This window comes from Namhaeicola litoreus (assembly GCF_042679565.1).
Lineage (GTDB): Bacteria > Bacteroidota > Bacteroidia > Flavobacteriales > Flavobacteriaceae > Namhaeicola > Namhaeicola litoreus.
The window spans coordinates 1-115343 of sequence record NZ_JBHTMY010000003.1 but is presented as its reverse complement, the minus strand read 5'-3'; the positions used below and the strand labels follow the sequence as shown (position 1 = coordinate 115343).

108 protein-coding genes and 3 tRNA genes (1 of these 111 running past the window's edge) are annotated in these 115343 nt (G+C 36.3%); 27 read left to right on the top strand and 84 right to left on the bottom strand.

The features are described 5' to 3' along the window. The 6 genes in view from modB to ACFQ39_RS07755 are tightly spaced (at most 21 nt apart) and all read right to left on the bottom strand, a layout consistent with a single transcriptional unit that may run on beyond the window. Positions 1-30: the beginning of a molybdate ABC transporter permease subunit gene (modB, locus tag ACFQ39_RS07780; RefSeq protein WP_377177763.1), read on the bottom strand. The gene continues 642 nt to the left of window position 1, outside the view; the window shows 30 of its 672 coding nt (coding positions 1-30); the start codon lies at positions 28-30; its stop codon lies off the left edge, out of view. Next, positions 23-424, bottom strand: coding sequence for a TOBE domain-containing protein (locus tag ACFQ39_RS07775; protein WP_377177761.1), 402 nt, complete (start codon positions 422-424; stop codon positions 23-25). The genes modB and ACFQ39_RS07775 overlap by 8 nt, the downstream gene beginning before the upstream one ends. Further along, on the bottom strand, positions 421-1191 hold the full coding sequence (gene modA / locus ACFQ39_RS07770; protein WP_377177759.1) for a molybdate ABC transporter substrate-binding protein: 771 nt from the start codon (positions 1189-1191) through the stop codon (positions 421-423). The genes ACFQ39_RS07775 and modA overlap by 4 nt, the downstream gene beginning before the upstream one ends. A gap of 21 nt (positions 1192-1212) precedes the next feature. Then, complete coding sequence (locus tag ACFQ39_RS07765; protein ID WP_377177757.1) at positions 1213-2493, bottom strand: APC family permease; 1281 nt, start codon at positions 2491-2493, stop codon at positions 1213-1215. Beyond that, positions 2490-4055 carry a serine hydrolase gene (locus ACFQ39_RS07760; RefSeq protein WP_377177755.1) on the bottom strand — a complete coding sequence of 522 codons (1566 nt, stop codon included), beginning with the start codon at positions 4053-4055 and terminating at the stop codon, positions 2490-2492. The genes ACFQ39_RS07765 and ACFQ39_RS07760 overlap by 4 nt, the downstream gene beginning before the upstream one ends. Positions 4056-4059: 4 nt before the next feature. After that, complete coding sequence (locus ACFQ39_RS07755; protein WP_377177753.1) at positions 4060-5187, bottom strand: PQQ-dependent sugar dehydrogenase; 1128 nt, start codon at positions 5185-5187, stop codon at positions 4060-4062. A gap of 105 nt (positions 5188-5292) precedes the next feature. Here ACFQ39_RS07755 and ACFQ39_RS07750 point away from each other — a divergent pair, with 105 nt between their 5' ends. Then, the gene (locus ACFQ39_RS07750) at positions 5293-5787 is read left to right on the top strand and encodes a heme-binding domain-containing protein (protein ID WP_377177751.1); all 495 of its coding nucleotides are present in this window, start codon (positions 5293-5295) and stop codon (positions 5785-5787) included. 5 nt (positions 5788-5792) lie between these two features. Here ACFQ39_RS07750 and ACFQ39_RS07745 read toward each other — a convergent pair whose 3' ends face one another. From ACFQ39_RS07745 to ACFQ39_RS07690, 12 genes are all read right to left on the bottom strand, one after another. After that, positions 5793-6557, bottom strand: a complete 765-nt coding sequence (locus ACFQ39_RS07745; protein ID WP_377177749.1) for a creatininase family protein — start codon at positions 6555-6557, stop codon at positions 5793-5795. 33 nt (positions 6558-6590) lie between these two features. Further along, positions 6591-9635, bottom strand: a complete 3045-nt coding sequence (locus tag ACFQ39_RS07740; protein ID WP_377177747.1) for a hypothetical protein — start codon at positions 9633-9635, stop codon at positions 6591-6593. Positions 9636-9860: 225 nt separating this feature from the next. Beyond that, positions 9861-11588, bottom strand: a complete 1728-nt coding sequence (locus tag ACFQ39_RS07735; RefSeq protein ID WP_377177745.1) for an amidohydrolase — start codon at positions 11586-11588, stop codon at positions 9861-9863. 97 nt (positions 11589-11685) lie between these two features. Further along, positions 11686-12090 (bottom strand): hypothetical protein, encoded by a 405-nt coding sequence (locus ACFQ39_RS07730; protein WP_377177743.1) that lies wholly within the window; start codon positions 12088-12090, stop codon positions 11686-11688. A 90-nt stretch (positions 12091-12180) separates the two neighbouring features. Further along, on the bottom strand, positions 12181-12672 hold the full coding sequence (locus ACFQ39_RS07725; RefSeq protein WP_377177741.1) for a hypothetical protein: 492 nt from the start codon (positions 12670-12672) through the stop codon (positions 12181-12183). 88 nt (positions 12673-12760) lie between these two features. After that, the gene (locus ACFQ39_RS07720; RefSeq protein WP_377177740.1) at positions 12761-15133 is read right to left on the bottom strand and encodes an arylsulfatase; all 2373 of its coding nucleotides are present in this window, start codon (positions 15131-15133) and stop codon (positions 12761-12763) included. 385 nt (positions 15134-15518) lie between these two features. Continuing rightward, a complete protein-coding gene (locus ACFQ39_RS07715) occupies positions 15519-15962 on the bottom strand; it encodes a hypothetical protein (protein ID WP_377177738.1) in 444 nt (147 codons plus the stop codon). Positions 15963-15975: 13 nt separating this feature from the next. Next, a complete protein-coding gene (locus ACFQ39_RS07710; RefSeq protein ID WP_377177736.1) occupies positions 15976-16398 on the bottom strand; it encodes a VOC family protein in 423 nt (140 codons plus the stop codon). 114 nt (positions 16399-16512) lie between these two features. After that, positions 16513-17877: an aldehyde dehydrogenase gene (locus ACFQ39_RS07705; protein ID WP_377177734.1), complete on the bottom strand. Its 1365-nt coding sequence runs from the start codon at positions 17875-17877 to the stop codon at positions 16513-16515. A 63-nt stretch (positions 17878-17940) separates the two neighbouring features. Next, positions 17941-18669, bottom strand: a complete 729-nt coding sequence (locus ACFQ39_RS07700) for a DUF3784 domain-containing protein (RefSeq protein ID WP_377177732.1) — start codon at positions 18667-18669, stop codon at positions 17941-17943. Next, on the bottom strand, positions 18666-19172 hold the full coding sequence (locus tag ACFQ39_RS07695) for a GNAT family N-acetyltransferase (RefSeq protein WP_377177730.1): 507 nt from the start codon (positions 19170-19172) through the stop codon (positions 18666-18668). Before ACFQ39_RS07695 ends, ACFQ39_RS07700 begins: the two co-directional genes overlap by 4 nt. 11 nt (positions 19173-19183) lie before the next feature. Next, positions 19184-19495, bottom strand: a complete 312-nt coding sequence (locus tag ACFQ39_RS07690) for a YbjQ family protein (RefSeq protein WP_377177728.1) — start codon at positions 19493-19495, stop codon at positions 19184-19186. A gap of 138 nt (positions 19496-19633) precedes the next feature. On the opposite strand from ACFQ39_RS07690, the gene ACFQ39_RS07685 reads away from it, so the two are divergent. Then, positions 19634-20605: a M28 family peptidase gene (locus tag ACFQ39_RS07685; RefSeq protein ID WP_377177726.1), complete on the top strand. Its 972-nt coding sequence runs from the start codon at positions 19634-19636 to the stop codon at positions 20603-20605. 18 nt (positions 20606-20623) lie between these two features. Here ACFQ39_RS07685 and ACFQ39_RS07680 read toward each other — a convergent pair whose 3' ends face one another. Next, positions 20624-21334: an SIMPL domain-containing protein gene (locus ACFQ39_RS07680; protein ID WP_377177724.1), complete on the bottom strand. Its 711-nt coding sequence runs from the start codon at positions 21332-21334 to the stop codon at positions 20624-20626. Between the two features lie 22 nt (positions 21335-21356). Further along, positions 21357-22676, bottom strand: coding sequence for an alpha-L-fucosidase (locus ACFQ39_RS07675; RefSeq protein WP_377177722.1), 1320 nt, complete (start codon positions 22674-22676; stop codon positions 21357-21359). A 430-nt stretch (positions 22677-23106) separates the two neighbouring features. On the opposite strand from ACFQ39_RS07675, the gene ACFQ39_RS07670 reads away from it, so the two are divergent. Continuing rightward, positions 23107-23904: a hypothetical protein gene (locus tag ACFQ39_RS07670; protein WP_377177720.1), complete on the top strand. Its 798-nt coding sequence runs from the start codon at positions 23107-23109 to the stop codon at positions 23902-23904. 64 nt (positions 23905-23968) lie between these two features. Here the strand turns inward: ACFQ39_RS07670 and ACFQ39_RS07665 are convergent, their stop codons facing one another. The 7 genes from ACFQ39_RS07665 to lysS all read right to left on the bottom strand — a co-directional run bounded on the left by ACFQ39_RS07665 (position 23969) and on the right by lysS (position 31702). Next, positions 23969-24568: a hypothetical protein gene (locus ACFQ39_RS07665; RefSeq protein WP_377177718.1), complete on the bottom strand. Its 600-nt coding sequence runs from the start codon at positions 24566-24568 to the stop codon at positions 23969-23971. 22 nt (positions 24569-24590) lie between these two features. After that, a complete protein-coding gene (locus ACFQ39_RS07660) occupies positions 24591-26915 on the bottom strand; it encodes a patatin-like phospholipase family protein (RefSeq protein WP_377177716.1) in 2325 nt (774 codons plus the stop codon). Positions 26916-27100: 185 nt separating this feature from the next. Then, the gene (locus tag ACFQ39_RS07655) at positions 27101-27577 is read right to left on the bottom strand and encodes a hypothetical protein (RefSeq protein WP_377177714.1); all 477 of its coding nucleotides are present in this window, start codon (positions 27575-27577) and stop codon (positions 27101-27103) included. A gap of 173 nt (positions 27578-27750) precedes the next feature. Further along, a complete protein-coding gene (locus ACFQ39_RS07650; RefSeq protein WP_377177712.1) occupies positions 27751-28251 on the bottom strand; it encodes a glycine zipper domain-containing protein in 501 nt (166 codons plus the stop codon). Positions 28252-28261: 10 nt separating this feature from the next. After that, positions 28262-28759 carry a nuclear transport factor 2 family protein gene (locus ACFQ39_RS07645; RefSeq protein ID WP_377177710.1) on the bottom strand — a complete coding sequence of 166 codons (498 nt, stop codon included), beginning with the start codon at positions 28757-28759 and terminating at the stop codon, positions 28262-28264. Between the two features lie 67 nt (positions 28760-28826). Next, positions 28827-29651: a hypothetical protein gene (locus tag ACFQ39_RS07640; RefSeq protein WP_377177708.1), complete on the bottom strand. Its 825-nt coding sequence runs from the start codon at positions 29649-29651 to the stop codon at positions 28827-28829. A 356-nt stretch (positions 29652-30007) separates the two neighbouring features. After that, entirely contained in the window at positions 30008-31702 is a 1695-nt protein-coding gene (gene lysS / locus ACFQ39_RS07635; RefSeq protein WP_377177706.1) for a lysine--tRNA ligase, read from the bottom strand. A 563-nt stretch (positions 31703-32265) separates the two neighbouring features. Between lysS and ACFQ39_RS07630 the strand changes: the two genes are divergently transcribed. Next, the gene (locus ACFQ39_RS07630; protein ID WP_377177705.1) at positions 32266-32424 is read left to right on the top strand and encodes a YqaE/Pmp3 family membrane protein; all 159 of its coding nucleotides are present in this window, start codon (positions 32266-32268) and stop codon (positions 32422-32424) included. Next, positions 32424-33140 (top strand): lipoyl(octanoyl) transferase LipB, encoded by a 717-nt coding sequence (gene lipB, locus ACFQ39_RS07625; protein WP_377177703.1) that lies wholly within the window; start codon positions 32424-32426, stop codon positions 33138-33140. The genes ACFQ39_RS07630 and lipB overlap by 1 nt, the downstream gene beginning before the upstream one ends. On the opposite strand, the gene ACFQ39_RS07620 is transcribed toward lipB, so the two are convergent. Then, positions 33109-34680 (bottom strand): NAD(P)/FAD-dependent oxidoreductase, encoded by a 1572-nt coding sequence (locus ACFQ39_RS07620; RefSeq protein ID WP_377177701.1) that lies wholly within the window; start codon positions 34678-34680, stop codon positions 33109-33111. The genes lipB and ACFQ39_RS07620 overlap by 32 nt on opposite strands. A 3-nt stretch (positions 34681-34683) precedes the next feature. Further along, complete coding sequence (locus tag ACFQ39_RS07615) at positions 34684-36651, bottom strand: putative porin (RefSeq protein WP_377177699.1); 1968 nt, start codon at positions 36649-36651, stop codon at positions 34684-34686. A 110-nt stretch (positions 36652-36761) separates the two neighbouring features. Here ACFQ39_RS07615 and ACFQ39_RS07610 point away from each other — a divergent pair, with 110 nt between their 5' ends. Next, positions 36762-37361, top strand: a complete 600-nt coding sequence (locus ACFQ39_RS07610; protein WP_377177697.1) for a ribonuclease HII — start codon at positions 36762-36764, stop codon at positions 37359-37361. A gap of 158 nt (positions 37362-37519) precedes the next feature. Continuing rightward, positions 37520-38572 (top strand): nucleoid-associated protein, encoded by a 1053-nt coding sequence (locus ACFQ39_RS07605; RefSeq protein WP_377177695.1) that lies wholly within the window; start codon positions 37520-37522, stop codon positions 38570-38572. 4 nt (positions 38573-38576) lie between these two features. Here the strand turns inward: ACFQ39_RS07605 and nhaC are convergent, their stop codons facing one another. Beyond that, positions 38577-40022, bottom strand: coding sequence for a Na+/H+ antiporter NhaC (nhaC, locus tag ACFQ39_RS07600; RefSeq protein WP_377177693.1), 1446 nt, complete (start codon positions 40020-40022; stop codon positions 38577-38579). A 308-nt stretch (positions 40023-40330) separates the two neighbouring features. Between nhaC and ACFQ39_RS07595 the strand changes: the two genes are divergently transcribed. Then, complete coding sequence (locus ACFQ39_RS07595; protein WP_377177691.1) at positions 40331-40645, top strand: hypothetical protein; 315 nt, start codon at positions 40331-40333, stop codon at positions 40643-40645. A gap of 134 nt (positions 40646-40779) precedes the next feature. Here ACFQ39_RS07595 and ACFQ39_RS07590 read toward each other — a convergent pair whose 3' ends face one another. From ACFQ39_RS07590 to ACFQ39_RS07575, 4 genes are all read right to left on the bottom strand, one after another. Continuing rightward, positions 40780-41208 (bottom strand): hypothetical protein, encoded by a 429-nt coding sequence (locus tag ACFQ39_RS07590; protein WP_377177690.1) that lies wholly within the window; start codon positions 41206-41208, stop codon positions 40780-40782. Positions 41209-41234: 26 nt separating this feature from the next. Further along, entirely contained in the window at positions 41235-42011 is a 777-nt protein-coding gene (locus ACFQ39_RS07585; protein ID WP_377177688.1) for an OmpA family protein, read from the bottom strand. A 124-nt stretch (positions 42012-42135) separates the two neighbouring features. Further along, a complete protein-coding gene (locus ACFQ39_RS07580) occupies positions 42136-43491 on the bottom strand; it encodes an OmpP1/FadL family transporter (protein ID WP_377177686.1) in 1356 nt (451 codons plus the stop codon). Between the two features lie 32 nt (positions 43492-43523). Further along, a complete protein-coding gene (locus ACFQ39_RS07575; protein WP_377177684.1) occupies positions 43524-44972 on the bottom strand; it encodes a hypothetical protein in 1449 nt (482 codons plus the stop codon). 99 nt (positions 44973-45071) lie between these two features. On the opposite strand from ACFQ39_RS07575, the gene proS reads away from it, so the two are divergent. The 3 genes from proS (at position 45072) to rpsT (ending at position 46986) form a co-directional block, all read left to right on the top strand. Continuing rightward, positions 45072-46547 (top strand): proline--tRNA ligase, encoded by a 1476-nt coding sequence (gene proS, locus ACFQ39_RS07570; protein WP_377177682.1) that lies wholly within the window; start codon positions 45072-45074, stop codon positions 46545-46547. A 76-nt stretch (positions 46548-46623) separates the two neighbouring features. After that, positions 46624-46695, top strand: a tRNA-Glu gene (locus ACFQ39_RS07565). A gap of 36 nt (positions 46696-46731) precedes the next feature. Next, positions 46732-46986, top strand: coding sequence for a 30S ribosomal protein S20 (gene rpsT / locus ACFQ39_RS07560; RefSeq protein ID WP_377177680.1), 255 nt, complete (start codon positions 46732-46734; stop codon positions 46984-46986). A gap of 75 nt (positions 46987-47061) precedes the next feature. Here the strand turns inward: rpsT and rodA are convergent, their stop codons facing one another. The 7 genes from rodA to ACFQ39_RS07525 all read right to left on the bottom strand — a co-directional run bounded on the left by rodA (position 47062) and on the right by ACFQ39_RS07525 (position 54842). Continuing rightward, the gene (rodA, locus tag ACFQ39_RS07555) at positions 47062-48336 is read right to left on the bottom strand and encodes a rod shape-determining protein RodA (protein WP_377177678.1); all 1275 of its coding nucleotides are present in this window, start codon (positions 48334-48336) and stop codon (positions 47062-47064) included. Further along, positions 48320-50197, bottom strand: coding sequence for a penicillin-binding protein 2 (gene mrdA / locus ACFQ39_RS07550; protein WP_377177676.1), 1878 nt, complete (start codon positions 50195-50197; stop codon positions 48320-48322). Before mrdA ends, rodA begins: the two co-directional genes overlap by 17 nt. A 1-nt stretch (position 50198) precedes the next feature. Further along, positions 50199-50705, bottom strand: coding sequence for a rod shape-determining protein MreD (gene mreD, locus ACFQ39_RS07545; RefSeq protein WP_377177674.1), 507 nt, complete (start codon positions 50703-50705; stop codon positions 50199-50201). Then, complete coding sequence (mreC, locus tag ACFQ39_RS07540) at positions 50698-51531, bottom strand: rod shape-determining protein MreC (RefSeq protein WP_377177672.1); 834 nt, start codon at positions 51529-51531, stop codon at positions 50698-50700. The genes mreD and mreC overlap by 8 nt, the downstream gene beginning before the upstream one ends. A gap of 18 nt (positions 51532-51549) precedes the next feature. Beyond that, on the bottom strand, positions 51550-52578 hold the full coding sequence (locus ACFQ39_RS07535; protein WP_377177670.1) for a rod shape-determining protein: 1029 nt from the start codon (positions 52576-52578) through the stop codon (positions 51550-51552). 112 nt (positions 52579-52690) lie between these two features. Then, positions 52691-54217 (bottom strand): bifunctional phosphoribosylaminoimidazolecarboxamide formyltransferase/IMP cyclohydrolase, encoded by a 1527-nt coding sequence (purH, locus tag ACFQ39_RS07530; RefSeq protein ID WP_377177668.1) that lies wholly within the window; start codon positions 54215-54217, stop codon positions 52691-52693. Positions 54218-54374: 157 nt separating this feature from the next. Beyond that, positions 54375-54842 (bottom strand): GAF domain-containing protein, encoded by a 468-nt coding sequence (locus ACFQ39_RS07525; RefSeq protein ID WP_377177666.1) that lies wholly within the window; start codon positions 54840-54842, stop codon positions 54375-54377. Positions 54843-54877: 35 nt separating this feature from the next. Between ACFQ39_RS07525 and xrtF the strand changes: the two genes are divergently transcribed. The 4 genes from xrtF to ACFQ39_RS07505 all read left to right on the top strand — a co-directional run bounded on the left by xrtF (position 54878) and on the right by ACFQ39_RS07505 (position 57890). Beyond that, a complete protein-coding gene (xrtF, locus tag ACFQ39_RS07520; protein WP_377177664.1) occupies positions 54878-55435 on the top strand; it encodes an exosortase family protein XrtF in 558 nt (185 codons plus the stop codon). Then, complete coding sequence (locus ACFQ39_RS07515) at positions 55419-55853, top strand: exosortase F system-associated membrane protein (RefSeq protein WP_377177662.1); 435 nt, start codon at positions 55419-55421, stop codon at positions 55851-55853. Before xrtF ends, ACFQ39_RS07515 begins: the two co-directional genes overlap by 17 nt. Positions 55854-56160: 307 nt before the next feature. After that, on the top strand, positions 56161-57531 hold the full coding sequence (locus tag ACFQ39_RS07510) for an MBL fold metallo-hydrolase RNA specificity domain-containing protein (RefSeq protein ID WP_377177660.1): 1371 nt from the start codon (positions 56161-56163) through the stop codon (positions 57529-57531). Between the two features lie 74 nt (positions 57532-57605). Beyond that, positions 57606-57890 carry a heavy metal-binding domain-containing protein gene (locus ACFQ39_RS07505; RefSeq protein WP_377177658.1) on the top strand — a complete coding sequence of 95 codons (285 nt, stop codon included), beginning with the start codon at positions 57606-57608 and terminating at the stop codon, positions 57888-57890. Between the two features lie 55 nt (positions 57891-57945). Here ACFQ39_RS07505 and ACFQ39_RS07500 read toward each other — a convergent pair whose 3' ends face one another. From ACFQ39_RS07500 to ACFQ39_RS07450, 11 genes are all read right to left on the bottom strand, one after another. Next, positions 57946-59553, bottom strand: a complete 1608-nt coding sequence (locus ACFQ39_RS07500) for a CTP synthase (protein WP_377177656.1) — start codon at positions 59551-59553, stop codon at positions 57946-57948. Between the two features lie 121 nt (positions 59554-59674). Next, positions 59675-59851 (bottom strand): hypothetical protein, encoded by a 177-nt coding sequence (locus ACFQ39_RS07495; protein ID WP_377177654.1) that lies wholly within the window; start codon positions 59849-59851, stop codon positions 59675-59677. A gap of 84 nt (positions 59852-59935) precedes the next feature. Continuing rightward, positions 59936-60802, bottom strand: a complete 867-nt coding sequence (locus tag ACFQ39_RS07490) for a nucleoside phosphorylase (RefSeq protein WP_377179971.1) — start codon at positions 60800-60802, stop codon at positions 59936-59938. A 19-nt stretch (positions 60803-60821) separates the two neighbouring features. Further along, positions 60822-61178, bottom strand: coding sequence for a translation initiation factor (locus ACFQ39_RS07485; protein ID WP_377177652.1), 357 nt, complete (start codon positions 61176-61178; stop codon positions 60822-60824). 14 nt (positions 61179-61192) lie between these two features. Beyond that, on the bottom strand, positions 61193-61372 hold the full coding sequence (locus tag ACFQ39_RS07480) for a hypothetical protein (protein ID WP_377177650.1): 180 nt from the start codon (positions 61370-61372) through the stop codon (positions 61193-61195). Beyond that, complete coding sequence (locus ACFQ39_RS07475) at positions 61369-62316, bottom strand: isopenicillin N synthase family dioxygenase (RefSeq protein ID WP_377177648.1); 948 nt, start codon at positions 62314-62316, stop codon at positions 61369-61371. Before ACFQ39_RS07475 ends, ACFQ39_RS07480 begins: the two co-directional genes overlap by 4 nt. 33 nt (positions 62317-62349) lie before the next feature. Then, a complete protein-coding gene (locus ACFQ39_RS07470) occupies positions 62350-63045 on the bottom strand; it encodes a DUF6048 family protein (RefSeq protein WP_377177646.1) in 696 nt (231 codons plus the stop codon). Then, positions 63011-63529 (bottom strand): DUF6452 family protein, encoded by a 519-nt coding sequence (locus ACFQ39_RS07465; RefSeq protein ID WP_377177644.1) that lies wholly within the window; start codon positions 63527-63529, stop codon positions 63011-63013. The genes ACFQ39_RS07470 and ACFQ39_RS07465 overlap by 35 nt, the downstream gene beginning before the upstream one ends. A 43-nt stretch (positions 63530-63572) precedes the next feature. Next, positions 63573-64985: a 23S rRNA (uracil(1939)-C(5))-methyltransferase RlmD gene (gene rlmD / locus ACFQ39_RS07460; protein WP_377177643.1), complete on the bottom strand. Its 1413-nt coding sequence runs from the start codon at positions 64983-64985 to the stop codon at positions 63573-63575. 64 nt (positions 64986-65049) lie between these two features. Further along, the gene (locus tag ACFQ39_RS07455; RefSeq protein WP_377177641.1) at positions 65050-66318 is read right to left on the bottom strand and encodes a serine hydrolase domain-containing protein; all 1269 of its coding nucleotides are present in this window, start codon (positions 66316-66318) and stop codon (positions 65050-65052) included. A gap of 107 nt (positions 66319-66425) precedes the next feature. Further along, entirely contained in the window at positions 66426-67808 is a 1383-nt protein-coding gene (locus ACFQ39_RS07450; protein WP_377177639.1) for a sugar porter family MFS transporter, read from the bottom strand. Positions 67809-68110: 302 nt separating this feature from the next. On the opposite strand from ACFQ39_RS07450, the gene ACFQ39_RS07445 reads away from it, so the two are divergent. The 3 genes from ACFQ39_RS07445 (at position 68111) to ACFQ39_RS07435 (ending at position 69829) form a co-directional block, all read left to right on the top strand. Continuing rightward, on the top strand, positions 68111-68506 hold the full coding sequence (locus tag ACFQ39_RS07445) for a PAS domain-containing protein (RefSeq protein WP_377177637.1): 396 nt from the start codon (positions 68111-68113) through the stop codon (positions 68504-68506). Then, positions 68503-69339 carry an MBL fold metallo-hydrolase gene (locus ACFQ39_RS07440; protein WP_377177635.1) on the top strand — a complete coding sequence of 279 codons (837 nt, stop codon included), beginning with the start codon at positions 68503-68505 and terminating at the stop codon, positions 69337-69339. The genes ACFQ39_RS07445 and ACFQ39_RS07440 overlap by 4 nt, the downstream gene beginning before the upstream one ends. Before the next feature lie 139 nt (positions 69340-69478). Then, positions 69479-69829 carry a ribose-5-phosphate isomerase gene (locus ACFQ39_RS07435; protein WP_377177633.1) on the top strand — a complete coding sequence of 117 codons (351 nt, stop codon included), beginning with the start codon at positions 69479-69481 and terminating at the stop codon, positions 69827-69829. Positions 69830-70114: 285 nt separating this feature from the next. Here the strand turns inward: ACFQ39_RS07435 and ACFQ39_RS07430 are convergent, their stop codons facing one another. After that, positions 70115-70375, bottom strand: a complete 261-nt coding sequence (locus tag ACFQ39_RS07430; RefSeq protein WP_377177631.1) for a Txe/YoeB family addiction module toxin — start codon at positions 70373-70375, stop codon at positions 70115-70117. Next, positions 70376-70624 carry a type II toxin-antitoxin system Phd/YefM family antitoxin gene (locus ACFQ39_RS07425; protein WP_377177629.1) on the bottom strand — a complete coding sequence of 83 codons (249 nt, stop codon included), beginning with the start codon at positions 70622-70624 and terminating at the stop codon, positions 70376-70378. Between the two features lie 412 nt (positions 70625-71036). On the opposite strand from ACFQ39_RS07425, the gene ACFQ39_RS07420 reads away from it, so the two are divergent. Next, positions 71037-71375, top strand: a complete 339-nt coding sequence (locus ACFQ39_RS07420; protein WP_377177627.1) for a hypothetical protein — start codon at positions 71037-71039, stop codon at positions 71373-71375. A gap of 503 nt (positions 71376-71878) precedes the next feature. Here ACFQ39_RS07420 and ACFQ39_RS07415 read toward each other — a convergent pair. The 4 genes from ACFQ39_RS07415 to ACFQ39_RS07400 all read right to left on the bottom strand — a co-directional run bounded on the left by ACFQ39_RS07415 (position 71879) and on the right by ACFQ39_RS07400 (position 75724). Next, complete coding sequence (locus ACFQ39_RS07415) at positions 71879-72904, bottom strand: RHS repeat domain-containing protein (RefSeq protein WP_377177625.1); 1026 nt, start codon at positions 72902-72904, stop codon at positions 71879-71881. A 664-nt stretch (positions 72905-73568) separates the two neighbouring features. Then, positions 73569-74042: a toxin-antitoxin system YwqK family antitoxin gene (locus tag ACFQ39_RS07410; RefSeq protein WP_377177623.1), complete on the bottom strand. Its 474-nt coding sequence runs from the start codon at positions 74040-74042 to the stop codon at positions 73569-73571. A gap of 650 nt (positions 74043-74692) precedes the next feature. Then, the gene (locus ACFQ39_RS07405) at positions 74693-75400 is read right to left on the bottom strand and encodes a membrane or secreted protein (RefSeq protein ID WP_377177621.1); all 708 of its coding nucleotides are present in this window, start codon (positions 75398-75400) and stop codon (positions 74693-74695) included. A 54-nt stretch (positions 75401-75454) separates the two neighbouring features. Further along, positions 75455-75724 carry a hypothetical protein gene (locus ACFQ39_RS07400; protein ID WP_377177619.1) on the bottom strand — a complete coding sequence of 90 codons (270 nt, stop codon included), beginning with the start codon at positions 75722-75724 and terminating at the stop codon, positions 75455-75457. 324 nt (positions 75725-76048) lie between these two features. Between ACFQ39_RS07400 and ACFQ39_RS07395 the strand changes: the two genes are divergently transcribed. Then, positions 76049-77098, top strand: coding sequence for a calcium/sodium antiporter (locus tag ACFQ39_RS07395; protein ID WP_377177617.1), 1050 nt, complete (start codon positions 76049-76051; stop codon positions 77096-77098). An 80-nt stretch (positions 77099-77178) separates the two neighbouring features. Here the strand turns inward: ACFQ39_RS07395 and ACFQ39_RS07390 are convergent, their stop codons facing one another. Continuing rightward, positions 77179-78063, bottom strand: a complete 885-nt coding sequence (locus ACFQ39_RS07390) for a diacylglycerol/lipid kinase family protein (RefSeq protein WP_377177615.1) — start codon at positions 78061-78063, stop codon at positions 77179-77181. A 281-nt stretch (positions 78064-78344) separates the two neighbouring features. Between ACFQ39_RS07390 and ACFQ39_RS07385 the strand changes: the two genes are divergently transcribed. Beyond that, positions 78345-79637, top strand: coding sequence for a DEAD/DEAH box helicase (locus ACFQ39_RS07385; protein WP_377177613.1), 1293 nt, complete (start codon positions 78345-78347; stop codon positions 79635-79637). A 233-nt stretch (positions 79638-79870) separates the two neighbouring features. On the opposite strand, the gene ACFQ39_RS07380 is transcribed toward ACFQ39_RS07385, so the two are convergent. The 6 genes from ACFQ39_RS07380 to ACFQ39_RS07355 form a co-directional block, all read right to left on the bottom strand. Then, the gene (locus ACFQ39_RS07380; protein ID WP_377177611.1) at positions 79871-80242 is read right to left on the bottom strand and encodes a hypothetical protein; all 372 of its coding nucleotides are present in this window, start codon (positions 80240-80242) and stop codon (positions 79871-79873) included. A 224-nt stretch (positions 80243-80466) separates the two neighbouring features. Further along, the gene (locus ACFQ39_RS07375) at positions 80467-80967 is read right to left on the bottom strand and encodes a hypothetical protein (protein ID WP_377177609.1); all 501 of its coding nucleotides are present in this window, start codon (positions 80965-80967) and stop codon (positions 80467-80469) included. A 61-nt stretch (positions 80968-81028) separates the two neighbouring features. After that, positions 81029-82096, bottom strand: a complete 1068-nt coding sequence (locus tag ACFQ39_RS07370) for an RHS repeat-associated core domain-containing protein (RefSeq protein WP_377177607.1) — start codon at positions 82094-82096, stop codon at positions 81029-81031. 332 nt (positions 82097-82428) lie between these two features. Further along, positions 82429-83211 (bottom strand): toxin-antitoxin system YwqK family antitoxin, encoded by a 783-nt coding sequence (locus ACFQ39_RS07365; protein ID WP_377177605.1) that lies wholly within the window; start codon positions 83209-83211, stop codon positions 82429-82431. Between the two features lie 2 nt (positions 83212-83213). After that, a complete protein-coding gene (locus ACFQ39_RS07360) occupies positions 83214-84263 on the bottom strand; it encodes an RHS repeat domain-containing protein (protein ID WP_377177603.1) in 1050 nt (349 codons plus the stop codon). Between the two features lie 917 nt (positions 84264-85180). After that, complete coding sequence (locus ACFQ39_RS07355; RefSeq protein ID WP_377177601.1) at positions 85181-86101, bottom strand: RHS repeat domain-containing protein; 921 nt, start codon at positions 86099-86101, stop codon at positions 85181-85183. Between the two features lie 392 nt (positions 86102-86493). Here ACFQ39_RS07355 and ACFQ39_RS07350 point away from each other — a divergent pair, with 392 nt between their 5' ends. Further along, entirely contained in the window at positions 86494-87564 is a 1071-nt protein-coding gene (locus ACFQ39_RS07350) for a Fic family protein (RefSeq protein ID WP_377177599.1), read from the top strand. Between the two features lie 367 nt (positions 87565-87931). Here ACFQ39_RS07350 and ACFQ39_RS07345 read toward each other — a convergent pair. From ACFQ39_RS07345 to ACFQ39_RS07300, 10 genes are all read right to left on the bottom strand, one after another. Beyond that, a tRNA-Asn gene (locus tag ACFQ39_RS07345) sits at positions 87932-88005 on the bottom strand. Positions 88006-88015: 10 nt separating this feature from the next. Next, a tRNA-Val gene (locus ACFQ39_RS07340) sits at positions 88016-88090 on the bottom strand. Positions 88091-88219: 129 nt separating this feature from the next. Beyond that, entirely contained in the window at positions 88220-89041 is an 822-nt protein-coding gene (locus ACFQ39_RS07335) for a hypothetical protein (protein ID WP_377177597.1), read from the bottom strand. A 65-nt stretch (positions 89042-89106) separates the two neighbouring features. Then, positions 89107-90327 carry a bifunctional folylpolyglutamate synthase/dihydrofolate synthase gene (locus ACFQ39_RS07330; RefSeq protein WP_377177595.1) on the bottom strand — a complete coding sequence of 407 codons (1221 nt, stop codon included), beginning with the start codon at positions 90325-90327 and terminating at the stop codon, positions 89107-89109. Position 90328: 1 nt separating this feature from the next. Next, positions 90329-91216 carry an energy transducer TonB gene (locus ACFQ39_RS07325; protein ID WP_377177593.1) on the bottom strand — a complete coding sequence of 296 codons (888 nt, stop codon included), beginning with the start codon at positions 91214-91216 and terminating at the stop codon, positions 90329-90331. Positions 91217-91219: 3 nt separating this feature from the next. Then, the gene (locus ACFQ39_RS07320) at positions 91220-91612 is read right to left on the bottom strand and encodes an ExbD/TolR family protein (protein WP_377177591.1); all 393 of its coding nucleotides are present in this window, start codon (positions 91610-91612) and stop codon (positions 91220-91222) included. 9 nt (positions 91613-91621) lie between these two features. Continuing rightward, positions 91622-92320: a MotA/TolQ/ExbB proton channel family protein gene (locus ACFQ39_RS07315; protein WP_377177589.1), complete on the bottom strand. Its 699-nt coding sequence runs from the start codon at positions 92318-92320 to the stop codon at positions 91622-91624. 97 nt (positions 92321-92417) lie between these two features. After that, on the bottom strand, positions 92418-93782 hold the full coding sequence (nhaD, locus tag ACFQ39_RS07310) for a sodium:proton antiporter NhaD (protein WP_377177587.1): 1365 nt from the start codon (positions 93780-93782) through the stop codon (positions 92418-92420). Positions 93783-93811: 29 nt separating this feature from the next. Next, positions 93812-95044 (bottom strand): Glu/Leu/Phe/Val dehydrogenase dimerization domain-containing protein, encoded by a 1233-nt coding sequence (locus ACFQ39_RS07305; RefSeq protein WP_377177585.1) that lies wholly within the window; start codon positions 95042-95044, stop codon positions 93812-93814. Positions 95045-95050: 6 nt separating this feature from the next. Then, positions 95051-96124: an anhydro-N-acetylmuramic acid kinase gene (locus tag ACFQ39_RS07300; protein WP_377177583.1), complete on the bottom strand. Its 1074-nt coding sequence runs from the start codon at positions 96122-96124 to the stop codon at positions 95051-95053. Between the two features lie 75 nt (positions 96125-96199). Here ACFQ39_RS07300 and ACFQ39_RS07295 point away from each other — a divergent pair, with 75 nt between their 5' ends. From ACFQ39_RS07295 to ACFQ39_RS07275, 5 genes are all read left to right on the top strand, one after another. Beyond that, positions 96200-97342: an acyl-CoA dehydrogenase gene (locus ACFQ39_RS07295; RefSeq protein ID WP_377177581.1), complete on the top strand. Its 1143-nt coding sequence runs from the start codon at positions 96200-96202 to the stop codon at positions 97340-97342. Between the two features lie 117 nt (positions 97343-97459). Then, entirely contained in the window at positions 97460-98356 is an 897-nt protein-coding gene (locus ACFQ39_RS07290; RefSeq protein WP_377177579.1) for a DnaJ C-terminal domain-containing protein, read from the top strand. Then, the gene (locus tag ACFQ39_RS07285; RefSeq protein WP_377177577.1) at positions 98356-98646 is read left to right on the top strand and encodes a chaperone modulator CbpM; all 291 of its coding nucleotides are present in this window, start codon (positions 98356-98358) and stop codon (positions 98644-98646) included. Before ACFQ39_RS07290 ends, ACFQ39_RS07285 begins: the two co-directional genes overlap by 1 nt. A 258-nt stretch (positions 98647-98904) precedes the next feature. Continuing rightward, positions 98905-103425 carry a glutamate synthase large subunit gene (gene gltB, locus ACFQ39_RS07280; RefSeq protein ID WP_377177575.1) on the top strand — a complete coding sequence of 1507 codons (4521 nt, stop codon included), beginning with the start codon at positions 98905-98907 and terminating at the stop codon, positions 103423-103425. Positions 103426-103428: 3 nt separating this feature from the next. Further along, positions 103429-104886, top strand: a complete 1458-nt coding sequence (locus ACFQ39_RS07275; RefSeq protein ID WP_377177573.1) for a glutamate synthase subunit beta — start codon at positions 103429-103431, stop codon at positions 104884-104886. Positions 104887-105108: 222 nt separating this feature from the next. Here ACFQ39_RS07275 and ACFQ39_RS07270 read toward each other — a convergent pair whose 3' ends face one another. From ACFQ39_RS07270 to ACFQ39_RS07230, 9 genes are all read right to left on the bottom strand, one after another. Then, positions 105109-106308, bottom strand: coding sequence for a metallophosphoesterase (locus ACFQ39_RS07270; RefSeq protein WP_377177571.1), 1200 nt, complete (start codon positions 106306-106308; stop codon positions 105109-105111). A gap of 23 nt (positions 106309-106331) precedes the next feature. Beyond that, on the bottom strand, positions 106332-106940 hold the full coding sequence (locus tag ACFQ39_RS07265) for a CDP-alcohol phosphatidyltransferase family protein (RefSeq protein ID WP_377177569.1): 609 nt from the start codon (positions 106938-106940) through the stop codon (positions 106332-106334). Positions 106941-107037: 97 nt separating this feature from the next. Then, positions 107038-108102: a flavin monoamine oxidase family protein gene (locus tag ACFQ39_RS07260; protein ID WP_377177567.1), complete on the bottom strand. Its 1065-nt coding sequence runs from the start codon at positions 108100-108102 to the stop codon at positions 107038-107040. A 24-nt stretch (positions 108103-108126) separates the two neighbouring features. Further along, a complete protein-coding gene (locus ACFQ39_RS07255) occupies positions 108127-108507 on the bottom strand; it encodes a DUF4174 domain-containing protein (protein ID WP_377177565.1) in 381 nt (126 codons plus the stop codon). Between the two features lie 70 nt (positions 108508-108577). After that, positions 108578-110371, bottom strand: coding sequence for a DUF885 domain-containing protein (locus ACFQ39_RS07250; RefSeq protein ID WP_377177563.1), 1794 nt, complete (start codon positions 110369-110371; stop codon positions 108578-108580). Positions 110372-110411: 40 nt separating this feature from the next. After that, positions 110412-112121, bottom strand: coding sequence for a GMC oxidoreductase (locus ACFQ39_RS07245; RefSeq protein WP_377177561.1), 1710 nt, complete (start codon positions 112119-112121; stop codon positions 110412-110414). After that, the gene (locus ACFQ39_RS07240; protein WP_377177559.1) at positions 112114-112662 is read right to left on the bottom strand and encodes a gluconate 2-dehydrogenase subunit 3 family protein; all 549 of its coding nucleotides are present in this window, start codon (positions 112660-112662) and stop codon (positions 112114-112116) included. The genes ACFQ39_RS07245 and ACFQ39_RS07240 overlap by 8 nt, the downstream gene beginning before the upstream one ends. A gap of 104 nt (positions 112663-112766) precedes the next feature. Next, positions 112767-113435 carry a GDSL-type esterase/lipase family protein gene (locus ACFQ39_RS07235; protein WP_377177557.1) on the bottom strand — a complete coding sequence of 223 codons (669 nt, stop codon included), beginning with the start codon at positions 113433-113435 and terminating at the stop codon, positions 112767-112769. A 10-nt stretch (positions 113436-113445) separates the two neighbouring features. Further along, positions 113446-115065, bottom strand: coding sequence for a glycosyltransferase family 39 protein (locus tag ACFQ39_RS07230; protein WP_377177555.1), 1620 nt, complete (start codon positions 115063-115065; stop codon positions 113446-113448). Between the last annotated feature and the right edge of the window lie 278 nt (positions 115066-115343).

The window sequence follows — 115343 nt, the reverse complement described above, 5'->3', positions numbered from 1 at the left end:
GGTAAGTATTAAAGGAGACCAATCAATCATGATAGAGCATTATTTCATTGGTTTTAACCATCGCACATATTCTTTGCCCTTCTTTTAGATTGAGTTGATTTACGGCGTTCGCTGTAATAATAGAAGTAATTATTCCTACGTTGGTTTCAATTGTTAAGCGACATAGCAATTCATCTTTATCTATAGCATTAATTTTACCTTCCATCCTGTTTTGTAAACTGATAGGAAGGTGCTTTTCTAATGCAATAACGACTTCCGTTTCCTTAAAAACAACTTTTACAGGATTGTTAATTTTTAGATAGGGCGCTGTTTCAGGTGTATCTATAACGATGGCCGAAAAAAGCAATTCTTCTACTTGCACTTTTACCAAAGAAATTGATTTACTTTTTTTGATTTCCTTTATTCTCCCACTGAGTTCATTCATACCTCGTAACCATATTTTTTTAGTATCTCTCTCCCTTCTGCTGAAAAGACAAAATCATAAAATATTTTTGTTTCATCCTGATTTTTACTCTGCTTCAAAATCAAAATACCTTGTGCTATATCTTGGTACTCAGATGAGGAAATTTCTTTCCAAAACCCTTTGCCCTTCAAGCTTTTTTCCAGCACAGAAGATTTTGAAGTAAAACCGACCTCTGCAACTCCGGTATATATAAATTGATTGGTCTGAGAAATACTTTCCCCAAATACAAGTTTTTCCTGCAATACCTCCCACAAGCCCTCTTTTATCAATATTTCCTTCGCTGGAATTCCGTAGGGTGCCAACTCCGGATTGGCCATTGCAATATGCTTGATTTCAGCATCTTTTAATCTCTCTAAGCTTAGATTCTCTTCTGTGATAGACCAGAGCACCAAAATTCCTTTGGCATAAATCTCAGGTGGTTTCAATCCAAATCCTTTGCTGTATAAATAGTTTGGATATTGCATATCTGCCGATAAAAAAAGATCGTAAGGGGCACCCTCAGAGATTTGGGCCGTCAATTTTCCTGAGGATGATACACTTATCGTACAATCAATACCTGTTTTTTTTGTAAAAGCTTCGGTCAACTCGGGCATTACAAATTGCAGATTTGCCGCCGCGGCAATAGTAATTCTCTTTTCCTCTTTTAAATCTCGTCCACAAGAATTACATCCCAAAACTAAAAATGACCAAAAAAAAACAAATGCTAAGTACTTTTTAACCCCATTCAAAGTAAAATATTTTCATGCAATTTAAGCTTTTTTGGATATTTTATCTGTAATAAAATATATTAGTACACCTACGACCAAAGCTATCATCACCGAAATAAATTCGCTTGTATTGGAGTTTGAAAGTAACCACAATGAAATCAACATCACAAAAATGGCAAAGGCAACTCCACCCTTTACTCGAAAAATATGACTATCTCTAAATCCTTTTTGTCTTAATTTGATTAAGGTCAATGAAGTCATAAAAATAATCATCACTTTTGTAATCACACTTAGACCCAAAGCATAGTAAAAGGTATTGCTTATTGATACGAGTAACACAAGAACTGAAAAAATGATAATGGACAGATTTGGTGTAGATGTTTTAGGATTAAGTTTTCCAAACATCTTGGGTAACTGTTTCTTTTTACTCATGGCAAATGGAACCCTGGAACCGATGAGGACAATCGAATGAAGTGTCCCTAGAATTGAAAAAAGAGCACCCAGACTAATCAAGCTACCACCCCAAACACCCGAAAATTCATATGCAGCTTCTGCCAAAGGTTTATTAGAAGATGCCAAATCAGGTAGTGTTCCCATACAAACAAATTGTATCAAAAGATAGAATGTAGCTACAATTATAATACTGACGACCAAGGCAAAAGGAATTGTCTTTTTTGGATTTTTCACTTCTCCTGTATTGACTAAAATGGCTTCAAATCCAGTAAATGCAAAAACCAACACCAAAATAGAGGAGGATAAATTTGATATTGAAGGAATCTCTCTATGTCTTAAAATGAGATCCTTATCGATATAAAATATACCTACCGCGATAAATAAAAATAAAGCTGATAGCTTTGTAATCGTAAGAAGGTTACTCGCCAATTTTGCATTCTTAACACCTCTGTAGTTCAACAAAAACAAGAAGAATGTGACTAGTGCAATGGTAAGAATTCTGACATAGGTCTGTTCAAATACATGAGAAAAAAAAGATAAATAAGTGACCAATAAATTCACCAAAGCCGCATAGGTTGCAATACGAGAAATAAATAATAACCAACCTACAAAAAAGCCAAACAAGGGGCCTAGGGTCTGATAAACATATAAATAAGGACCACCGGTATTTTTAAACTGACTAGAAACTTCGGCAAAAACCAGAACCACACAAAATATAATCGCAGCACACAAAACCATGGCTGCCAAGCTCCAAAATCCTGAAAGAGCATATATTTTAGCCGGCAAGCCAAAGATCCCGGCACCTATGATACCGTTGATGATGAGAAAAACCATGTCCCATTTACCGAATTCTCTTTTTAAGGTTGTCAATGACGTATACGCTTAAAACTGAGGTCCTGAAAATCAAAACTAAAATCGATATTGGGAGAGATTCCTTTCATTTTCATTTCACTTACATTATTTTCTTTATCCGTTTCAAAAATCACAAAAGCATCAGCATTCATATCTTGATATTCCCATTTTACGGCAAAAGTGTTGTCTTGATAAAATTCCAATTGACCATTTAACTTTGGCGAACGATAGGATTTGATAAATATTTTTGACCCTTTCTCATAAACCTCCACTTTTCCAAACCATGGGTCTTCATATAACCCAACATACTTCGACGCTTCAATTTTTACACTTCGATGAGATGCTACAGTCTTCCAAACTTCTTCTGTAACCTGATCTCCGGTTTGTTTTGACTTTTGTAATCTCTCGACATAAAAAGTGAGCCAATCTGTTTTGTCAATAGGTAAATACGCATCCACTATGATGTTGCTAACCGCTGAAAAAAACGCTCCGCCTCCCGGTTCTGTGTTTGTCAAAACTACAACCCCTAAATTTAAATCGGGAATCAACACTGTTTTTGATAGCATTCCCGGTAAACCGCCGGTATGTGACACATGTAAATATCCATTGACATCCTTTAAGAACCATCCCAATCCATAGCCGAAAAAATGCGTATTGTATTGATCTCCTTGAGGTGTCTTAAGAGGCGTATGAATTCTCCACATTTCCTGCTGTGATTGTTCTGAGAATAAAACATGATCCAATTGATCACCATATTTCCCTTCATTTAATTGTACAAGAAGCCATTGACTGAGATCATTGATATTCGAAAAAATTCCTCCGGGTGCCGCGTTGACATTTTTGGTAAAATGTGAGATTTCTCGCAGCTTACCACTGTCAGCATTGTGAGGTGAAGCTAAACTTTTGGGATCCTTTATTCTGGGCCAAAAACTATAGGTCTGCTCCATACCCAAAGGTGCAAAAATCCTTTTTTCAATAAAACTTTCAAAACTCACTCCGCTTACCCTGGCCACAATTTCTCCTGCTACGTAATACAATAAATTATCATAATCAAATTGAGTGCGAAAAGCAGATTGAGGTTCAAAATATTGAAAAACACTTAAAATATCCTTCATTCCAAAGTCAGAACCATCCGGAAAAAACATCAAGTCACCTGCGCCTAAACCTAACCCGCTTCTATGGGTAAGTAAATCCTGAATATTAAAATTCTCGGTGACATAGTCATTATACATCTTGAATTCAGGAATGTATTTGATTACCGGATCGGTCCAATTGATTTGCTTTTCATCTACCAAAATGGCCAACGCAGCTGATGTAAATGCTTTTGAATTGGAGGCGATGGCAAAATTTGTATACTCATCTACCTTTTCTTGGGTCTGAATAGATTTTACACCATAGCCTTTTTTATGCACAACCTGCCCGTCTTTTATCACCAGAACAGCCACTCCGGCCACTTGCATCCTTGCCATGGATGTTTGGACAAGTTCGTCTATTTGATGACTGCTGAGCTGTGCAAAGCCAAGTGTGGAAAAAAAGAAAGCGACAAATCGAAAATAAAACTTCCGGGAGTTTTGCTTCATCTCTTTACTTCTTCGGGAGAATTTTAACCACACCTTTGTGCTCTACTGCGGCATAAATATAACCGTCTGGACCCTGTCTGACATTTCTTACCCTGCCTATATCTTCGAGTAATTTGATCCTTTCCTTTACTTTTTTATCTTGTAGTACCAACATTTCCAAGTACTGAAATTTTAAGGAGCCAACCAATAAGTTCCCTTTCCAGCCCGGATAAAGATTGCTCGTAATAATTTCCATACCGCTGGGTGCAATAGAAGGCACCCAATAATGCAGGGGTTGCTCCATACCGGGCATAGCCGTTTTATCGGTGATTGGCGTTCCATTATAATTAATCCCATAGGTAATTACCGGCCAGCCGTAATTAGCTCCTTTTTTTATTACATTGATCTCGTCTCCTCCTTGTGGTCCGTGCTCATTTACCCATATCTCTTTGGTATGAGCGTTAAAAACCATTCCCTGAGGGTTCCTGTGTCCATATGAAAAAACCGCTTTTTTGGCGTCTGGTTCATTTACAAATGGATTATCTGCAGGAATGGAACCATCGTCGTTGAAACGATAAATTTTGCCCCCATCTCTAGACAAATCCTGAGGATTCACATCATTTTCTCCGCGATCTCCAATACTGAAATATAAAAATCCTTTATCGTCAAACCGGACCCGGGACCCAAAATGCTGTACTTTCTTGGTGTTGGGCATGGCCTTGTATAAAACTTCTATATCTGTTAAGGTTTGGTTTTTTAGCTTTGCCCTGGCAAGACAGGTATTCCCTCCTTCTCCTCCTCCCTCGGTTGAACCATAAGTGAAATAGATCCATCCCGTTTCCGCATAATTGGGATGTACCTCAATATCCATCAAACCACCTTGTCCGTTTCTATAAATTTTGGGCACGTTTTGCACTTCAGTCTTGACGCCATTTTTAAAATGGTATATCTTTCCATTGATCTCCGTCACCAACATGCTGCCATCAGGCAACCAAGTCATCCCCCAGGGAATGTCAACTCCTTCCGCAACTACCTCATAGGTATAATTCTTCGGATCTGTTTTTATCAGTTCTTCATTTAACTTTTTGTGATCCTGAGAGCAAGCTAAGAAGTAAGGCAATAATAAAACCAGATATAACATTTTTTTCTGCATGGCAACTGTTTTTTTATTTGAAAATTATCGCTCCAAATTAAGAAAATCTATCCATTCCGTGAAACGATCTAACATTTTTACTAATTTAGATTTAAAATTTACTCCATGATCAAAAAATTAGGGTACGTGCTATTGGGCATTTTGGTTATCGTTCAATTCTTCAGACCTGAGAAAAATATTTCAAATGATTTGACCAATGACCTTTCTACCAAATACGAGGTGCCAAATGAGGTAAAGAGCATCTTAAAAGTAGCCTGTAATGATTGTCATTCCAACTTGACCGTTTACCCCTGGTATGCGAATATTCAGCCTGTGGCTTGGTGGTTGAACGACCACGTGGTCGACGGAAAAAAGCATTTGAATTTTTCAGATTTCACACAACTGCCCATCGCTGTTCAAAACCATAAATTCGAAGAAGTGGTAGAGGTATTAGAAGAAAATGAAATGCCCTTAGAATCTTACACCTATTTAGGTTTGCACAAGGAAGCCAATTTAAATGCAGAACAAAGAGAAGTCCTTATGAATTGGGCAAAAGGACAAATGGCGTATCTAAAGAATAATTACCCTGCTGATAGCTTGATATTAAAACGACGAAATTAAAATCCCTAACCATACATATTATTTACATCCATATGACACAAGTCTGTCATTACTTTTGCTATCTTTTGGGTCACTGCCTTAAAAAATAACTCACCTTTTTTCGAAGTGGCATTTTCTGGGCTTCCAACACCTGTATCTTCGCTAATTTTTGACCATTTCCGCTCTGTCCATAACCAATTTTCGGAGAATTCAGAGATTTTATGTTTCTTTTCCTTTCCCTCTCCCCACTCTTTTTTTGGCAAAACAAATTCAGGTTTTAAATACAACAACAAACTTGTTTCCATTTCATCAGCATGATCACCTTCTAGTTCAAAAAAATCATGGCGATTCATGGCTTGAAACCAATTGCTTGTGGCCAGAAACATCTGGGGAAACTCGAGACCCAACTCCCGCAACATGGTTTTAAAATCATTTCCTCCATGGCTGTTTAGTATCAAAAGCTTATGAATTTTCTGCCCATTTAATACCGTAATGATATCTCTTAAAATAGCTAATTGTGTGGATGGATTTAAATTGATATCGAGATAAATATCACTCTGACCGGTATTTACCCCAAAAGGAATTGTGGGTAATAGCATAACTTTAGATCCATTTTCCCAGGCAATTTTTGTGGCTTCTGCACCTATTGAATCTGCTTCTATATTATCCGTAGCATAAGGTAAATGCCAATTGTGTGCCTCAGTAGCCCCCCATGGCAATACCGCCAGTTCGATTTTTTCTTTGTGTAAATGTTTCCAATTGGTCTCTGCTAAAATATAAGGTCTTAACATCGTGTGTTCCTTCAGGGGTTATTCATGTTTCTTTTAAAATGGTAAACGTTTTATGACGGCCTCTTTTCTCGCCATTAGTTCCTGGTCTGCCTTTTCTCTTTTTCTATCGCTTTTCGCAAAGAAGTATTTATACCTAGCCTTCGTCAGGTCCATATTATTCCCTTGGTCTGTGCCGATCACATCAATTCCCATCTTGAGTAAAGGAATAGGGGTTTTTAAAACCGAAATATGGAAAGAATAACTTCCGTTAAGTTTTTGCACTCCACCAAGGGCTAAACGATATCGATCTACTTGGAACTCTGACGGAAAGACCTCTAGCACCTGATCTTTATACTGCAAGGCAAAAGACATCTCGTCAATGATATTTTTTTCTTTGTTTTTAAAAAACAGCTTTTTTGCAATTTCTTGAAAAGTTTCACTATCCATAATTACCATATTTTTTCCAAGAATTCTCGCGATCAATTCCAATTTGTTTGCAGACATACCCAAATTAGCATCCATATTCGCTCTTCCTTTCATTCTAAAGTTCACATTTCCGTCAAAGGAACCAGCCATTGGCATGATCGAATCCAAAACAGGAAACATATCTATTAGATTTGCCAAATCTATATCGAGCAGTTTAAAATCCATATTCAGATTTGCCAACTGTTTACTTTTGGCTTCATAGGTGGATGAGGTGTACATCTTTGCTCCATTTGTGATCATACTCAAACTATTCATCTCTATTTTTTGGTCTTTCAAAGTGACTAGTCCATTCAAATTTTTTAAAATGAGTTTACCCATTTTTACTTCCTCCAGCTGGGTATTCCAAATAAACTCAACACCTTTAGGTACAACAAAAACAGAAGTGCTATCGGCAGTTTCCACATCTGCTATGGTGACCATTTTACTATCCGGATCTTTATCTTCTGCTTTTTCATTCTTCTCTCCTTCATTCAGCGTCTTTATCAACTGATTGACATCGGTAAATTTAGAATTTATGTTTAGCTCACCTTTTAGTAGTTCATCTCTAAAAAATCTACCTCCAAAATTAGCTAGTTTTCCACTTGCTGTAAAATCAGACCTACCTAACTGCATATGTGCCTTTTCTAAATTGATTATGCCTTCACTTAATTTCAAGCTTGTTTCGGGCATTTTAAGCTCCAGTGGAAAAGAAGGTGTATAAAGTATCAAGCTCCCAAATGAAATTTCCCCATTCAGTGGCCACAAATTTTTTTCATTTTTTTCTGTCGACACGTTATAACGTCCCTTTTTTATGGCGAAATAATTATTTTTTGACTTGATACCAACTGAATCAATTTCAATGACCATTTTTACTGATGGCTTAACAGGATTTAACTCGGATGGATTGACAAAAAAAACTCCCTTTGAATATCTAATCTCCCCTTTTAAAGTATCGCCAATATTAAATTTTGATTGTTTCAATTCAAATTTTGATTTAATTCTGCGGATTGATGTCGTATCCTTTTTGGGTATCGCTCCATATTCAGCAAAAAGTTTCGCAACAGTAAATTGTAATTTTTCATTTTGTTGTAGTATAAGATCGCTTATATCAATTCGACCTCCTCTTACTTTTGTTCCTGCATCCGATAAAATAGTACTTTCATCTGATTGAATGAATTCCATCTTACTGTACTTTGTTGAAAAAACATTTTGCCTTTGGGTATTTTCTATGAAAAAATTTTCGAACATAAAAAAACCTTTCCCTTTTATATCGCCATAATTTGATCGTTCAATATCGTCTTTGGTAAATGATAATTCAACTTTAGAACTAAAAATGCCGGCTAGTTTTATTCCTTCTTTAAAGGGTATGGTTTTTTGCAATTCTCCAAAATCAACCTTTCCATCTAAATTTGCATTGAACCTTGTATTATCAAGCAGATCAGACACATTTGCATCAATCTTTATAGCGGTATTATTCCCTATAATTTTACAATTCTCAATTTTCACAAATGATATTTCCTCCTTAGTCGGATCGATAAAAAGAGTCATTTCTGCCTCTAATTCATCTATTTTGTTGGGCATTTCTTTGTAAGCAAGCTCACCATTTTTTATGTTTAAAGCTGCGTTTACGGTAGGAAGGCTATTCTTGCCATAGGCTCCCTTGATATTGCCATCAAGGTTTACTTCTCCTTTTGAACTCGGAATGGATTTTTTATTGATGACACTTGGTGGAAGCAAGCCCATTAAATTTTCTATACTGGCGTTTTCAAGACCAAAATTCAAGTCGAGATCAAGTATTTTTTTTTCTTGATTCAAGGCAATATCCCCATTCAATACAAATGCTGCATCATTTAATATGAGCTTCGTCTTTTCAGTATGCAAGGCTTTGGTCACCCTATCCATTTCGAGTTTAGAAACAATTCCCAGACCAAAATCGTGCAAAAGGGTATCTCCTTTTTTAAATAAATTGGAAGAATTTGACTGGCAATCTATATCCAAAAGAATCTTTTTTGGATCGTATTTTGCCTTTAACCGCAATTCAAGTTCCTCCAAACTTGAAAATAAATTGGTAAGCCCATTCTCAAAAAACAAGTATCCATCTCTTATTCGTACATCTTTGATATCAATTTTTGCATCAAACTCAGTTTCTGTAACTGGTGAGTCTGGTTGGGATTCAATGGAATCTGTTGTTTTTAAAATATCCCAATTCACTTCTCCGCTTTCGCTGATAAAAGCATAAATCTGTGGCTTTTCAAATATCAAGTGGTTGATCACAATTTTATTCCTTAAAAAAGCCCACGGATTTACTGTTACCTGACAACGCTCAAAAGATACAACAGTATCCCTTCTTACAGTGACGGCAGATTTAATAGAATCATTTAAATGATTCACGATGGCGCCATCATCTATTTCTAAAGTGAAACTAGGGAAAGTTTTAAAAAAACTGAGTTCGATACTTTCTGCCCTCATTTCAGCCTCTAAATTCTTATTAATCGCACTGACTATTTTAGGAGTAATTTTTTCCGGTGTAAAAACAAAATTTAGAGCAAAAGCAATGATAACAAAGACTAGAATAAGTAGCCCCAAAAGAACTTTTCCAAGGTTAACGGCTATTTTTTTCAAAGAATAGGCCATAAAAGATTTGGTTATAGGTTTGCACTATAAATGTAAGAATTTCTGTTGGATTGAGTGAAATGAACGGCAGATAGTCCTATGTTCTAATCAACTCAAATGTGGCTATCTATTAAAATCACTAAATGACAAATATGATAAACATTAGGGTTCGCCACTAATATAAAAAGGCATAATTCAACTTTTATCACAAAAAAAAGAGGCTTCGTTCGAAACCCCATCCTTTTATTATCTCGATCGTTTAAAAACTGTTTTCCCTTCTTTGATCGTTTCCAAGACTTTGATATCCTTTAATATCATCGGATCTACTTTTAAAGGGTTTTTATCCAAGATGACCATATCGGCCAATTTTCCTTCTTTCAATGTACCCTTTTGATTTTCTTCATAAAATTGGTAAGCACCCCAGATGGTAATTGATTTCAAGGCCTCATAAGTGGTTAATCTTTCATCAGGTCCCATTACTTTACCACTTCTGCTCACACGATTCACTGTTGTCCATAAGATCATCATTAAATTTGGCAGGGCTACTGGCGCGTCTGTATGGCTGGTAACAACTACTCCCTTATTCAATGCAGATTTGATCGGACTGATCTGTTGCGCCTTTTCCGGACCAATAATCTCATCATACCAATCTCCCCAATAAAAGGTATGCATTGGAAAAAATGAGCCAATCACTTCATATTTTTTCAGGCTATCCAATTGATCCATCCTGATCAACTGTCCGTGAATTAGTGAGGTGCGTCTATCTTTATTTCCATATTCAGCAGAAGCCTTGTTCAAAACACGAAAAAGCTGGTCTGCTGATGCATCAGCGTTACTATGTACACTCAATTGCCAGTTATTGGCAAAGGCCGTATCGACAATTTTTTGTACATCCTCATCTTTAGGAATCGCCGGATAGCCCGCATAACCTTTCTTTTGTCCGTCAGGTGGAAGTAAATAAGGCATGGTTCGCCAGGCTGTTCTTCCCTGAGGTGAACCATCTAGGGTAAGTTTTAATCCCGCAATACGGTACCCGTCTTTATAACGTTTGCTATTCCATACGCTATTCATATAAGGTGTAAAGGCATAATCTATCAAAGAGGCAACATCAATATAAAATTTTCCTCTTTTCGCATAATCCGCCAATTGTTCATGATTACCCATGGCACGTCCCTCTACCGCTGTGGTATAACCAAAACTGGCAGCCATTTTTTGCCCTTCATCCATATAGAGATCTGCTAATTGGGGTTCTACAGGACTTATATTTTTGATCATGACCGGAATGGCGGCCAATTCCTCCAATACACCATTGGGTTCTTTCGAGCCCTCCATTCTTCTGATCACGCCACCTTCAGGGTCTGGTGTATTTGCATTCATTCCAATCACTTCCAAACCTTTTGAGTTGAGAACACAAAAATGACCCGAAATATGAACAACCATAATTGGCACATCTACAGAAACCTGATCCAGATCCTCCTTTGTTGGAAATCTTTTATCTTCCAAAACGGCATCATCAAATCCCATACCCACAATCCAGCCCTGGGTCTTATCCGTACCGTTTATTTTATACCAGTCTTTCAATTCGTTGATCATATCAGCAATCGAATTGCAATTCCCATCAGGACTGGCTAACAGATTTGCTGTTATTGCCTGGGCACCAAAACCATAAAAATGAGCATGTGCATCAAAAAAACCAGGAACGAGCGTTTTTCCTTCTAAATCTACCTCCTGTGCCTTACCGCCAAATTGTTCCAACGCTTGAGTCTTGGGGCCAACAAAAATGATTTTCCCCTCACGTTGCACAAGGGCTTCTGCATAAGTGGGTTCATCCCCTTCCATGGTAAGTATATCACCACCGTAATACAGGGTTTGTTGTAAGGCATAAGGTTCTGCATTTACTTCTTGCTTTTTTTCCTCTGTTTTGCAAGAAAAAAGCAGTAGGGTTACGAATACGGTGAAGGTCAATTGTTTCATTTGGTAAATTATTTGGTTAGTACTCAAATATAAATAAATAAAAATTCAGGGATTAGATCAAACCTTATATTTTTTGCTGTTTTTCTTAAGCCTGCGCTCAATTCACCTCCTCAATATCATTTACTTCTATCACAGGATTTGTCATAAAGGCCACGATAAAAGCAAAAGTGATCATGATATAAAAGGTGGCTAAAATGAGCAGATAAGCGTTGAGCATGCCTACAGAAAATTTCACCAAAATAATACTGGTAGACATAAAATGTATAAGATTGATAATTAGAATAGGTCGCCCATAGACACCGCCAATAATGGTGTTTTTTGACATCCAGTTAAGAATAGCCAAACCCAAATATAAAGAACCAGCAATCTGAAGAATTAAATTCGTAAACGGGATTTGGTCTTGATCAAATATCTGTAAAATCTCCTGCGGAAAAAAAGACAAACTCACTCCTAATACACCTAACATACAAGCACTAAAAATCAACAAAATTCTGGAAAACATAGCAAATCATTTAAACGTAAAGATAATCATTCTTAAATTTACATCTAAAATCGAATTGATTCGTAAATGAACTGAAGAATTGGGGATCTGCTATTTTTCAATGGGAGAGATCAACAATTCCATCAAACCACCTTTTCCTAATTTCGTTTTTATAACCGAACCGAAGTTGTAAAAAAACAATGCTCCAAAAACACAAATGACATTAACTATGACATGGTAAAAACTTGCACTTTTACCTAGGTTTTTAATTGCATTCCAAAACCCTCCAAATTCATGACGTGTTTCAAAGGCGTGTTCCAATAACATTAAAATCGCAGTTCCTGCCAGATATAAAAGCGTACGTAAAAAAATATGAACAATCGCTGGCTGATTCTTTCCTCCAAAGGATACATTTTGTAAAATAACAACTGCCTTTGAGGCTACCAGTGACCCTATAATAACGACAGATACGCCAGAAAACTTAATATTATATTCCTCTAACAAAAGTACTTTGATTAACATAAGCGCTGCAAACCAAATAAGAAAATAGATCCATGCGAGCAAGACTGATTTTAATTCTTTCAATATTTTTTCTGTAGTCATCTAATTGAAGGTCTTCAAAGGTTATTTCTTTTTTAAAGACACATCCACACCATTTTGCATGGTACGGATGTGTTATTTTCTTGCTAACTTATTTCAATTCAATGACAACTTTAGGGATATGGCCATTAAATTTTGACTTGTTTTCTGATCCAATTGTTTCAACAACGGGCGTTGCTAAGTCTATTCCTACATCGGTGGTTTCATCTGCAGAGAATATAGCTGGTTGGGTTTTGTCAATTCTACCTTCTCCTGCTTTTTTTCCATTAATATAGAAAGTTCCTAAACCTCCTTTTGCAAGACCTCCACCATCATAAGCGAAATCAAATTTGACGGTATATTTACCGGGTTTTAATTTTTCTGTAGCCCTCACTGTATATCTTTCCATTCCTAAGAAATTGTAATCATAGGCAGGAACACCATCCTGTACATATAATGCCCAACCTCCGAAGCGACCACCTTGGGCAATAATAATTCCATTGGCAGATGCTCCTTCTTCAACTACAATGTCTGCTGTAATAACAGAGGATTTATTTTTTAAGCTCAGAAAAGTGTTTTCGGTCATACCCGTCATACCTTCCGCTAATGTTAATGAAGTTCTACCTTGCATGATATCAGGACGACCCACATTTTCTGCAATCAAGCGCTCAAATACGCGATCGTCTATGGGTAATACGTGATTTTTTTCAGCCTCAGACATAAAAAGCGCCTGCAATTCTTTTAATTTTTCAGGATGTTCAGCTGAAATATCATTGACCAAACTAAAATCATTTGCTACTTCATAAAGCTCCCAAATATCTTCCTCCAAAGGTCTCCTTGGTGTTTTTTCCCAAGGTGCTCTATGAATGGTTCGTGCATACCAGCCATCCTTATAAATAGCTCTATTCCCGAACATTTCGAAATATTGAACTGTATGTCTCTCTTTTGCACTCTGGTCATTAAAAGTATAAAGCATACTTGTTCCATCCATTGGGTGTTGTACTACGCCATTTACTTCTGTTGGCTCCGGCAAACCTATGGCTTCTAAAATAGTGGGAGCCACATCAATGACATGGGTGAATTGTGTTCGCAATTCTCCTTTTGCTTTGATTCCCTTTGGCCAACGAACAGCCATTCCAACCTTTGTTCCACCGTGATCAGATCCCATTTGTTTGGTCCATTTATAGGGTGTATCGAACATCACCGCCCAACCTGCAGCCATATGAGGATAAGTGTGCGGACCACCCCAATCATTCACTTTCTTCAACATGTCCGGCACTGTTTCAGCTACGCCATTAAAATAGGTCATTTCACTATACATACCATTGGTTCCTCCTTCTGCACTTGTGCCATTATCTCCGTACACAAAAATCACCATGGTGTTATCTGCTTGACCAATTTCATCGATGGCTGTTAATAGACGACCAATTTCATAATCTGCCATATCTACATAAGCTGCAAATACTTCTGCCTGCTTTGTAAATAGCTTCTTTTCATCAGCTGATAGACTTGCCCATTCCTGTATAGCTTTGGGTTTAGGCGCCAGTTTTGTCCCTTGAGGAACAATGCCCTTTTCAATCTGACGAGCCAAAATTTGTTCGCGCATAGCATCCCAACCTCCGTCAAATTTTCCTTTCCACTTGTCGATATAACTTTGTGGGACATGGTGTGGGGCATGAACCGCGCCAGGTGCGAAATACATAAAAAATGGTTTATCAGGTGTTAGGGCTTTTTGATATTTCATCCAAGCCGTCGCCTGATCTGTCATATCCTTCATAAAGTGATAATCTGGATCCTCCGGTAATTCAACAGGATGAACGCCATCGTAAATAAAAGGGGCCCATTGATTGGTTTCTCCACCGAGAAAACCGTAGAATTTATCAAAGCCTTGTCGGGTTGGCCATCTATCGAATGGTCCAGAAGTATTTGCTTCCCATGCGGCCAATTCATGCCATTTACCGAAAGCTGCCGTAGAATAGCCATTTAATCTTAACGTTTCTGCTACAGGCGTCACGTTTTGTGGAATGCTTCCCGTGTTTCCGGGGAATCCTGTACCTGTTTCTATGATACTACCCATGTTATTTACATGGTGATTACGACCACTCTTTAAGGCAGCGCGTGTAGGTGAACATACTGCTGTCGTGTGAAAATTGTTGTAGTACAATCCTTCATTTGCAATTTTGTCGAAGGTAGGTGTAGGTACAGGCCCCCCAAAGGTACTTGTTCCGGCAAAACCTAGGTCATCGACCAAAACGAGAATTACATTAGGCGCTCCGTCTGGGGCTTTCACTTCGAAAGAAGCAGGCATCTTTGCATTACGTACATCTAATTCTGTAAAAGTTGGAGGTGTTGGTTCTTTAATAGGAAGAATAGTTCTGTCAATATCCCCTGTGGAGACAGCGACAGTTTCATTCTCTTTAGTTGGTGTAGTGCAACTAAACATGCCTATAAGCATTAAAATAAGTAAGAAATTTATTGTTTTCATGGTAAATAATTTTCAATGCTACATAAAAAATGAGTCATAAAATCTTTCAAAAAAGTAATCACATTTAAGAAATCGAGCGAAAAAATTTTAACATTTTTTAACAACATTAAAGTTAGTCAATAAAACCTAGACTTCGCATTAAATTGACTCTAAAAAACAACTTTAAATCACTTAAATTTAATTTATTACAAAAATAAGGTTATCCCAAGAGAGTTTTTTTTGTAAGTGTTTGTTACAACAATTTTTCATCAATTTTAAAAATAGAGGGCGTAACAAAACCAATACACATTTTCAAAAAAAGAAATCTAATTTTCTAAACATATATTGCGTGATTAAATTACAGTGTCGTAGTGATATGAGCTATGGGTGGAAAGTAAATATTTTTCTAATGAAGGAATCCTTTTTTTATGCCGTAATCGGCCATCCAAATTAAAAACAAACCAACCAATATAACCAGGATAGGCATGGTAACAGCACCCGGCCCATAAACATCTGTAGCTTTGGCAATAAATAAACTGTGGTACATTTGAATGACGATAGAGACAAAAGAAATGACAAACACAGGTTTAGACCACTTTTTTTTCAACAGAAGACCCAAACAGCCCAATACCCCAAAAATGACAGAAACTGCAAAAGCAATATGGGTCCACAAGGGGTATTTGCCATATAATGTTGCTTCTTCTTCCGGTAAAGCCGCCAAAGCTTCAGCTGAATTTGATATCATAATATGTTGGACAAAAGATCCTACGCCCATCAAATTCCACAATAGCAATACAATTGCTAAAATCATATACCATTTTGGCATTCTGTTTACCTTAACCTCTATCATATTTTATTAAAATTTACAGATCACAATTGACCATCCAATTGATGCCAAATTGATCTGTGAGCATGCCAAAATAGGCATTCCAAAAAGTCACTGACATAGGCATGGTTACTTTTCCGTTCACCGAAAGTTTTTTGAAAAAACTTTCTGCTTCAGCCTTATTTTTTGTATTGATCGAGATTGAAAAATTATTTCCTAAAATAAATTCTTTATCCATATAAGAAGGACAATCACTACCCATGAGTACTGTGTCTCCATTAACAGGGAGTGTAACATGCATGATCCTTTGCAGATCTTCATTGGATAAGGGAGGCAAGCCTTCTTGGGGAGGCATTTCAGCAAAAGTGCTGATCATGGCAAAATCATTTCCAAATACCTGTTTATAAAAATCAAAAGCTTCTTTACAATTACCTTTAAAGGTGAGGTATACATTGATCATATTCTTTGAACTAAGTAAAATCTAAGATACAAATATTTAAATTTAAACCCTACAAATCCATTAATTAAAACACTTTGCAACCATACTGAAATATTCACCTATCAGCGCATAATTTCACCTCTGGCCCATGATCCATTTGATCAAATTGAGCTTCTTCTTGGTATGCGGGAAATATTTTAGACTGGGTTCGAACCAAGTGGGTTTCTCTAATATACTTTTGTAATGTGAAAAAGTACGAAAACCAGCCTCTCCATGATAAGCGCCAATACCACTATTGCCAACCCCTCCAAAGGGCAAGCTACTATTTGCTATATGCATGATAGCTTCATTCACCGCACCACCGCCAAAGGAAATTTCGTTTAAAACTCTTTCTTTAGTTCTGTTATTTTTAGTGAAAATATAACACGACAAAGGCCTAGGATGTGCTTTTATTTGGGAAATGGCTTCGGATAAATCTCTGTAGGTAAGTACCGGCAAAATAGGACCGAAAATCTCGTCTTGCATTATTTTATCTTCCCAGGTTACATCGCTTAAAATAGTGGGTTGGATGATTCTTTTTTCTATATCCACTTTACCTCCGGAATAAACTTTCTCTTTGTCTATCATCGAGGCAAGCCGTTCAGTATTGCGCTGATTGATAATTTGTACATAGTTTCCGTTTGTTACATCAAATTTTTCCTTTTCGATTTCCTCGACCATTTTTTGCAAGAATAGATCTTTGATCGACTCTTGAACTAAAATATAATCAGGTGCAATACAAGTTTGACCTGCATTTAAAAATTTCGCCCAAACAAGTCTTTTCACGGTGATAGGGAGATCACAATCTGCCTCAATAATGGCTGGACTTTTACCTCCCAATTCCAGCGTGACGGGTGTGAGGTTTTTAGCTGCGGCCTGATAGACAATTTTTCCCACAGGTACAGATCCTGTAAAGAAGATCTTATCAAATTTCTGGGCTAACAATTCAGTGGTCTCAGCAACACCCCCTTCAACAACTGTAAAATAGGCCGGGTCAAAATTTTCATTGACAACTTGAGCCATGATACGACTGGTGTTTTGTGGGAGTTCACTGGGTTTTAAAACAACTGTGTTTCCTGCCGCCATGGCAGCGATCACAGGAGCGAATGAAAGTTGAAAAGGATAATTCCAAGCTCCTATAACCAAAGAAACCCCCAAAGGTTCAGGAACCACATAGCTTTTCCCGGGTTGGTTTAACAAATTGGTTTTTACAGGTTTTTTAGCAGACCATTTTTTTACATTTTTGATAGCCTCGTCCAAATCGTGGTAGACCAGGGCCATTTCGCAAGTAAAATTATCAAAGGCTGATTTTTTAAAATCGGTAAAGATAGCCTCGTCGAAACTCTTTTCATTTTCCTTGATCAAACTTTTGAGTTTTTTTAATTGCGCAATCCTAAACGCAACGTCTTTGGTCTGGTTGCTGTTAAAAAATTCTCTTTGCTCCAGTACTATTTCTTTCATGAATTGCTCTTTTTTAGGTCGCCAAACGAATATATCAAATAATAGCAACTCTGTTCAGCCGAACTATTCTTTTTTTACATGAATCTGTTTTTCCAAAGTCTGGAATAATCCTAGGTTATCTGTGGAACTTGAAGAGAAATACAACTTGGTAGAATCTCTTTTTTGAATATAAATAATTGGGATCTGATCTCCGTTAAGGATTAATTTCACCTTTTCATCTTGATCAGTTTTAAAATATCCCTTTCTTACTTCTCCTGCGGCAAAACCATTACTTTTTTTGACGATTTTTGGCAGCTGATCAACCAATTTTATCACAGCAATCTCGGCATATAAAATATCATCACCATACATACCCTCTATAGAAATATTATCATCTGAAAAGACTAGTTCATTTTCTTTCATCCCTTCAAACATCATATAAACAACCAATAGTAAACTTACCACCACGACAATTACACTGGCATATCTTTTAAGGTTTTTCGGATTATTATCAAAACGAAAACCAATGAAGATGAAGATCAAATAAGCGCTGATGGGGTAAATAGAAATAAATGCGACGAGTGCGGTTTCCTCACCTAAAAAATACAGGATTAAGCCAAATACTAAAAAAGAAATACCTAAAAAAATATGAAATTTCTTAAATAAGGTCAGGTACCCATGCAAATCGAAATTTTTTCTCTGCTCAACCGACATGGTATTATAGCCAGCCAGCAGATTTATAGCATTTTTTTCATTGATTAAAAAACCAATGGCCATAAATAAAAGGCTCAAGCCTAAAATAATCCAGATCATCGTTTTAATTCTATATTTTTCTCCATTAAATAATCGTCCATCACAAAACCATCGCTTATATCGGTTACCGCTTCACCGTAATTGACAAAGCCAGCACTTTCATAGGCTTTGATCGCATTGAGGTTATCCTTGTTTACCGTTAACCTTATTTTCGGCAATTGAAGCGCAACGGCATTTTCTTCCACAAAATCAAGAGACTCTTTTCCGATCTTCTGACCTCTGAATTTATCTAGCAGATACATCTTACTTAAAAACAGTTGATCTTTTTGAATTTGATAAGAAAGATAACCAGCTGGATGATCTTCTCTATAAATCAAAAAATAAACAAACGATTCCTGAACCTGATGTTGCATATAGGTTGAGTTTTGAAATTTCTTTAACATATACACAACTTGCTCCAATCCTATAATTTCTGGATAATACTCATGCCAAATTTCATGAGCCAGATTTTCAATGAGAACAAAATCTTCAGGTTTTGAAGCTTCTACATAGGTGGTTTTCATAAAAAAGTTGACTAAATTTTGACTGCGGTCCCTGATGCGACAACCATCAACATTCCCTGACCTACAGTTTCATAATCTAAGTCGATCCCTATAACAGCATTGGCTCCTCTTTCTGCAGCTTGCTGTTTCATTTCCTTGATGGCGGTATCTTTTGCCTGACGGAGTACTTCCTCATAGGAAGACGAACGTCCTCCGACTACATCTCTAATCGAAGCAAAAATATCTCTAAAAATATTGGCGCCTATAATGGTTTCTCCGGCCACGAGACCTAAGTATTCTTTTACAGGATGATTGTCTAAAGTGTTTGTTGTTGAAATGATCATATCTTTATCTATTTGGTTGGTTAAATTTACGTGTTTTAGCAAAATTAGTTGTCATAATTCTTAAGACGTTACAATTCTATCAAACAATTTTAGCCAACAAAATTTATTTATGTAAACTTGCTGTATCAAATTTAAACCATGAAAATAAAATATTTACTGCTCTTCGCCTCCGGCTTGCTTTTATTCAATTGTTCTGTTCAGAAAAATACACAAGCGATCAATATAGACCAACAAGCATTGATCAACGGAATTCGAACCTTGTCTCACGATTCTTTGGAAGGAAGAAATTTTGCTTCTGTCGGAAACAAAAAAGGGCAATTGTATTTGGCCGAAAGATTTCAACAATATGGTATTGAGCCACTTTTTGAAAGTGGTTATATTCAATCATTCCCCGAATTATTACAAGGTAGGGCAAGGCAAATGATTTTGCCTATCGAAAATCCAGCTGAAGATTTTAGTAATGTGCCCGACACTTTGGTTTATGGCGGTAATGTTCTGGCTAAAATACCGGGTAAAACAAACCAAGTTATTGTCATTTCTGCCCATCACGATCATTTGGGCATTCAAAATGGAGAAATTTACAACGGGGCAGATGACGATGCTTCCGGAGCAGCTGCTTTACCAGTGATTGCCAATTATTTCAAAAACAAAACACCTCAGCACACACTCATCTTTGCCGAATTTGATGCAGAGGAAAAGGGCTCTTATGGTGCGAAATATTTTTTAAACAATTTTCCTGAGACCATGGGAACCATAAAACTAAACATCAATTTAGACATGGTTTCAAGAAACGAGAAAAAAGAATTATACGCTTGTGGTACACATCACTATCCTTATTTAAAAGCCCCTATCGAAAATCTAACCTCATCAGTAAGATTAGTATTCGGACATGATGACCCCGCGAATGAAGCTGAAGATTGGACAGAATCATCCGACCACCGTGTTTTTCACAACAAGGGTATTCCGTTTATTTATTTTGGCGTGGAAGATCATGAAGATTACCATACCCCAAAAGACGATTTCGAAAATATAGACCAACAATTTTATATCGGTGCCGTTACATTGATCGTGGAAGCCATCGAAAAGTACGATCGAGATTTGATCGATTAGATCGGCTTTTCTCAACTGTTAATCCTCAAGATAATAATCGATGGTAGAGACTACTCTCACCACTTTGATATAGGCTGTATTTTCATCCAGGTTATTGATGGTAAAAAGACCTTGCTGCGCATTTTTGATCTTACCCACTTTGGAATTCGAGTCTTCCGCAAATTTATCTGCTACTTCTCGGGCGTTTCTGGTCGCTTCTTCAATCATAGCTGGTTTGATCTCATTCAGACCCGAATAACTGTACTCTATGGGTTGCCAACTGTTTTTTGAATTGATCAAAATACCATTAGAAATCAGTGCTAAAGAACCTGTAAGTGCTTGTTGCACTTTTTCTATATTTTTAGTTCTCACAGTAAATTCCGCATTTGCGATATAGCGATACTCCCGATTTCTATTTTCGGATCCGTACAAAACTGCCTGGGTGTCTGTAATGGTAATGTTACCACTTGTCAATTCATCCTCCGTAAATCCCAGTTTCAGGAAGAACGCTTTGACAGCCCTATTTTGCATTTCTAGATCGTTCTTCAGCGTTAACAAATCATTTCCCGCAAGGGTGATATTGATGGGCCAAACCGCCAGATCAGCTTTTACTTCCTTTTCTGCAAGTCCTTTTACCTGAACTGAGCGGTCAAATGCTTTTCCTGTTTTATGCATATTCCCTACAAAATAACCTGCCAACACGATGGCTACTGATAAAATTAGGATTTTAAACCAATCAAATTTCTCCATTTTTAAGTATATTTTTTAAATTTTACTTTAATGTAATTTCTATGATCGTGTCAATCTCATCTTGCTCCCTTGCAGGTGTGCTAAACAGCAAACCAAAATCTGTAAATTGGTATTTTACTTTTGCCCTACTTTTGAAGAAAGTCATGTTTTCAATTTTGGTATTAAACCCCGGGAGAAACCAATTTTCTTTAGGGTTGAGCAAATGCACATAAAGTTTCTTTCCTTTTTGGGTAGAAACCAAATCTTCTGACGGTGCCAAAATTCCACCTTCAGAACCGTAAATTGTCTCCCCGTATACGGCTAACCAATCACCTATTTTTTCAAGAGACTTTACATGCTCTTCCTGTATTTTTCCATTTGGCATAGGCCCAACATTGAGCAATAAATTTGTTCCGTAACCCGCTGCTTTGATAAGGTATTGAATAAGTTCTTTGTCACTTTTATGATGGCGATCTTGTAAATTAAAACCCCATGATCCGTTGATCGTCTCACAAACTTCTTTGGGTAGAGAACCTATATCTTCGGCCTTGGAAGCAAATTTTTGTGTTGACCTTCCCGGTAGGTCCTTTTCGAACATCTGAAAATCTTCTCCAGGTTTAATTGCTTCGTGGTGATTATTTCCAATAAGGCATTGGGGTTGCAATCTGTGTATTAATTGATAGATTTCATCGTAATGCCAATCCGCCTCCTTCTTATCCCAATCTCCATCGAACCAGATCCCGCCGATCTCCCCGTAATTCGTCAATAATTCTGTGAGCTGACCTTTCATAAAAGCGATATACTTCTCCCAATTTCCATCTTTTCTTCCGGCAATACCATTCCCGGTACTTCCTCTCGGATAATAATCATCGTTATGCCAATCCAAAAGAGAATAATAAAAAAACAATTTGATCCCTTCTTTTTCGCAAGCAACGGCAAGCTCCTTTAAAATATCTTTTTTATAAGGTGAACTTTTTACAATATTATAATCGGTCAATTCAGTATCAAACATCGAAAAACCATCGTGGTGGCGTGTAGTGATACAGATGTATTTCATCCCCGCATCTTTGGCCATTTTTACCCACTCTGCTGCGTTATAGTTAACGGGATTAAAAAAAGTGGGTAATTTTTCATATTCAGGGATCGATATATTTTGCAATTGCATGACCCATTCTCCATCACCCAATACACTATAAACACCCCAATGAATAAAGAGTCCGAATTTGGCATCGGCAAACCATTTTCTCGCTTCTAAATTCTCTTTGGCAGGGCTATAAGATTGGCTACATAGTGGCTGAATCAAGAACATGAAGACTATTAATAACAAGTAGTTTGGTTTGAATTTCATGATTTTGCGCTGCATGGATACTATTTTTATTTAAAGATAGAAAATCTATCACCTAAATATGGCGATGACATCAATAATATTGAATAAAGGTTTCAGGCGTATACCTCAGTCTAAAACTCTAAAGTAAATATTATCAACTGCATAAAAAACACATATAAATTTCATTTGTATAGCTAGATAATTGCATAGAATTATTGTGATTACAGTGTAATATCAATGCGCTTTCAGTGTACTCTCAGTGCACTCTCAGTGCGCTCTCATCACAGTTTCAAAACAAACTAATTCATTATAGAAAACTGTTCAACCTATAAAATACCCATTAAAAAGCATAATAGTATGGCTGACACCTAAAAATATGTGATTTTGATGTTTACTTTTTACTTCTGCCATCATAAAAAAGAGGATAGTAGAATCCTAAAAAAATGAATCAATAAATCAAATAAACATGGCAGATCAAAAGAGTCTATTGAAATTCACCGGATCGTTAAGTGGTTTGGTATTTTATGAAAGAAATGGAAAGTTTTATGTAAAAGGTGCAGGAGGTGCCGATAGAAAGCGTATCCTCAAAGAACCCAATTTTGTGAGAACCCGTGAAAATATGCAGGAATTTGGCGCCTCTGCCGTGATGGGACGTTCATTTCGCAATGGTTTTCTCCCAGTGTCCAAGCTGATCAGAACCACCTCCTTATCCGGAAAAGTAACAGGGATAATGAAGCGCATCAACAAAGCGGGTGCAGGAGTACGAGGGTCAAGGTCTTTTGAAATCATCAAAAACAAAACATGTCTAGAGGGTTTTGAACTCAATCAAAAAGTAGCCCTATCCTCAGTTTTTTACCCGCCTTACCCAATGCCTGAATTGAATTCCACCAGAAATTTGATTACTTGGCAAGTGCCTCCCTTTCATCCCACAATTTATATTTCAGGGCCTCACCGGGCCAGCCACTTTCAAGTTCTACTGCATGCCTTTGTCTTGAGCGACTATGTTTTTGACAAAGATGTAGAGAAATATTTATTTGTAGGTGACAAATACCATGAGTTTCGCGGTACTAGCTATAGTTCAGTGCTTTCCTCGAGATCTCATCTCACGGAAACCATAAATTTATCCATTCAGTTAGGAGAACCAGAATTATCAAACTCCGCCGCCCTGGTCGTGAGCATAGGAATTCTTTTTTTCGAAGAAGTGAACGGAAAACCCCTGCTTATTTCGGGACAAAATTCGATGAAAGTTGTTTTGGTGGCTTGATCCAATCTCAAGTGTCCTTCTTTTTAAATGTGGCGCACATAAATATGTCAGTTCCATCCAAAGATCAATCTTTGTCTTTGACTAATTTACCGGCTCCCTCTCCATACTTCTTGATCATCAACAGCAGTTGTCCCATTGGTAATTCGCTGTATTTCAATTTTGATTGATGAATCAGTTTTACTTCTCCTGCTTTTGCATCGGGAGGTTCAGGAAAAAACACAACGCTAAATTCTCCTTGCTGTTTATCGACCTCAACGCCCATGCGCCAGTCCCCTTCTTCACCAAGTAAAACAACTTTCCATTCTTTATCTGTAATGCCAATCGCATTACTCGCACTGGATTTCATCATGGCATAACCCGGTATGATGGCAGAAAGCAGGTCATCCAATTTATTCATAAAGAACTTCGTTTTGCTTTTCTCCAGAAGAAAACCAAAACCATAGCAAATAAGAAGGATCAAAATAACACTGAGTAAAGTGAGCATACCTATACCAAAAAACTTTTGTTGAGGTAAATGCTCTTGTATAGGAGTCATCATTTTTTGTATAAACCCGATGGCCTTGCCCAACAAATAACTGATCAATACAATGGGAAATATAAACAGTACGATTCCCTTTAATATTCGATCTAAAATTTTACTATACCATTTCATCCTTTTTTTCATTATTATCAATTTTCAACCTATTTTAATTTGATCTATTCAATTGATAACCAACCCCTATAAAAAAGCGAATTTTGCTTATATCATTTGTGTAGCTCAGATCAAAATCAATTGGACCTAAAAATGTGTCTATCGAAGTTGTAACACCTGCCGTGAATATACTACTAGGATCAATTGTCTCTTTCCAATTGCCATCTGGTGAAAACGCATCTTCAATATAATTATTAAAATCACTAAAACCTACTGTACCAAAATTTACGTGAGGCTTAAGATAAAACAATCCTAGAAAATTATATTGCAATGCCAACTCTACCATCATAAACTGGTTAACAGCCAATTCGCTTTCCAACAATCCTGGCAAAACGAAATTATCTCTTCTTGGTCTTGTAAGCACCCCTCCCAAATAGTATTTTGCTCCGTAGGCATAGTCAGCAAAATCTACCTCGTCACTTTTTAAATCATCATAAAAAGTGAAACCAACATCTGCCCCTGCAATTCCGGTTAAGCTCTCGGAGATCGATAAGCGTTTTTCAAAGTCAAACGTAAATTTTGTAAATCCGTTGACAGGTTTTTTAAAATCCCCAATAGATTCATCTATGTAATTAACATTGGCTTCATTGTACAGGGATCTGCTGAGCATGGCCTTATACTTAACTCCTTTCGTTGGAAAATATGCCCGGTCGAATGAATTATGATTATATTGGGCATAAAGTGAAAAATTATTAAACCTATAATCTTCTAAGCCCAAGAAATTATCAACAATATCAGGATCAGCTTTTGGTACTATCCGAGTAAACTCATACAATAAACCCAATCCAACAAAACTTTTAAAAGAGTTTATGTTTTTATTGAACTGTAGATCTCCATAAGAATATCTGTATCTGAACTCATCGACAGTTTGACCCTCAAACACAAAATCTTGATCTAAATTTTCTGTGTAGGCTTCAGCTCTAGACCACCAATCTCTTTTTTCTCCAAATATTTTTTGATACTGCAAGCGTCCTCTTTGTTGTTCTGCTATATCTAAAGTTAACAATAATCGAGATGAGTTACCCAATACATTTCTACCGGTATAATTTAGAATAAGGCCAATTCCATTGTACGAATCATAATGTAATCCGCCTTTTACTTGGTGTTTTGACTGTTCTACAGCACTAATTTCTAAAACTAATTTATCGTTTTCATCTTTTTTAATATCGTAACTAACAATCTCAAAGAAATTCGTTCCAACAATTTTATCTATCCCATCTTTGATATCTGACGTTGTATAATTAGTTTGTGTTTTAAAATTTGCTCTAGATTTTACTGTTTGTAAATACTCCTCGCTTATTCCTGTATAGGTTATATTTTCAATAAAAAACTCATCTTTAACATCAGGTCTTTTTGCAGGAGTTTGAGGAAATCCTTTTAATCGTTCTGCAAGTTCAATGAATTTTTGCTTTTCAACTAAGGTGCCTATTTTACCCTCTTCATAAATTTCTGTTGCCTTAGCGAAATCTCCGGTTTCATAAGTTAAATAAGGTACATGATCTATCAATATATCACATAGTGCTCTATTTCCAGGATTTTTTAAATTACTACTGAGCATCCCAGTTTGAAAAAGTAAACTCCCTATATTATCTAATTTTTCCTTTGGCTTCATCCCTCCCCCAACGTCGCTACCTATAATAATATCTGCACCCATGCGCTTAGCTACATCAACTGGAAAATTATTCAGCACACCTCCATCCACCAACAGTGTTTCATTGTAGTCCAAAGGCATAAATACACCGGGTATAGACATGCTTGCGCGCATAGCAAAATTTAAGGAACCACTCGACAAAACAACCTCCTTACCATTCACAATATCAGTTGCCATGGCTCTGTAAGGTATAGCAAGATCATCAAAGTCTTTTACATCGTAAACCGAAAAGGTCAAACTATGAAAATATTCGCGCAAATTCTGATCGCTTATTATAGCACTACTGACTTTGGGTTTTCCTTTTACGAAATCAAAATCGACGAGATATTGATTATACTCACTTTTTTCCTCGTTACTAATATCTCTTAATGAAATGGTCCCACTAAAGAGTGACTCCCAATCAGTAGTCCTGGCTAATTCTTCAATTTCATTTCCCGAATATCCCATGGCATATAAACCTCCTACAACACTCCCCATACTTGTTCCAATAATTAAATCAGGTACCACCCCTAAAGAATCTAACATCTGTAAGGTATAGATATGCGCTATCCCTCTAGCCCCACCACCACTTAAAACAACAGCTACTTTTGGTTTTTTTTCTTGGGCTGGACTTAATTGAACAAATAGCACGGAAAGCAAAAGAAATGGGAAAAATTTAAAATATTTCATGATGAGGGTAATTAAGATCAAATGAATGCGATAACCACCTTAAAGGTAATTTAAAACCTTCATTTTTTGACTAAAATCTTTTTAAAACAATTCTAAATTAACGATGAAATACTATTTGCATGGAACAAAAAATAAAAAAGCCCTGTCTTTATAAAACAGGGCGTTCAATATATTTTTTTTTCAGGCTAGTTTAACTCTCCAATAAATGGAATGCCTTCCAAAATTGCTGAACGAGATTCGCTCAAAATATACGATTCTATTTGAAAGAATTGTGCCGCCGCTTTTGAACCGGATTTTTTCTTGATCTTTTTGTAATAGCTATCGATCAATTTATCATTAGCGCTTCTCAATCTGATCATTTCTTTGATCGTATTATCATAACCAGTCAGATCCATACTGTCATAGTTATTGGCATAATTGGTGAGTGCTTGTAAGCGCTCTTTTCCTAAACTTTTTCGCTTTAATTCATACTCGTCATAAAGTGTCCAAAAATCATCGTTGGCCGCATCTTGCAGAAAATCAGAAACTAATTCTTTTTTTTCCATACCAAAAATAGATTGGAACATATCTATTTCTTCAGTATAAGTTTGCGCTTGAATGTTTTGTCCAAACAACATCGCCATAAACACTGCGATAACTACATAAAATTTTGTCTTGTACATGGTTAATTCATTTATATTATAACGAAGGTGAAATTACTAATTCTTTTTAACAAAAATTAATATAACTTAGAAAAAGTCAAGTAAATACTTACTCTTTTCTGTATCTTACAAATTTCCTGGTTTACTTCATTGTTGGTAAAACAGAATAGGTTTACACTTACTCTGCTTAAACCCTATTTAACCGTATACCCTTTAGCTTCTAGACAAGCAGAAAAAGCCTTTTTATAATCATTTAACAATTGGGCTTGTTCTTGCTCAGCCACTTGATTATTAGCTTGTTGCTCATGAGCATCTCCCATTCTTTTTGACCTCCGACCGGCAAGTCCTCCAACCACAGCACCAATGGCTGCACCCTTACCTGTATCTCCAGCAATAGCTCCAATAGCAGCTCCTGCTGCAGCACCACCCGCAGCACCAACTATAGCAGATCCATCCGGTGAAGTATCCGTCTTCGCAGCTGTTACCTTTGTAGGATTCAAGGGGTCATATCCAGTTTGCTCCATTGCCCATTTAAAACATACTGATTCGTCAGCATCTTGGGTTTTCGCATCTTGATCCTTTCCAGGAAAAGCGTAAAGCCCTAAACTTTTTGCTATACTGGTTTCTTGTGCATCTGTATCCATTAGACCAGCAAAACTTAAAACAAGAATAATTAAGTAATTTAAATTTTTCATTTTTCTCTATTTATAAATAATCTGGATTAATAAATACATACCCTAATTGTTCCAAAACATCTGCTTCATTGTAAAAAGTAAAACTTCTTACTATCTTTCCATTTTCAATTAAATAGACAGAATTTGTCCAAACAGTTACCTCCTTTTTATCTTGTTTGTAAACGATTTTCAACTCTGCCCAGACTGAAACCCATTCCCCTTTATTCTCACCATCAGGTACTTTAACAGAAATAATTCGTGATTTGCTGTACTTTACACTTTCATAAAGGTTCATTATATTAACTTGCCAATTTTCGAGGGCACCCACTTTGTTGATAGAATCATTTGCAGAAGGACCTAGTCCGACATAATTATCTGCCAACAGAGATTCCATTGTTGCTATATCATTTTCTTCTACAGCCAGAACATATTTTTTAATTAAAACCTCATTTTCCCTAGAATTATCATCAGAGACTGAACAACCTATGAAGATTGTTAACAGTAAAACAATTAAACCTTTAATTCTCATTTTTTTTTGCTTTATAAATTTATTTCAAGACTTCTACATTTTTTATTAATAAAACATTTTAATTACACTAGAAACTTCCATAAAGAGTAAAAGATGGCCCACTAAAAGAAAGATCAACAGAACCGTTCCATTGGTTTTGATTGATCCCTGCATTCACTAAAAAATACCTGTAATCTATAGCCAATCCGAAATACTTCGTGAACCGGTAACGCACCCCCGGTGAAAGGTCCCATAAAGATCCCGAATATTCGTTCACTGTTATTCCAAACCAGTCAAATTTAGCTGTAAATGCCCATTTTTCTGTTGGGGCAAAATAATACCATAATGCAATATTTGGCAAGGGAGCTGTTGCCTCGCCTGCAACACGTTTAAAGGTATTATCACCCTCATTGACAATGATATTACCCTCTATAAATGGTTTTATGGAGAGTAAATGAACCCCTAAACCTCCACCCAACTCATGTTTTTGACCACTTGAGATCAAATGACCAACAAAAATTCTATAGAGATTGATCGTATATCCAACTCCCACATTACTTCCCTTGTTAAAGGTATAATCACCTGCAGTAATATCGCTTTTTAGAACAGCCTTAGTGGCATAGCTGGCGTTAAAATATTCTGCACCCAACCTCCATTTATTGGCAAATCGCCAGTCGAAAGTAAATTGCGGAGTAGCCCGGTTGTTATTGAAGTCGAATGTCTCATCAAATTCGATTAGTTGATCTTTAGATTTTCCGTCGACACTGAATTTGACCTTTTGTGTTGGAATATAAACACCTGCACCAAATTGAAACCTACTCGTAAGTATAGGATGCTTAACAGGCTCTTGTGCGGAAGTAAAATATAGGGGAAGAGCGATGAGCAAAATAGAAAAAATATCCTTTTTTTTCAAAACACTTATGAATTGGTGTTGGCGGTAAAGGCATTTTTTTTGCCTTAACTGACACTATGAGTGTAATAAAGGTACAAAATTAATGGTCATAGCGATGCAATAAATTCTGTCTTTTTATCCGAATTCCAAATTTTTAAAAACAGTGTTGATCAATTCGGTAAAACCTTGATTTCAACAATTATTGAAGATGTTTTTTAGATGAACTTCCAAAGCAATATTTATGTTCAATTTTCTATGATTCAATCACTATAACAGCGTTGTAAAAATCATTTCCTAATTCAAAAAAAAAGGAATTACACTTCAGCAATTCCTTTTTTAAAAGTTAAAATTTAGGTTTTCTCCTGAAACACCTACTCCTATAAAAGTTCTACAAAAAGCCCTTCTTCAGTTTTTTCAACTTTCGCTAACTTATGTTTTGTCAGACTTTTGATAGCAAAATCCCATTTTTTATTACTCAGTCCTGTTTGTCCTTTTAAAGCGTTCAATTCAACGGGAGAACTACTTTTTAATAAATCGAAAACTACTTTTTCATCAGGGCCCATTTCAGGTACTTTTTTCTCCGGTTTCATTTGTGGAAAAAATAATACTTCTTGAATAGAGAGATTATTGGTCATAAACATCACTAATCTGTCGATACCAATACCAATACCTGAGGTTGGTGGCATACCGTACTCCAGTGCCCGCACAAAATCTTTGTCTATAAACATAGCTTCATCATCTCCTTTTTCCGACAAGCTCAACTGATCCTGAAAACGAGCCAATTGATCGATTGGGTCGTTTAACTCGGTATAGGCATTTGCCAATTCTTTTCCGTTCACCATTAGCTCAAATCGTTCTGTTAGCGAAGGATTATCTCTGTGTTCTTTACACAACGGACTCATCTCTTTGGGGTAATCTGTAATAAAGGTAGGCTGGATATAATGGTGCTCGCATTTTTCACCGAACAATTCGTCAATCATTTTACCTACGCCCATGGTTTCATCGGTCTCGATTCCTACTTTTTTACAAACCTCTCTCAACTCCTCTTCGTTCATCCCTGCAACATCAAAACCAGTATGTATTTTTATGGCCTCCAAAATAGGAACTCTCGCATAGGGTGCTTTAAAATTTACAGTATTTTTCCCGATTTGCACTTCTGTTTTCCCATTTGATTCTATGGCGACCTTTTCCAATAATTGTTCGGTCATCTCCATCATCCAATGGTAATCTTTATAGGCTACATAGAGTTCCATTACCGTAAATTCGGGGTTATGGGTTCTATCCATTCCCTCATTTCTGAAATCTTTTGAAAACTCATATACTCCGTCAAAACCTCCCACGATTAATCTCTTTAGGTACAGTTCATTGGCGATACGTAAATATAGAGGCATATCTAAGGCATTGTGATGGGTCACAAAAGGACGTGCCGCTGCACCACCAGGAATAGGTTGAAGAATGGGTGTTTCCACTTCCAAATAACCCCTGTCATTAAAGAACTGCCGAATGGTATTCGTGATTTTTGTTCTTTTAATAAAGGTTTCCTTTACATGGTCATTCACAATTAAATCTACGTACCGCTGTCTGTAGCGCATTTCAGCATCACTAAAAGCATCATGCGTCTTCCCTTCTGCATCAACTTTTACAATTGGCAAAGGGCGCAAAGCTTTGGATAAGAGGGTAAGTTGATTGACACTCACACTTTTTTCACCTACTTTGGTTTTAAAAACAGTCCCTTTAATTCCTATAATATCTCCAATATCCAGTAATTTTTTAAAGACCTCGTTGTACATGGTTTTATCTTCGCCGGGGCACAATTCATCCCTATTGACATAGATCTGCATTCTTCCACTTGCATCTTTTAATTCAGCAAAAGACGCAGAACCCATAATTCTTCTACTCATCATTCTGCCGGCCAAAATCACTTCCTTACCTTCTAATTCCTCAAAATCTGTAATTACCTTTTTTACCGAAGATGTCGTTTTAAAAGCGTCTGCAGGATAAGGATTTATTCCCAAATTTCTGAGTTTTGTAAGTGATTCTCTACGTACGATTTCTTGCTCTGATAATGGCATTTTTTTTGAAATTAAAGATTTATTGAATAGGCGCCAAAGATACAATGGTTTTCAGAAACCGCAACCGGCTCTTTTAAAGATTTTTACACCTAGTTTTTTTTTAAGACCTTTGCCGAGGACAAGGACAAAGGATAAAGGATAAAGGATAAAGGACAAGTAAAAAGTAAAAAGGTAAAAGTTAAAAGTTTGGATAGTTATGAGTGATGAGTGTTGAATGATGAGTGAAATTGTGAATTAGTGATTTTAACCCGGCCTCAAAGAAAAAAGTGCTGAGATCAAAATCAAGGCTTAGTAAGACGGAGAAGCTTCGATTGGCTATGAGAAGATCACTCCGCCACACTTAGCCTTGATGAAGGGCGAAGTGCTTTTTTATTTGCAGCCTAGATTTTTTTGCTTCTTTTTTCATCGATGGAAAAAAGAAGAGAGAGAAACCGAAGTTGCAAAACTTCGGGTTATATTCTTAGAACCTGAAGCCATTTATGGCCACTGTTGCAGTCCGGGATAAAGGATAAAGGACAAGTAAAAAGTAAAAAGGTAAAAGTAAAAAGTTAAAAGTTAAGATAATGAGTTTCTGGCGTGTATTGCTTGCTATAGTACTCCCTCCGCTGGCTGTAATCGACAAAGGTTGTGGATCGGTACTTATCGTTTTGATACTGACCGCTTTGGGCTGGGTTCCCGGCGTTCTGGCAGCTTTGATCATTTTGAACAATCCGAAAAACTAATGGAAAAGATAGAACTCATAGAAATAGGTGTAAAAGATTATCAGGACGCCTGGGATTTTCAACAAAAACTGCATCAAGGAATCATCGATATTAAATTGGCCAACCGCAAAAGAGAAAACAAAGAAAAAAACCCCAACTACTTTATTTTTACAGAGCATCCCCATGTTTATACTTTGGGAAAAAGTGGTGATATCAGCAATTTATTGCTCAACGAAGCGCAACTCAATGAAAAAGGAATTCAGTTTATGAAAACCAATCGAGGTGGCGATATTACCTATCACGGACCCGGACAAATTGTTGGATACCCCATACTCAATTTAGAAGATTTCTCACCCGATATTCATTTATACATGCGTAATTTGGAAGAAGTGATCATTAGAACTTTGTCCGAATACGGCTTAAAAGGAAGCAGAAGTGAGGGCGAGACAGGGGTTTGGTTAGATGTAGGCACCCCTTTCGCCAGAAAAATCTGTGCGATGGGTGTACGAACTTCGCGATGGGTAACCATGCATGGATTTGCACTGAATGTCAATGTGAATTTGGGTTATTTTGACCATATTATTCCTTGTGGTATCAAAGGAAAGGCGGTTACCTCTTTAGAAGCTGAATTAAATAGTAAAATATCTATGGATGAGGTAAAATCCAAAATACTAAATCATTTTTCAAACATATTCGATATCGCTTTTATTCCGGCACAAACACCCCTAAGCCTATAGCAACCTGTTCAGCGCATTTTTCTCCATCAATGGCAGCAGAAATAATACCTCCTGCATAACCAGCACCTTCACCGCAAGGAAACAAACCTTTTATTTCTATATGCTCTAAAGTATTCCTATCCCTCGGGATTCTTACAGGTGAAGAGGTTCTCGACTCAGGAGCATGAACTACAGCATCATTGGTTAAATATCCACGCATGCTTTGTCCGAAAAGTTTAAAACCTTCTTGTAATGACTTATAAATAAAAGGGGGTAAGACTTCTCCCAACTCTACAGAAGTAGTTCCGGGAATATATGAGGTTTGCGGAATGTTTTTAGATGTTTTCCCTTGGGTAAAATCGATCAAACGCTGGGCGGGTACTCTTTGTGTCTCTCCTCCTAATTTCCAGGCAGTTTGCTCTATTTGCTTTTGAAATTCTACGCCGGCTAAAGGACCAAAAGCCAAATAAGGTTTAAAATCATCAAGACTCAATTCAACCACAATGCCAGAATTTGAGCTTGGCTGATCTCTTTTAGAAGGTGACCAGCCATTGGTAACAACTTCACCCGGTGCCGTGGCACATGGAGCAATAACGCCACCCGGACACATACAAAAGGAATAGACACCCCTGTTTTTTACCTGCTTTACCACACTATAAGCCGCAGCAGGTAAATAATCTCCACGTGCATCACAGTGGTATTGAATTTGATCTATGAGTTGCTGAGAATGCTCTACCCTTACCCCTAATGCAAAGGGTTTGGCTTCTATCTTTATATTTTTACGGTACAACAACTCAAATATATCACGTGCCGAATGTCCGGTAGCCAAGATTACTTTTCTGGCTTCAATTTTATCATTGTTTTGGGTACGCACACCTGTTATTTGTTTTTCCTTGATCAGAAGGTCAACAACTCGTGTATTGAACAAAATTTCACCACCCCATTCTAAAATAGTTTGTCTAATGTTGGCAATTAATTTCGGTAATTTATTTGTCCCAATATGTGGATGTGCATCAATGGCAATATTTTCATCGGCACCATGTTCAATCAAAAGCTGTAGAATACGGTTGACATCCCCTCTTTTTTTTGATCGGGTATAGAGCTTTCCATCTGAATAGGTGCCTGCTCCACCTTCGCCAAAACAATAGTTCGAATCAGGATCGACAGTATGAAAACGAGTAATAGCCGCCAAATCTCTTCTTCTCTCTCTTACATTTTTTCCCCTTTCGACAATGATCGGCTTTAAACCCAACTCAATAAGTCGAAGTGCAGCGAATAGTCCAGCTGGACCTGCTCCGATGACGATGACAGACTCAGCGTTGTGCACTTCTTGAAAGTTGGTTTTTGATCTTGTTTGTGGATTGAACTTTTCATCGACATAAACTTCCAAAAGCAGGTTTATTTTTACCTTTCTCTTTCTGGCATCAATGGATCTCTTTTTAATGTTGAGATGTAGAATTCTATTGGAACTAAGCTTCAATTCTCGTGCAGCTATCTCGAGTAATTGATCTTCAAAATGAGCTTCTTCGGGACTAACCTGTATTTGCAATTCCTTTTTCATAAATCAAATAAAGAAATTCCAAATAATTCCAAAACGCACCATAAAATCCCGGTATGGCACACCAGGAGAAGAATAATAATTATAACCCGTTAAATCTGAATTGATATGCTCGAATAAGAGATACATCCTCGTGCGTTGAACCTGCGCGTTGATAAAGAAATCGAACATAGGAAATCCGCCATATTCCCCTTCGTTTTGTACAGCAAATTCTCCTAGGACCGGATTGTATAATTGTAGGTTAAACTTACTGAAATAATTAAAAGTAATACCCGTTTGCAACTGGAGAGGATCTCCTTTAAAAATCCAATCCGAAAAATAAAGTGAATTACGCGTCACAAATCTTGGCACAGGAAAAATATCACCATTATCTGATGCTTCCTGATAGATAAAAGAATTGTCTAAGGCAAATTTTCCTAGTCTAAACTCTTTTCTTACATTCACTTTCAGGTATTGAATGGATTGTGATGTTTGTATGGGTTTTACAATATCTCCTTCAGCTTGAAAGTAGGTATAACTGTCTAAATTGGTTACCGACACTTCTGCATCTAACCACTTGGCAGATCTGATACCAAAAAGTAGACCTGTTCTCTGTTCATTTTTAAAGTTGGTCTGCCAATTAAATGCTTTATAATCGCTTTGAAAAAGTAAAAAATTGAAATTTGGCGATTTATTATGTGTAAAAGCATCCGCATAAAACGAAGTTACAGTATCTAGTTTAAAAGAAGCTCCTCCACCTAAAAAATATCCCTCAAGGTTACCTGCAAGAATGCTTTTAGCTTCAGCCTTTAAATTAAACTTTTTTAAATCTGTTGTCCATTTTGCTCCAACAGAGACCACATTCCCATCAAGACGATCATTGATGACTGTCTCTTCACTAATCAATATTCTGTCGTACCCATAGGTATAATCATAGTTAGAAAGACTCACGACAAAATCGCCTAAAACATAAGGTGATCTGAATTGTACAAAAAGTTCATTGTACAAAGAAAAGTTTTCCACTTCATCTTCTATATCTGAAGTGAAGGCATTTCCAAAGATATCACTTGTTCCTTCCTGATTATATTGAAAATGCTTTCTTTCATAATTAAAGATATGTCCGATGCTCAAATGAGAAAATTTCTTTGAAGGGATAGAATCATTTCCTTTCCAAAGTTTATAAAAGTGATCGAAATAATAACGATTTCCTCGAAGGATACTTTCACCGCCAACAAAGTTCGTTTCCAATCTTGCACGGTCTTTAAAATTTGAGTCGCCACTTTCAAAATCTTCAATGGAATCATCTGTCAAACCTCCATTTTCTTGGTTGATGACATCCTGCGCAGCGATGTGGGCACGCAGGTAATAACGCTCATTTTTAGTATGATAGTTTGAAGTAACTCTAAAACTTCCTAAGTCGCTCAAATTACTTACATAATGACCGAGGGAACGTGTCCCTTTAAACGAAATCGAAGAGTTGATCTGTTCTGAAGAATTAAAGGTAAAGATACCTTCTGCTACCTGACCCTGTTCCATTCCTGTACGATACATTAGTTGGGTTGTAGGTGTAGGAACATAATAATAAACAACATCTTCCTTGCTATAATAACGATCATGCTTAGTTCTTGCACCAATATCCGGAAATAGATTGCTATTGTAAAACGAAAACGTAAGGTCATTATAGGTCTGCCCTTGATTTGGTAAACTCATCCTACCAAATTGATCTCTTTTCTGCTGATTAAACTCATAATAGGTTTGGATACTCATCGTGGTATCCACATAAATCGAGTCCAGATCAAAATTGATGACCTTATAATCTTTATAAGATGTTTTACCAGAAATTTGAACGGTAATTTCGTTTCTATTGATCAGCGTATCCGTCACACTTTCTTCAAAGCGATTGCTCATTGGATTAAATTGGCTTTCATTTCTGATCTGTGCCGATGAGATCGAACAAACAAAAGTCATTAAAACAAGCAAAAAAGCTCTTAGCATATTGTGTATTTTGCAAAAGGCAAAGGTAGAATTTTTAAAGAAATTAAATCTGTTGAAATAAAATGCTTGCACAGTATTTTCATTTTCCTACAATTTTATAAATTGCACAGATGCTAAAAGCGAGATATTCTGAGTTTTTACTTGAGGCCGGTACGGATGAAGCCGGAAGAGGTTGTCTGGCCGGACCCGTTGTAGCCAGTGCTGTTATACTTCCAAAAGGCTTTGAACATCCCTTCTTAAACGATTCCAAGCAGCTAAAAGAAACGCAAAGGTTGGAATTGAAAGAAATCATTGAAAAGGAGGCAATTGCATGGCATGTAGCATATGTTTATCAGGAAGAAATTGATAAAATCAATATTCTCAATGCATCCATCCTCGCCATGCACAGATCATTGGAAGGGCTAGAAACCGTCCCCGAGTTTATCGCTGTGGATGGAAATCGATTCAAAAGATACAGCATTATACCCCATAAGACAATTGTCAAAGGTGATGGAAAGTACCTCAACATAGCCGCTGCATCTATTTTAGCTAAAACATATAGAGACGCCTATATGACTGAGCTGCATGAATCCTTTCCAGCTTATAATTGGCAAAAAAACAAAGGTTATCCTACCAAAGAACATCGCAGTGCGATAGAAATAAACGGCATCAGTCCGCATCATCGAAAAAGCTTCAAATTGTTTGAACCTCAATTAAAATTAAACTTATAGTTTCTATTGATGAAGACCTATTTCTAGAATCTTTTTTCTTTTTTTAGGATAATTAAAGTAGGAGTTTTAATATTGCCAATTCGTTTCTGAAGAAAAAAAATGAAGTATAACTATTTTTTTACCTTTCTTCGAATCTATTTATTTTTAGCCTCAAGAATATGATCAAAAGACAGAAATCTGTTATTTCACAACTGATTTTACATAAAGTTGGAAATAAGTTTAACGACACAAAAAATGCTTTTTCCGAAAGCGCTGTAGTCTTTGACGAAGACAGTTACCAGTTAATGTTACCTTTTCTACTCAAACCATTTATGAATTTGGCTGAAAGTTATCGATTTGATCATCATGCAGACATCAATTTAAATGAATTGTACAGTTACAGCAAACAATTATTTGCGGATGAATCCTTATTTATCGATGTTTCCAAGAATATAGTCAAACATTTATATGAGCAGTCAAATTCTGCCAATATTAAAACGGGGGATGTGATTGTGGTATATTTTAATGATGTTGAATTTAATGATGTTCTCACCAGTGCGATCGGTATTTTCAAAGTTGAAAATAAATTAGACTTTTTTCAGACCTATTTGCAAGATGGCAGTTACGATGTAGCAGTTCAGAAAGGAATCAGTACAAAAAAAATAGACAAAGGATGCTTGATTATCAATTATTCCGACGAGCAAGGTTTTCCTGTTTTGAGTGTAGACAACAATAATTATGATGCCCAGTATTGGTTGAAAAACTTTCTACATGTGAAATATGCAAACGACAAGAATTTTCATACCATGACCTATTTAGATCTTTGTAAAGAATTTGCCGGAGATATCTTAAAGAAAGAATTTGGCACCAAAGAACAAGGTAATTTCCTGGCAAAAACTGTAGATTATTTTAAAGAAAATGACACGGTAAATATTCACGATTTTAAGAAAAATCTTTTTGAAACTTCAGTGGGACAAGAAGATTTATTTGATGAGTTCAAAAAGAACTATGAAAATGATAGAGAAATGGTTGTCTTAAATCAATTTCATGTATCTGAGCTTGTTGTAAAAAAACAAAAACAGAAATTTAAAACTGAAATAAAACTAGACACCCATATCCAAATTAAACTGGATATCGATGCACCCGATGCAGCGGCAGAATACCTTGAAAACGGTTTTGATGAAGAGAAAAAAATGAAGTACTACAAGGTGTATTACAACGAAGAAAGTTAACACCCTAGTCTACCAACTTTCTAATTTTGATCTGAAATGCTGCAAAGAATAAGGTCATAATCGGACTGAGATAATTAAAAATCGCATAGACAAAATAATCCTGTACCCCAACGCCCAGAACTTTAGATTGATAGGCCCCGCAGGTATTCCAAGGTACAAGCACTGAGGTAACCGTACCGGAGTCTTCTAAAGTTCTACTCAGATTTTCCGGAGCTAATCCTTTAAGGGCGTAAGCCTTGCTAAACATTTTCCCAGGAACAACAATGGCCAAATATTGATCACTTGCCGTCACATTTAAAACAATACAACTGGCCGTGGTACTAAAGAATAAACCGAAAACAGAATTTGCCATACTCAACATGGCACTGCTGATTTTTGCTAAAGCGCCAATGGCATCCATAATTCCACCAAAAACCATGGCACAAATGATCAACCAGATCGTACTCAACATACCTGCCATACCTCCTGACGTGAAGAGATCATTCAATTGTTCATTAGAGGTTTCTATGGCCGTATCCACAGTCATTGCATTCATTACGCCCATATAAGCTGATCTGAAATCTAGCTTTTCCACATTGGCCAAACGAGCGACAACTTCAGGTTGGAAAATGAGCGCAAAGGCAGCTCCCAATAAGGTACCAATCAATAGTGCCACAAGTGGTTGAGTCTTTCTTATAATTAGAAAAATGACAGTAGCCGGCACAAGAAATAACCACGGACTTATATAAAATGCCTCATCAATAGACGCTAGAATGGCCGTAGTATCTGCTTCCCCTTTCACATCCCCGAACAAGCCTAAGATGACAAAAATGATAAGTGTGATCACAATAGATGGAACTGTCGTATAAACCATGTATCTGATGTGCGTGAATAGGTCCGTTCCAGCCATTGCAGGGGCAAGATTCGTAGTATCCGATAAAGGCGACATTTTATCTCCAAAATAAGCACCGGACAAAACTGCGCCAGCTACCATTCCTAGAGAAATTCCCATTGCCCCACCAATTCCTATTAAAGCAATGCCCACCGTGGCAGAGGTTGTCCATGAGCTCCCTGTTGCAATAGAGATTATTGCACAAATAACCACCGTTGCCGGAAGAAAGAAAGTAGGATTTAAAATTTTCAGTCCGTAGTAAATCATAGTGGGTATCACTCCGCTGATCAGCCATGTACCTGCCAAGGCACCTACAAATAACAGAATAAGTATTGCTCCTGTGGTAGATTTCAAATTATTGGCAACTTCATGAATCATCTGATCATAAGTAACTTTGTTTCTAAACCCAACTATGGCAGCGATTGCTCCTCCCATTAATAAAATGAACTGATTAGATCCGCTCAACGCATCATCACCAAATACAAAAACATTATAGGCCAACAAAACCACCAGTACCATTACAGGCAGAAATGCCTCAAATATGCTCAACTCTTTATTCCTAATAATATTCGTATCCATTCAATCTTTTATTTTGCCGCTGAAAATAGTCAAAAACCCGATGAGAAAAAAAATATGCCGATATTTTATATTAAAAATCTAGTAAATCCCTTTTCTTTTTTACATTTTTTGATCGTTTACCAACAGGCATAAATCATAATTGAAATATGGCGATATGGCAAATATTACTTGCATCAATTATGATATTACTGTTTCAAAAGGGCTAAAATTCTCGAATTCAAAAAAAAATCAGAATTTTTCAATATCCTTACGCAACCAATTTATTAATCACCCATCTATACTAAGTATAGTAAAAAACCCCCGTTACTATGATCATAGAAAGAAACATTTTAGAATTACTTCTCTCCAATGATAATGAAACTTTTATTGATGTTTCAGTCTTGGAAGAAGATTACAGTAAGATTAAAGAGGCAGTTGCGTATCTCAAGAGCAATCATTTGATTGTTGAGGAGGAGCGAAAGCCGAGAAATTTGGAAGCGTTTGGAATTTCAAATAACCGAATTCTTTCAATAAATGTGAAGATCACTGATAAAGGTCGTGATTATGTGAGAAGTATGTTGAATCAACAAAATGCAAAAAGTCCCAGATCAGGAAGGAAAAATTTTTGGAGATTCGCTTTTTAAACGATAGAAAACAATTAAATATTACTCGAAATTAATTAATGAAAAAGGGCTGTTTTTATGAACAGCTTTTTTTTTGCATAAAAAAAGAGAGTTGATGACGACTCTCTTTTTTTGATTTCTATTTAAGTTAATAACTACACACCTCCTTTTAGGTGCTCTTGCCATATTTTCAATTCTTCCCAATTGCCTTCATCAGCTAGTTTAGCTTGTGCCGACCAAGTCCTTGGGTTATGCATTGTATAGGCAGGCCCTGCGGCATCCAGAATTCTTTGAAGTCGCAAAGAACTTGTATCTGATAATTGCTTAAAACTCCAGATACTGTCATTATTAAGTAATCCTTGAATTTTAGGACCAATTCCTTCTATTTTTGTGAGATCGTCCTTCACGGCATCAACCGCTACTATTGGTGCTGCTATTTTAGAATCTCCGTCTCCACCAAAAATTTGTTTCAACAACCAGCCCAAGAGCAATCCTAACAAGAATGCACCTAAGAGCCATAATAACCATGGCCAAAAAACATCTGAACCATCACATGCTGTTGTATTTATTGCTAATCTAATCATAATATTGTGTTTTAAATTTGGTTAGTTTATTTTATTTCAATTTCTACTCTTCTGTTTTTTTGTTTGCCTTCTTCAGTTGTATTGTCTGCGATCGGTTCCTTTTTACCCATAGATTCTACCGTTATTCTTTCGGCAGACACACCTTTGCTGATGAGATAATTTTTTACTCTTTCGGCTCTTTCTAATCCGAGATTGTAATTATAGTCTTCATCTCCATCATAGTCTGTATGACCTGTAATGTGCAAAGATTGACCACTCGCTTTTACCTCTTCGATGAGCTCACTAAGATATCTAACAACATTCTCTGTATCTATTTCTTTTGTTTTATCATATTCAAAATAGATAAATACTTTGTCGTGAAGCTCCGTCACGTTCTCATTTCGCACTACCCATTTAAAAATACTTTTGTGCAGTGGGTCTGACAATGCTACTTGGCAATCACCCAATGGTCCTCGCACATCTAATTCAATTGCCTCAGAATTGAGTTCGTTTGCAAACAATTCGCTGAGTTTCTTTGCTCTGGCAAGGCCTAATTCTTTGGTCTCTCCATCAAAGTACGGAGCAACCACCAAGAGTTTTTCACCCTCTTTTTTTTCTAAAAGAATTGCTGCTTTTCTTGAAGCCCAATCTGAACTGGTGATTGGTGTATCAGAATTACAGTCAAACACTAAAGGTCCAACAGCCTTTACTTCTTCAACGATTGTTTCATCGCAACACACTACGGTATCCTTATACCAGCTCCATGCGCGCCAAACCAAAAGTAAAAATAATAGTACTGTTAAAAATGCTAATAATTTTTTCATTGATTAAGGTTTTTAGGTTAGATAATTTTAAAAAATCCATGTTAAATTTAACACTTTTTTTACTAACAAAATAAAAAAGGCTCCAAATTATTGAAGCCCTAAATATATTATAGATTGCTATTTATCAGAAAGTAAAAACCATCGAAGAAGTAATTCTATAGATGTCTTCATCAATGACAGCGGGTTCAACTCCATCTATATTTAAAAAGCGATAACCATACGATCTGCTAAATTGATCATAGGCAAAATCAAGAACCACCGATCTACCAAACTTAATTCCCATTCCCAAGGAATACCCTGAATAATCTTCATTGACAAAACTATTTTCATAAGGACTTTGCACAAACCTATACCCTCCCCTAAAACTCAAATTACTAAAAATCCACTCCGTTCCTATCCGGAAAGAGGAGGTGCCTTTTAAGTTCTGTTCGATATAGTTGTTATCTTCTATAAAATCCCCGGAAGGTTTTAAATAAAGGTTTTGGTAATCGCGATAAATATAGTCGAAACTGATCAACCCTGATTTAGAAAATATATAGGCCGCAGAACCGGTAAACTCACCAGGAGTGTTCATACTATAATCAAAATAATTCGGTGATCCATATTCCGTATAAACGTCTGATGTATTACTGGGATAAATCTCTAATTCTTCAGTAAATCTTTCTGAAATATCATACCAGGTAGGTGATTTATATGCCAGAGCAAGTCTGAGACTTTCAATGGGCTTAAATATCGCTCCTACACTAAAATTAAATCCATATCCGTACACATCCAGGTATTGATCAAGGTAAGCGTCTAAAGTATTGCCTGATCCATCATTATTAAATTCTGAAAACTCTGCTCTTTGATAAAAATCGAGTTGATGGGAATTAAAACTAATCCCCAAATACAAATTATCATTGTATTGTGACGCCATGCTAAAACTGAATCGGTCGTTAGATCCAAAGGTATAATTCTTGAAATTTTGCTGATCAACAAAGTCATAATAAACATTATTTAATGGATCATCGTCAAAATTCAAAAAAGGATCTTCTACAAAATCCGGAACACCACTATTTCCAGTCACAAAAAAAGAATTATCAAAATCTCTTACCAAGCTATAATTAAAACCCAAAACCACTTTTTGAAATCCGGTAGGATTATTTGTGTAAAAAACGGTAGCAACACCTATTTGGGAAAAATTAAAATTATCATCCTTACTACTAATTCCTTCACCGTAAAAACTGGAAGAATTTTTATTGTTTCTATAGCTCAAACTACCAGAAAAGCTCGTATTGTTAAAAACACCTAGTCCTGCGGGGTTAATATCCACAGCAGACATATCACCTCCAAGTGCCCCAAAGGCTCCACTCATCCCCACAAATCTTGCGGTTCCATAATTATCTTCACCTGAAAATAGTGCTGCGCCATCTGCGTAGCTAATAATTTGAGCTTGAGACCACATAGGCACAAGCAACATCATAAGTAAAAATCTTTTCATACGTTGTTCTTTGATCTGTAAAGAGAATTGATTTATTGTCTAGTTCGAGATCCACCTCCACTGCTACTTCTTGCATAACTGCTTCCAGATGAAGATGATCTGCTACTTGAAGCACTAGAGGCATTTCTGGACGGAGATGAAGTACTGTTATTAGAAACAGATGTAGCACGGCTACTTTTTTGACTACTCACATTTGATTTAGCGCTACTCGTTTCTACGCTCTGTCTATTCTTTTTTGAATTATAAGACTTAGCCCTATTTGAATTTGGACCATTTGAATAATTTCTATTTTGTCCTTCATTTATAAGATCGACATTATTTCTTATTTTATTCACTATTTCCTGTCTCTGTGTATTATCCAAATTTACACGGTAAGCTTGTCCATTCCTCCATTCGTATCTCGTGAGTGAAGATGCATTATCATTTTGGCTTCTCAAAGAATTTAAGGTATTCTTAAAATCACTGTTTACTGGTCTACCCGTACTTCTGTAATTTCTTGAATTTGATTGAATTTGATCGACAGTGCCTTGGTCATTTGAAACCACATTTGGACCATTTCTTCTACCTCCTGAAGAACTTCTCATTCCTCCTGAGCTACCTCGACTAAATCCGGAACTTCGCCCCATGGATGGACTGTAACTAGGACTTGAATTGGAATTTCTATTATAACCATTCGTATTTCTGTTTGAATTCTGCTGGTTATAACGTTGATAACTGTTATTCACAGCATTACTCGAACTTCTTCTGTAATTAGTTGACCTATTTGAAGAGGCATTTTGTGCTACACTATTTTTATAAATATTAGGTCTTGTAGAAGCTGACTGACTTGTTCTTGTGTACCCCGTTCTATTTCCGTTATTGGCATACCGCACAGGATAATTATTTCTTTTGCCATAAGATCCAGAATAATAAGGAGGGCGATAAATAGGATAACCCCAACCATATCCGGGATAACCCCAACCATAACCAGGATAGCCCCAGCCATATCCGGGATAACCCCATCCGAAACCTGGATAACCCCAACCCCATCCATACCAAGGATCATTCCAACCCCAATAGCCTCCATAACCCCATCTCCAAGGATTATATCCCCAATAGCCACCATAACCAAATCCCATATGAAAGTTAATAGACACATTACTATCATTGTATCCCCAAGGTGTATTCCCGTAATTGTAATCACCCTCAATCTGAACAGCTGCTTGATCTGCATCGGAATATCCTACATATCCATCTATATCCGTAAAAATATCGTCCTCTTCTATATAAATATTGTTTGCCTCAGTTTCAAAATAACGCTGGTAATTTGCTCCGGGAACCTCTTGAACAGCAGTAACTACTCTTGTAGGAGATGATCCATATATCCCGTCATTATCAGAGTATACCCCTTGAGTGCTGGTACAAGAAGCAAAGAATAGCCCAAGAAACATGGCACTAAGGAAATAAAATTTATTTTTCTTTTTTGGAGTAAAGTTTTTCATAAAGCATTATTTTTTGATCGATATAAGTAGCAAATTCTTTAGTTTTGCAACCTATTTGCTAAAGATATACAATATCTATGCCAAAACATAAAATCTATTATGAGTAAAAAATTAACTTCGAGAAGTGAGGACTATTCCAAGTGGTACAATGAAATTGTGATGAAGGCCGATCTTGCTGAAAACTCAGGTGTACGAGGAATGATGGTGATCAAACCTTATGGGTATGCCATCTGGGAAAAAATGCAAAGTATTTTGGATAAGATGTTTAAAGATACAGGGCATGAAAATGCTTATTTCCCCTTGTTAATTCCGAAGTCATACTTTAGTAAAGAGGCCAGTCACGTAGATGGTTTTGCCAAAGAATGTGCTGTAGTTACGCATTACAGGTTAAAAAATGACGAAAATGGGAAAGGTATTGTTGTAGATGAAACTGCAAAGCTTGAAGAAGAATTAATCATCAGACCTACTTCCGAGACGATCATTTGGGATTCCTACAGAAAATGGATACAATCGTACCGAGATCTGCCACTACTTATTAACCAATGGGCTAATGTTCTGCGATGGGAGATGCGAACTAGGCTCTTTTTGAGAACGGCAGAGTTTTTATGGCAAGAAGGTCATACCGCCCATGCTACAAAAGGTGAGGCCATTATAGAAGCTGAGAAAATGCAAGGTGTCTACGCAACCTTCGCAGAGAAATTTATGGCGATGCCGGTTATCAAGGGTACAAAATCAGTGAATGAAAGGTTTGCGGGCGCCCTGGAAACTTATACTATCGAAGCCTTAATGCAAGACGGGAAAGCTCTTCAAGCGGGGACATCACATTTCTTAGGGCAAAATTTCGCCAAAGCCTTTGATGTAAAATTCACGAGTAAAGAAGGAGACTTAGATTACGTATGGGCAACTTCATGGGGGGTTTCAACAAGATTAATGGGTGCTTTGATTATGACCCACAGCGATGATCACGGTTTGGTATTGCCCCCAGAATTGGCACCCATTCAAGTCGTTATTGTGCCCATCTATAAATCTGAAGAAGAACTAACTGCCGTATCGGCAATGGCCCATGAGATCATGGACGAACTCAAGAATAAAGATATTTCTGTTAAGTTTGACGACAGAACTACACAGAAACCGGGATGGAAATTTGCTGAATATGAGTTAAAAGGAGTGCCATTGCGCATTGTTATTGGACCTAGAGATTTAGAAAAAGGAACTGTTGAATTAGCTCGGAGGGATAATTTGACAAAGACGATCATAGAAAAGCATACCATCACTGAAACCATCATTCGAACGCTGGATGAAATTCAAGAAAGTTTATTCGATAAGGCACATCAGTTCAGAAACGATCATATCACAGAAGTAAACTCGTTTGAGGAATTCAAGACAGTTTTAGAAGAGAAAGGAGGCTTTCTATCAGCGCATTGGGATGGAAGTGCCGAAACAGAAGAGACTATTAAAAATTTAACCAAAGCTACAATTCGTTGTATACCTTTAGATACTCCATCTGAGGAAGGGATTTGTGTTTTTTCTGGCAAAAGATCTAAGGGAAGAGTTTTATTTGCAAAAGCTTATTAATTTTTTCAAAAAAAACTTGCAGAGATAAAATAATGTATTATTTTTGCACTCGCTTTTGAGATAAAAAGTTATCCAAGGCCCGTTCGTCTATCGGTTAGGACGCCAGGTTTTCATCCTGGTAAGAGGGGTTCGATTCCCCTACGGGCTACAAATCATTTTTAAATGAATTTTTAAAACAGAAAAAATGGCAAATCACAAGTCAGCATTAAAGAGAATTAGAAGTAACGAGGCAAAGAGAGCCAGAAACAAATACCAACACAAAACTACGCGTAATGCTATCAAAAGTTTTCGTGAGTTATCTGTCAAGAAAGATGCTGAGGAGCAATTAGCTAAAATTACTTCTATGGTAGACAAATTGGCTAAGAAGAATATTATTCATACGAACAAAGCTTCTAATTTAAAATCTAAGTTAACTAAGCACGTTGCGAGTTTAGCTTAATCTAAATAGCTTTAAACCGTTTAAAAGCAACCTTATGGTTGCTTTTTTTGTTCATAGTATTTTTTCTTCTTGATCCTACCATTCATATATTCTATCCGCATCAAGTCTAACCAAAATAAACAGCAATAGTGTAAATCCCCAAAGTGAGGAACCACCATAACTAAAAAATGGTAATGGAATTCCAATTGTGGGTAACAATCCTATCACCATCCCTATATTTATGGTAAAGTGAAAAAAGAAGATCAGCAAAACAGAATAGGCATAGACCTTGCTAAATCTTGATTTCTGACGCTCTGCCACATAGATCAATCGCAGAAGAAAAAGCACAAATACCATTACAACAAGTGCGGAGCCCAAAAAACCCCATTCTTCGCCTACTGCACTAAAAATATAATCTGTTTCTTGTTCTGGCACAAAATCTCCCTGAGTTCTGTCTCCTTGCAAAAACCCTTTTCCTGTTATACCTCCCGAAGCTATTGTGATCATGGACTGATTGGTATTATATCCTATCCCTTGATCGTCTTTCTTTTTGCCCATCACAATATCGAACCGGTCTCTGTGTCTTTGTTCAAAAACACTGTTATATACATAATCCACGCTAAAAATAAATAAGGCTGAAAACAAATAAATCGAAACAACAACGATCCAGTTATGGCGAAAGTAGACTTTGTTGTAATAAAAAAGAACAACGAAAAAAAGGGTAAACAAGCCAAAAGTGATCAAAAGCGAAACGCCATAACCAAAATAGAGCGTAACCAAAAACAGTGTCACAGCTAAGAAGCCTATAATAAGATAAAAGAGAGGTAAACCAAATACATAAAACACAAATACCAAAGCACCATATACCAATGCCGAGCCAGGATCAGGTTGCAAGGTGATAAGGACAGCCGGAACCAATATAATCGCAAATGACTTTAACTGAGTAGATAATTTCTTTAAATCCCTTCCTCTTTCATTTAAAAAATTGGCAAGTGCTAGACAAGTAGCAGCTTTCGCAAACTCTGAAGGTTGCAAACTAAAACTCCCTAAGCTATACCAGGAAGTAGCCCCATTGATATTTTTTCCAAAAACAAATAAGCCCAGAAGAGAGAGCATGGAAATCAAGTAAAACACGCCACTGTATGTCTCATAGAACCTTCTGTCAATTGCCAGAACAACTAAAATAAGCACGAGACTCAATAAAATAAAAAATAATTGCCGACCGTAATTTGAATTTAAATTAAAAACAAACGCTTGACCTTCTACATAGGTAGCAGAATATATCGTAATCCAACCAAAAAACACCAGGATCAGATAAAAAATAATCAGAATCCAATCAACTCCTTTAAATATATTATTTCTTCTCCGCAACGTAGTTTTCTATTTGCAATTGTTTCTGATATTCTTCTTCTAAACTGCCTTCCATAATTCTCTTTTCCAAGGCAGCGCGTTTTACTTCACCTGTTAGATATTTCTCAATCATCAAACTCGCGATAGGAGCTGCCCATCTAGCACCCCAATAACCATTTTCTACAAAGACGGCAATGGCAATTTTTGGATCATCTTTTGGTGCAAAAGCTATAAATATGGAATGATCCGTAAATTGTACTCTTTTTCCACCTACGCGCGAAAAATTCTCAGCCGTTCCTGTTTTCCCGCAAATTTCAATTCCTTCAATTCTTGAAGCTCTGGCCGTCCCCATTTCAAACACGTTAAACATACCTTCAATGACAGGTTCAAAATATTCCGGTTTGATGGTCGTATAATTCCTCTTCGTGAATTTGGGTATTGTTTTGGTACTATCTCCAATTTTTTTAAGTAAATGAGGAGAGTAAAAATATCCTCGGTTCGCTATAGCTGCAGTCATATTGGCCAATTGGATAGGAGTGGTGAGAATTTCACCCTGACCAATTGCATTAGAAATTGTGGTAACAGACCTCCATCTACCATTGGGATAATAACGATCATAAAAAGCTCCATCAGGTACCAAACCTTTTTGACCTGAAGGTAAATCGTAACCCAAATAATTTCCAAGACCAAAACTCTGTACGTGTTTAGACCACACATCCATCCCTTCAGCCGGGTTGTCATACTTTTCAATGATCTTTCGATATACATTGGCAAAATAGGCATTACAAGATTTAAAAACACCAGTATTTAATCGAATCGGATAACCCGACATCCCGCAATGGCATCCCATAAAACCGCTGCTTCCGTATCTATATCCATGATGGCAATAAAAAGCTGTCTCTTCTGTAATTACATTCTCTTGCAGTCCGATTAGACCATTTAAAATTTTAAAAGGTGATCCAGGAGGGTATTGCGCTTGTAAACTCCTATCCAACATTGGTTTACTGATGGTGTCGTTAAAGAGCCTTACTGTATTTTTAGAGCGTTCTCTTCCAACCAGCATGTCCGGATTATAGGTTGGGTAAGTTGCTAATGTCAAAATCTCTCCAGAAGAAGGCTCAATCGCCACAACGCCCCCTCTCTTATTTTGCATTAGTTTGTCGACATAAGATTGAAGAGCGATATCTAAGGATAAAGTTAGGTCTTGACCAGGTACCGGAAGCGTATCATAAATACCATTTTTATATGCCCCAATCTCATTATTAAACCTGTTTTTCTGAACATATTGTACTCCTTTTTTTCCTCTAAGGAGCTCTTCATATTCTTTTTCTATCCCCTGATAACCGATCAATTCTCCCAGTTGATAATAGGGTCTGTTTTTTAAAATTGATTCATTTACTTCACTGAGATAACCAAATACGTTTGGAGCCGTTTGAATGGGGTATTCTCTTATAAATCTTTTTTGGATATAAAACCCCTTGAATTTGTACATTTTTTCTTGCAGATAAGCATAATCTTCCTTAGAAACTTGAGGTACAAAAACGGAAGGAATTCTAGGGCTATAATTTTTTGCTTTATGAAACCTTTTAATAAACTCCTCTTTATCAATTTTAAGCATCTCGCAAAAACCGACTGTATCTAAAGGCTTTACATCTTTCGGTACAATCATTACATCATAAGAGGATTTATTGGCAACCAACAAAACGCCATTCCTGTCGTAAATAAATCCACGATTAGGATATACATATTTTACGGTAACCGCGCTATTATTTAAAGGTGATTGCCTATAAGAGTCATCATGTATCTGTAAAAAATAAAGTCTACCCACATAAGCGATTCCCACAAATAATATCAACACATAAACCAAAAAACTTCTAGGCATATTATTTCCCTTTTGAAAAAAATATAAAACTCAACAATAATAGGACCAAGGTAAAAATACTCGTTAAAAACGTTTTTATGAGTATCCCGAAAAAATTATCCAACCTAAAATATTCCAGTTGAAAAACGATAAAGTGATGAATCAAGGTCAGCACAAATAATATCGTTAACATATTACCGAACTTTAACTTTCTAAATGAAAACGCGGTCAAATCTAACTCCGTTTTCCCCAAAACACCCTTGATCACGGGAATTCTGATATATGCAATAAATAATGTGGCCGCAGCATTTACCCCTCCGGAATTGGCAAAAAAATCGATACACAAACCCAATAAAAAACTCAAAATCAAAAAAGTGCTATCTAATTTTTTAACCGGATAAAAAAAAATGAATAGGATATAAAGCATTGGGTTGATGTAACCCAAAAAATTTATATTATTGAGCACAACTACCTGAAGTAATATCAAGCTGATAAACAGTAAAACATTATTCAATATTTCTCTATTCATTTAAAGATCTTTCTTCAAGGTTTAAAATTTCTTCTTTATCAAAATTTTTGATGACCTCCACATAGCCCAGCGAGGTCATATCGTTAAATAATGAAATATTCACAAGAGAATAGTTATTACTTTCAACAACAAAATCACTGATAACACCCACAGGAATTCCTTTGGGAAAAATAACAGATTTACCTCCTGTCACTACCGTGTCACCCACCCTAATTTTTGCCTGAATGGGTAAATCTTGTAACTGAACTTTGGTATAATCTTTTGTATTCCAACTCAAAGTTCCAAAATGATCCGTACGTTTTATTTTTACATTAATCTTTGCATTTACATTTAATACAGATAGGATGGTGGCGTAATTTTCGGAAACACTTTTTGTAATTCCAACAATTCCTTTATTATTGATCACTCCCATATCGGGGGCAATACCCTTCTTGCTTCCAGAACTGATGGTGATGTAATTATTACTCTTGTTAAACTCATTATTTATGACCTCAGCTGAATAATAAAAATACTTTTGTCTACCATAGGCAAGGCTATCCTTTTTAAGGCTTTCCGTATCTAAATTTTCAGCTATACTCTTTCCTATCTGGTTTCTTAAATAAACATTTTCCTGAGCAAGGATTTCATTTTCTTCTCTCAAATGCAAGAATTCTCTGAAACTATTGACTTTTTTGTAAATACCTCCTGTGATGGCGTTTGCAGAATTTACAAACTTACTGGTATGGAAAGAATGACTTTGAATGGTAAAAAAAATGGCTAGTCCTTCCAAGAAAACGAAAAATAAGAAATTTTTATTTCTATAGAAGAAGGATATTAATTGTTGCATTTGACCAAGGTCTTTTTTCTATTTCATCAATACACTTTTGTATTTTTCGATGTCTTTTAAGGCGATTCCGGTACCACGCACTACGGCTCTTAGTGGATCATCTGCCACATAAACAGGCAAATCCGTTTTTCTAGAAAGTCTTTTATCTAAACCCCTTAGCATCGATCCGCCTCCGGCTAAATATATACCTGTATTATAGATATCTGATGCCAACTCCGGTGGTGTTTGAGAAAGTGTTTCCATGACAGCGTCTTCAATCCTAAGGATAGATTTCTCAAGTGCTTTCGCAATTTCTCTATAACTCACTTTCGTTTGTTTAGGCTTTCCACTTAACAAATCTCTACCCTGAATTAATATATCTTCAGGTGGACTATCCAGATCTTCAGTTGCTGCACCGATTTCAATCTTTATTTTTTCAGCCGTACTTTCTCCAATAAATAAGTTGTGCTGGGTACGTAAATACATTGCAATATCATTGGTAAACACGTCTCCGGCTACTTTTACAGATTTATCGCAAACAATGCCACTCAAGGCAATTACCGCAATTTCAGTAGTTCCACCTCCGATATCGATAATCATATTCCCTTTAGGCTGCATTATATCAATCCCTATCCCAATTGCTGCGGCCATTGGTTCATAGATCAAATAGATTTCTTTGGCATTCATTTGCTCGGCACTATCTCGTACCGCTCTTTTTTCAACCTCGGTGATACCTGATGGAATGCAAATTACCATTCTCAAAGATGGACGAAAAAAACGATTCTTTATGGTTGGAATTTTTCTAATAAACTCCCGAATCATTTGTTCTGATGCCTCAAAGTCTGCAATGACACCATCCTTTAATGGACGAATCGTTTTAATATTCTCATGGGTTTTCCCTTGCATCAGATTGGCTTCATGGCCAATGGCAATTATTTTCCCAGATATCCTATCTTTTGCCACAATCGATGGACTATCTATTACCACCTTGCCCTTGTGAATGATCAATGTATTCGCCGTACCAAGATCGATAGCAATATCCTCGGTCATGAAGTCAAAAAAACCCATAGAAGTTCGTTTGTTTAAAAATTAATTCGTTTGCAAACAAATGTAATAAAATTAGCTAATAATCAAAGGTTAAAGAGGGATGATAAACGGATTCTTTCCTTAAAAAAGAAAATTAATGTTTAAAGTGTCTCACACCTGTAAGAACCATACTCACTCCGTTCGCGTCGCAATAATCAACACTCAATTTGTCATTGATGGATCCTCCGGGTTGAATTACTGCAGAGATCCCCGCCTTATGTGCAATTTCCACACAATCAGGGAATGGAAAAAATGCATCGCTCGCCATTACAGCCCCTTTTAGGTCAAACTTAAATGATTCTGCTTTAGCAACAGCCTGGTTTAAGGCATCTACCCGTGATGTTTGACCGGTTCCACTTGCACAAAGTTGCTTGTTCTTTACCAACACAATGGTATTTGATTTTGTATGCTTACAAATCTTTGAAGCAAACAGTAAATCATCTATCTCTGAAGGTGTGGTTGTCTTTTTGGTTACTTGCACCAATTGAGAAGCTGAATCTGTAACACTATCTTTTTCTTGAGAAAGCATCCCATTTAAAGCTGTTCTATACTGAATATTGGGCAACTCAACATCTTTTTGAATCAAAATGATTCGATTCTTTTTCTTTTTTAATAACGCTAAAGCTTCGCTGGTATAAGAGGGTGCGATCACCACTTCACAGAACAATTCGTGAATCAATTCTGCAGTTGCCATATCAATTTCAGTATTACTGATTAATATGCCACCAAAAGCCGACACAGGATCACCTGCCAAAGCATCTCTGTATGCCTCTGCAATTGTAGCTCTTTGTGCTAAGCCACAAGCATTATTGTGTTTTAAAATGGCGAAAGTTGGCGCTTCTCCTCTAAATTCATTCATCAATTGGACTGCTGCGTCTACATCCAACAAATTGTTATAGGACAATTCTTTACCGTGTAATTTATCAAACAGGGCATTCAAATCGCCATAAAAATATCCTTTCTGATGCGGATTTTCACCATACCTCAACACACTTACTTCATCAAAACTTTTTCTAAAAGAAAGTTCATCTTTATTCAAATAATGAAATATGGCAGTGTCATAAGCGCTGGATACTGCAAAAGCTTTTGCCGCGAAACGCTTTCTATCTTCTAATTTTAATGCGCCTTTATTCTCAGAAATTAATGTAAGAAATTCATCGTATTGTTGCATTGATGAAACGCAGATCACATCATTAAAGTTTTTTGCTGCTGCTCTAATCAAAGAAATACCTCCAATATCAATTTTCTCTATGATATCTTGTTCAGACGCCCCGCTCTCTACCGTTTTTTCGAATGGGTACAAATCTACGATAACAACATCCAGTTCAGGGATTTCGTAATCTTTCATTTGTTTAATATCTCCGGCCAATTCTCTACGTCCCAAAATCCCACCAAAAACTTTTGGATGTAATGTTTTTACACGTCCTCCAAGAATAGACGGATATGAAGTCAAATCTTCAACAGGTACTACATCTATTCCCATTTCTCTAATAAAACTTTCTGTTCCACCAGTCGAATACAAGGTTACTCCTAAATCATTCAGCTTTTTCACAATTGGGGCTAAACCATCTTTATGAAAAACTGAAATTAAGGCTGATTTGATTCTTTTTGACTCCACCATTTTTTATGCTTTAACGATATTTTTTGCAAAAGTAGTAAATCACTCGGCTTTAACGTAAGAAACTAAACCATTTTTTTTAGCAACATTATATCAGTTTTTTCAGGTGTAATTAAACCAATCAAATACTGAAAAAATCATCCGTAAAATCGAGAATAATTTAGATCAAATGCGCTAAGTCGAGTTGTGATACCTGAGTGCAAACGAATTCTAAAAATCGTTCATCTTCTTCAGAAAATGGAGCTGTATGGTGAGAGTCAATGTCGATTTGGCCAATATTTTTTCCATTTTTAAAGATGGGTATGACCACTTCTGATTTGACGTCGAATCCACAAGAAATATAATTATCTTGCTCTGTCACATCCTGCACAACAAAATTTTTATTGCTTACAGCTACTTGTCCGCAGATTCCCTTGCCGAAAGGGATCAATGTGTGCTCAGTTGGCTTTCCAACAAAATTCGTCAATTTTAATTCTTTCCTATCTCCGTTCACAAAATAGAATCCCACCCAATTATAATAAGGAACTTTACTTTGTAAAAGTTCACATATCGCGTCTAGTTTCTCATTATCGGAAACCATTTCTTTCATTATCTGAGAAACTTGTAATTCTAGTTGCTTTAGTTGCATACGTTTTATAATTTTGGAAATCTAATCTTCGATCGTTGAGCAAAAATAAAACTATTATCATATTCCTGATAAAATTTTTTGTGACTTATTTTTTGCTCACAGGAATGTATTCCTTCTATTTATCCAAAACACAAAAAAGCGCTGGTATTTTTTCTTGTGCACCCATTACACGGCAAGTTGCCGATCATGTATCTGTTGCTGCCGAAATCTTTGGTTTTAGTAGCAGTGTAGAACAAAATATTGATGAATTATCAATCGCTTTTCGATTAAACGGTCAACATGTGATCAATGTTGTTGAAGGTTGTAATTCTGTGAGTATCATTATTTTATTTTTAGCCTTTATCATTGCCTTTAAAGGCAGTGTCAAAGACACCTTTTTTTACGGTTTATTTGGTGCTGTGACGATTTATTTGGTCAATGTCATGCGTATTTTTTTGATCGCCGTGCTATATCAGCGATTTCCCGAATACAGAACATTTTGGCACGATCTCATGTTTCCTGCTATAATCTATGGTTATATTTTTCTATTGTGGGTTGTTTGGGTAAAATATTTTTCTCATTACAAAGAGTTAAAAAATGAACAGAAAAACTAGTATCCTTCTTTTGATATTGCTCTTTATTTTTTTAGTAGGATTTAGATCTTTGGCCAATCGTATTTTTTACGATCCTTTTCTCACTTATTTCGATCACGATTATTTATCTGAACCCATACCTAAATACAATAGTTTAAAGTTATTTTTTCACCTTTTTTTGAGATTTTTAATTAATACCATTGCCTCTATTGGAATTATTTGGCTAACATTTAAAGACCAAAATCTTATCCGATTTTCTATAAAATTTTACGGAGTGGCTTTTTTATGTTTAAGCTTTGCTTATTTCGTTATCCTCAATGGTGAGTTAAAAGATGGTTATCTTTTCGTCTTTTATGTGAGAAGGTTTCTGATTCACCCTCTCTTACTTATTGTTTTGCTACCTGCGTTTTATTACAAACACGGAAAATTATCCATTTAAGCACCTTCCTGTGTAATTCCCTATTAATCCGCTTGGATTATTTAGAAATTTAACAATTCCTTAAAATTGATTTATCGAGGTTCTGCGTAAATTTGTTCCATGATTCAATTTTTAGATAAAATATTGGTAATCATTTTGGCAGTTGCCCTATTTATGAGTAATTTTTTTTAGCGCACTTAATTAGACCAACTCCAAACTGACCTTCACCTTCATCCCCCCTTCGAGGACGGATCAGCCTCCGATAAAATACCCTAATTGTTATCGCTTTCATTTTTTTGACTAATTTTAAGGTAATATTACCTTATATATGTCTGTTCAAATTCAATTCCTCGGTGCTGCTGGAACTGTCACAGGATCTAAATTCTTACTCTCTACAGGAGATTATCGTATTTTGGTAGATTGTGGATTATTTCAAGGGGAAAAGCAATTGCGCGAATTAAACTGGCATCCTCTTAACGTCCCAGCATCAAAAATTGATCTTGTATTATTAACCCATGGCCATTTAGACCATACCGGTTACTTACCTCTATTGGTAAAATATGGTTTTAAGGGAAAAATCTTAGCCACAAATCCAACGATTGATATCACAAAAATAATTTTAAATGACACGGCCAACATTAATGAGAAAGAGGCGAAACGCGCCAATGAAGAACATTATTCAAAACATCGGCCCGCTAAACCCTTGTACACCATTAAAGAGGCAAATAATGTGAACAGTTATTTTAGAGCAATTCCTCCCTCAAGATGGATAGACCTCAAAAAAGATATGAAAGTCAGATTTACCTATGTCGGACATATTTTGGGTGCCACTTTTATTGAAATTGAATTATCGGGCAAAAGATTTGTCTTTTCGGGTGATATTGGTAGAACAAACGACTTATTACTTTACCCTCCGCTAAAACCTAAAAAAGTTGATTTTTTATTTTTGGAGAGTACCTATGGCGGCAAATTACATCCTGAAGAACTCGAAGTAATTCCACTTATAGAAAATTTAGTCAATGAAACTATTGACAAAGGTGGCAGTGTTTTTATACCTAGTTTTTCGGTAGAACGCGCCCAGCTCATGATGGTTATTTTGCATCAATTGAGTAAAGAAAATAAAATTCCAAAAATCCCAATGATTGTCGACAGCCCCATGGGCTTGAGTGTATTGGAACTTTTTTCGCGAACCAGAGATTGGCACAGATTAACCGAATCTACTTTTTACGAGGTGTGCAAGGAATTCAAAATTGTAAGTAGTTTTAGAGAAACGATGGAATATCGAGATCATGTTGAACCAAAAATTGTGATTGCAGGTAGCGGCATGTTAACAGGTGGTAGAATATTAAATTATCTGGAAACACAAGCCCAAAACGAGAAAAATACTTTGCTTTTTGTTGGTTTTCAAGCTGACGGAACCAGAGGTAGAAAATTATTAGAGGGCGATCAAGAAATAAAAATATTTGGAAAAACCGTACCCTTTAAGATGAAAGTAGCAGAAATTGAAGGTCTTTCTGCACATGCAGATCAAGATGAACTTTTGAGTTGGTTAACTGAATTAAAAAATCAACCTGAACGAATATTCCTCATTCACGGAGAGAAAGATGCGTCAGTAGCCTTGCAAACAAAGCTAAAGGAAAATTTGAACTGGAATGCAGAAATCCCTGAACTCTTCGACCTGATAGAATTAATTCCATAGGTAAAACAAGTTAATACTTCAGATAAAATCAAGATTTATTATTTACTTTTGCTACTCTAAAAAAAATGTATTTTATGAAAAAATTATCCATCTTAATTTTGTTTTCTATTGTGTTTATAAGCTTTACATCTTGTAAAGAAAGTAACAAAGAAGCAGCCAAAACTGAAGAAGTAAAAGAAGTTGAAGTTACCGAAGTTGAAGAAACAGTGGTAAATGAAGAGACTTCTGCAGAAGCTACAGAAGAACAAACTGCCCATGTTTATCAATGTCCGATGAAATGTGAGGAAGATAAAACGTATAGCGAAGCAACCACTTGTCCGAAATGTAAAATGGACTTAAAAGAAATTGCTGCTAATTAATAACAGCAGTGCTTATGAAATAAAAAGAGGTGATGTAAAAACATCACCTCTTTTTTTATTTATTGTCTACACTTGCTTTTATAAATGCCACAAACAGTGGATGCGGATTTAGCACCGTACTCTTATATTCTGGGTGATATTGAACACCAATGAACCATGGGTGATCAGGGATTTCAACAATTTCGACCAAACCGGTATCAGGATTCACACCCGTAGCTACAAGTCCGTTATTTTGAAAATCTTCAAAAAACTCATTATTGTATTCGTATCTATGTCTATGTCTTTCGCTGATAAAATCTGTACTATAAGCTTTATAAACTTTAGAATTTTTATCCAGTTTACAATCCCAAGCGCCCAATCTCATTGTACCTCCTTTTTCTGTGATCTTTTTCTGATCTTCCATCAAATTGATCACCGGATAGGGTGTTCTGGGATTCATTTCAACAGAATTGGCATTTTTGAGGTTTAGTACATTTCTTGCAAATTCTATCACGGCCATTTGCATACCCAAACAAATGCCTAAAAAAGGGATTTTGTTTTCACGCACGTATCTGATCGCTTCTATTTTACCTTCTGTCCCTCTATCGCCAAATCCAGGTGCAACCAGTACACCATTCAACCCTTTGAGCAACTCAGGTACCTCAGATGGAACAAGATCTTCTGAATGAATAAATTTTATATTCACTTTTGTTTCGTTTTGAGCACCGGCATGTCCTAAAGCTTCGATAATCGATTTATACGCATCTTGCAATTCTACGTATTTACCCACCAGACCAATTTCAACCGTTTCTTTGGGATTTTTAAATTTTCTAAGAAACTCATTCCACTGGTCTAATTTCGGAGACTTTTGTGCAATCAAGCCCAATTTTTTCAAAACCACCTTGTCTAAGCCTTCCTGAAGCATCAAATTAGGCACATCGTAGATTGTATCAGCATCTATGGATTCAATAATGGCATCTTGTGTCACATTACAAAAAAGTGCGAGTTTCTTTCTGAGTCCTTCATGTAAAGGATATTCAGTTCTGCATACCAATATATCCGGACTTACCCCACTTTGCATTAATTCTTTGACTGAATGTTGGGTTGGTTTTGTTTTTAATTCTCCTGCTGCTGCCAAGTATGGAATTAAAGTGAGATGAATGACTATCGCATTCTCTTTGTCTAAATCCCATTGCAACTGACGAACAGCCTCTATATAAGGAAGTGACTCTATATCACCAACTGTTCCTCCAATTTCTGTGATTACAATATCAAAATCGCCGGTTTTCCCTAAAATCTGGATCCTTCTTTTGATCTCATCTGTGATATGCGGAATTATCTGAACTGTTTTACCTAGAAAATCGCCTTTACGCTCTTTGTTTATGACAGTTTGGTATATTCTTCCGGTTGTTACATTATTGGCTTGGGAAGTAGCAATATTTAAGAATCTTTCATAATGCCCCAAATCCAAATCTGTCTCTGCACCATCATCTGTTACAAAACACTCACCGTGTTCATAAGGATTTAATGTTCCTGGATCAATGTTGATATAGGGATCTAATTTTTGAATGGTCACTCGAAATCCACTCGATTGAAGTAATTTGGCCAATGAAGCCGCAATGATACCTTTTCCAAGAGAAGAACTCACTCCTCCTGTAACAAAAATATACTTGGTTTTTGACATGTGTGATGGTTTGTGCAAAATTACAAAGTCTACTTACTCTGACAAGTATTTCTTTGTTTTTTGCAAAAAAAAAGACTGCACTCGTCTATGTGCAGTCTTTTTTACTTCGATCTAAAGTGGTTTAATTCACTTTATCTTCAGCTTGTATATACTCGTCAGTAAGCACAACCTGTTGGTTTTCGAATTTTATATTTTTGATTTGATATTCAGAGGAGACACAACTGCTACTGCTGGCACCGCAAGAACTTAGGCTTACAGAGGCTAGGATAGCGATCACAAAATAGGTAAACTTTTTCATTATAAATCAATTTAGAATTAAACAGAATATCAAGCAATTTATTATTAAACGTTAAATATTGTTAAATATTGCATGGTCATCGATCTAAATTGTCAGTTTATCTAAAGTGTATTTGATTAGTTTTTCGATTGTTTTTCGAGGCTGGTCAGAAAATGTTTTATTCGCCCTATTTGCTATGATGGCATTGAGGCTTATAGCTTCGTGTCCCATTAAATTGGAAAGACCATAAATGGCCGAAGTTTCCATTTCGAGGTTACATATTTTTAATCCGTGGTAAGAAAAATCAGCTAATTTATCATTGAGCGATTTGTCCTTTGTCGCTAATCTAAGCATTCTTCCTTGCGGACCATAAAACCCATTTGCTGTTGCTGTGATCCCTTGAAAAACTATTTCGGAAGAGAGTTTTGTCATCAATAATTTACTTCCAGCTGTAATGTAAGGTTCCGCCTTCTTTTGATCGTAATTTGTATGTTTAATAAAGGCCTGTGTCAATTCTTTTTGAAAAATATGTTCTGCCTTGTAGGCATGAAGCAATCCATCAAAACCGAGACCAAAAGTTCCCATCACAAAACTGTCTACGGGGATTTTTTCCTGAATTGAACCCGAGGTCCCTATTCTTACAATTTGGAGGCTCGTCAGTTCTTTTTTAGAACTTCGGGATTTAAAATCAATGTTGACCAGAGCATCTAATTCATTCAAGACGATATCAATATTATCAGGACCAATTCCTGTTGATATCACCGTAATTCTTTCACCATTAAACCAGCCTGTACACGTTCTGAATTCTCTCTTTTGTGTTTCAAAATCGATGTCACTAAAATGCTTACTCACAAGTGGGACTCTATCCTGATCACCAACAAAAATAATTTTATGCGCTATTTGATGGGGCAATAAATTGAGATGATATATACTTCCATCCGGATTGAGTATCAATTCAGAAGGTTCAATTATTCTAACCATATCCTTCTATTTAACCGCCAACTCTCTTCACTTTATACCCTTCCTTTTTCAAGATCTCCATCACTTTCTCCCGAAAATTTCCCTGGATCATGATTTCTCCTTCTTTTATTGTTCCGCCAACGCTGCATTTTGTTTTGATCAACTTTGCGAGGTCTTTCAGATCTTCCTCTTTTCCGACAAAACCCTTGATGATCGTGACCGTCTTTCCTGCCCTATTTTTATTAGAAAAGTGAGCTTCGAGCAATTGTTCTGAAGGTGGCAGTGTTTCAATTAAGTCTTGATCATCATCGTTATAATTTAGTTCTTTATTTGTAGAAAACACAAAACCACCAAGATCTTCCAAACTATTTAATTTCTTTTTACCCATGTTATACCGATTTATCAACTGTTCTTTCTCACTTTTTTCCAGGCAAATAAGATCAGCGCCATTAACTCAAAAACAAAGCCTAATCCTAAAAATATTGTGGCATTCCTCCATTCAAAAAAGTAACCTAATAGTCCGATTATGATCAAAAAAACGCCATAGGATAAAAAGGAGAAAATGAGTTTTTGATTTTTCATTTTAATAGACCTAATTCTCGTAAACGCTCATTTAAATACTCACCCGCCGTTATGTCGTCGTAGGCCTTTGGGTTATTTTCATCGATACATATTTCCAGACAATTGAGCGACATTTCACTTTTTGGATGTGTAAAAAATGGAATGGAATAGCGAGAATTACCCCATTCTTCTCTAGGTGGATTTACTACGCGATGGATGGTAGACCTCAGTTTATTGTTGGTTAATCGTTGGAGCATATCTCCTACATTTACCACGAGTTGTTCGGGTAATGCTGTAACAGGAATCCATTCGCCCGCTTTATTTTTTACCTCCAGACCTGAAGCAGAAGCACCCATCAATAAGGTAATTAAATTGATATCCCCGTGTTCAGCTGCTCTAACTGCTCCTTTTGGCTCACCAATAATTGGAGGATAATGTATCGGTCTTAAAATACTATTTCCTCCTATGACATAATGATCAAAATATGTTTCTTCCAAACCCAGATAAACTGCCAAAGCACGCAATACATAAATGGCAGTTTTTTCAAGTTGTTGGTAAGTAGTTTTACCTACGGTATTAAAGCCAGGCACTTCTTTGACCTCAACATTTTCGGGGTAGGGATCTTTAATTTCCTTATTAAACTTTGTGTCTTGACCAAAATGCCAAAACTCTTTTAAGTCGGCATCTTTAAAGCCCTTTGCCGATTCTTTTCCGAAAGAAGTATATCCTCTTTGACCTGCCAATCCCTGTATTTCATATTTCTTCTTTTGCTCTTCAGGCAAATTAAAGAATGCTTTCACCTCCTTGTACAAATTTTCAGTCAATTCATCAGATAAAAAATGGCCTTTTAGCGCGACAAAACCAATTTCTTCATAGGCCTTTCCAATGGCATCAACAAACTTCTTTTTTCTTTTGGGATCTTCTGATAAAAAGTCGGAAAGATCAACACTTGGAATATTTTGCATCTTTTTTAAGTATTTGAAGACTAAAGATAAAACTTATTTTTTGTAAAGTGGAATGAGGTAAGACAATGTATAACTAAATCCGAAGCCATATCCGTTTGTAGAGATTCCATTAAAGCCCGGGGCAAACATATTTTTAAAACCATCTATATCAGAAGCTGTGAGTAATGTTTTTCCGCTAAACATAGCGCCTAAATATACATTGTGCAATACTTCTACTTTTAGCCCCAGTACTAACTCCAGCCATTGAGCACTTAAGTTATCGTAATCAACAGACTGATCTATCGTTTCATAGGGCAAATAGGGATCAGAATTAAACGTATATTCATTAAGTGTCTGACTATAAGTACTCAAACCATAACGAAAACCGACTACGATCATATTTTCCATGCCGGGCCAATTTTGATAAGCGTTAAAATCTGCGCCCACTTTAAAATAGCCTCCACTCGTATTGTAATTATAAAGATCTTCTTTTACCAGTTTATCTAAATAGCCCATTTCCCCAGCTATCCAAAACCTTTTGGCAACCCGGTAATCAGCCACCACCTCAAAACCCTGACGATCTTCATCGAATAAGCCATAGACCGGCGTAAAAAGATCTACTCCCACTCTCAAACCATATCGGTTTTTGAATTTTACAGAGTCTATCTCCTTTTCTTGTCCTATCGCTTGTATTGCGAAAAAGAATAGGAAACTACTAATGATAAATCTTAATGTGATGCTTGCTTTCATCAATAATATTTAATGAATCTGAAATTGGTTCGACTTGTTTGACCCAAGTATTATTTGCTGAATTAGAACTTTTAACATTCGTATAAATGATCCGGAAACCACAAGATTGAGAGACAAATTCCTCGTCTCTTCCATAACTCAATTCAATTTCATCCTCTTCATCATTTTCTTCAAGTGCATCTGTACCAAATTTGATCAATTTGATCGTTGTTAGATCCTTGACCACTTCGAGAGGAACAACAACAGAGTCAGGTGATTGTGAAATTCCACTATCCACATAGAAATCTTCCTGACCATCTACTTTTATACCCAAAAAAGGTACTGCCTTTTTGCTTTCCGGATTATCTATATCATAAAATCGAATGATCAGACGGGGTGTATTTGGCTCAACACAGATATCATCATTTTCACATGAAAAAAACAAGCAGGCCAAAGCTAGAAGCAAGATTCTTTTGTCGAAAAAAGATTTTGATATGGGTATCATACGACACGAAAATAATTAAATTTTAAGCAATACATGGCAGCCATTAAACTTTCCTTTGCAGAAGTACAACATTTTCTACATGGTGAGTTTGTGGGAACATATCCACAGCCTGAGATTTCACAACATCATAAGCTTCCTTCATCAATTCCAAATCTCTTGCTTGTGTTGCAGAATTGCAACTGACATATACAATCTTTTCCGGCAGTACTTCTAAGATCTGATTCACCACATTTTTATGCATACCATCTCTTGGGGGATCTGTAATAATTACATCAGGATGACCATTTTGCGCAATAAAATCAGAAGTAAAAATTTTAGCCATATCGCCAACATAAAATACCGTGTTATCGATGTTGTTTCTATTGGCATTTTCTTTGGCATCCATAATGGCTTCAGGCACAGATTCTACACCAATTACTTTTTTTGATTTTTTTGCCACAAACTGGGCGATTGTTCCCGTGCCGGTATACAAATCATACACAATTTCATCGCCGTTTAAATCGGCAAAATCTCGTGTAATTTTATACAATTCATAGGCCTGTGCCGAATTGGTTTGATAAAATGATTTGGCGTTAATTTTAAATTTCAAACCTTCCATTTCTTCAAAAATATGATCTCTCCCTTTGAAAAGAACGACATCCTGATCATAAATCGTATCATTTCCCTTTTCATTGACCACATATTGCAATGAGGTAATTTCAGGAAATTTTTCTGCCACATAACCGAGCAATTTTTCACGGTTTTCTTTCTCCTCTTTGAAAAATTGAACAACAACCATCATCTCGCCTGTAGCGCTGATTCTGATCATGAGAGTACGGAGCAATCCTTCCTGTTTTCTGGGGTTGAAGAATGTCAATCCATTTTGGATGGCAAAACGCTTGATTTCGTTTCTAATGGCATTTGAAGGATCTTCTTGAAGATGACATTTTTCTATATCTAAAATCTTATCCCACATTTTGGGGATATGAAATCCACAGGCAAATTTACTATCGATTTCACCTCCTTTTGCGATTTCTTCAGGGGTTAACCACCTCGCATCAGAAAAAGAAAATTCCATTTTATTTCTATAAAAATAAACCTCTTGACAACCTTGAATAGGCAAAATTTCTTGTATGTCTACATGACCAATCCTTTTGAGATGATTCACAACTTCATTTTGTTTAAAACTGAGCTGTTCCTCATACTTCATATTTTGCCATTTACAGCCTCCGCAAACGCCAAAATGCTCACATACAGGATCAGTTCGCTTGTCTGATAAGCTATGGAATTGCACTACTTTTCCTTCGTAATAGGCTTTTCTTTTCTTAAAAACCTCAACATCCACCACGTCTCCAGGAACTGCATTTGTTAAGAATATCACCCTTCCATCGGGAGATTTGGCAATGGATTTACCTTTGGCTGCCGCATCCGTTACCAAAACCTTCTCAAAGATCTGCCTCGTTCTTTTATTTCTCATGCGGCAAAATTAATGGAATTCGATGGAATCGTCACGACAATTGAATGAGTAATCACATTTTTTCTTAAAAGGAATTCAGCAATGGATAGATCGCTTCAAAAACATCTTCCTCTACTTGATAAAATGTTGAATTCTGACCGTATTGAAAATTGTTTTTGCTACCGTTGGTAATAAAAATAACCCCTGTTTTTGTGGCTTTATCGAAATACATATCGCTGAGCAAACCATAGGCGATTCCCGGATGTCCGGTCATTTTAATACCCGGAAAAATGACATCTGCCTTTGTTTGATCTAAAGTGCGATGAATACCAAATCCATACGACAAAAAGAAATCCTCCCAAGTATCACCGTTAGATCCATTGTATGTCCATTGGTCACTGAGCATTAAATTTACTGTTTCCTTTTTGAGAATAGGATTGTTATTGATTATTCCGTCGTTAAAGAACATTTGTGTTGTTTTGATTAAGTCTTCAGCTGCACATCGCAAACTTCCCTGAGGACCAAAAAGCAGACCATTGTTGCCAAGTGTATAATTTGACGGAACTCGTTCCAAAGGTTTTTGTCCGCCATAATCATCTGCCTGAACTGTCCATTGGTTATTCTCAAACCGGTACAAAGCTGCCAATTGATCATAGGAACGCAATTCGGCTGGGTTAAAATCAGCTTCCAATCCCATTGCTTTGAATATATTTTCACGACAATACACATCAAAACGTTGCCCACTTAATTTTTCGACAACTGTTGCTAAAATGCCCCAAGTGCAGTTGGTATAAGAGAAATACGTTCCCGGTGCTTCAGGTGCGAACATATCTTCTGTGTAATACTTTCCATTGGGCTGGAACAATTCTGCGATCTGCACATTATCTGTAAACATGTTTCGAGAAAAATTAGAAGACCCCTCTCCATCTCTAATACCGGATGTATGACTGAGTAAATGTCTTGCTGTAATTATTTTTTCGGGATATTTTGGATGCCTGAGTTCCCACCCTAAATAATCACTCATATCCTTATCTAAGTCCAACTTTCCTTGCTCGAACAATTGCATCACTGCGATGGCTGTAAATGTCTTTGAAATTGATGCAATTCGAAAAACCGTTTTATCTGTAACAGGTAATTCTAGTTCATCATTTGCAACTCCGTAATTACCCTTAAATACAGGGTTGCCATTTTTGATAAGCACAACAGACATACCCATTAATTCATTCTTTTCAAACACTTTTTTTAAGTTTGAATCTAAAACTTCCTGGACAGAAACCTTTTTGCCATCCTCCTTCACATCGGATTTATGACAAGCTATCAAGGCAAACAAGCAAACGATAATTATTTTCTTCATTCTTAATTTTTTATTTAACACGCACAAAAATAGATATTCAAATATTCTGACATAAAAAATCCCGGATATTAATTCCAGGATTTTCTATTTTCAAATAAAACTTTGTCTTATTTCCAGACTTTTTCCAAATCTTCTAAAGATTTTCCTTTTGTTTCAGGAATGTATTTATACGTAAATACAATGATCAAGGTAATAAAAGCAATAAAGATATAGTAGGGCAAAGAGCCATTCCAAAAGGAATTATTGTTTAAAGAACTTTCTGTGACCATCGGGAAAGATTGAGAAACGATATAATTTGCTCCCCATTGGGCTGCTACAGCAACCGACATGGCAACACTTCTAATTTTATTAGGGAACATCTCAGATAAAACCACCCATACCACAGGGCCCATAGACATGGCAAATGAACCAATAAAAATAAGCACGCCTACCAAAGACCAAACTCCTATCGTTTGTCTTTGTAAAGTAATCGCTAGAATTAAAAATCCGAGAATCATACCCACCGAACCAATATAAATCAGTGGTTTTCTTCCAAATTTATCAATGGTCGCCATCGCGACGAATGTAAAAATGAAATTGATAAAGGCCAATAAAACCTGTTGTTTTAATACATCTTCCTGCCCAAAACCAAGGGCTTTTTCAAAAATATCGGCGCCGTAATACAATACAGCATTGATCCCTGTAAATTGTTGTAAGATAGAAAGTACCGAGCCAATAACAATAATAGCTAAGACAGTTCCTCCCCAATAATTGATCTTTGCACCTCCTTTTTCTAATTCTTGGGCGATCGAGGCTTTTATTTCTTCGGCTTCCTTTGTCGCATTTTCAGGTCCGTGTAATTTATTAAGCACAGCAAGTGCCTCTTCATATCTGCCTTTTAGAGAAAGCCAACGTGGACTTTTAGGAACGAGTAAGAGTAAAAATAAAAAGGAAATGCTGGGAATTAATTCTGTCCAAAACATATGCCTCCAACCAAATTGGATATTTTGATCTTCTGTATTCGAATTTCCGATAAAGTAAGTGGCCAGGAACACTGTAAAAAAACCAATTACTACTGCCAATTGGTAATAACTCACCAGGTTTCCACGTCTTTCCGGAGGGGCAATTTCAGCGATATACATAGGAGCATTCATCGAAGCAATTCCAATCCCTAGTCCGCCGATAATTCTAAATAATACCAAGAGAGAAACCGACTCTGGAAAAAAGGAAGGTAATCCTGAGCCCCATGCAGAAATAGTGAACAAAATAGCGGATAGAATCAAAGAATTCTTTCTTCCCATTTTTATGCTGATGGGTCCGGCAAGTATCGCACCCACCAAACAACCCAATAAGGCACTACCCACAACCCAACCTTTCATGGCCGCGTCTAATTCAAAATACTTACTCAAATAAAATTGAGCTCCGTTAATTACACCTGTGTCATATCCAAATAAAAATCCGCCAAGCGCAGATACAGAAGTGATGACCAGTAAAAATGTTTTTCTATTCATTATTTGTTCATTTGAGTTATCTATCCAAATGTATTACTTTTTAGAAATTGATAATAATAAAATAAAAATTTTATCAATTATTGTTGTTTTAGTACTAAGAATTGAGCTTTCCTAAAATATTTCCGAGTCGCTTTTTCTCGTTTTTAAGGGGTAAAACTTCTCTTATCCATTAAAAATATAAAGCCCAACCATTCTTCTATTTTAATATCCTATTGATTTTCTAGGCTAATAATTCTTATTGCTCATATTTTTTACTATATTTATTGTATCGGGGTATTAATAATAAGTTTCATCATAACGATATGCCTTCAAAAGAAATAGAAATTATTCTGAGCAGACAATTAGCAGATTGTCTTTCTGTTCCTATTTTTATTGTAGACACTTCTGGAAATCTAATTTTTTACAACGAGCCGGCAGAGGAATTACTGGGATTGAAATTTGACGAAACTGGTGGAATGCCTGTTTCTGAATGGTCTACTATTTTTAAACCACAAGATGATCATGGAAAATTTTTGCCTCCACAAGATTTACCATTAGTAGAAACACTTAGCAGACAATTACCAGCGCACGGAGCATTCTGGATTAATAAATTAAATGGACCTATGTATAAAATTTCGGTGACCTCATTTCCTATCATGGGAAGACCCAACAGATTTCTTGGAGCGATGGCCATTTTTTGGAAAACTTTAGAAAAATGAAGATAACGATATGGGGCTGTCGAGGATCTCTGCCCTCTCCCGGGTTGGAAAAAAATAAATATGGAGGAAATACCTCTTGCGTGCAGGTACAAGATGGACAGAAGGGTTTTATAATAGATGGCGGGTCCGGGATACTGCGTTTGGGGACTCATTTTGACGAAAGTATAAAAGAGTTTGATATTTTACTGACCCATCTACATTTGGATCACATTATGGGACTCGGTTATTTTAAACCTTTGTATGATCCCAGTGTTACCGTGAATATTTGGGGGCCTTCGAGTTCTTCTGAGAGTTTATCAAAAAGGTTGAAACAATATTTTTCACCTCCGCTTTTCCCGGTTCGGTTAAATGAACTTCGCGCCAATATCGTATTCAAAGAAATAGGAAATGACACTTTTTCTATAGGCAATTTCGAAATCCAATCAGAATATGTTTGTCACCCCGGTCCTACAGTTGGCTATCGTTGTCGTTTGGGACATAAGGTATTTACCTTTTTACCAGACCATGAACCCGCACTGGGGTCGAGCAAGTTTCCTCATTTAAAGAATTGGAGCAGTGGTTACAATCTGGCCCATGATGCCGATCTTTTATTCCATGACGGGCAATATACTGCTGATGAATATATAAAACGAATCGGTTGGGGACATTCATCTATGGAAGATGCCATCAAATTTGGTGAAATGGCCAAAGTTAAAAAACTTGTCTTCTTTCATTACGATCCGGTGAGATCAGATTTTGAATTGGAACAAATGCTGCTGAATTGCACCAAGGATAAAGAGATTAGTTTTGATCTAAAACTCGGAAGAGAAAATGAAGTTTTCTATATAGAATAAAATATTTCGACTATTTTCGTTTAAGAGAATAACTTAAATACTTTTAAAATTCGAACTCCTAATAATTGTCATATCCCCTAAGAAATTGAACTATTTTTCGAAATATTCTTTGGCATCAAACCAACATTTTTCTTAATAAATGCCCAGATACGAATACAGAATTTACGTCGTTGAACTTTCTAAGCGCGTGTTTACAGAAAATGCAAAATTTAGAGCGGCAAACCCACAGTTTAATGGCGTATTGGAATGTCTGTACGTGGGCATGACAAGTAAAACCCCGAAAGAACGATTCGAACAGCACAAAAACGGCCATATCAATAAAAAAGGATTTAAAATTTCTTCGAGCATTGTTCAGAAATACGGTATGTATCTAAGACCGAGTCTTTACAACCACATCGATCCATTAACCAGTAGAGAAGCAGCATTAAAAGCCGAAGAAAATCTGGCTTTGGAGCTCAGAAAAAGACGGTATGCCCTTTGGTTTAATTGAATAACAGATTATTTCAAATCATGGCAAAAATTGTTTTCCAATAAGACAAGATCGAAATGAGTAAAATTTCTGTTGAGATTAATAGAATGTATACTTCTGCAGCAGTTCTCGATACGATTTTTCGTACCTCAAAATCACTCGAACTGACCTCGATTTCCACGCGAAGGATTAGGGCGGCAGCGAGGGAACAAGTTTTAGTAAAAACCTCGTTTAAATTGCAAGGAAGCAAAGTAAAGACAGAGGATTTTGTGGTATGATAAAACTGGGTTTTGTTTTGTGTGGATTTTACTTTCCGTAATGATAACGACAAGCTGCAATCAATAACTGGTCGTTTTCATATTTATAAACCAATCGATGTTCTGATGTGATTCGTCTTGACCAATAACCTTGCAAATCTCCTTTTAAGGCTTCGGGTTTTCCGATGCCCTCAAAAGGTGTTCGCATACAACTTTTAATCAGTTCGTTAATTCGTTTTACTATTTTCTTATCGACTTTCTGCCAATACAAATAATCTTCCCATGAAGAAGTAGACCAAGTTAATTTCACCTATTCGATTAATTCTTTTTCTATACCGTTTCCTGCTTCCAGTTCTTTGATAGAGTTTAATAAAATATCTCTGTTCTTTCCTGTTAGCAGATAGGTAGTTTCCTTTAATGAGTTGTATTCATCCAATGATATTAAAACGAGGTCTTTACCGCCTTTACGCTTGATTATGATATCGCTTACATCATTGATTACTTTATCGAACCAATGCTTTAGATTTGAACGAAAGTCTGTATAATTTACTGTTTCCATATTGCAAAGATAATAAAAAGTGCTTAAACAAGTACTTTTTTATTTAATATTCAGCTTATCGGATGGAAGTTGTTTGCGATTTGACTTCGTCGAATTTCATTTAGCTACGCTGAATCTTGCGATTTGACTTCGTCGAATCTTGTGATTTGACTTCGTCGAATCTTCGATTTCGAGCGGGAGAGGGGATAAAATTCTGTCAATTCGAGTTAATTTTAAGAATGAAATGAGTAAAATTTGTATCGAGAATAAGCATCTAAACTTCTGTAGCAGTTCTCGATACGACTTTTCGTTCCTCAAAATCACTCGAACTGACAAATCTCTATTTCCACGCGAAGGATTAGAACACAATGCTAACATTGTTTTTCTAACCGATGGAGGTTCTGAAAATGTGAATAATCAGGTCAAAATTTTCATGAATGATCCACAAATAAAGATGACTCATTTAATAGCTCAAAGAGATATTCAATTTTCAAATTCTAGTATCGAAGCTTTTAATAAAATTATTAAACATCAATTTCTATTGCCTTTAAAAATATCCAATGGGAAAATATTAGGTAAGGAATTGGACAAAGCTATTTTTATCTACAACAACATAAGGCCTCAATTTGGTCTTAAAGGAAATACACCTATAGAAGTTTATCAGGGAAATGTTCTCAATTTTGAACAATATAAAACACATTTTAAAGAGCATAAAAAACAAAGGATTTTACAGCATCAAAAAAGTAATTGTAAAATCTGTCTTCCAAATTGATAGAAATTTTTCAAGTGATCTCAACAAATGATTCATCTTTGAAATGAGATAAAAAAACACCTACTTTTAATAGATTCCCTTATAAGGGACAAGTTTTACTAAAAGGCTCTTGGAAATTGCCCGGCTATGTTCTATATCCTTGCCATTGCAAATGGCTCTGTTTTATATCCTTGCCATTACAAATGGCAAGGTGCGGTGGGATCTTTATATTGATATACATCTTTATGGTTATTCCCTTCTAAATGCCGTCCATAAGACAATTAATATTATAACTCTATTCATCTATTCTACCCAAGATATTAATGTGTCCCAAATTACAACAATAGTTGACTTATAATTCAAAACATTATAAACAATTACTATGTTTAAAGATATTAGAAGAAAAATGTACTTTACATAGTTACGTAATGCAATCCCTTTCAATTTTTTATTTTTTAATAAGTGTTTTACAAATAATAAAATTATAATAACCTGTAAAATAATAAATTCTAAAATTACCATACCTAATCATTAATTTGATTATCCAACCAATTCTCAAGCCCTTTATAAGCACCTTTAAACCAACTTGACAATCCACCAGTCCTTTTTTCAATTTGCTTTTCGGCAATCTCTCCTGCACCATATGCTGCTATTTCAAAACCAAGTTTTTTACCTGTATCTCCTAATTTATTTTGTTCATAATCAGCATAAGCTTGAAGTGCAATTCCTTGCCAAGAAGCTAATTCTGTAGCAATAATTCCAATGGGAGTTCCTGCTAAAATCGCTACAACTCCAGAATTATCAGCTATGTTCTCAATACTTTCTCCAGTTTCATTAAGAGCATTTATTAAATCAAGATCATGAGGTGAATATTTATCACTTACCACACCCGCTACAGCTGTCGTTCCTTCTGATTGAGTAGATATTTCTATTGAACCTGAATTCTCATTTTCATATACCGTATAACTACTCTCCACATCCCCCAACCAAGTATTTAATTCTGGATCATTACTTTTTATTCTACTTACCATCTCATATCCATTTCTTGCATATGCATAACCTGTTGCACTACTAACTACAGTATATTTATCTACTCTTACATCTCTTCTTTGAATAGTAACGGTTTTTCCGCTTTTATTTTTAATCTTAATTTCTGGATCATGCTCCATCGGCGCCATCCCATCCGGGTCAATAAAATAAATCGGGTTGTTAAATGCGTAATTATACGGTGAGTGTCTGCGCATTTTTTCTGCTAGAGGGTCAAGGTTCATCCAGCGCCCAAGAGCCGGGTCATAATTCCTAGCACCAAAATCATATACTTCAAAACTGCTGCTGCCAACTATTTCGTCTTGTAATTCCTTGCCTCCAAACATGTATTTTTGGTGTCTATTTCCATTAGTACCTCCATTATAACCCTTGTGTGTCAATCCAAAGGGATAGTAGTTGTTTTCTTCTACAATTTGCAAATCAATAGTATCTATGTTTTGGTTGATATTTGTAAAAGATATTTGCCCCCGCGCCAAGCTGGCTCCTTCGCTAAAAACAGCCACCGGCTATTTTCTATACGCTCGGCCCTCAGCATAATCTGTAATAATACCGTTCACTGTTTTTCTTAGTTTAACACCTAAAGCGTCGTAAATGTATTTTATTTTAAGAATTAAATAACATTATTAGACCAATGATTATTAAGATGACTCCTGCAATATAACCAGTAATCGCTTTGGAAATTAAATAACTATCATCATCTTGATTCTGTAACCTCATTAGAATAAAAATTATCAAAATCCCAACAATGACAAATCCTATTGCCTTAATCATTATATTATAGTTTAGTTATTGTAATCTGAAATTGTCTCTAATAACGATATCTTCAAAGATGCATTTTGACTCAAAATTTGTTTACTGATTTGGTTACCTGGAATCTTGCTTGCCGCAAAAGAAACTAATGCACCTGCGGCAATATATCCTGATTCATTAGCAAGTGAATTTAATTCCGATTTTGAAACACTAACTGTTACCCCTCTAATTTAGGATCCAGTTACTGTCACTTTTTTTTCGAGTTTAACACCTAAGGCATAGTAAATATATTCTATTTTTAGAACTAAATAACATTTGTTTTGCCATTACAATCGTGCGAAGCGTATCATGAAACCTAACGAAGTGGTTCGACGTAGTCAAAACCTTTAAAAAATAATAGATATGTATGAATAAATGTCAATGTGCGGTATCGAGTTTCACATCTGGAATTAATTGAATTTTATCTTGCATATCATTTGAATAAAAGTCCAAATTACTAAGGATTCCTTTTTCAGAATAATCATATTGAAACCCGACTCTCCTTCCCTTTACATAATTTGAAGATATATTTAAAAAACCATTTTCGTGATAGATTGATAAGTTCCCACTTATGGTGTCATTTAAATAATAACCAGTACTGTAAATCATTCCATCTGCATAGAAAGTTACTGTTGGACCATTTTTTAGTCCATTTACATATTTAGTTACCCGAATTAGATTGCCATTATTGTCAAATCTTTTCCAAACTCCCTCTTTTTTATTATTTATAATTTCACCATACTCACAATATTCTAGATTACAAATTTTATCCAAACCTAATTTATCCTTATTTGTACAAGAATTAATTATGGAAACAATTAGTACTAGTAAAACAATTCCTTTATATTTCATTTTATTTCATTATCTTATAATAAATTAGATTCTTTTACATCGCTTCTATCACTGTCTTGATTTTTACTTTTATCATTTTTCGAATTTTCTATTGGTGATATTCCCTTAAAAAACAATTTTAAATCGTCCAAAAGAATTGTTCCAGTCAAACCTTGATAAATACCTTCAAAAATTTCCCAAAATAATTCAAGTGAATTACCACCTACATAATAATTGACAACTGCTAATCCTAATACCCCCGCTCCCGCGCGATTGTATCGCGTTGATACTTCTTATCTATATGCTTTACTTTTATCTCTTAAGGCATTCAATCCCTATTACTCGAGACAAAGCATATAAAAAATAAACTTTCAGGATGATGAAATTTATAGTTTCTACTCATCGCTTAAAAATATTTATTTATTCTAAAATTTCTACATTCTAATCTATAAAAAATATCCATAGCCACGCGAAGGATTAGCTACGCTGAATCTTCGATTTGACTTCGTCGAATTCTGTGATTTGACTTCGTCGAATTTCATTTAGCTACGCTGAATCTTGCGATTTGACTTCGTCGAATCTTCGATTTGACTTCGTCGAATTTCATTTCGCGCGGGAGGGGGAGTGGTTTTTTAAAAATTTATGATCCTAAATTCTCTAATGGACAAAGGTTATTTCGCGCGTTTGGTCCACACCTCATACAAAGGGTCGCCTTTACTGCTAAAGCCTGAATGATGCCAGTCGCCATTTGTTAGCTGGTAGTCGAATTCCAGCTTCGCTCCCACTCGTGACTGATCACGAGAAAAGAATTCGATGTTTTCGGTATATTTTCCATTGAGGGTGGTATAAGTTCCACCTCCGGTACCCAGAAACTCTTTGGTTTCTGTGTTATAGGCGATCCATTGAAAGCGCGTGCCCGAGAGTATTTTCATGGTCTTTCTGGGACCGCTCGTATCGCGGGTCTGTATTTCACCATCCCGTTTCCTGCCAGACATTAACCATGCTCCTTGTAGAGCACCCGGCTTACCATCGTCTATTCTAGTCCAAACAAGATCTTTACCATCAATTTTTAACTCTGCTGCCGAAACCTCCACTTGAAAAGAAACTGTTGTCCCAACCCGATCTGATTGACCAGAATCAAATTCTACGGTTTCGGTCATTGTATTTCCGTTGAGTTGATAAGCACCCCCATTTGTCTCTAAAAATTTGCCGTCGTTCAGGTGATACCAGGTAGATACCTGGTGAAACTCGGAGAAGGTCACCACATTTTTAACTTGTTGTCCGTCTTTGGTTGTAATGGCTTCCCAAGCTCCAATAACGGATTGAGCGGAAAGTGGAATAGACAAGGTCAGTAATAAGAGAAGTAGTATTTTTTTCATGATTTTTTATTTTAGATCGCGATGTCGAGGTACAGAGGGGATCAATACTTTTTGTCAACTTCCCGCGAATGGGGTGCCAAAAATACCTACGCTGAGCTCAGCCCAAATCACCAAAAAGATCAATACAAGCGCTATGGTATATATCAATTTTTTTGCTAAAGTTCTATTTTTTCTATTTATGAAATCAAGGCCTATCCCAACAAAAAGCAACATTCCTCCCATGACCAAAAAATCAAACAAAGACCAATTGACCTCCTCTGTTATTTGCATGGCTACGAGGGGGATAAACAAAAGTAAAAGCGGAAGAAAAGATCTGTAAGACATTTTATCAAAGATTTGCCTATTGATTCGTTGTTTAAAAATAAGAATAAAAATGTCAATTTCAGAATTTGGTTGTGCAAAAAAATCTTTCAGCTTTATGAAGTCGAAATTTTTAGCCTCAGCGCAATACACTTTTGCTGGAGATGGGATAACAATATTGTAAAATAATAAGAAATGTAGAGCGTACATATAGGACGATACATGCTTCTTATATCATAGTTTATTGCCATCTAATCCAGCTATTTACACACCACCTATAAAACTGATAATTAATTTTTTAGAGCATGATCTACCGTGATTTTAATTTTTATCTTTATACAAAAAAACATGCTCGTAGTGCTTATCCTTGTCATGCTGTTGGCCTTTTATCTGATGGCGGAAGTTTGCGAAAAATATTTTGTCGAGTCACTGGAAAAAATTTCCAAAAACTTAAACCTATCTCCTGAAGCTTCCGGAGCGACCCTGATGGCTGTTGGAAGCAGTGCCCCTGAGCTATTCGTTTCATTAATGGCCTTGTTTAAACCCGGTGAAGAGGCCATGGGTGCCGGAACCATCGTAGGAAGCGCAATTTTTAATATCCTTGTTATTACCGGGGCATCGGTTGCCGTGCGTCAGGCCTTTATTATCTGGCAACCTGTGATGCGGGATATGCTTTTTTACTCACTCTCTATCATCTTGCTCATGCTTGCTTTTAGGGATGGGGAAATAAGTCTGTTTGAAATTCTTCTGTTTTTAGCTTTTTATGTTGTTTATATTTTAGCGGTTATCAATTGGAAAAAAATTTTCAAATACAAAGACGATGACCCCATTGAAATGATTGAAGTAGCAATGACAGAAAAATCATGGAAAAAAGTCTTTGCACCTGTGGACTGGTTGGTGAAATATACATTTCCAAAATCGGAAAAATATGTTTTGACTTTTATGATTTCATTGGGTTGGATCATTTTTTTAAGCTGGGCTTTGGTTGAAAGTGCTGTGATTACTGCACATAAATTAGGTATACCAAGTGTTGTGATAGGGCTCACCATTCTTGCCGCAGGAACTTCAGTACCCGATCTACTTTCTTCTATCATTGTAGCCAAAAAAGGTCGGTCAGGAATGGCAATCAGCAACGGAATAGGTTCAAATATTTTTGATATACTATTCTGTTTAGGCTTTCCATGGTTGATCTCCTATGTTTTTATGGGGAAGAAAATTACCGTAGCCACTGAAAACTTAAATAGCTCTATTATTTTACTTTTTGCTACTGTGGTCTCCATCTTATTTTTATTTATCATTCGCAGATGGAACGTCGGAAAATACTCTGGTTATTTTTTAATTGGGCTTTATTTGATCTATTTGATCTGGATCTTACTCAAAACCCTATCAGACAATTAGTATTCTCCTGAAAGAGAATGAGTCGAAACCAATAAAGAGATTTGTACGAATTCAAGATCTCATAATTTTTTGATAAAGTCCTATTTGGCTGTTCTTAGCAGCAAACCTTCTTCGACGATAGAAATGTCAAAAGGAGGGTGTCCTATTGCTTCGCCGTCAAGATGAGCGAACAGTTCATTTGAAGGGTTTATTCTAACCTTTTTAATTTTATAAAATTCTGCCGATTTTAACTTATGATGTGTTCCAAATTTTAATTTGGGTAAATGCCAGAATCTCATCGCAGAAGGTATTTCATTTAGGATACATACATCCAAAAAACCATCGTTGGCTTTGGCAAATGGATTGATCACAAAACCACCGCCAAAAGTAGATCCGTTAGAAATGGTCATCAGTAATACTTTTCTCTCTAAAATTCGCCCATCTAAAGAAAAGGAAATCCTTTTCTCTTTATAGCCGGCCACTATGCGCAATACGGTATACAAGTAGTCCAGGCGACCACCTTTTTTACTTTTCTTTTCTTCCATCTGCCTAACCACTTCGCCGTCAAAGCCTATTCCTACGCCATTTACAAAAGCTCTCCCATTGCAAATTCCCAGATCAAATTTTTCTATTTTCCCATGGATCGCAATTTCAACCTGTTTCTTAAAATTTAATTCGCCGTGTAAAGATTTTACTGAATCATTCCCTGTTCCCATACTCAAAATACTGATAGGGATCGGATTCAACTGCATTTCATTCACCACGTAATTCAGTGTGCCGTCGCCTCCTAGAACAATGATTTCTGACACAACTGTATTTGATAAAAGGAAATCAGTTAATTTCTTCTCGCCCTCATACTCGGTATAAAAGCATTGAAAATCCAATTTAGCTTCCCGCAATTTGGCTTCGAGGTATTGAAGTTTTTTCGCATATGATGATTTGCCTGCTTTAGGGTTGATCACAACGAGTATGTCTCTTTTTTCCATCAAAGAATGAATGTGTCAATTTTTTCAAAAGTAAATATTTCTTTGATGTGTTCGTCTTTCGTACTTTATCCTCATATAATAATCAATGTAATCAGACACATTCCCTTTCAAAAAGGTATTAAACATAAGATTTAAACACAAGGCATCTTCAACTGTATAAATTCTAATGCTTAAACTGATTTAAATTCACAAAACACATAAGGTAGTGTAAATTGGGCTTATCTTTGCAGTCTAATGTAAATGGCATTATTCGAAAGATCTCCATTTATCTAACTATTTATATGTCATTTCATTCTCTAGGATTATCAACACCTCTGTTAAAAGCCATCGATAAGCAAGGCTATACAACGCCATCACCCATACAGCAAAAAGCAATTCCATTAATTTTGGAAGGAAAAGATGTGTTAGCGTCTGCACAAACAGGAACGGGAAAAACAGCTGGTTTCACATTGCCGATGCTTCAAATATTATCTCAAGAACAGCATTTGAGCCGCCGACCCATCAGAGCGTTGGTATTGACACCCACAAGAGAACTCGCCGCTCAAGTACACCAAAGTGTGATTTTATATGGTGAATTTTTAGATATCAAATCTGCTGTTATTTTTGGTGGAGTAAACCAGACACCTCAGGAGCGCGTGATCAGAAAAGGTGTGGATGTGCTCATTGCAACCCCCGGAAGGTTGCTCGACCTTCAAAACCAAGGACTCTTATCGCTGGCCAAAATTGAGATCTTGGTCTTGGATGAAGCCGACAGAATGTTAGATATGGGTTTTCTTCGGGATATCAAAAAAATCCTCGCTTTGATTCCTTCACGAAGACAAAACCTTTTATTTTCGGCTACTTTTTCGAAAGAAATAAAAAATCTGGCGAACGACTTTTTACACCATCCGGTTTTAATAGAAGCTACTCCAGAGAATACCACTGTCGATGCCATAAAGCAAAAAGTGTATCGCGTGGCCAAAACCAAAAAAACAGGACTCATTATTAAGCTTATCGCAGAAGGTGATTGGAAACAGGTATTGGTATTTACAAGAACCAAGCACGGTGCAAACAGGTTGTGTAAGTATATGGTTAAGGCAGGTATTTCTGCGGCGGCCATTCACGGAAATAAAACCCAAGGTGCCAGAACCAAAGCTTTGACCGGATTCAAAAATAATTCTATTCGAATTTTAGTAGCGACTGATATCGCGGCTAGAGGTTTAGACATTCCTTTACTTCCTCATGTCGTAAATTATGAATTGCCCAATGTACCTGAAGACTATGTCCACCGAATTGGAAGAACTGGAAGAGCCGGAGCAAGCGGAGAGGCACTTTCTTTGGTAAGTACAGATGAAACCGGCTATTTAAAAGATATTGAAAAATTAATTGGAATAACGATTCCTGTTGAAATCGTCGAAGGTTTCGAGCCCGATCCGAATGAATCTACAAAACCCGAAAAACAAGGACAGGGTAGACCTAACCGAACAACCAGACCCAACAGATCTCAGGCACCTAAAAATGATTCAAATAAGTTGATTCGAAGAAATACACGAAATAAGAATAAACGGAATTCTGGAGGAAAGCCAAAGCAATAAAATCAAGTCATTATTAATAGAAAAACACGCATACTGTGCAATTAAATCCTAACATTCAGAAATTTCGTAGCCATTTACTTAGGATCTCTTAAATCAATGTATTGCCAATTGTTTGTAAGACCATACTAGCTAGATTGCCAAACACTTCACTTTAAACTCAAACTCAAAATTACGAGATAAACCCTCCTTCGGCGGGTAAACTTCTCGCCCATAGGTATATAAAAAAAAGAGCTTCACTTTCGTGAAACTCTTTGTGGGTTGCTCCTCCTCCCTCCTTCGGCGGGTAAACTTGGGCTCGAACCAAGGACCTTCTGATTAACAGCGACATTATACCCTTTGTGTTTTAACCCAAAAGGATAATAATTGTTTTCTTCTATGATCTCTGAGGTCGCAGAGATGAGACCGTCATTGTTCGCATCAGAATAAGATAAACGTATGTTGCCGAGGTGATCTTTGTACTGAAAAGTATGCCTAAACCCTAAAGTGTAATTGCTCGCATTAAGGGGCTCTACATAACCTTCAGGGGTATGGAAAAACTGCAGGTTTCCGTTTTCGTAAATGTAATCGGCGGCATAATCTGTGGTTATCGTAGTTCCGCTTGTCACTTTCTTTTGTAGTTTAACACCTGTAGCGTCGTAAATGTAAGAAATATTTTGTCCGTTTATTTTAACAATAGTAAGTAAATTTAAGTTGTTGAAGCACTTGTTTAAGCTAAAACGCCGTTGACATAAATGGCTCTTTAAAAAAGTTTTACGGTCTTTTTCAACAAACTCTTACGGATTTAAGGTACAATCGCGCGGGAGCTGGGAGCGGGGGGTTGCCAAGAATATTAGTACTTTTTATCAAAAATAATATTTTTAGCCTGTTCCTTTTCGTTTGCACCCATAATCTTAAATCTCGCTCCTTCATCCACTATATTTAAGCTATCAATTTTTGATTCAGTCATATTCAGAATCCATATTTTAGAATATTCACCATATGGATAGGTTTTTTGATTAATTTCTTCTTTAAGTATATCTACCGATTCCTTATTTACTCCTTTAAATTTAAAGAATCTCGTATCAACTTCCGGGAAGTACAGTTTTATTGAAAAACCCTTATATCTTGTATAATAATTGGAATTAATTGTATCAATTCTACCCGTGTCAATCTTCTGTGCATTTGTCATTATTAAAAACTCATCATCAATATAACGCATGTTAGTATCCATAACTTGAGCAAAATCGATCTGAACTTCATTTGGATTTAACCCATATCCCTTTATATAATTATCCAACAAAGTTTTTGAACTTTTACTTAATATAGCTTCTTTATATTGAAAAGTCACCATGGAATTTTTTTGACATGAGAGGCAAATGACCATCAAAAAGCTTAGAATTGGGAATGTTTTCTTAATTGGTACCATAGATTAAGTTTTTTGTGTAATAGGTGTAAGTCTTTGACTTAACATTGAAAACTCGAGTAATGGCTTCACCTTTAGTTGTCTTTTCAATAGCCCCCGCCGCTGCTGCATCCTTTATTCTTTCTCCATTAATTAGTAGAGCTTTGTTATTATCAAAACCACTTGGTGGAGAATCATCTTGATGACTATGATCTGCTTTAGTAACATTAAAACCATTTTCTACCAAAGATTCTGTCAACAATCCAGTATCTACTTTAGTATTGTTATAGTTAGTCCCGACCATAGAAAGTGATTCGCCTTTCAGATCTCCAGTTGAAATTGCCCATTCTGCTCCTTTTATTGGGTCACCCGTTTCTGCTGCTGCAAATTCAAATAATTCAGTTGCAGAGTTCTCATCATTCATATAAACCCCTTCAATCGGACTCCCCAAGTCCTGAGCATAATCGGGATTTGGATTTTCTAAACTAAAACCAGCCATAATAGTACCCGAGTCAAACTCAATACTTCTTTTGCCATCGGCACTAAATACAACATCTTTAGTATTATCTATGGCCACTAATTCAATTTTGCCCTTTTCATTTAACCTGTAAATATGTTCTGGTGAAGTTGGCGCCACCCCATCCGGGTCAATAAAATAAATCGGGTTGTTAAACGCATAATTATACGGTGAGTGCCTACGCATTTGCTCTGCTAATGGATCCAAGTTCTTCCACCTACCTAATGCAGGGTCATAATTCCTAGCTCCAAAATCATAAACTTCAAAACTGCTGCTACCAACTATTTCATCCTGCAATTCCTTGCCGCCAAACATGTATTTGTGGTGTCTTCCGTTTATGGAACTGTTATACCCCTTATGCTTCAACCCAAAGGGATAATAATTATTTTCTTCTACTATTTCCAGATCAATTGCGCCAATATTTTGGTTTTTATCGGTATAAGCTATTTGCCCCCGCGCCGGGCTGGCTCCTTCGCTAAAAAGGTTCACCGGACCTTTTCTAAACGCTTGGCCCTCAAAGTGGTCTTTGTATTGGTTAATATAGCTAAAGTCTTCTTTCATAAACAGTTTTGCTCAAATCTACTCAAATAGTTATTATATTTGCGACGAGGTAAGGAGTCCCCTCTTGGGCTTCAAGAGGTAGAACACTTCATAGAGGTGGGCTTGAAAAGCTCTTTATTGAAGATAATACTACTCTTGATAATCATAATATGGAAAACTATAGAGTATTTTTAGGGTTTATTATATTAATTCATGGCTTTTACTCATTATACTCTTCATATAAAGGAAAAAAAAGTAATTTTTTTGCTCTTCCAAGCTCTAGCTTTATTCCTAAAAAGATTTTTGGAAAACACTATAATCGGATAGAAAACTTTGTTTGGGGTTCTATGGAGTTATTTATTGGCTTCCACATGATTAAATTTCTTTTTCTTTATTAATTTTCCAGCTTCGTCATATAGCAACCAATTGCCTACAGGTTTATTACGCTGAAAATCGCCTATTTGCTTTATATTTCCATTTTTATAATAATAAATACTTTGACCTGTCTGGATATCATCATCCCAATTAATTCTACTTTCAATCTTGTTGCCTGCAAAAAAAGACTTAAAGACACCATTTTTTTTACCCTTTAAAAAATACCCAACTTGTAATGTATCTTTATTTTCATAAAAGGTTATAAACTTGCCTTGCTGCTTTCCTTCTTCCCAATTTCCAATTTGTTGTAAATAGCCATTTTCATAGTAAATGATACTTTGACCGTGCTTCAAACCCTTAATCCAATAAAAATATTCTTTAATTTGTTCATTAGGGTAAAATGTTTTTGATTGACCAGCCAAATAACCATCTTTCCAGTTTGATTCTTCGTAAAGCTTACCATCTTCATTATAGAATAAGGCAAGTCCGTCTTGAAGGTCATTTTTAAAATTAATTTTTGAGTTTAAAATTCCATTCTCATAATAATAAAGCCATTCTCCTTCTTGTTTATCATTAATCCAATTGCCCATTTGTTTAATATTCCCATTTAGGTAAAACAACTTGGATATACCATTTCTTTTACCATTCTTAATATATCCAATAGATTTAATGTATCCTTTTTCATGATAATTCTTGATCTCCTTTTTACAAGAAACTAATATTACTAAAAAAACAAGCACTACATAATATATTTTCCTCATAACTATTCATTATTAGCGCTCCATTCAAATTGATACCCAACTCCAATCGATAGTTTTGTCTCTTTTAGTAAGTTATGAGCAGATGCTTCAATAACGTTAACATTCCTAGAATCAGAATAATTTAACCCTTCATCACGAGTAACCACTTTACCTTTACTAATTAACATTGAAGATCCATCTCCCATTGTTTGAGAAATAGCTGTCTCTTTAGTAGTTTTAGATTTCGTTCCTCCAAATCCCAAAATACTTGCAGTACCTTCATTTACCGTTTTAGTTTTGGTTTCTTTTCCAGGAACAATAGCTTTCTGGTTATCTGAAGAATACTCCATGTTAATATCTTTTGTTTCGACTGTCTTAGTTTCAGATACACCTACATCAAAAACACCTGCGGAAAGTGAATAACCACTTTTTGTAGTATTCTCATTGCCTGTTTTATAACCCTCTTTAGAGATACTAAAGACCTCCTTTGATTCATAATTAATAGTCCCACCTAATTTCCCAAGTTTTATACCTGCATTATTGTCATAAACTGTTAATTTGGAATTCTTAATAGTCTCAACAGTCTTTGAAATAAAGTTCCTTACTCCAAAAAAAATACCAAAAATTGGTCCTGGTGGTCCGGGCGCCACTCCATCCGGGTCAATAAAATAAATTGGGTTGTTAAATGCGTAATTATACGGTGAGTGTCTGCGCATTTTTTCTGCTAGAGGGTCAAGGTTCATCCACCTACCTAATGCCGGGTCATAATTCCTGGCACCAAAATCATAAACTTCAAAACTGCTGCTGCCAACTATTTCATCCTGCAATTCTTTGTCGCCAAACATGTATTTATGATGCGTACCGTTTATGGCGGTGTTGTACCCTTTGTGTTTCAACCCAAAGGGATAATAATTATTTTCTTCTACAATATGCAAATCAATAGTATCTATATTTTGGTTGATATCTGTAAAAGATATTTGCCCCCGCGCGAGGCTGGCTCCTTCGCTAAAAACAGCCACCGGCTGTTTTCTATACGCTCGGCCCTCAGCATAATCTACAATAATACCGTTCACTGTTTTTCATTTGTTTTACGCCTGTGGCATCGTAAATGTATTCTATTTTTAGAAGTAAACAACATCTGTTTTACCATTGTAAATGGCATTATTTATAATTTATATTTAGCCGTTATAGTCTATTCCATTGCCATTACAATCAAGCGAAGCGTATCATGAAATCTAACGAAGTGATTCGACGTAGTCAAAACTAACGAAGTGATTCGACGTAGTCAAAACTAACGAAGTGATTCGACGTAGTCAAAACCAACGAAGTGATTCGACGTAGTCAAAACCTTTAAAAAGCAATAGATATGCATGAGTAAATGTCAAGGTGCGGTGGAGGTGAAAATGGACTAATAAACAGATCATTAATTTATGAGTTAAACAATACTAATTCTTTATTTTAACAAGTTGTATTTTTGAATATTTTTCACTAAAAAGAATCTTTTTTCTCCAAAATTTAAAAATATTACAAATGAAGATGTTGAAAGGTGCCAAAAGACCGTCCAATGTGGTTAGGACACAGTATATAAGTTTTTCAAAAAAAGTTGAATTTGAATCATAACTTAATTTGTATCCGAAAAACCTTTTGGCAAAAGAAAATTTAGGAAAAACAAAATTAATGACATATAAATATCCTATGTAAATAAATAATAGCAAAACACCGTCTAAGTGTTTTCTAATATACAACAATAAGGGAAATCCAAAAATCATTGGAAGAATGAGATAAAACAATAACATACTTACAGTTATGTATTGAATCAATTCCGTTAGACTAAGGTAACTTTTCTCTAAAAAATCACTCTCTATAGATTTATTACTATTCTTTATTCTATTCATTTCCCTTCTTACTCTTTAATCTTCTTTCTCTAATTCTCTCTCTTCCTTTGCCATTTCTTTATCAAAAATATTGGAATCAAAAGTCCATTCAGTTCCTAAAATAAATCCAAGTGAATAATCATGAACTCCATCCTTATCTTTTTTTCACTTTTAATACTACCATCAACAACATACCCTTTTTCTTCACCACCCTTTTTCCCAAATATACTTCCTTCTGCGGTATGCTCAGATTCACCATCGTGTAGTTTTATTTCTCCACTTAAAAAACTTGATCCTGCCTTACCATTTCCTGCCTCATCTAATTCCATTTTTTCCGTCTTAGCCATTGCAATTTCCACCTCAAGACCCTTATCATCCATGACAAAACCAAATTGTGCGTTTCGCCCCGAAAAACTGGAACTATCATTTTCTAAATCATATGTCAATTTGAAAGCATTAACACTTCCTTGAACTTTAAGTATATCACTCCTGCCCCCTTCAGCCTTTAAATTACCTTTTAATCTACCACTTAATCCGACTGAGACTTCTTTAATTGTGGTTGCTTTATAGACAGCTTTTAGCCATTTTATTGGATCTCCCTTTTCAGGCATCATCCCATCTGGATCAATAAAGAAAATCGGATTATTAAAGGCGTAGTTATACGGAGAGTGTCTGCGCATTTTTTCTGCGAGTGGGTCAAGGACCATCCACCTACCTAATGCCGGGTCATAATTCCTGGCACCAAAATCATATACTTCAAAACTGCTGCTGCCAACTATTTCATCCTGCAATTCCTTGCCGCCAAACATGTATTTATGAGGATTACCGTTTATGGCGGTGTTGTACCCTTTATGTTCAAGTCCGAAGGGATAGTAATTATTTTCTTCTACAATTTCCAGATCAATTGCGCCAATATTTTGGTTGGCATCTGTATAAGATATTTGCCCCCGTGCCAGGCAGGCTCCTTCGCTAAAAAGGTCCACCGGACCTTTTCTAAACGCTCGGCCCTCAGCATAATCTGTAATAATACCGTTCACTGTTTTTCATTTGTTTTACGCCTGTGGCATCGTAAATGTATTCTATTTTAGGTAATTACTTTATGACATTGCCATTATAAATGTCAATGTGCTGAGACCTAATTTTATCATATATAGTTTAACATTTTAAAGGAAAAAATAAATATGAGTATACATAAAATAGTTATAAAAATGCCACTTAAAAAGTAAAAAAACGCAGTAAATTTATTAATCTTTTCAAACTTTTTGTCTAAATCTATTTGTTCAATTTTTGAAATTAAACATTTATTACAACCAAAATAAATGAATATGACAAATGGAATAACAATCAAAAAAGATAAAATTGGATACAAAATGGATATATCTAATCATTTGTTTTGATATATTTATAATCGGATAAAATCGGATACATAATGGATCTATTAAAAAAAATAGCATTTCAACCTACAATTTTTCAAGAAATCATTCAAAAGTTAAGTCAGATTGATTCGTTTAAAGGGGGTTGGAAACTTATAGAGAATAAAGAAAAACGTTATCTTAGGGAACTGCGTGATATAGCCACAATTCAGAGCATTGGTTCCTCTACCAGGATTGAAGGAGCAAAGCTTTCGGATGATGAAGTTAAAAAACTTTTAAAATCAGTTCGAATAAGTCAACTTGATAAAAGAGATGAACAAGAAGTGGTAGGTTACTATGAAGCATTAGAAATCATTTTACAAAGCTATACAGAAATAGAACTCACAGAAAGGTATATCCATCAATTACACTCAATTCTTTTAAAATATAGTGTTAAAGACCAACGCCATAAAGGACAATACAAAAGTTTATCCAACCAAGTGGTCGCCAATTATAAAGATGGTCAGCAAAAGATAATTTTTAAAACTACTGAACCTCATTTAACAGCCAACGAAATGTTGGACCTTATAACTTGGACAAATATTCAACTTGAAGAAAAACGTCTGCACCCAATACTCATTACTTCGGTATTCGTTTATGAATTTTTATCAATACATCCATATCAGGATGGAAATGGTAGGTTATCGAGGTTGCTTACTACATTTCTGTTACTTAAGCAAGATTATAATTTTGTGGAATTTATTTCCTTTGAACACGTTATCGAAAACAGAAAAGAAATGTATTATCAAGTGCTCATGGAAACACAAAAATACCGAGGTACAGAAAAGGAAATATTGGATAAATGGGTGATTTTCTTTTTAAATTGTTTAATTGATTTAACTCAAAAGCTCCAAGTTAAATATGAAACCTACAATAATTTAAAGGTCAGCACGAACGACAGGCAGAAAGCAGTGTTGGCATATATTGATCAAAATAAAACTGTACAAATAAAAGATTTGGAAAAGGGCTTATCTCAATATTCTAGAAATACGTTAAAAAAGGATTTACTGTATTTGGTAAGAGAAGGGTTGATTCTTACAACTGGCTCAGGAAGAGGGGTTAGATATCATGAAAAAATAGAGGAATAGCTCCAAAAACTACGGTCCATATATTCTGAAAATAATATAGTTGATTTTATCTATTAACCCTTTGTGAATATTTTTATACTTTCCAGTTGTTGCACAGATTTTAGGATATTTACTAATACGGTTTTAAAAACATTGACGATTTTTGACTCACTGTGCTTTAATTTTTTCATACTGGTAAATTTAAAAAATAAACATTTAGTCTATTTATAACCAGACTTAGTTTTGGGGAAGGTTACAAAAATATTTAATTTGATGATTTGATATAAATTATATACAAATCATTTAAAAATAAGTAGACAATAAAAGAAAACAAACCTATGTGCAAACAAAAAAAGAGCTTCACTTTCGTGAAACTCTTTGTGGGTTGCTCCTCCTCTTGGGCTCGAACCAAGGACCCTCTGATTAACAGTCAGATGCTCTAACCAACTGAGCTAAGGAGGAATTCAATCTGTGGGCAATGAGGGGTTCGAACCCCCGACCCCCTCGGTGTAAACGAGGTGCTCTGAACCAGCTGAGCTAATTGCCCTGAGCGGGTGCAAATATAAATGAGTTTTTTGATTTGACAAATGATTTTCACAAAAAAAACATTCAATGATGCAATAAAATTACACCCTTTTCGCTAAATATTTTATTTCGAATTAATTAGCTTACTTATTTATTCTAAATACTTTGATTGCGCAGGTATATTCTCATATACTTTACCCTCTTCTTGCACTACACCTGCGTTGTATATCTCGATAAAATCTTCTCTTTCTTTTTCGTCAGGAAACATTTGCATCAGTAAGGCTTTATCCAGTTCGAAAGAATTTAAAAGATCATCGTATGAATCTGTGACATATACCTCAAGGAAATCTCGGCTATCAGGTCCAAAAAAATGTCTATACGCCTGGTACGACCTAATATTTGGATCTTTAAATGTCACAAATTGCAAATAATCTTCATAGGCATTGATTAAATCATCATCCGGATTATCGACCAATTTATTAAAAACAAGATAAAAGGTTAAAGGTTTTGTACGATCGTCTTTCTCACGATCTCTTATCTTGACATTTTTAGTGGTCGTCATAATCTGATTAGAATAATACAAAGAAAAGTTTCTATTCTGTTTCTCAAAATATGCTGCTCTTTCTTTCTCATCCGGCCAACCTTCCTCAATCAATTCCATTGTTCTTTTTCTCGCCAACTCTATATCATTCCAATCTTTATAAATATTGACAATCAGCACCTCAGAAAGTCTTTCATCGAAAGTATCCACCAACATTTCATGCCCTACTATATATTTGTTTTTCTTGATGACCTTATCAAAAAACTCCTGTTCTATTGCCTGCCATGAAGCCCTGTCATCATCCACTTCACCTTGCAGTCTAAGTAGGGTAACATAATAATTATCTTGTGAGAAGTCTTGCCCGATTCCAATTGTACAGACGAGCATGGCGAGGACGAAAAATGCAGTTTTAAGAATATGATTTCTAAGCATAAATTTAAGATTAGTTGATGAATGTAAAAATAATAAAAAATGATTTAAGGTTGAATCTTAATCCATTAAACATCCATTTCCGCTACCACAAATGTGCTTCCACCTACATAAATCAAATCATTTGACCCAGCCTTACTTAAAGCTGCGTTGTAAGCTACTATTACTGATGGATAACTTTTCCCGATCAACCCAAATTGCAAGGCAATATTTTGCAATTCGTTTTGATCCATTCCCCTTGGAATATCAGGTTTGCAGAAAAAATAGTCAGCCTCTTTCGGAAAAAGCGTTAACACGTCTTGTAAATTCTTTTCTTTTACAAAACCCAGCACAAAAAAATAGCGACTAGCCTTTTCTTTTTTGAGCTGTGCCAGAACAATTTCTAAACCCTCTTTATTATGCGCTGTATCGCAAATCACTTTGGGGTTTTCCAAAAGCACCTGCCATCTCCCTTTCAGTCCTGTATTACTGATTACATGTGCCAAACCGTTTCGAATGTGCGATTCAGAAATTGTAAGACTCAGGTTTCTTAGAATTTCAACCGATTTTAATACGCCTGCTATATTTTTTTTTTGGTAGTCACCATGCAAATCGCAAGGATAATCACCAATTTTTTCATCGGAAGCAAAGAAAATAGGTGCATTTTCCAATTTGGCTTTATCTGTAAATACCGAGGTTGTCTCAGGTTGGGTTTCGCTGATAACTACAGGTGTGTTTTTTTTAATGATCCCTGCCTTTTCAAAGGCAATTTCAGGCAAGGTATTACCAAGAAATTGCATGTGATCAAAGCCTATATTCGTAATGACAGATAGAATCGGCATTATCATATTCGTTGAATCTAAACGCCCTCCTAACCCTACTTCTATCACAGCGATATCCACCTTTTCTTTGGCAAAATGATCAAAAGCCATTCCGACGGTCATTTCGAAGAAGGATAAAGTATGCTGTTCTAAAAAAGGTTTATTCTCTTCGATAAATTCAATAACACTTTGCTCATCAATGGGAATTCCGTTGACTCGTATTCTCTCCCTAAAATCTTTTAAATGTGGTGATGTGTACAAACCAACTTTCAAACCACTTTCTTGTAAAATCGATGCCAGCATATGGCTTGTGGACCCTTTCCCATTGGTTCCTGCGACATGTATGGCCTTAAAGTTATTCTGCGGATTTTGCAAGTGTGTGCAAAATAGTCTTATATTGGTAAGGTCCTTTTTAAATGCGGTATCACCCTGTCTTTGGTACATGGGCAAGCGTGAAAACATCCAATCAAGGGTGGTACGATAATCCATTTTATTCCGATAGAGAAAAATTGTAGATAATTACTCCTATCTGTCGCGTTGGTGCGGAAGCATCAGCACTAAATTTCGTTTTTAGTGCCGCTTCTTTGGCACTTTCCAATAAACAAGTAGCAGAGTTTGTGGTTCCTTTCACTCCAGGTTGTGCTGCGATTACTTTCCCATTTTGATCTACCGTAATACTCACATATACATTTCCTTCTTCATTACAATTATAAGCAGGTTTTGGTTTATTCAAAGCTTGACGGTTTCCTAATCTGTAATTACCGCCACCGCCGCCACCGCCAGAGCCATAATAACCTTGAGCATTTGGATCTCCCGTTACTTTTCCTTTATCACCGGCTTGGTTATCATTTCCTTCACCTCCCTTGGCCTTACCGTCGCTATTTAAACCGCCCATAAGAGCGTCGAGTTCTTTGCGCTTTGCTTCTTGCTCTCTTTTAATTCTTTCTGCCTCTTCTCTTTTTTCTCGTTCTATCTTTTCTTTTGCCAAACGTTCCGCTTCCAATTTATTTCTGCGGTCCGCCTCTAGTTTCTTTTTTGCCTCTTCTTCTTTTTTAATGGCTATGGCTTCTTCATTTTCTTGGGTAATCACCTTTTCTGCTTTAACCGCTTCGCTCGAAGTTTCTTCTACCACCTCCTCAACTTCCTCCTGATGTTCCTCAACCGGTTCTGAAGGTTGTGTCATTGGTTGTAATTCTTCCTGAGGTTGCTGATTGCCACTACCAAAGTCCGTTGTGCCAAAATTTACGGCGATACCATATTCAATAGGCGGATCCAAATACTTTAATCCGAAGAAAAAAATGATCAACAACAACAAGGCAGTAATGATCCCTGTGATCAAGGCTGATTTTCTTTTATGTGTTGTATCTAAAAAGGCCATGATTTATTTTGGTCTTACAGCTAAAACTACTTTTATTTTGTTTCGATTGGCGATGTCTAACACCTGTACTGCCTTTTCTATCGGCACTCCTTCTTCTGCTCTTAAAACGATCGTAGGATTTTCTTGGTTGTTGAGCTGGGCCAGCAAATAACTTTCCAATTCCTTTTCACTCACTTTATTCTTATCGACATAAAAATCAAGTCCTTTTGTAATGCTTACCGCAGTTGATTTTTTATTTTCCGTTTTTCCCTGTGCCTTGGGTAGCATGATATCTAATGCGTTTACCGTAACCAAAGTGGAGGTGAGCATAAAAAATATCAACAACAAGAAAACGATGTCCGTCATACTGGACATATTAAAATTTGGATCGACTTTATTTCGGCTTCTTAGGTTCACAATTGAGATTTAAACAGGTTCGTTCAAAAGATCCAAAAACTCAACGGATTTGGCCTCCATTTCGTAAACAATTTTATTTGTTCTTACCACCAAATGGTTATAAGCCACATAAGCGATAATCCCCACGATCAATCCAGCTACAGTGGTTGTCATGGCCGTATACAAACCATCACTCAACATTTTTATATCGATCTGACCACCCGAATTGGCAATTTCATGGATCGCAATAATCATACCGATTACAGTTCCCAAAAAACCAATCATAGGTGCAGCACCGGCGATGGTTGCTAAGACTGGAACATTTCTTTCGAGTTTGTAAATTTCCAGTTTGCCGGCATTTTCAATGGCTGTATTTATATCCTCCAAAGGTTTTCCAATTCTAGAGATTCCTTTTTCGATCAATCTTGCAGCAGGTTTTGGATTGCTGGCACAAAGTACCTTTGCCGCATCAATATTGCCGTTCATAATGTTGTCTTTTATCTGGTTCATAAAATTCTTATCAACTTTTGAAGCTGCTTTAATGGCGAAATATCGTTCAAAATAGATATACAAAGCGACAATAAGTAAAACGAAGAGCAAGGCAATAATGATCTGACCACCAAGGCCACCATCCATAATTAACTGATAAATAGATAATGTCCTTTCTTCGGAAATAGTTTCTTCTAAAATTTCCTGAGCTTCCTGAGCTCCTTCTTGAATTATTAACATATATTCTTAGTGATAAAGTTTGTCTTGATTAATACTCAGCAAAAATTACCCGTTAATTTGAGTTAATCAACGGGTTTTATGTTAAACTTTTGCCAATCTATACAATGGTTCTGAGTACCATAAAAGCAGCAGCGCCAACAAGATAGCCAATGAGCGCCAACCAAGAAATATTTTTCAGGTACCAAAAGAAATTTATTCTTTCCATTCCCATAGCTACGACTCCAGCTGCGGAGCCAATGATTAACATACTACCACCTGTACCTGCAGCATATGCGATAAAATGCCACAATTCGTGATCCATCGGCTCAGAAAACATCCCAATACTCGCCGCGACCAAAGGTACATTATCGATGACCGCAGATGCGAAACCTAAAATAATCACTACCAAATCAGAAACAGAATCACCTTCTGTAATCACCATTTCAGTACCCAACATAGGAATTGTTTCGGTTAAAGTTTCTGCAAAATGGAAAAGAACACCTAAAGATTCCAAAGCAGCCACCGCCATTAAAATACCCAAGAAAAAGAGTATACTCGGCAACTCAATTCTACCTAAAGAGGCGTGTACAGGATTATGGCCAGATTGCGCGTGACCATCTCCTTGATCCACCTTGGTCAATTCTATTTGAGTGTTCGAGTAGAATTCAGCAAAGACTGCGACAACAGATAGAGATAACATCATACCTACATAAGGCGGCAAATGCGTTACAGTTTTAAAGATCGGGACGAATATAATCGCTGTTAAACCCAAGTATAACATGATACTACCTTTGGGATTGACTTCTTCTTCTTCCTCTGTACTCGTTTCAATAAAACCTTTGAAAGGTTTTAATCTCGATGCAATTAAAACAGGAATTACAATGGCCAATATGGAAGGTATAAACAGTCTTAAAATCAATTCTCCGGTACTCACTTTTTTAGCAATCCATAACATGGTCGTTGTAACATCTCCGATAGGAGACCATGCTCCACCTGCATTTGCTGCAATTACGATTAAAGAGGCATACCAAATACGGTCTTCATTTGAGGACATGATTTTTCTTAAAATTGTAATTAAGACAATCGTGGCAGTTAGGTTATCAATAATCGCAGAAAGAATAAAGGCGAGTAAAGCGAAAATCCATAGTAGTTTTGTCCTACTTTTCGTCTTTACAAATTGTTTAATCGTACTAAATCCATCAAAATAATCGATTATTTCGACAATGGTCATAGCACCAATCAAAAAAACGAGAATTTCTGCGGTTTTACCTAAATGATGTAGTAAAATCTCTTCCAGGTGCGTAGGAACCAGTTTATGCAATTCAGCATCTACATTATATACGTTTAAATGACCCAAGGATATGATCGCCCAACAGACTGCCATCATACCCAAAGCAGGGATTAATTTATCAATTTTCAGTGTATGCTCGAGTGTTATAGCAAGGTATCCTAGAACGAAGATACTGACGATGAGTGTTTCCATTTATTTAATTTTCGGGTTAAATATAGCAATTATATCAATTCACTTAAGGCAATTTGGAATCCTGTTTTGGAAATATTATTTTTTTTGGAATTGACCTTATATATTTTTTTCATCGCCCTTTTAATTGTTCTGGAAGTGTCTTTAAAGATCAATTCATCTTTCATGGGGAGCGCAATTTTCTTTTCCATTAGATAGGCAAAAACCCTCGCAATACCGCAGTTAGAGATAAAATCAGGAATCAAACTCACCTGTTGATCCGTATATTCCATGATGGGTCCAAAAAATATTTCCTTATCAGCAAAGGGCACGTTTGCACCTGGAGAGATTACCTCCAAACCTGTTTCTATCATTTTCGAAATTTGCTCCTTCGTCACCAAACGCGAAGCAGCCGCCGGTACAAATATTTCTGCCGGAACCGACCAAATTCTTTGGTTCATCTCTTCAAAAGGTATCAAGCCTTCATTTTGCAAAGTATTTCCCTTTTTGTTTAAAAAGAGTTCTTTCATCTCGAGAAGTGTAAAGCCATTTGTATTGATCAAACCTCCGGCTTTATCTATAATGCCAACAACTTTTGCTCCTAAAGATGTCAAATAATACGCCGCGGCAGAGCCCACATTTCCAAATCCCTGTACAATTACCCTTTTATTTTTTATTTCACCCCCATAAATACCGTAATAATGTTTCACAGCCTCTGCAACACCATATCCGGTGAGCATATCTGCAATGGTGTATTTTCTATCTACGGCCGGCGTGTATTTAGGATCTTCAATCACTTTAATCACTCCGTGTCTAAGCTGACCAATTCTATTTATTTTTTCTGCTTCAGAAGGTTTAAAGTGACCATTAAAAACACCTTCCTGCGGATGCCATACACCGGCGTTTTCTGTTAGTGGAATTACATCGTGAATTTCATCCACATTAAGGTCTCCTCCTGTACCGTAATAATATTTTAAAAGAGGGGTTACCGCTTTATACCACCTTTCCAGTACTCCCTGCTTTCGCGGATCACTTGGATCAAAATTGATCCCTGATTTTGCTCCTCCGATTGGTGGCCCAGAAACTGTAAACTTTACTTCCATTGTCTTCGCTAATGAGAGAACCTCATTCATATCTAAACCGGCACGCATTCTTGTTCCTCCTCCTGCCGCTCCACCTCGAAGAGAATTAATTACTGTCCAGCCCTCTGCTTCTGTTTCCGGATCTTTCCAGTGAAAAACAATTTCGGGTGGTTTATTTTCGTATTTGCTTAAAAGTTCTTTCATGATTATTTAAACTTTAAAATAAACGCCACTGCTGTGATCTTTTTTTGCTCCTGTCACACTTTTTAAACAGTTTATCTCTTCTTGACTTTTTAACACAGCTAAAAAAGCAAAAATGATCGCTTCTTTAAAATCGATGATCTGTTTGGTTGGAATTACTAGTTCGGCCTGCGTAAAAGATTGTGTCTTTTCTATCAAAAATTGATTAAGTGCCCCTCCGCCTGACACCAAAACTTTGGTCTCAGCATTATGACTATTCTTGCCGATGACATCGGCAATTTGCATCGCAATATGCTCGACATAAGTCCTTAAAACATCTTTTGCAGAAAGGTTAAAACTATCGATAATTGGAAAAATTTTCTCGACAACAAATTCATAGCCCAGGGACTTTGGCTCTTCTCCTTTGTAAAAATCGAGCTCATTTAATGTTGTTAAAAGGATTTTATTCAATTTCCCTTGTCTGGCAATTTTGCCTCCGTCATCATAGGGAAATCCCAATTGCTCAGCGTAGTGATTCATTACAATGTTTACAGGGCAAATATCAAAGGCCAATCTCTCATTCTTCTTATCAAAAGAAATATTTGAAAAGCCACCCAGGTTTAAGCAAAACTCATATTCAGAAAACAAAAGTTGATCTCCAATGGGCACTAAAGGAGCCCCCTGTCCACCCAAAGCCACATCCTGTTTTCTAAAATCGCAATAAACTGGCAGTTTCGTTTCTGCAGAAATAATGGCTCCATTTCCAATTTGTGTGGTGTAATGCAATTGAGGTTGATGAAAAATAGTTTGTCCGTGGGATGCTACAAAATCAATATTTGAAAGTTTATTTTTATCGATAAAATCATTGATAACCTTTGCCAAAAAAAAGCCATAATCCGCATCCAATTGGACCAGTTTTTCTCCTGAAAAGCCAAAAGCATCTTTTAACCTGTTTTTCCATAAATCAGAATATTCTATGGTTTCTGTTGCCAATATATCAAAAGTATATTGATTTTCTTTAGTGAATTTAGCAAATACTAAATCTATTCCGTCTAAGGAAGTGCCACTCATTAGGCCAATTATCTTCCATTCTTTCTTCTCCATGGTGGAGTAAAATTACAAATAGATTTTCTAAAAGCCGTATCTTTGAGAAAATAAAAACGAAACAAAATTAGCCTTATGGATTTTAATTTAACAGAAGAACAAATCATGATAAGGGATGCTGCTCGCGATTTTGCAAAGTCGGAGTTACTGCCCGGTGTTATTGAAAGAGATGAAAAGCAACAGTTTCCTGCAGAAGCCATAAAAAAGATGGGAGAATTGGGCTTTTTAGGAATGATGGTAGACCCTAAATATGGAGGAGGCGGAATGGATACCGTTTCTTACGTGCTTGCCATGGAGGAAATTTCGAAAATTGACGCATCTGCTTCGGTCGTAATGTCTGTCAACAATTCTCTTGTTTGTTGGGGTTTAGAAAACTTTGGAACAGAAGCTCAAAAACAAAAATATCTCATTCCATTGGCGACTGGAGAAATTATTGGGGCTTTTTGTTTGAGTGAGCCTGAAGCGGGTTCTGATGCTACTTCTCAAAAGACAACCGCAATTGATATGGGAGATCATTATCTGTTGAACGGCACGAAAAACTGGATCACGAATGGAAACAGCGCGTCGGTTTATTTGGTGATCGCTCAAACATATCCTGAAAAAGGCCATTATGGTATCAATGCCCTTATTGTTGAAAAAGGCATGGAAGGATTTGAGGTCGGATTAAAAGAAAACAAGTTAGGGATTAGAGGTTCTGACACGCATTCTTTAATGTTTAACAATGTGAAAGTGCCTAAAGAAAACCGTATCGGCGAGGATGGCTTCGGTTTTAAATTTGCCATGAAAACATTGGCTGGGGGTAGAATTGGTATCGCTTCGCAGGCTTTAGGAATTGCCTCAGGCGCTTACGAATTAGCCTTAGCCTATTCCAAACAGAGAAAAGCCTTTGGCAAAGAGATCAGTCAACATCAAGCCATTGCTTTTAAGCTGGCAGATATGGCTACAGATATTGAACTGGGCAGGTTACTATGCATAAAAGCTGCCTGGCACAAAGACCAGCAAATGAATTATGATCAATCCGGAGCTATGGCCAAGTTATTCTGTGCAGATATGGCTATGAAAGCTACTGTTGAAGCGGTACAAATCCATGGTGGATATGGCTATGTAAAAGAATACCATGTGGAAAGATTAATGAGGGATGCCAAGATTACTCAGATATACGAGGGTACCTCTGAAATTCAAAAAATTGTCATTTCCAGATCTATTATAAATTCTTAAAAAATTTAAAGCCTCCCTTACCGGAGGCTTTTTTATTGGTTTATATCGAAATCATTAAGAATCACTTTTATTTCGCTTTTATGTTCGTTATATTTGGTGTAGCTATCAAACTATACCATGGAATTTATTGATTATTACAAAGTCTTGGGTGTCGCGAAAAATGCCGATGACAAAGAGATTAAAAAGGCTTATCGAAAACTCGCTCGAAAATACCATCCTGATGTGAATCCCAATAATCAGGATGCTAAACAAAAGTTTCAACAGGTTAATGAGGCCAACGAAGTATTGAGTGACCCCGAAAAACGCAAGAAATATGATCAATACGGAAAAGATTGGCAGCACGCAGATCAATTCGAGCAGGCCAAAAAACAGCAGCAAGCCCGAGGAGGTCGTCAACAGTATTCAGACTTTGGTGGTCAATCTTATTCTGAAGCAGACTTTTCTGATTTTTTTGAATCGATGTTTGGCGGTGGAAGAAGATCTCAAAGTGCACAGGCAAAATACAGAGGTCAAGATTTCAATGCTGAGTTACGCTTAGAATTAGAAGATGTTTACACCTCTCACAAACGCACATTAACCGTCAATGGAAAAAATATCCGTCTTACTATTCCTGCGGGTGTGGAAAATGGGCAAACGATTAAAATAAAAGGTCACGGTGGTCCTGGAATCAATGGAGGACCCAATGGCGATTTGTATATCACTTTCCAAATAGAAAATCATTCAATCTATAAAAGAGATGGCAAGGACCTCCATAGAATAATCGATTTACCATTATATACCGCAATTTTAGGAGGAGAACTTACGGTTGATACCTTGGGTGGAAAAGTCAAACTAAAAGTACCTCCCGAAACCAAGAACAACAGCAAAGTTAAATTGAAAGGCAAAGGTTTTCCAATATATAAAAAGGAAGGTCAATTTGGAGATTTATACCTCACCTATCAAATCGATATTCCAACCAATTTAACGAGCAAAGAAAAAGAACTATTTGAAGAACTTTCTAAAATGCGGAAATGATGGAAAAAAAATCTTTTATACCAGTAGAACAATTCTGTGAACTTTATCATATTGAATTTTCCTTTATTCATCATCTCAAAGATTATGGGCTGATAGAAATGGAAATAATTGATCAAAATGAGTTCATTCGCATGGATCATTTATCACGCATTGAAAAAATGATCAGACTTCACGAAGATTTGGGCGTTAATTTTGAGGGAATCGACATCATTGATCAACTATTGATGAGGCTGGAAGAAATGCAAAGCGAATTAACCCAAATCAAGAATAAACTTAGATTTTACGAATGAGGTTTGATAAATTTAACAAAAACGATTCATTGAAATAAAAATTAAACAACTTTTTCACTAAAGTTAAGTGCATAATCAAGCAAAAACAATTTTACCTACAATTGTAAATCATAATTATTCAATATATAGCAACATAAATTTTACATTATACAAAATCATTAAATAATTTTTATTTAGTTTATATTTCTTTCCTGTTTTAACAGTTTTTGTTAAATTATTTCTATCAATATACATATTTTTGTCGATATAACTTATTTTATGACGTACGTAAAACAAGGGCTTTATTCGCCCGAATTTGAACATGATAATTGTGGAGCAGGATTTATTTGTAGCCTGAATGGTGAGAAAACCAATAAAATTATTCACGATGCACTCGAGATACTTATTAAACTTGAACATCGAGGTGCCGTTAGTGCTGACGGGAAAACCGGAGATGGTGCCGGAATATTGATAGATATCCCTCATGAATTCTTTAAAAAAGATTGCTCTTTTGATTTACCAGAACCCGGTGAGTATGCCGTTGGTATGCTGTTTTTACCTAATTCTGTCAACCAAAGTAAATTTTGTATTGATATACTTGAGCGCGAAATCAAAAGGCAAGGTCTTCCTATTTTAGGCTGGCGCAATGTTCCGGTTGATTCTAAGCATTTAGGAGAAATCGCGAAAAGGACAGAGCCTACAGTCAAACAAATTTTTGTCGGTAAGGAGTTCACTGAACAACAAGACGCTGTTTTTATGGCTAAAGTATATGCCGCCAGAAAAATTGCCGAAAACCAAATCTATCAATCCAAACTAAAAGAAAGTAAGTTATTTTATATTCCAAGCTTTTCTACGACGACCCTTATATACAAAGGCTTACTCATCCCTGAAGATATTAGAAATTACTACCTGGATCTTTCTAACCCTACGCTTGTCACTAAGCTTGCCTTGGTACACCAAAGATTTTCCACCAATACTGCGCCCTCTTGGGACCTTGCCCAACCTTTCCGTTTCATGTGTCACAACGGAGAGATCAATACACTAAGAGGAAATGTCAGCCGTATGAGAGCCCGACAAGAATTAATGGAAAATGAAGTTTTTGCTGATTTTACAGAAGAACTTTTTCCAATTATTGTAGAAGGAAAGTCTGACTCTGCCTCTATGGATATGGTGGTTGAATTGTTGTTGATGACAGGTAGAACCTTACCGGAAGTGATGATGATGTTAGTGCCCGAGGCATGGGAAAAAGACAATATGATGTCGGACGATAAAAAGGCTTTTTATGAGTATAATGCTTGTATCATGGAACCATGGGACGGACCTGCTTCTGTACCCTTTACTGATGGAAAATATATTGGAGCGCTTTTAGATAGAAACGGACTTAGGCCTTCGAGGTATACCTTGACCAAAAGTGGTTATGTGATTATGTCTTCTGAGATTGGTGTGCTTGACATCAAACCCGAAGACGTGGTGAAACACGGTAGATTGGAGCCCGGCAAAATGTTTTTGGTAGATATGGTTGAGGGGCGTATCATTGAAGATCAGGAAATTAAAACCGCTATTTCGTCAAAAAATCCATATAGAAAATGGATTGATGAAAACTTGTTGCCCCTTGCAAAAGTGCCTTATACCGGAAACCAGTGTCCAATAGAACCTACACCGATCAGTAAAAGGTTACAAATGTTTGGGTATACACAAGAAGATTTAGACACCATTATCATGCCGATGGCCAAAAAAGGTTACGAAGCCATTGGTTCTATGGGAACCGATACACCGCTGGCTGTCCTTTCAAACAGACCCCAACTTTTATACAATTACTTCAAACAACTATTCGCTCAGGTTACGAATCCACCATTAGACGGAATACGAGAGGAAATAATTACTGATATCAGCCTAGCCATTGGTCAAGATCGCAACATTTTTAAAATTCTACCGGAGAATTGTAAAAAATTAAAAATTCAAAATCCGGTAATTTCTAACGACGATCTGGACAAAATTAAGAATATCAACATATCAGGCTTTAAAGCAGAAGTTATCCCTATCCTTTATGATATCAAGAGAGGTTTAAATGCTCTGGAAAAGGCTTTGGAGGTCATGATAAAGAAAGCCGCACAGGCAGTAGATAACGGATGTAATATCATCATTCTTTCAGACCGAGGTGCAGACAAAGCCAACGGACCAATCCCCGCCTTATTGGCCTGTTCTTATTTACATCATACGTTAAACAAGTTACAGAAAAGATCAAAATTCGGGATTGTAATAGAATCTGCAGAACCTAGGGAACCACATCATTTTGCTACCCTTTTTGGCTATGGTGCTAGTGCGATCAATCCATACATGGTCAATGAAATCATTCGTGAAAAGGTTAGGCTGGGCGAGTTAACAGATATAGAATCAGAAAAAGCAGTAGAAAATTTCAACAAAGCCGTTGGTAAAGGTGTGCTGAAAATAATGAATAAAATAGGTATTTCAACCTTACACTCTTACCGCGCTTCTCAAATTTTTGAAATCCTCGGGTTAAATGCCCACTTTGTAGAGAAATATTTTCCTTATACACCTACGAGAATTGAAGGCATTGGTCTCTATGAACTGGAAAGAGAAATTTCAAAGCGCCATAAAAACGCCTATTTCGGACATCAGATTTCCGGAGAACTAGACATAGAAATTGGAGGGGATTACCGCTGGAGAAGAAATGGCGAACAGCATATGTTCAATCCTACAACGGTAGCAAAATTGCAACAAGCTGTGCGAACTAATAGTTTTGATAGTTATCAAACTTATGCCAATTACATCAATGATCAAACCAAGCATTTAATGACTTTAAGAGGAATGTTCGAATTTCAAAATTTGGACCCAATTCCTCTAGATGAAGTTGAACCATGGACGGATATCGTCAAGCGGTTCAAAACAGGGGCTATGTCTTATGGATCTATATCCAAAGAGGCCCATGAAAATCTTGCCATCGCCATGAACAGAATTGGTGGAAAAAGCAACTCTGGTGAGGGTGGTGAAGACCAGAACAGGTTTATAAAAGACATCAATGGAGATAGTAGGAATAGTGCCATCAAGCAGGTTGCTTCAGGCCGATTTGGCGTAACGAGCAACTATTTGACCAATGCCAGAGAAATTCAAATAAAAATGGCTCAAGGAGCTAAACCCGGTGAAGGAGGACAGCTACCGGGAGAAAAAGTATATCCTTGGATCGCGCAAGTAAGAAATTCAACGCCTTATGTAGGTTTGATTTCTCCACCGCCACATCACGATATTTATTCTATTGAAGATCTTTCTCAGTTAATTTTCGATTTAAAAAATGCCAACAGGGAAGCTAGGATCAATGTCAAATTAGTCTCTGAAGTTGGCGTAGGTACAATTGCTGCAGGCGTAGCTAAAGCGAAGGCAGATGTGATTTTAATTTCCGGTTTCGACGGTGGAACAGGTGCATCACCACTTACCTCGCTAAAACATGCAGGTCTGCCTTGGGAATTAGGTGTAGCTGAAGCACAACAAACTTTGGTTCTCAACAATTTAAGAAGCCGGGTGGTGTTAGAATGTGACGGCCAGTTGAAAACAGGAAGAGATGTTGCCATTGCTTGTCTGTTAGGCGCCGAGGAGTTTGGCTTTGCCACTGCGCCTTTGGTAGCTTCGGGTTGCATTATGATGAGAAAGTGCCATCTCAACACTTGCCCTGTAGGTATTGCAACACAAGATCCTGAATTGCGCAAAAACTTTAAAGGAACACCGGAACACGTCATTAATTTTATGTATTTCGTTGCAGAAGAATTGAGACAGATCATGGCTCAGCTAGGTTTTAGAACCATAGAAGAAATGGTGGGTCAATCTCAAAAAATCAATGTCAACCGTGCTATTGAGCATTTCAAAGCCGAAGGCTTGGATCTTTCTAAAATATTATATCAAACAGAGGGCTATAAAGACAAGATCAAACACAATACAGAATCTCAATCACACGATTTGGAGCATGCATTAGATTTTGAAATTATAAAAGATGCGCACCCCGCAATTTACAGAAAGGAAAAGATGGATTTATCTTACCCTATCTTTAATACAAATCGCTCTGTTGGCGCCATTGTGAGTAATGAAATTTCAAAAATATATGGTGCCTTTGGCTTACCACAAGACACCCTGAATTTAAATTTTAAAGGATCTGCAGGTCAAAGCTTTGGTGCATTTGCAACGAATGGATTGACCATGACCATTGAGGGAAATACAAATGACTACTTAGGAAAGGGCTTATCAGGAGCAAAAATTATTGTTAAAAAACCAGAAGCTGCAGATTTTAAAGCAGAAGAGAATATTATAGTTGGAAACGTTTGTTTTTATGGCGGAGTAAAAGGTGAAGCTTATATAAATGGTATCGCTGGAGAACGTTTCTGTGTAAGAAACTCTGGAATTACAGCCATTGTAGAGGGAGTTGGAGATCACGGATGTGAATATATGACAGGTGGTAAAGTTGTTGTCCTTGGAAAAACAGGAAGAAATTTTGCCGCTGGAATGAGTGGCGGTGTTGCCTATGTGTATGATCCTGAAAGTAAATTCCGCAACGGACTTTGTAACATGGAAATGGTTGAATTTGAAAACTTAGATGAAAGCGACCATTTTGAGCTTCAAAATTTGATCAGAAAACATTACGACTATACCAGTTCAGAAAAAGCACATCATATTTTGAGCCATTGGGAAAATGAAATAAAACATATCATAAAAGTAATGCCAACTGAATACAAAAAAGCATTGGCGAGAATAGCAAAGGAAAAATTGGAAAACGAACAATTAACAACAGCGTAATACATGGGAAAAGTAACTGGATTTATGGAGTATCCTCGAACGGATGAAAAGAATATCGAGGTTAAAAAGCGCTTAAGAAATTATAAAGAATTTACTGTTTCTCTATCTGAAGAAGATTTACAAAAACAAGGTTCTCGCTGTATGGATTGCGGTATACCATTTTGTCATAGTGGTTGTCCGCTAGGGAATCTCATTCCTGATTTCAACGAAATGGTTTATAAAGGTGAATGGAAGAAAGCTTTAACCATCCTTCATTCCACCAATAATTTTCCTGAATTTACGGGAAGACTTTGTCCTGCTCCTTGTGAAAAATCGTGTGTTTTGGGCATTATAACCAATCCCGTTTCAATTGAGAATATTGAAAAAAACATTGTTGAGAGAGGTTTTAAAGAAGGATGGATTGTAGCTGAGCCTCCAATAAACAGAACGGAAAAAAGGGTAGCCGTAGTTGGTTCCGGTCCGGCAGGATTGGCTGCAGCACAACAGCTCAATCGTGCAGGTCATTGGGTGACAGTTTTAGAAAGAGATGATGAAGTTGGCGGACTTTTGCGCTATGGTATCCCTAATTTTAAACTAGAAAAAGAAATTATAGACAGAAGAATAGACATACTCAAGGAAGAGGGAATAGAATTTGTTTGCAATGCCCATGTAGGTGTAAACTACACTGTAGAAAAACTCAAAGAATTTGATGCTGTTGTGTTATGTGGTGGCGCAACCCAGAGAAGAACATTACCTGGAATTAAGGAAGGAACGAAAGGTGTAGTTCAAGCCATGGATTTCTTAACGCAACAGACCAAAGTATTATTTGGCAAGCCTTTGGATGGTGAACAAGTAATGGCTACAGGTAAAAATGTGATTGTTATTGGTGGTGGAGATACCGGATCTGATTGTATTGGCACTTCAAATAGGCATGGAGCACTATCTGTCACCAACTTTGAAATTATGCCAAAGCCGCCTTTAGGAAGAAGTGAAACTACCCCTTGGCCCTATTGGCCACTTCAATTAAAAACATCCAGTTCACACGAGGAAGGCTGTGATAGAAATTGGTTAATCAATACCAAAGAATTTATCACAAATGAAAAGAATGAATTGACAGGTGTTAAAACGGTTCAGGTTGAATGGAAACTAAAACCAGGAAAACGTCCGGAATTGATCGAAGTTGAAGGTACAGAAAAAATATGGCCCTGTGATCTCGTTTTACTGGCTTTAGGATTTACAGGTCCTGAAAATACGCTGAGTGAACAATTAGGATTAAAATTAGATGAAAGAACAAATTTCAAAACCCATAATTATCAAACAAACATCCCTAATGTTTTTGCTGCCGGTGATATGAGAAGAGGACAATCACTGATCGTATGGGCGATCAATGAAGGGAGAGAAGCTGCCAAAGAGGTAGATCTTTACTTGATGGGTGAAAGTCAGTTAATGACAAAAGGTGTTGGAGACCTGCCCAATATTTGAGATAAACTTTAAAAAAGGAAGGCCATTGCCTTCCTTTTTTATTTTACGTACTCTAAGTCTACAACCACATATTGATGCAGATTACTGTTGTTTTTTAGTTCTTCTAACTTGACGGACAGCTCTAACTGTTCTAACATATTTGTCATTATTACCTATTTTTTTGTAAAAATAGATCGCTATCATCAAGAATTTGGCGACACCTATTGTCATTTTAAAAGATCCTTAATTACTAAGTTCTATGAATGTGATTTCGGGTCGCATACCTAAACGTCCCGGAAAACCGAGCCATCCCAGACCACGATTCACATACAAATACTGATTTCCAATTTTATGGAGACCTGCCCATTGTTTGTATTTATATTTTATCGGACTCCATTTTTTATTTTTTAAATTGATCCCAGCCTGCATGCCATGTGTATGACCGGAAAGTGTGAGCGAAATATCAGTATGACCTACAACTTCTTCTTCCCAATGGGTTGGATCATGCGACAATAATATTTTAAAGGGAATATCCTCGACTCCTTCTAAGGCTAGATCTAGTTTTCCATATTGTTTGAATGGAGGGTTTCCCCAGTTTTCCACTCCGATGATCGCCAATTTTTCCTCCTCCTTTGAAAAAACAACAGATTCATTTAGCAAAAGCTTAAAGTTGATCTTTTTAAAAAAATACTTTATCGAAGTAAAATTTTGCATTTTAGCTTTATTGTTCTTCCATTTACTGTAATCACCATAATCATGATTTCCTAAAACAGCATATTTACCATACTTTGCCTCAAGGGGTTGGAAAACTCTATCCCAACCTTTTAACTCCCATGCATAATTGTTTACCATATCTCCGGTAAAAAAAATAAAATCAGGTTTTAAATGATTGATCATATCAATGGCCTTTTCCAATACCTGGTACCTATAATTAAAACTGCCCAAGTGTATATCTGAGATCTGTACGATCTTTATCCCTTTCAAAGCATCCGGTAATTTTGCACATTTCACCTTTGTCTTGTGTATTTTAAATTGATGCACCGCATGAAAAACCGCATAGAGAATAACAAAAAAGGGCAAAAACCCTGAAAACAAACCAACGATGGGGATGACAACAAGCGATTCATTTTCAGAGAAGGCATAGTTTGAAAAAAATAAGATCGAAATGACGAGTACAAAAAATATTTTGGGAATAAATGAAGAGACCGTTAAGCCGTATAGTGAAGTGATAAGCAAATGTTTTCTAATTGGATGGATTCCATCTAATCGAACTTTTAAAACAATGATGGATGTGATTAAACCAAATGTAAAAAACCAAAACAAGATATGGATGACTGTTTTCAGCGTGTCATTGCTAATCAAATTTGTAATTGATTTTAACCAATAAAAGGCGAGTATATCTATCAGCAAAATTGCTGCACATAATAATAAGATATGTTTCATAGAATAGGCTCGCATATATCCGCTTAATTTTTAATTCTTTCCTGTCTTCTTTTATCCCTCATTGCCCAATAAAATCCTTTTACGTCTTTTACCCAATACTTATGCATCCCTATCAAAATGATCTCCTCAACAGTTTCGACAATTCCAATGGCGATGACCAAATAAAACAGCCAATAAACAGGCCCAAAAAATAATAGCCATAGGATAAACACAGCCTGAAGGATTGCAGACAGCTTAGCCAAATAGGTATGAAATGCAGTAGTTCTTCCATATCTGAACAATGCTATAATCATCTGCAATACATAGAGTACCATTGGGATAGCGATAATCTCTATATTTTCCATGATAAAATCCTTTTCAAAAACCCAAAGACCTAATAATCCTGCCACTAATGTGAGTTGATCACCCAAAGAATCCAATTGCGACCCGCGACTGCTCGTCATGTTAAATTTTCTAGCCAAATAACCATCTATGGCATCCGTACTATAGCTAATTAACAACATCCAAGTAAAAACAAGGCGCCAATCCAAAAAAATAAAAACCATCAAAAATGGAAAGGAAAAAATTCTATAAAAAGATAACCAATCTGCAATATTAAATTTTTGAAAAACCTTTAATCGATCTAAAATCATGGATTAGCTAATTTTAAGGTTTGTTTACAGTAAAGTTACTGAATCTCACTAAAAACTACTGATTTGATTACAATTAATTCTGATCAATATTGAAAATCTACATAATAGCCTTCAATATTTTGTCAAAAACAATTTCTGCACTTTGTATGGCGCCTTCCATATATCCCCCAAATTGTTGAGCTGTTTCTGTACCTGCTATATGAAGTCGATTATCGCAATACGAATTCTGAAAAATTGGATTCCCATTATTTTGGTGAGGGTAAATAGAGCCAGAATAAGGTTGAAAAGTAAAATTTTCATTTTGCCATATCAGTTCTTCATATGAGCGGTAATGTAAAACGGAATCACCATAATATTTTTTCAATTGATTGAGCACGATTTCCAACCTTTGGTCTTTTGACATAGAAAAATAGGCCCCACTTAAAAAGCCTTTTAAAGCAAAAAACTGATCATCAACATCATTGTGCTCATACATTTCGGTAACAGGACCAACATTACTAAAAATTGTGCCGCTGAGCCTATCATTTCTCCAAAAAGGCGCATCGAATCTCAAACCTATTTTTATCGACTCACCCATCCAAGTATGGGTGTTCTGTGAAACAATTACCAAATTTTCAGGTAATTGCGGCATAAATTCTATGCTGTTAACCAATAAATTAGGTGGTAAAGTAGAAACTACTATTTCTCCGTAATAGTTTTTATTTTTAGTGAAAACATGAAATTTTTTATCGCTATATTCTACTCTGTCAACCTGTTCATTTAATTGGATCTCATCCACCGCAATTTTTTTCGTCAGCGCCTTTATCAGTTCAAAAGTACCTCCCTGAATTCTAAAACTAGGATCATCATTTGGGGGCAACTGAACCAGTTGATGAGGACTACTTGATATAGGCTCATATATAGCCGTATTCCCTAAATATTGTTCAAAATAATGAATGTTTAATTCACTTATTACTTGCTTAAATTTACGATGCTTTTCTCCAAACCAAGTTGCTCCCATCTCAATAGGAGCTGAATCCTTTTGATAATGGGTTAAAATCCGACCACCTACTCTATTTCTGGCTTCTAAAATTTGAAAACTTATTTTTTCCTTTTTTAATAGATGAGCCAAATAAAGTCCTGTTAATCCAGCGCCCAGTATAATAACTTTTTTACATTCCATCTGCCATGGTTATCTTAACTCAAATCAATTTCTGTTTTCGATTTCTGATTTCCTCATCGGCATCCTATCAATAGTCTGTTTTAAAGTATCCATCATCATGGGTTTATTCTGACTTATTTTCACTCCTCCATCCAGGCCAATTAATAAAACTTTAAATGATTCCTCTTTTGGATTATATCTTGAAAAAACTTCATTTCCTTTTTCCCATGTACTCAATTCGTCTAAACCCAAAGAAAATGCTTGTGGTAAAACGGATAGAACAACTAGTTTTCTTTCTTCTAAATCATCTTTATTAGCCTTCAAAATAGTCATTTGCTCCTTGAACTCGCCGGAATTAGTATCTTGAGATATAATGAGCAGCACTCTGTTCTTCCATAGGTAATTATTTAAATTTTGCGAAACCATAGATGCACACATGAAAAAAAACAGGAAAGAAATAACAAAGGTTTTCAAAGTTATCTGATCAAAAATGATACTATTTATTTGATTCTATCCATTGATCGATTTTAAGTTCAAACAGAGAAAGTGGTATACACCCTGCTTCTAATACCTCACTGTGAAATTTTCTGATGTCGAATTTATCACCTAATTCTCTTTCAGCCTTTTCTCTCAGTTCTCTTATTTTTATCTGACCTATTTTATAAGAAAGTGCCTGTCCGGGCATGGCCATATATCTTTCAATTTCACTTATAATACTCGCTTCTGGCTCGGCTTCATTATCGAGAGAATATTGAATGGCCTGCTCACGGGTCCATCCTTTTGAATGAAGTCCTGTATCTACAACCAACCTAATTGCTCTGTGCATTTCTCCACCCAACATGCCAAAGTATTGATAGGGATCTTCAAACAAACCCAATTCTTTACCCAATGACTCTGCATATAAGGCCCAGCCCTCACCAAAACTACTATACCAAAGCACTTTTCTAAATTGGGGCAGATCCTGATTTTCTTGTTGTAACGCAATTTGATAATGATGTCCTGGGATCGCCTCATGTAAAAACAGATCTTCATCAGCATAGACATTATATTCGCTCGCATTTGGTATTGGCACGTAAAAAACACCCGGCCTTGAACCGTCTAAAGGCGCCTGATTGTATTCTGCACTTGCCGAATTTTCTCTAAACGCTTCAGTTCTTCTCACTTCAAAACTCGTTTTTGGTTTAGTCTCAAAAAGTTTATTTAACTGTGGTTCCATTTTTACCTGAATAGCGTTAAAATTATCAATAACCTGCTGAGGTTCTGTAAATGGCATCAATTCTTTCTTGTTTCTCACATAATTAAAAAAAGATTGTAAATCGCCTTTATAACCCACTTCCTTCATCACTTTTTCCATTTCAGAAGAAATTCTGGCCACCTCCTTTAATCCTAATTCATGGATTTCTGAAGCCGACATATTGGTTGTGGTAAAATAAGTGATCATACTTTGATAAATCTGATCGCCATTCTCCAAAGCACCAAATCCGCTCGTTTCTCTTCCTGCCGGTAAATAAACCTTCTTTAAAAACTCGGCCATATTTTTATGGGCCGGTACTATTTTTTCCTCAATCATTGCAGTATATTCCACTTGTAATCTGGCTCTTTCTTCTTCTGTAAAACTTTCTGGGAAATTTTTAATAGGACTATAGTACAAATGCTTTTCTACATTTTCTTCAGCCATTGATTCCATTTGAGGGATCACTTTTATGATTAAAGATTTAGGCAACACATAGCCATTTTTTATACCCTCTTCCATTTTTTCTTGTGCAGCAGTAAACCAAACTAAGTATTCATCCACTCTTTTCAGCCAATTCTCATAGTCTTTCACCGTCTTAAAAGGTTGCGCACTTGCCCCACTGGCGAATTGCCCCATTACCAGGTTTATTGTCCACATCTGATTGATCGGGGTATAATCTGGTAAGCTTAACCTTTTAGCGTTTTGTGTGCATTCCCATTCAAGAATTCTTTTGCTCAACAAATCATTCTCATTGAGGTCTTCCTCTGCAAAATGTGATAGTTTTTCAAGATTTGAACTATAAAACAGTTTCATTTCTTCCTTGACACTATCGTTCAAAATATTCACAAAACGATCATTATACCTTGCGTCACCTGCTCTAGTGGCAGATATGGGATCCATCTTTAAAACGCCCTGGTAGTAATCTTCAAATATTTTGGCCAATTCTTCATTTGAAGAAGCTATTCTTTCATTTGTTTTTTCAATCGATTGTTCTGTCTTTTCTTTACACGCGCTGAAGAAAAGAATAAAAGATAATAGGAAAAGTAGTTTTTTCATGATATAGTTTAGGTTAAAAATGGGAATACGATATTAATATTTATAGTCCACCATTTTTTGATGCTTTTACGGCATAGTCACAAGCTCTTGCAGTAAGTGCCATATAGGTTAATGATGGATTTTGTGTCGCCGTAGAAGTCATACAAGCACCATCGGTTACAAATACATTTTTACAAGCATGCATTTGATTCCATTTATTTAAAAGTGATGTTTTGGGATCATTCCCCATACGTACACCTCCCATTTCATGAATATCCAATCCCGGAGATTGTTTAGAATCCTCTTTCCGGATATCTGTAAATCCTGCAGTTTCGAACATTTCAGTAAATTGCTCAAAAAAATCAACAATCATTTTTTCATCATTGTCATCATAACTCACATCTATATTGAGCTGAGGTATATCCCATTCATCCTTTGCTGTAGAATTAAGCGAAACCTGATTGGTATCTTTCGGAATCGTTTCACCCATCATCCCCGCTCCCACAGACCATGGACCCAACTTAGGATTTAAAAGTGATTGTTTTAAAGATTCTCCAATACCGCTGTAATCGGTTTGAGTTGATCTTCTTGCATAAAAAGACGAAGCATAACCGCGTAAGAAATCCGTTTCTTGTTTAAATACATTTCGAAATCTTGGGATATAGGCAGCCGTTGGCCTTCTTCCAGTAGTCGTTTTATCTTGCAAACCATCATATGTAGCAGCAATATTTGCCCTATAAATATGAAAGGCGATATATTTACCTAAGAGCCCATTATCATTACCCAATCCATTCGGAAACCTTGATGATTTTGAATTGAGTAAAATTAAATTGGTATTCAAAGAACCCGCATTGACAAAAATAACCGGAGCCAGATACTCTTTTGTTTCTTTTGTTTCTGCATCTATCACAAGAACTCCCTTTGCTTTCCCTAATTTTTCGTCATAAACAATAGAATGCACTATGGAATTGTTGATCATCGTCAAATTTCCAGTGCGCATTGCCCAAGGGAGTGTACTTGAATTACTGCTGAAATACCCTCCAAACGGACAACCTCTTTGACATAAATTTCTGTATTGGCATTGAGCGCGCCCTTGTTGAGAGATCAAATCTGTACTTTTTGTCACGTGTGCACACCTTCCTGAAATTACAGGTCTGGATTGACCATATTTTTTGATCATTTCTGTTTTGAAATAATCTTCCAAACAATTTAAACCCATACTGGGTAAGACTTCACTATCGGGTAATTGAGGAATTTGATCTCTATCACCGGCAATGCCTACAAATTTTTCTACATAACTATACCAGGGTGCTAAATCTTTATACCTAATTGGCCAGTCAACGGCAAAGCCATCTCTCAGTGGCCCTTCAAAGTCAAAATCACTCCATCGCTGGGTTTGTCTCGCCCAAAGCAAAGATCTTCCTCCAGTTTGGTAACCCCTTATCCAATCAAAAGGTTTTTCTTGAACATAAGGATGTTCTTTATCTTTTACAAAGAAATGGGCGGCATCTTCTTTAAAGGCATAACACTTACTGACCACCGGATTTTCCTGTAAAATATTATCGGGCATTTGCCCTCGGTGTGCAAACTCCCAAGGCATTTTATTTGTAGTGGGGTAATCTAGATTGTGTTTCACCTCTCTTCCCCGTTCTATGACCAAAGTTTTGAGTCCTTTATCACAAAATTCTTTAGCAGCCCAACCACCACTCATACCCGAACCTATGACAATGGCGTCAAAAGTTCTTTCATCTTTTTTTTCCAAATTACGCATTGATATTTATTTTTTGTGAGGGATCAATCGTCACACAATTTTCATAGTTCCCCGGAATTAAATTGTAGGGCATTTCATTGGTCATCACATAAGCTGATTGCATGAAACCTAAAATGCTAAATTGTTTGGATTTGCTGATAAAAAAAGAAAGATCATCGGAATGATTTTTTAGTAGTAACGCTTCAATTATTTTAGACTGATCCTTTTGGGATAGTTTTTCAAAGGGTGAATTCTGTTCATTTTTGCAATATTTTTCAAAATCGATTAACCCTTTTACAAAAGATTTATTTTCTTCTGGAGATAAGCAATCATTGGCCATTACAAGCACAAAATCTGACAATGTATGTTCACTGAAATCTGGGTAAGTTGCAGTAGGGATCATATTTTCAATGACAAGATCGAGCAAGTTTTTTAATTCCTCAGTAATGTGCATATCGCTAGTAGCGACATCTACTTTTTCTTTGGTAAAGGTACATGAAGGAAAAATAATGAGCCCACCAGAAAACAATCCCAAATTTTTTAAAACCGATCTTCGATGCATGATTAAATGATTTATAGCATTGCTACTTCAAAAAAATAGAAATCAATATGAATTCATAAAAATAACCAAATATTCAGGAAAAGTTGGATAGAAGATTAGTTAATTTACTCTAAGACTTGAGAAAGTTCTTTTTGTAAAACCGTTTCCATAACATCGTATCCCTTCTTATTGGGGTGCACTCCGTCTTCTCCAAATTCTTTTCTGAGACCTTTTTGATCATCTACCATCGCATCATAATAATTGACAAATATAAGATTCGCCCTCTGTGCATAATCGGCTAATTTTCCATTTAATTCAATCACTTTATCTGCTGGTTTGATAGAAGGTCTCCATTGAAATCTGTTTGCAGGAAGCACGGTACAAAGTAGAACTTCGATTTGATTAGCCCTTGCTAACTCGGTCATCGAAATGATATTATTTAGGATTTCATCCAAAGTAATCGGACCGGTGTTTTCTGCGATATCATTAATACCGGCCAAAATAACAACAAGCTCAGGTTTAAGCTCAATCACATCCTGTCTGAATCTCAGTAACATTTGAGGCGTGGTTTGTCCGCTAATCCCTCTATTTACAAAAGAATTTTCTTTAAAAAATTCAGGATGTACAGTTTGCCATGCTTCTGTGATAGAATTCCCCATAAAAACAACCCTGTTGTTTTTGTTTTCAATTTTCATATTATCATTTTTGAATTTGTGCAAGTTCGCCCAATCTTGAGCAAATCCGTATTGAAGACCCAAAGTCAATAAAACACTAAGTAGCACTAATCTTCTCAAACTTTATTCTTTAATAATAAATCATCAATTTTTCCAACTTATGACTGTTTTTATATTCATTCTTCAACCATTCATCTTCCGGGTGAAACCCTTTATACACAATTAGAACAGTTTGATCAAAATCTGTATTATTTTTAAAATTAGTCACTTCTTCCGGATTATGCATATTAATCAAGTATTTTTTCCACGTATTATTTGTCTCAAATTCAATCTCCCGATTTAAGTTTTTGTTTCCACTATCCAATGAAATAATGGGTTTGTTCAATTCAAATGCTACCGAGGGGCGAAGTTCATTATAAACAATTATATTTCTTTTATTTAGATGATGCTCTTCAAGGAATTCAGTAATAGGACTTGCACTTTTAAACAATTCCTGATTAGCAATCAACAGTGCATCTCCAGCCAGAATTAAAATTAGCGCCCAGACATAGGTGGTTCCGACCATCTTTACTTTCAAATCCCACTTAAAAAACAGTAAAACTATCAAATCAATAACAGCCATAAGGATGCCATAAATAAGAAGCGAGTTTGGGATGTGTATATCCAATCCTAAAAAAGGTAATGCAATGAAAAACAATGATAAGAGTAATACAAATAAAAAAATAAAACGGTAAGCAGATAACAATTTATTTCCGTTAGTGATACTCAAAAGCCTACTGGTAAGTATTGCCAAAAGACTAAATATTGGTAAAATATATAAAACCCTTTTTGAGGTCGAGATGGAAAAGAAAAGAAGAGGTATGGAGATTGACATAAGAAGCACAAAATAAATGCTTCTGGTGTTGAAATTATTGATGTGCTTTTTAATAAAATAAGGCAGTAAAGCCAGCCAAGGAAGACCGAAGAGAGGTGTCAAAAGTATAAAATACCAAAAGGGTTCTGATCTATCGAAAGCGTTTTCTGAAAACCTGGCTACCGTATGCCTTCCTAAAAAATAATTTAAGAAATGTTCGTCTTTAGTGATGAGATAGACAAACCATGAACCGGAGAGCACCAGAAAAATAATCCAGGCAAGTACATGATGGATAGTCCAATCTTGATTTGACTTTTGAAGTCTATTATAAAAGACAGTAAAAATTACCGGCACTATTAAAACGACAGGACCTTTGGTTAAAAAACCCAGTGCGAGACTGATCGTAAAGAAATACAAAAAATACAGTTTGTCTTCTTGTCTATATCTCACCCAAAAATATATACCAGACAAAATAAAGGTGTTCAGGTAAGCATCTGTAGTTAAGTTTCTGGTAGAAATGAGTACCAATGGAAAACTGAAGTAGATGAGTGCGGCAAATAAAGCACCCTTTTTATCATGAAATAGAAGTTTGTACAATTCAAAAATCAAAAGTAATTGAATCAGCAGGGCTATTTGTAAAAAAAATCTTGCTCCAAAAGGATTCACACCAAACAATTTATACCCTAAAATTGTGATGTCATAGGTCAAAGGAGGTTTATGAAAATGGTGAATTCCCATTAAAATGGGGTTGAGGTAATCATCAGTTTGCATCATTTCTCTCGCAATTTCAGCATATCTGGCATCGCTGGATTCCAATACTCCAAAGCTGCCTAGTTGAAAGAAAAGAAAAAATGAACAGATCAATAAAAAGATATAGAAGCGATACGTATTATTCATACTGCATTGGAGATCTATTGTGAAACTAGGGAAACTGTTAGTGTCTTGCTAATTAGGACGAGGTTTTTTATTCTATATAAGTTTGATTAAAATTAGAGAATTCTTTGCTAAATAAATTTATTAATGCGGTAAAATTTTAAAAACTTATTTAATTAACCCTGTTAGGGTGAGATTGACCAGATTAAAAACAAAAAACCCGATTCATAAGAATCGGGTTTTTCAAAGAAAGGCAATGACCTACTCTCCCACCATTGGCAGTACCATCGGCGCTGATAGGT

What these genes read in the sequence shown, in the direction of transcription:
- ACFQ39_RS07265 (WP_377177569.1), bottom strand. Translation starts at nt 106,940, where the DNA reads ATGATTTTAGATCGATTAAAGGTTTTTCAAAAATTTAATATTGCAGAT.
- ACFQ39_RS07645 (WP_377177710.1), bottom strand. Translation starts at nt 28,759, where the DNA reads ATGAGAATTAAAGGTTTAATTGTTTTACTGTTAACAATCTTCATAGGT.
- ACFQ39_RS07500 (WP_377177656.1), bottom strand. Translation starts at nt 59,553, where the DNA reads ATGTCAAAAACCAAGTATATTTTTGTTACAGGAGGAGTGAGTTCTTCT.
- ACFQ39_RS07670 (WP_377177720.1), top strand. Translation starts at nt 23,107, where the DNA reads ATGGCAGATCAAAAGAGTCTATTGAAATTCACCGGATCGTTAAGTGGT.
- ACFQ39_RS07605 (WP_377177695.1), top strand. Translation starts at nt 37,520, where the DNA reads ATGATCAAAAGACAGAAATCTGTTATTTCACAACTGATTTTACATAAA.
- ACFQ39_RS07715 (WP_377177738.1), bottom strand. Translation starts at nt 15,962, where the DNA reads ATGATAGAGGTTAAGGTAAACAGAATGCCAAAATGGTATATGATTTTA.
- ACFQ39_RS07680 (WP_377177724.1), bottom strand. Translation starts at nt 21,334, where the DNA reads ATGGAGAAATTTGATTGGTTTAAAATCCTAATTTTATCAGTAGCCATC.
- ACFQ39_RS07585 (WP_377177688.1), bottom strand. Translation starts at nt 42,011, where the DNA reads ATGAAAAAATTATTAGCATTTTTAACAGTACTATTATTTTTACTTTTG.
- ACFQ39_RS07475 (WP_377177648.1), bottom strand. Translation starts at nt 62,316, where the DNA reads ATGCAAAATATTCCAAGTGTTGATCTTTCCGACTTTTTATCAGAAGAT.
- nhaD (WP_377177587.1), bottom strand. Translation starts at nt 93,782, where the DNA reads ATGGAAACACTCATCGTCAGTATCTTCGTTCTAGGATACCTTGCTATA.
- ACFQ39_RS07580 (WP_377177686.1), bottom strand. Translation starts at nt 43,491, where the DNA reads ATGAAAAGATTTTTACTTATGATGTTGCTTGTGCCTATGTGGTCTCAA.
- ACFQ39_RS07255 (WP_377177565.1), bottom strand. Translation starts at nt 108,507, where the DNA reads ATGGTTTCGCAAAATTTAAATAATTACCTATGGAAGAACAGAGTGCTG.
- ACFQ39_RS07275 (WP_377177573.1), top strand. Translation starts at nt 103,429, where the DNA reads ATGGGAAAAGTAACTGGATTTATGGAGTATCCTCGAACGGATGAAAAG.
- ACFQ39_RS07395 (WP_377177617.1), top strand. Translation starts at nt 76,049, where the DNA reads ATGCTCGTAGTGCTTATCCTTGTCATGCTGTTGGCCTTTTATCTGATG.
- ACFQ39_RS07375 (WP_377177609.1), bottom strand. Translation starts at nt 80,967, where the DNA reads ATGGTGACTTTTCAATATAAAGAAGCTATATTAAGTAAAAGTTCAAAA.
- ACFQ39_RS07620 (WP_377177701.1), bottom strand. Translation starts at nt 34,680, where the DNA reads ATGAAAAAGGAATTGCAAATACAGGTTAGTCCCGAAGAAGCTCATTTT.
- ACFQ39_RS07740 (WP_377177747.1), bottom strand. Translation starts at nt 9,635, where the DNA reads ATGGCCTATTCTTTGAAAAAAATAGCCGTTAACCTTGGAAAAGTTCTT.
- ACFQ39_RS07685 (WP_377177726.1), top strand. Translation starts at nt 19,634, where the DNA reads ATGAAAATAAAATATTTACTGCTCTTCGCCTCCGGCTTGCTTTTATTC.
- ACFQ39_RS07505 (WP_377177658.1), top strand. Translation starts at nt 57,606, where the DNA reads ATGAAAAAATTATCCATCTTAATTTTGTTTTCTATTGTGTTTATAAGC.
- ACFQ39_RS07365 (WP_377177605.1), bottom strand. Translation starts at nt 83,211, where the DNA reads ATGAGGAAAATATATTATGTAGTGCTTGTTTTTTTAGTAATATTAGTT.
- ACFQ39_RS07615 (WP_377177699.1), bottom strand. Translation starts at nt 36,651, where the DNA reads ATGCTAAGAGCTTTTTTGCTTGTTTTAATGACTTTTGTTTGTTCGATC.
- ACFQ39_RS07410 (WP_377177623.1), bottom strand. Translation starts at nt 74,042, where the DNA reads ATGAAATATAAAGGAATTGTTTTACTAGTACTAATTGTTTCCATAATT.
- mreD (WP_377177674.1), bottom strand. Translation starts at nt 50,705, where the DNA reads ATGAATAGAGAAATATTGAATAATGTTTTACTGTTTATCAGCTTGATA.
- rpsT (WP_377177680.1), top strand. Translation starts at nt 46,732, where the DNA reads ATGGCAAATCACAAGTCAGCATTAAAGAGAATTAGAAGTAACGAGGCA.
- rlmD (WP_377177643.1), bottom strand. Translation starts at nt 64,985, where the DNA reads ATGAGAAATAAAAGAACGAGGCAGATCTTTGAGAAGGTTTTGGTAACG.
- ACFQ39_RS07735 (WP_377177745.1), bottom strand. Translation starts at nt 11,588, where the DNA reads ATGAAACAATTGACCTTCACCGTATTCGTAACCCTACTGCTTTTTTCT.
- ACFQ39_RS07440 (WP_377177635.1), top strand. Translation starts at nt 68,503, where the DNA reads ATGAAGATAACGATATGGGGCTGTCGAGGATCTCTGCCCTCTCCCGGG.
- ACFQ39_RS07595 (WP_377177691.1), top strand. Translation starts at nt 40,331, where the DNA reads ATGATCATAGAAAGAAACATTTTAGAATTACTTCTCTCCAATGATAAT.
- ACFQ39_RS07660 (WP_377177716.1), bottom strand. Translation starts at nt 26,915, where the DNA reads ATGAAATATTTTAAATTTTTCCCATTTCTTTTGCTTTCCGTGCTATTT.
- ACFQ39_RS07385 (WP_377177613.1), top strand. Translation starts at nt 78,345, where the DNA reads ATGTCATTTCATTCTCTAGGATTATCAACACCTCTGTTAAAAGCCATC.
- ACFQ39_RS07390 (WP_377177615.1), bottom strand. Translation starts at nt 78,063, where the DNA reads ATGGAAAAAAGAGACATACTCGTTGTGATCAACCCTAAAGCAGGCAAA.
- ACFQ39_RS07435 (WP_377177633.1), top strand. Translation starts at nt 69,479, where the DNA reads ATGCCCAGATACGAATACAGAATTTACGTCGTTGAACTTTCTAAGCGC.
- ACFQ39_RS07240 (WP_377177559.1), bottom strand. Translation starts at nt 112,662, where the DNA reads ATGCATCGAAGATCGGTTTTAAAAAATTTGGGATTGTTTTCTGGTGGG.
- ACFQ39_RS07350 (WP_377177599.1), top strand. Translation starts at nt 86,494, where the DNA reads ATGGATCTATTAAAAAAAATAGCATTTCAACCTACAATTTTTCAAGAA.
- ACFQ39_RS07665 (WP_377177718.1), bottom strand. Translation starts at nt 24,568, where the DNA reads ATGAAAAAAAGGATGAAATGGTATAGTAAAATTTTAGATCGAATATTA.
- ACFQ39_RS07445 (WP_377177637.1), top strand. Translation starts at nt 68,111, where the DNA reads ATGCCTTCAAAAGAAATAGAAATTATTCTGAGCAGACAATTAGCAGAT.
- ACFQ39_RS07630 (WP_377177705.1), top strand. Translation starts at nt 32,266, where the DNA reads ATGAGTTTCTGGCGTGTATTGCTTGCTATAGTACTCCCTCCGCTGGCT.
- lysS (WP_377177706.1), bottom strand. Translation starts at nt 31,702, where the DNA reads ATGCCATTATCAGAGCAAGAAATCGTACGTAGAGAATCACTTACAAAA.
- ACFQ39_RS07370 (WP_377177607.1), bottom strand. Translation starts at nt 82,096, where the DNA reads ATGAAAGAAGACTTTAGCTATATTAACCAATACAAAGACCACTTTGAG.
- ACFQ39_RS07700 (WP_377177732.1), bottom strand. Translation starts at nt 18,669, where the DNA reads ATGATCTGGATTATTTTAGGCTTGAGCCTTTTATTTATGGCCATTGGT.
- proS (WP_377177682.1), top strand. Translation starts at nt 45,072, where the DNA reads ATGAGTAAAAAATTAACTTCGAGAAGTGAGGACTATTCCAAGTGGTAC.
- ACFQ39_RS07755 (WP_377177753.1), bottom strand. Translation starts at nt 5,187, where the DNA reads ATGCAGAAAAAAATGTTATATCTGGTTTTATTATTGCCTTACTTCTTA.
- ACFQ39_RS07610 (WP_377177697.1), top strand. Translation starts at nt 36,762, where the DNA reads ATGCTAAAAGCGAGATATTCTGAGTTTTTACTTGAGGCCGGTACGGAT.
- ACFQ39_RS07245 (WP_377177561.1), bottom strand. Translation starts at nt 112,121, where the DNA reads ATGCGTAATTTGGAAAAAAAAGATGAAAGAACTTTTGACGCCATTGTC.
- ACFQ39_RS07470 (WP_377177646.1), bottom strand. Translation starts at nt 63,045, where the DNA reads ATGAAAGCAAGCATCACATTAAGATTTATCATTAGTAGTTTCCTATTC.
- ACFQ39_RS07590 (WP_377177690.1), bottom strand. Translation starts at nt 41,208, where the DNA reads ATGATTAGATTAGCAATAAATACAACAGCATGTGATGGTTCAGATGTT.
- lipB (WP_377177703.1), top strand. Translation starts at nt 32,424, where the DNA reads ATGGAAAAGATAGAACTCATAGAAATAGGTGTAAAAGATTATCAGGAC.
- ACFQ39_RS07400 (WP_377177619.1), bottom strand. Translation starts at nt 75,724, where the DNA reads ATGTCTTACAGATCTTTTCTTCCGCTTTTACTTTTGTTTATCCCCCTC.
- ACFQ39_RS07250 (WP_377177563.1), bottom strand. Translation starts at nt 110,371, where the DNA reads ATGAAAAAACTACTTTTCCTATTATCTTTTATTCTTTTCTTCAGCGCG.
- mreC (WP_377177672.1), bottom strand. Translation starts at nt 51,531, where the DNA reads ATGCAACAATTAATATCCTTCTTCTATAGAAATAAAAATTTCTTATTT.
- ACFQ39_RS07330 (WP_377177595.1), bottom strand. Translation starts at nt 90,327, where the DNA reads ATGGATTATCGTACCACCCTTGATTGGATGTTTTCACGCTTGCCCATG.
- nhaC (WP_377177693.1), bottom strand. Translation starts at nt 40,022, where the DNA reads ATGGATACGAATATTATTAGGAATAAAGAGTTGAGCATATTTGAGGCA.
- ACFQ39_RS07325 (WP_377177593.1), bottom strand. Translation starts at nt 91,216, where the DNA reads ATGGCCTTTTTAGATACAACACATAAAAGAAAATCAGCCTTGATCACA.
- ACFQ39_RS07420 (WP_377177627.1), top strand. Translation starts at nt 71,037, where the DNA reads ATGAATGATCCACAAATAAAGATGACTCATTTAATAGCTCAAAGAGAT.
- ACFQ39_RS07335 (WP_377177597.1), bottom strand. Translation starts at nt 89,041, where the DNA reads ATGCTTAGAAATCATATTCTTAAAACTGCATTTTTCGTCCTCGCCATG.
- ACFQ39_RS07300 (WP_377177583.1), bottom strand. Translation starts at nt 96,124, where the DNA reads ATGGAGAAGAAAGAATGGAAGATAATTGGCCTAATGAGTGGCACTTCC.
- ACFQ39_RS07515 (WP_377177662.1), top strand. Translation starts at nt 55,419, where the DNA reads ATGAACAGAAAAACTAGTATCCTTCTTTTGATATTGCTCTTTATTTTT.
- ACFQ39_RS07725 (WP_377177741.1), bottom strand. Translation starts at nt 12,672, where the DNA reads ATGACTACAGAAAAAATATTGAAAGAATTAAAATCAGTCTTGCTCGCA.
- ACFQ39_RS07775 (WP_377177761.1), bottom strand. Translation starts at nt 424, where the DNA reads ATGAATGAACTCAGTGGGAGAATAAAGGAAATCAAAAAAAGTAAATCA.
- ACFQ39_RS07655 (WP_377177714.1), bottom strand. Translation starts at nt 27,577, where the DNA reads ATGTACAAGACAAAATTTTATGTAGTTATCGCAGTGTTTATGGCGATG.
- ACFQ39_RS07745 (WP_377177749.1), bottom strand. Translation starts at nt 6,557, where the DNA reads ATGTTAAGACCTTATATTTTAGCAGAGACCAATTGGAAACATTTACAC.
- ACFQ39_RS07290 (WP_377177579.1), top strand. Translation starts at nt 97,460, where the DNA reads ATGGAATTTATTGATTATTACAAAGTCTTGGGTGTCGCGAAAAATGCC.
- purH (WP_377177668.1), bottom strand. Translation starts at nt 54,217, where the DNA reads ATGGTGGAGTCAAAAAGAATCAAATCAGCCTTAATTTCAGTTTTTCAT.
- ACFQ39_RS07485 (WP_377177652.1), bottom strand. Translation starts at nt 61,178, where the DNA reads ATGGGTAAAAAGAAATTAAATAGTTTGGAAGATCTTGGTGGTTTTGTG.
- ACFQ39_RS07750 (WP_377177751.1), top strand. Translation starts at nt 5,293, where the DNA reads ATGATCAAAAAATTAGGGTACGTGCTATTGGGCATTTTGGTTATCGTT.
- ACFQ39_RS07710 (WP_377177736.1), bottom strand. Translation starts at nt 16,398, where the DNA reads ATGATCAATGTATACCTCACCTTTAAAGGTAATTGTAAAGAAGCTTTT.
- ACFQ39_RS07405 (WP_377177621.1), bottom strand. Translation starts at nt 75,400, where the DNA reads ATGAAAAAAATACTACTTCTCTTATTACTGACCTTGTCTATTCCACTT.
- ACFQ39_RS07455 (WP_377177641.1), bottom strand. Translation starts at nt 66,318, where the DNA reads ATGAAGAAAATAATTATCGTTTGCTTGTTTGCCTTGATAGCTTGTCAT.
- ACFQ39_RS07535 (WP_377177670.1), bottom strand. Translation starts at nt 52,578, where the DNA reads ATGGGTTTTTTTGACTTCATGACCGAGGATATTGCTATCGATCTTGGT.
- ACFQ39_RS07495 (WP_377177654.1), bottom strand. Translation starts at nt 59,851, where the DNA reads ATGAAAAAGTTTACCTATTTTGTGATCGCTATCCTAGCCTCTGTAAGC.
- ACFQ39_RS07260 (WP_377177567.1), bottom strand. Translation starts at nt 108,102, where the DNA reads ATGGAATGTAAAAAAGTTATTATACTGGGCGCTGGATTAACAGGACTT.
- ACFQ39_RS07760 (WP_377177755.1), bottom strand. Translation starts at nt 4,055, where the DNA reads ATGAAGCAAAACTCCCGGAAGTTTTATTTTCGATTTGTCGCTTTCTTT.
- ACFQ39_RS07705 (WP_377177734.1), bottom strand. Translation starts at nt 17,877, where the DNA reads ATGAAAGAAATAGTACTGGAGCAAAGAGAATTTTTTAACAGCAACCAG.
- gltB (WP_377177575.1), top strand. Translation starts at nt 98,905, where the DNA reads ATGACGTACGTAAAACAAGGGCTTTATTCGCCCGAATTTGAACATGAT.
- ACFQ39_RS07525 (WP_377177666.1), bottom strand. Translation starts at nt 54,842, where the DNA reads ATGCAACTAAAGCAACTAGAATTACAAGTTTCTCAGATAATGAAAGAA.
- ACFQ39_RS07675 (WP_377177722.1), bottom strand. Translation starts at nt 22,676, where the DNA reads ATGCAGCGCAAAATCATGAAATTCAAACCAAACTACTTGTTATTAATA.
- ACFQ39_RS07285 (WP_377177577.1), top strand. Translation starts at nt 98,356, where the DNA reads ATGGAAAAAAAATCTTTTATACCAGTAGAACAATTCTGTGAACTTTAT.
- ACFQ39_RS07690 (WP_377177728.1), bottom strand. Translation starts at nt 19,495, where the DNA reads ATGATCATTTCAACAACAAACACTTTAGACAATCATCCTGTAAAAGAA.
- ACFQ39_RS07450 (WP_377177639.1), bottom strand. Translation starts at nt 67,808, where the DNA reads ATGAATAGAAAAACATTTTTACTGGTCATCACTTCTGTATCTGCGCTT.
- ACFQ39_RS07650 (WP_377177712.1), bottom strand. Translation starts at nt 28,251, where the DNA reads ATGAAAAATTTAAATTACTTAATTATTCTTGTTTTAAGTTTTGCTGGT.
- ACFQ39_RS07575 (WP_377177684.1), bottom strand. Translation starts at nt 44,972, where the DNA reads ATGAAAAACTTTACTCCAAAAAAGAAAAATAAATTTTATTTCCTTAGT.
- ACFQ39_RS07230 (WP_377177555.1), bottom strand. Translation starts at nt 115,065, where the DNA reads ATGAATAATACGTATCGCTTCTATATCTTTTTATTGATCTGTTCATTT.
- ACFQ39_RS07295 (WP_377177581.1), top strand. Translation starts at nt 96,200, where the DNA reads ATGGATTTTAATTTAACAGAAGAACAAATCATGATAAGGGATGCTGCT.
- ACFQ39_RS07425 (WP_377177629.1), bottom strand. Translation starts at nt 70,624, where the DNA reads ATGGAAACAGTAAATTATACAGACTTTCGTTCAAATCTAAAGCATTGG.
- ACFQ39_RS07730 (WP_377177743.1), bottom strand. Translation starts at nt 12,090, where the DNA reads ATGTTTTCCAGAATTTTGTTGATTTTTAGTGCTTGTATGTTAGGTGTA.
- ACFQ39_RS07315 (WP_377177589.1), bottom strand. Translation starts at nt 92,320, where the DNA reads ATGTTAATAATTCAAGAAGGAGCTCAGGAAGCTCAGGAAATTTTAGAA.
- ACFQ39_RS07510 (WP_377177660.1), top strand. Translation starts at nt 56,161, where the DNA reads ATGTCTGTTCAAATTCAATTCCTCGGTGCTGCTGGAACTGTCACAGGA.
- ACFQ39_RS07465 (WP_377177644.1), bottom strand. Translation starts at nt 63,529, where the DNA reads ATGATACCCATATCAAAATCTTTTTTCGACAAAAGAATCTTGCTTCTA.
- mrdA (WP_377177676.1), bottom strand. Translation starts at nt 50,197, where the DNA reads ATGCCTAGAAGTTTTTTGGTTTATGTGTTGATATTATTTGTGGGAATC.
- ACFQ39_RS07270 (WP_377177571.1), bottom strand. Translation starts at nt 106,308, where the DNA reads ATGAAACATATCTTATTATTATGTGCAGCAATTTTGCTGATAGATATA.
- ACFQ39_RS07695 (WP_377177730.1), bottom strand. Translation starts at nt 19,172, where the DNA reads ATGAAAACCACCTATGTAGAAGCTTCAAAACCTGAAGATTTTGTTCTC.
- ACFQ39_RS07720 (WP_377177740.1), bottom strand. Translation starts at nt 15,133, where the DNA reads ATGAAAACAATAAATTTCTTACTTATTTTAATGCTTATAGGCATGTTT.
- ACFQ39_RS07305 (WP_377177585.1), bottom strand. Translation starts at nt 95,044, where the DNA reads ATGAAAGAACTTTTAAGCAAATACGAAAATAAACCACCCGAAATTGTT.
- ACFQ39_RS07480 (WP_377177650.1), bottom strand. Translation starts at nt 61,372, where the DNA reads ATGAAAAATCAAAAACTCATTTTCTCCTTTTTATCCTATGGCGTTTTT.